Source organism: Dictyobacter sp. Z7_2 (assembly GCF_057551105.1).
The window spans coordinates 1,325,227-1,440,569 of record NZ_BAAJPE010000001.1 but is presented as its reverse complement, the minus strand read 5'-3'; the positions used below and the strand labels follow the sequence as shown (position 1 = coordinate 1,440,569).

At 51.4% G+C, this 115,343-nt stretch carries 91 protein-coding genes and 1 riboswitch (1 of these 92 running past the window's edge); of the genes, 40 read left to right on the top strand and 51 right to left on the bottom strand.

Features of this window, described 5'->3' with window-relative positions; all coding sequences use genetic code 11:
- Together AC27N8_RS05535 and AC27N8_RS05530 are read right to left on the bottom strand one after the other, a co-directional pair.
- Positions 1 to 988: the 5' portion of a phosphoketolase family protein gene (locus AC27N8_RS05535; protein WP_487064777.1), read on the bottom strand. Its footprint begins 1,394 nt before the window's first position; only the first 988 of its 2,382 coding nucleotides appear in the window; the start codon lies at positions 986 to 988; its stop codon lies beyond the left edge, outside the window.
- A 230-nt stretch (positions 989 to 1,218) separates the two neighbouring features.
- Positions 1,219 to 2,202 (bottom strand): universal stress protein, encoded by a 984-nt coding sequence (locus AC27N8_RS05530; RefSeq protein ID WP_487064775.1) that lies wholly within the window; start codon positions 2,200 to 2,202, stop codon positions 1,219 to 1,221.
- Positions 2,203 to 2,500: 298 nt separating this feature from the next.
- On the opposite strand from AC27N8_RS05530, the gene AC27N8_RS05525 reads away from it, so the two are divergent.
- Together AC27N8_RS05525 and AC27N8_RS05520 are read left to right on the top strand one after the other, a co-directional pair.
- Positions 2,501 to 3,157, top strand: coding sequence for a TetR/AcrR family transcriptional regulator (locus AC27N8_RS05525; protein WP_487064773.1), 657 nt, complete (start codon positions 2,501 to 2,503; stop codon positions 3,155 to 3,157).
- Between the two features lie 57 nt (positions 3,158 to 3,214).
- Positions 3,215 to 4,894, top strand: a complete 1,680-nt coding sequence (locus AC27N8_RS05520) for an MDR family MFS transporter (RefSeq protein ID WP_487064771.1) — start codon at positions 3,215 to 3,217, stop codon at positions 4,892 to 4,894.
- A gap of 124 nt (positions 4,895 to 5,018) precedes the next feature.
- Here the strand turns inward: AC27N8_RS05520 and AC27N8_RS05515 are convergent, their stop codons facing one another.
- Positions 5,019 to 5,387 (bottom strand): thioredoxin family protein, encoded by a 369-nt coding sequence (locus AC27N8_RS05515; RefSeq protein WP_487064769.1) that lies wholly within the window; start codon positions 5,385 to 5,387, stop codon positions 5,019 to 5,021.
- Positions 5,388 to 5,505: 118 nt separating this feature from the next.
- Here AC27N8_RS05515 and AC27N8_RS05510 point away from each other — a divergent pair, with 118 nt between their 5' ends.
- Complete coding sequence (locus tag AC27N8_RS05510) at positions 5,506 to 5,901, top strand: MerR family transcriptional regulator (RefSeq protein WP_487064767.1); 396 nt, start codon at positions 5,506 to 5,508, stop codon at positions 5,899 to 5,901.
- 136 nt (positions 5,902 to 6,037) lie between these two features.
- On the opposite strand, the gene AC27N8_RS05505 is transcribed toward AC27N8_RS05510, so the two are convergent.
- The 3 genes from AC27N8_RS05505 to AC27N8_RS05495 all read right to left on the bottom strand — a co-directional run bounded on the left by AC27N8_RS05505 (position 6,038) and on the right by AC27N8_RS05495 (position 9,691).
- Complete coding sequence (locus AC27N8_RS05505) at positions 6,038 to 6,508, bottom strand: RHS repeat domain-containing protein (protein ID WP_487067906.1); 471 nt, start codon at positions 6,506 to 6,508, stop codon at positions 6,038 to 6,040.
- A gap of 807 nt (positions 6,509 to 7,315) precedes the next feature.
- The gene (locus tag AC27N8_RS05500) at positions 7,316 to 8,932 is read right to left on the bottom strand and encodes an FAD-dependent monooxygenase (protein ID WP_487064765.1); all 1,617 of its coding nucleotides are present in this window, start codon (positions 8,930 to 8,932) and stop codon (positions 7,316 to 7,318) included.
- Positions 8,933 to 9,007: 75 nt separating this feature from the next.
- Entirely contained in the window at positions 9,008 to 9,691 is a 684-nt protein-coding gene (locus AC27N8_RS05495; protein ID WP_487064763.1) for a TetR/AcrR family transcriptional regulator, read from the bottom strand.
- A gap of 164 nt (positions 9,692 to 9,855) precedes the next feature.
- Between AC27N8_RS05495 and AC27N8_RS05490 the strand changes: the two genes are divergently transcribed.
- Both AC27N8_RS05490 and AC27N8_RS05485 read left to right on the top strand, forming a co-directional pair.
- On the top strand, positions 9,856 to 11,850 hold the full coding sequence (locus AC27N8_RS05490) for a hydantoinase/oxoprolinase family protein (protein WP_487064761.1): 1,995 nt from the start codon (positions 9,856 to 9,858) through the stop codon (positions 11,848 to 11,850).
- 17 nt (positions 11,851 to 11,867) lie between these two features.
- The gene (locus AC27N8_RS05485; RefSeq protein ID WP_487064759.1) at positions 11,868 to 13,448 is read left to right on the top strand and encodes a hydantoinase B/oxoprolinase family protein; all 1,581 of its coding nucleotides are present in this window, start codon (positions 11,868 to 11,870) and stop codon (positions 13,446 to 13,448) included.
- A 46-nt stretch (positions 13,449 to 13,494) separates the two neighbouring features.
- Here AC27N8_RS05485 and AC27N8_RS05480 read toward each other — a convergent pair whose 3' ends face one another.
- The 9 genes from AC27N8_RS05480 to AC27N8_RS05440 form a co-directional block, all read right to left on the bottom strand.
- Complete coding sequence (locus tag AC27N8_RS05480; protein ID WP_487064757.1) at positions 13,495 to 13,947, bottom strand: nitroreductase family deazaflavin-dependent oxidoreductase; 453 nt, start codon at positions 13,945 to 13,947, stop codon at positions 13,495 to 13,497.
- Positions 13,948 to 14,066: 119 nt separating this feature from the next.
- On the bottom strand, positions 14,067 to 14,672 hold the full coding sequence (locus tag AC27N8_RS05475; RefSeq protein ID WP_487064755.1) for a P-loop NTPase family protein: 606 nt from the start codon (positions 14,670 to 14,672) through the stop codon (positions 14,067 to 14,069).
- Positions 14,673 to 15,055: 383 nt separating this feature from the next.
- Entirely contained in the window at positions 15,056 to 15,556 is a 501-nt protein-coding gene (locus tag AC27N8_RS05470) for a hypothetical protein (RefSeq protein WP_487064753.1), read from the bottom strand.
- 188 nt (positions 15,557 to 15,744) lie between these two features.
- Entirely contained in the window at positions 15,745 to 16,635 is an 891-nt protein-coding gene (locus AC27N8_RS05465; protein WP_487064751.1) for a helix-turn-helix domain-containing protein, read from the bottom strand.
- A gap of 113 nt (positions 16,636 to 16,748) precedes the next feature.
- Complete coding sequence (locus tag AC27N8_RS05460) at positions 16,749 to 17,990, bottom strand: MFS transporter (RefSeq protein ID WP_487064749.1); 1,242 nt, start codon at positions 17,988 to 17,990, stop codon at positions 16,749 to 16,751.
- A gap of 94 nt (positions 17,991 to 18,084) precedes the next feature.
- Positions 18,085 to 18,231, bottom strand: a complete 147-nt coding sequence (locus tag AC27N8_RS05455) for a hypothetical protein (RefSeq protein WP_487064747.1) — start codon at positions 18,229 to 18,231, stop codon at positions 18,085 to 18,087.
- Between the two features lie 84 nt (positions 18,232 to 18,315).
- Positions 18,316 to 19,170 carry an oxygen-dependent tRNA uridine(34) hydroxylase TrhO gene (trhO, locus tag AC27N8_RS05450; protein ID WP_487064745.1) on the bottom strand — a complete coding sequence of 285 codons (855 nt, stop codon included), beginning with the start codon at positions 19,168 to 19,170 and terminating at the stop codon, positions 18,316 to 18,318.
- Between the two features lie 61 nt (positions 19,171 to 19,231).
- On the bottom strand, positions 19,232 to 20,695 hold the full coding sequence (locus AC27N8_RS05445; protein ID WP_487064743.1) for a carboxylesterase/lipase family protein: 1,464 nt from the start codon (positions 20,693 to 20,695) through the stop codon (positions 19,232 to 19,234).
- A gap of 29 nt (positions 20,696 to 20,724) precedes the next feature.
- Positions 20,725 to 20,991 carry a hypothetical protein gene (locus tag AC27N8_RS05440; RefSeq protein WP_487064741.1) on the bottom strand — a complete coding sequence of 89 codons (267 nt, stop codon included), beginning with the start codon at positions 20,989 to 20,991 and terminating at the stop codon, positions 20,725 to 20,727.
- A 39-nt stretch (positions 20,992 to 21,030) separates the two neighbouring features.
- Between AC27N8_RS05440 and AC27N8_RS05435 the strand changes: the two genes are divergently transcribed.
- A complete protein-coding gene (locus AC27N8_RS05435) occupies positions 21,031 to 21,432 on the top strand; it encodes a cupin domain-containing protein (RefSeq protein ID WP_487064739.1) in 402 nt (133 codons plus the stop codon).
- A 72-nt stretch (positions 21,433 to 21,504) separates the two neighbouring features.
- A complete protein-coding gene (locus AC27N8_RS05430; protein ID WP_487064737.1) occupies positions 21,505 to 23,259 on the top strand; it encodes an alkaline phosphatase D family protein in 1,755 nt (584 codons plus the stop codon).
- 127 nt (positions 23,260 to 23,386) lie between these two features.
- Here the strand turns inward: AC27N8_RS05430 and AC27N8_RS05425 are convergent, their stop codons facing one another.
- A complete protein-coding gene (locus AC27N8_RS05425; protein ID WP_487064735.1) occupies positions 23,387 to 24,136 on the bottom strand; it encodes a hypothetical protein in 750 nt (249 codons plus the stop codon).
- A gap of 225 nt (positions 24,137 to 24,361) precedes the next feature.
- Between AC27N8_RS05425 and AC27N8_RS05420 the strand changes: the two genes are divergently transcribed.
- A complete protein-coding gene (locus AC27N8_RS05420) occupies positions 24,362 to 24,916 on the top strand; it encodes an RNA polymerase sigma factor (protein ID WP_487064733.1) in 555 nt (184 codons plus the stop codon).
- Complete coding sequence (locus AC27N8_RS05415) at positions 24,910 to 26,463, top strand: WD40/YVTN/BNR-like repeat-containing protein (protein ID WP_487064731.1); 1,554 nt, start codon at positions 24,910 to 24,912, stop codon at positions 26,461 to 26,463. Before AC27N8_RS05420 ends, AC27N8_RS05415 begins: the two co-directional genes overlap by 7 nt.
- Positions 26,464 to 26,575: 112 nt before the next feature.
- Here the strand turns inward: AC27N8_RS05415 and AC27N8_RS05410 are convergent, their stop codons facing one another.
- On the bottom strand, positions 26,576 to 27,043 hold the full coding sequence (locus AC27N8_RS05410; protein WP_487064729.1) for a MerR family transcriptional regulator: 468 nt from the start codon (positions 27,041 to 27,043) through the stop codon (positions 26,576 to 26,578).
- Between the two features lie 219 nt (positions 27,044 to 27,262).
- On the opposite strand from AC27N8_RS05410, the gene AC27N8_RS05405 reads away from it, so the two are divergent.
- The 3 genes from AC27N8_RS05405 to AC27N8_RS05395 all read left to right on the top strand — a co-directional run bounded on the left by AC27N8_RS05405 (position 27,263) and on the right by AC27N8_RS05395 (position 29,370).
- Positions 27,263 to 27,706 carry a hypothetical protein gene (locus tag AC27N8_RS05405; RefSeq protein WP_487064727.1) on the top strand — a complete coding sequence of 148 codons (444 nt, stop codon included), beginning with the start codon at positions 27,263 to 27,265 and terminating at the stop codon, positions 27,704 to 27,706.
- 166 nt (positions 27,707 to 27,872) lie between these two features.
- Entirely contained in the window at positions 27,873 to 28,751 is an 879-nt protein-coding gene (locus tag AC27N8_RS05400; protein WP_487064725.1) for an SPFH domain-containing protein, read from the top strand.
- Between the two features lie 70 nt (positions 28,752 to 28,821).
- The gene (locus AC27N8_RS05395; RefSeq protein WP_487064723.1) at positions 28,822 to 29,370 is read left to right on the top strand and encodes a hypothetical protein; all 549 of its coding nucleotides are present in this window, start codon (positions 28,822 to 28,824) and stop codon (positions 29,368 to 29,370) included.
- Between the two features lie 14 nt (positions 29,371 to 29,384).
- Here AC27N8_RS05395 and AC27N8_RS05390 read toward each other — a convergent pair whose 3' ends face one another.
- Together AC27N8_RS05390 and AC27N8_RS05385 are read right to left on the bottom strand one after the other, a co-directional pair.
- On the bottom strand, positions 29,385 to 30,011 hold the full coding sequence (locus AC27N8_RS05390; protein WP_487064721.1) for a class F sortase: 627 nt from the start codon (positions 30,009 to 30,011) through the stop codon (positions 29,385 to 29,387).
- A gap of 83 nt (positions 30,012 to 30,094) precedes the next feature.
- Positions 30,095 to 30,940, bottom strand: coding sequence for a DUF4397 domain-containing protein (locus AC27N8_RS05385; protein ID WP_487064719.1), 846 nt, complete (start codon positions 30,938 to 30,940; stop codon positions 30,095 to 30,097).
- Positions 30,941 to 31,390: 450 nt separating this feature from the next.
- Between AC27N8_RS05385 and AC27N8_RS05380 the strand changes: the two genes are divergently transcribed.
- The 3 genes from AC27N8_RS05380 to AC27N8_RS05370 all read left to right on the top strand — a co-directional run bounded on the left by AC27N8_RS05380 (position 31,391) and on the right by AC27N8_RS05370 (position 35,509).
- Positions 31,391 to 32,164 (top strand): RNA polymerase sigma factor, encoded by a 774-nt coding sequence (locus AC27N8_RS05380; RefSeq protein WP_487064717.1) that lies wholly within the window; start codon positions 31,391 to 31,393, stop codon positions 32,162 to 32,164.
- Positions 32,161 to 33,426, top strand: coding sequence for a hypothetical protein (locus AC27N8_RS05375; protein ID WP_487064715.1), 1,266 nt, complete (start codon positions 32,161 to 32,163; stop codon positions 33,424 to 33,426). The genes AC27N8_RS05380 and AC27N8_RS05375 overlap by 4 nt, the downstream gene beginning before the upstream one ends.
- A gap of 370 nt (positions 33,427 to 33,796) precedes the next feature.
- On the top strand, positions 33,797 to 35,509 hold the full coding sequence (locus AC27N8_RS05370; RefSeq protein WP_487064713.1) for a peptide ABC transporter substrate-binding protein: 1,713 nt from the start codon (positions 33,797 to 33,799) through the stop codon (positions 35,507 to 35,509).
- Positions 35,510 to 35,538: 29 nt separating this feature from the next.
- Here the strand turns inward: AC27N8_RS05370 and AC27N8_RS05365 are convergent, their stop codons facing one another.
- Positions 35,539 to 36,741 (bottom strand): macrolide family glycosyltransferase, encoded by a 1,203-nt coding sequence (locus AC27N8_RS05365; RefSeq protein ID WP_487064711.1) that lies wholly within the window; start codon positions 36,739 to 36,741, stop codon positions 35,539 to 35,541.
- 424 nt (positions 36,742 to 37,165) lie between these two features.
- Between AC27N8_RS05365 and AC27N8_RS05360 the strand changes: the two genes are divergently transcribed.
- Complete coding sequence (locus tag AC27N8_RS05360; protein WP_487064709.1) at positions 37,166 to 37,570, top strand: PPOX class F420-dependent oxidoreductase; 405 nt, start codon at positions 37,166 to 37,168, stop codon at positions 37,568 to 37,570.
- A 251-nt stretch (positions 37,571 to 37,821) separates the two neighbouring features.
- Here AC27N8_RS05360 and AC27N8_RS05355 read toward each other — a convergent pair whose 3' ends face one another.
- Entirely contained in the window at positions 37,822 to 39,066 is a 1,245-nt protein-coding gene (locus AC27N8_RS05355; RefSeq protein WP_487064707.1) for a glycoside hydrolase family 3 protein, read from the bottom strand.
- Between the two features lie 437 nt (positions 39,067 to 39,503).
- Between AC27N8_RS05355 and AC27N8_RS05350 the strand changes: the two genes are divergently transcribed.
- Complete coding sequence (locus tag AC27N8_RS05350; RefSeq protein WP_487064705.1) at positions 39,504 to 40,328, top strand: alpha/beta fold hydrolase; 825 nt, start codon at positions 39,504 to 39,506, stop codon at positions 40,326 to 40,328.
- Between the two features lie 49 nt (positions 40,329 to 40,377).
- Positions 40,378 to 40,998: a P-loop nucleotide/nucleoside kinase family protein gene (locus tag AC27N8_RS05345; RefSeq protein WP_487064703.1), complete on the top strand. Its 621-nt coding sequence runs from the start codon at positions 40,378 to 40,380 to the stop codon at positions 40,996 to 40,998.
- Positions 40,999 to 41,020: 22 nt separating this feature from the next.
- Here the strand turns inward: AC27N8_RS05345 and AC27N8_RS05340 are convergent, their stop codons facing one another.
- The gene (locus tag AC27N8_RS05340) at positions 41,021 to 42,280 is read right to left on the bottom strand and encodes an aminotransferase class V-fold PLP-dependent enzyme (protein ID WP_487064701.1); all 1,260 of its coding nucleotides are present in this window, start codon (positions 42,278 to 42,280) and stop codon (positions 41,021 to 41,023) included.
- A gap of 290 nt (positions 42,281 to 42,570) precedes the next feature.
- The gene (locus tag AC27N8_RS05335; RefSeq protein ID WP_487064699.1) at positions 42,571 to 43,128 is read right to left on the bottom strand and encodes a hypothetical protein; all 558 of its coding nucleotides are present in this window, start codon (positions 43,126 to 43,128) and stop codon (positions 42,571 to 42,573) included.
- A gap of 743 nt (positions 43,129 to 43,871) precedes the next feature.
- On the opposite strand from AC27N8_RS05335, the gene AC27N8_RS05330 reads away from it, so the two are divergent.
- A complete protein-coding gene (locus tag AC27N8_RS05330) occupies positions 43,872 to 45,407 on the top strand; it encodes a carbohydrate binding domain-containing protein (protein WP_487064697.1) in 1,536 nt (511 codons plus the stop codon).
- A gap of 79 nt (positions 45,408 to 45,486) precedes the next feature.
- On the opposite strand, the gene AC27N8_RS05325 is transcribed toward AC27N8_RS05330, so the two are convergent.
- The 3 genes from AC27N8_RS05325 to AC27N8_RS05315 all read right to left on the bottom strand — a co-directional run bounded on the left by AC27N8_RS05325 (position 45,487) and on the right by AC27N8_RS05315 (position 48,507).
- The gene (locus AC27N8_RS05325) at positions 45,487 to 46,878 is read right to left on the bottom strand and encodes a cellulose binding domain-containing protein (protein ID WP_487064695.1); all 1,392 of its coding nucleotides are present in this window, start codon (positions 46,876 to 46,878) and stop codon (positions 45,487 to 45,489) included.
- Positions 46,879 to 47,119: 241 nt separating this feature from the next.
- Positions 47,120 to 47,953: a class I SAM-dependent methyltransferase gene (locus AC27N8_RS05320; protein ID WP_487064693.1), complete on the bottom strand. Its 834-nt coding sequence runs from the start codon at positions 47,951 to 47,953 to the stop codon at positions 47,120 to 47,122.
- A 134-nt stretch (positions 47,954 to 48,087) separates the two neighbouring features.
- Positions 48,088 to 48,507 (bottom strand): TIGR03618 family F420-dependent PPOX class oxidoreductase, encoded by a 420-nt coding sequence (locus AC27N8_RS05315; protein WP_487064691.1) that lies wholly within the window; start codon positions 48,505 to 48,507, stop codon positions 48,088 to 48,090.
- Between the two features lie 108 nt (positions 48,508 to 48,615).
- Between AC27N8_RS05315 and AC27N8_RS05310 the strand changes: the two genes are divergently transcribed.
- Entirely contained in the window at positions 48,616 to 49,521 is a 906-nt protein-coding gene (locus AC27N8_RS05310; protein WP_487064689.1) for a LysR family transcriptional regulator, read from the top strand.
- Positions 49,522 to 49,554: 33 nt separating this feature from the next.
- On the opposite strand, the gene AC27N8_RS05305 is transcribed toward AC27N8_RS05310, so the two are convergent.
- Positions 49,555 to 50,844, bottom strand: coding sequence for an MFS transporter (locus tag AC27N8_RS05305; RefSeq protein ID WP_487064687.1), 1,290 nt, complete (start codon positions 50,842 to 50,844; stop codon positions 49,555 to 49,557).
- Between the two features lie 126 nt (positions 50,845 to 50,970).
- Positions 50,971 to 52,140 carry an ArsR/SmtB family transcription factor gene (locus AC27N8_RS05300; protein ID WP_487064685.1) on the bottom strand — a complete coding sequence of 390 codons (1,170 nt, stop codon included), beginning with the start codon at positions 52,138 to 52,140 and terminating at the stop codon, positions 50,971 to 50,973.
- Positions 52,141 to 52,394: 254 nt separating this feature from the next.
- Here AC27N8_RS05300 and AC27N8_RS05295 point away from each other — a divergent pair, with 254 nt between their 5' ends.
- Genes AC27N8_RS05295 through AC27N8_RS05285 form a run of 3 tightly spaced genes read left to right on the top strand, consistent with a single transcriptional unit; the run spans position 52,395 to position 55,641 of the window.
- Complete coding sequence (locus tag AC27N8_RS05295) at positions 52,395 to 54,008, top strand: N-acyl-D-amino-acid deacylase family protein (protein WP_487064683.1); 1,614 nt, start codon at positions 52,395 to 52,397, stop codon at positions 54,006 to 54,008.
- A 37-nt stretch (positions 54,009 to 54,045) separates the two neighbouring features.
- On the top strand, positions 54,046 to 55,158 hold the full coding sequence (locus tag AC27N8_RS05290; protein ID WP_487064681.1) for an alanine racemase: 1,113 nt from the start codon (positions 54,046 to 54,048) through the stop codon (positions 55,156 to 55,158).
- 24 nt (positions 55,159 to 55,182) lie between these two features.
- Positions 55,183 to 55,641, top strand: a complete 459-nt coding sequence (locus AC27N8_RS05285) for a RidA family protein (protein WP_487064679.1) — start codon at positions 55,183 to 55,185, stop codon at positions 55,639 to 55,641.
- Positions 55,642 to 55,661: 20 nt separating this feature from the next.
- Here AC27N8_RS05285 and AC27N8_RS05280 read toward each other — a convergent pair whose 3' ends face one another.
- The 5 genes from AC27N8_RS05280 to AC27N8_RS05260 all read right to left on the bottom strand — a co-directional run bounded on the left by AC27N8_RS05280 (position 55,662) and on the right by AC27N8_RS05260 (position 58,630).
- Positions 55,662 to 55,796: a hypothetical protein gene (locus tag AC27N8_RS05280; RefSeq protein WP_487064677.1), complete on the bottom strand. Its 135-nt coding sequence runs from the start codon at positions 55,794 to 55,796 to the stop codon at positions 55,662 to 55,664.
- A gap of 49 nt (positions 55,797 to 55,845) precedes the next feature.
- Positions 55,846 to 56,511: an RNA polymerase sigma factor SigZ gene (sigZ, locus tag AC27N8_RS05275; protein ID WP_487064675.1), complete on the bottom strand. Its 666-nt coding sequence runs from the start codon at positions 56,509 to 56,511 to the stop codon at positions 55,846 to 55,848.
- A 69-nt stretch (positions 56,512 to 56,580) separates the two neighbouring features.
- The gene (locus tag AC27N8_RS05270; protein WP_487064673.1) at positions 56,581 to 57,072 is read right to left on the bottom strand and encodes an arsenate reductase ArsC; all 492 of its coding nucleotides are present in this window, start codon (positions 57,070 to 57,072) and stop codon (positions 56,581 to 56,583) included.
- Positions 57,069 to 57,824: an MIP/aquaporin family protein gene (locus AC27N8_RS05265; protein ID WP_487064671.1), complete on the bottom strand. Its 756-nt coding sequence runs from the start codon at positions 57,822 to 57,824 to the stop codon at positions 57,069 to 57,071. Before AC27N8_RS05265 ends, AC27N8_RS05270 begins: the two co-directional genes overlap by 4 nt.
- Before the next feature lie 20 nt (positions 57,825 to 57,844).
- Positions 57,845 to 58,630 (bottom strand): arsenate reductase/protein-tyrosine-phosphatase family protein, encoded by a 786-nt coding sequence (locus AC27N8_RS05260; RefSeq protein ID WP_487064669.1) that lies wholly within the window; start codon positions 58,628 to 58,630, stop codon positions 57,845 to 57,847.
- Between the two features lie 281 nt (positions 58,631 to 58,911).
- Here AC27N8_RS05260 and AC27N8_RS05255 point away from each other — a divergent pair, with 281 nt between their 5' ends.
- Positions 58,912 to 59,088, top strand: coding sequence for a hypothetical protein (locus tag AC27N8_RS05255; RefSeq protein WP_487064667.1), 177 nt, complete (start codon positions 58,912 to 58,914; stop codon positions 59,086 to 59,088).
- 22 nt (positions 59,089 to 59,110) lie between these two features.
- On the opposite strand, the gene AC27N8_RS05250 is transcribed toward AC27N8_RS05255, so the two are convergent.
- From AC27N8_RS05250 to AC27N8_RS05235, 4 genes are all read right to left on the bottom strand, one after another.
- Positions 59,111 to 59,722 carry a hypothetical protein gene (locus tag AC27N8_RS05250; RefSeq protein ID WP_487064665.1) on the bottom strand — a complete coding sequence of 204 codons (612 nt, stop codon included), beginning with the start codon at positions 59,720 to 59,722 and terminating at the stop codon, positions 59,111 to 59,113.
- A 319-nt stretch (positions 59,723 to 60,041) separates the two neighbouring features.
- Positions 60,042 to 61,691 carry a glycosyl hydrolase gene (locus AC27N8_RS05245; RefSeq protein ID WP_487064663.1) on the bottom strand — a complete coding sequence of 550 codons (1,650 nt, stop codon included), beginning with the start codon at positions 61,689 to 61,691 and terminating at the stop codon, positions 60,042 to 60,044.
- Positions 61,692 to 62,007: 316 nt separating this feature from the next.
- Positions 62,008 to 63,543 carry a glycosyltransferase family 39 protein gene (locus AC27N8_RS05240; RefSeq protein WP_487064661.1) on the bottom strand — a complete coding sequence of 512 codons (1,536 nt, stop codon included), beginning with the start codon at positions 63,541 to 63,543 and terminating at the stop codon, positions 62,008 to 62,010.
- An 11-nt stretch (positions 63,544 to 63,554) separates the two neighbouring features.
- Positions 63,555 to 67,673: a glycosyltransferase gene (locus AC27N8_RS05235; RefSeq protein ID WP_487064659.1), complete on the bottom strand. Its 4,119-nt coding sequence runs from the start codon at positions 67,671 to 67,673 to the stop codon at positions 63,555 to 63,557.
- 875 nt (positions 67,674 to 68,548) lie between these two features.
- Between AC27N8_RS05235 and AC27N8_RS05230 the strand changes: the two genes are divergently transcribed.
- Positions 68,549 to 69,142, top strand: a complete 594-nt coding sequence (locus tag AC27N8_RS05230; protein ID WP_487064657.1) for an HdeD family acid-resistance protein — start codon at positions 68,549 to 68,551, stop codon at positions 69,140 to 69,142.
- 78 nt (positions 69,143 to 69,220) lie between these two features.
- On the opposite strand, the gene AC27N8_RS05225 is transcribed toward AC27N8_RS05230, so the two are convergent.
- Positions 69,221 to 70,237 carry an NADPH:quinone oxidoreductase family protein gene (locus AC27N8_RS05225; RefSeq protein WP_487064655.1) on the bottom strand — a complete coding sequence of 339 codons (1,017 nt, stop codon included), beginning with the start codon at positions 70,235 to 70,237 and terminating at the stop codon, positions 69,221 to 69,223.
- 84 nt (positions 70,238 to 70,321) lie between these two features.
- On the bottom strand, positions 70,322 to 70,948 hold the full coding sequence (locus AC27N8_RS05220; RefSeq protein ID WP_487064653.1) for an HD domain-containing protein: 627 nt from the start codon (positions 70,946 to 70,948) through the stop codon (positions 70,322 to 70,324).
- A 447-nt stretch (positions 70,949 to 71,395) separates the two neighbouring features.
- Here AC27N8_RS05220 and AC27N8_RS05215 point away from each other — a divergent pair, with 447 nt between their 5' ends.
- Positions 71,396 to 74,050: an alpha-L-rhamnosidase-related protein gene (locus AC27N8_RS05215; RefSeq protein ID WP_487064651.1), complete on the top strand. Its 2,655-nt coding sequence runs from the start codon at positions 71,396 to 71,398 to the stop codon at positions 74,048 to 74,050.
- A 390-nt stretch (positions 74,051 to 74,440) separates the two neighbouring features.
- On the top strand, positions 74,441 to 75,463 hold the full coding sequence (locus AC27N8_RS05210; RefSeq protein ID WP_487064649.1) for a hypothetical protein: 1,023 nt from the start codon (positions 74,441 to 74,443) through the stop codon (positions 75,461 to 75,463).
- A 107-nt stretch (positions 75,464 to 75,570) separates the two neighbouring features.
- Here AC27N8_RS05210 and AC27N8_RS05205 read toward each other — a convergent pair whose 3' ends face one another.
- Complete coding sequence (locus AC27N8_RS05205; RefSeq protein ID WP_487067905.1) at positions 75,571 to 76,401, bottom strand: helix-turn-helix transcriptional regulator; 831 nt, start codon at positions 76,399 to 76,401, stop codon at positions 75,571 to 75,573.
- A 351-nt stretch (positions 76,402 to 76,752) separates the two neighbouring features.
- Here AC27N8_RS05205 and AC27N8_RS05200 point away from each other — a divergent pair, with 351 nt between their 5' ends.
- The gene (locus AC27N8_RS05200; protein WP_487064647.1) at positions 76,753 to 77,487 is read left to right on the top strand and encodes an SDR family oxidoreductase; all 735 of its coding nucleotides are present in this window, start codon (positions 76,753 to 76,755) and stop codon (positions 77,485 to 77,487) included.
- 270 nt (positions 77,488 to 77,757) lie between these two features.
- Here AC27N8_RS05200 and AC27N8_RS05195 read toward each other — a convergent pair whose 3' ends face one another.
- The 3 genes from AC27N8_RS05195 to AC27N8_RS05185 form a co-directional block, all read right to left on the bottom strand.
- Positions 77,758 to 78,708: an SDR family NAD(P)-dependent oxidoreductase gene (locus AC27N8_RS05195; RefSeq protein ID WP_487064645.1), complete on the bottom strand. Its 951-nt coding sequence runs from the start codon at positions 78,706 to 78,708 to the stop codon at positions 77,758 to 77,760.
- Positions 78,709 to 78,929: 221 nt separating this feature from the next.
- Positions 78,930 to 79,436, bottom strand: a complete 507-nt coding sequence (locus tag AC27N8_RS05190) for a hypothetical protein (RefSeq protein ID WP_487064643.1) — start codon at positions 79,434 to 79,436, stop codon at positions 78,930 to 78,932.
- Between the two features lie 38 nt (positions 79,437 to 79,474).
- Positions 79,475 to 80,698: a CHAP domain-containing protein gene (locus AC27N8_RS05185; protein WP_487064641.1), complete on the bottom strand. Its 1,224-nt coding sequence runs from the start codon at positions 80,696 to 80,698 to the stop codon at positions 79,475 to 79,477.
- Positions 80,699 to 81,092: 394 nt separating this feature from the next.
- Between AC27N8_RS05185 and AC27N8_RS05180 the strand changes: the two genes are divergently transcribed.
- Both AC27N8_RS05180 and AC27N8_RS05175 read left to right on the top strand, forming a co-directional pair.
- On the top strand, positions 81,093 to 81,494 hold the full coding sequence (locus tag AC27N8_RS05180) for a group III truncated hemoglobin (RefSeq protein WP_487064639.1): 402 nt from the start codon (positions 81,093 to 81,095) through the stop codon (positions 81,492 to 81,494).
- Between the two features lie 100 nt (positions 81,495 to 81,594).
- Positions 81,595 to 82,425: an SDR family NAD(P)-dependent oxidoreductase gene (locus AC27N8_RS05175; protein WP_487064637.1), complete on the top strand. Its 831-nt coding sequence runs from the start codon at positions 81,595 to 81,597 to the stop codon at positions 82,423 to 82,425.
- A 419-nt stretch (positions 82,426 to 82,844) separates the two neighbouring features.
- Here AC27N8_RS05175 and AC27N8_RS05170 read toward each other — a convergent pair whose 3' ends face one another.
- Positions 82,845 to 85,706: an RICIN domain-containing protein gene (locus tag AC27N8_RS05170; protein ID WP_487064635.1), complete on the bottom strand. Its 2,862-nt coding sequence runs from the start codon at positions 85,704 to 85,706 to the stop codon at positions 82,845 to 82,847.
- Positions 85,707 to 86,350: 644 nt separating this feature from the next.
- On the opposite strand from AC27N8_RS05170, the gene AC27N8_RS05165 reads away from it, so the two are divergent.
- A complete protein-coding gene (locus AC27N8_RS05165) occupies positions 86,351 to 89,209 on the top strand; it encodes a glutaminase domain-containing protein (protein ID WP_487064633.1) in 2,859 nt (952 codons plus the stop codon).
- A gap of 119 nt (positions 89,210 to 89,328) precedes the next feature.
- Here AC27N8_RS05165 and AC27N8_RS05160 read toward each other — a convergent pair whose 3' ends face one another.
- Positions 89,329 to 90,273, bottom strand: a complete 945-nt coding sequence (locus AC27N8_RS05160; RefSeq protein ID WP_487067904.1) for an ArsR/SmtB family transcription factor — start codon at positions 90,271 to 90,273, stop codon at positions 89,329 to 89,331.
- A gap of 603 nt (positions 90,274 to 90,876) precedes the next feature.
- Here AC27N8_RS05160 and AC27N8_RS05155 point away from each other — a divergent pair.
- The 6 genes from AC27N8_RS05155 (at position 90,877) to AC27N8_RS05130 (ending at position 97,269) form a co-directional block, all read left to right on the top strand.
- Positions 90,877 to 91,914, top strand: a complete 1,038-nt coding sequence (locus AC27N8_RS05155; protein WP_487064631.1) for an ABC transporter substrate-binding protein — start codon at positions 90,877 to 90,879, stop codon at positions 91,912 to 91,914.
- Positions 91,915 to 92,007: 93 nt separating this feature from the next.
- A complete protein-coding gene (locus AC27N8_RS05150) occupies positions 92,008 to 93,663 on the top strand; it encodes a sugar ABC transporter ATP-binding protein (RefSeq protein ID WP_487064629.1) in 1,656 nt (551 codons plus the stop codon).
- Positions 93,660 to 94,694, top strand: coding sequence for an ABC transporter permease (locus AC27N8_RS05145; protein WP_487064627.1), 1,035 nt, complete (start codon positions 93,660 to 93,662; stop codon positions 94,692 to 94,694). Before AC27N8_RS05150 ends, AC27N8_RS05145 begins: the two co-directional genes overlap by 4 nt.
- Before the next feature lie 28 nt (positions 94,695 to 94,722).
- The gene (locus AC27N8_RS05140) at positions 94,723 to 95,733 is read left to right on the top strand and encodes an ABC transporter permease (protein WP_487064626.1); all 1,011 of its coding nucleotides are present in this window, start codon (positions 94,723 to 94,725) and stop codon (positions 95,731 to 95,733) included.
- Positions 95,734 to 96,146: 413 nt separating this feature from the next.
- Positions 96,147 to 96,821, top strand: coding sequence for a RibD family protein (locus tag AC27N8_RS05135; protein ID WP_487064624.1), 675 nt, complete (start codon positions 96,147 to 96,149; stop codon positions 96,819 to 96,821).
- On the top strand, positions 96,802 to 97,269 hold the full coding sequence (locus AC27N8_RS05130; RefSeq protein WP_487064622.1) for a deaminase: 468 nt from the start codon (positions 96,802 to 96,804) through the stop codon (positions 97,267 to 97,269). The genes AC27N8_RS05135 and AC27N8_RS05130 overlap by 20 nt, the downstream gene beginning before the upstream one ends.
- On the opposite strand, the gene AC27N8_RS05125 is transcribed toward AC27N8_RS05130, so the two are convergent.
- On the bottom strand, positions 97,244 to 99,922 hold the full coding sequence (locus AC27N8_RS05125; RefSeq protein WP_487064620.1) for a tetratricopeptide repeat protein: 2,679 nt from the start codon (positions 99,920 to 99,922) through the stop codon (positions 97,244 to 97,246). The genes AC27N8_RS05130 and AC27N8_RS05125 overlap by 26 nt on opposite strands.
- Positions 99,923 to 100,218: 296 nt before the next feature.
- Here AC27N8_RS05125 and AC27N8_RS05120 point away from each other — a divergent pair, with 296 nt between their 5' ends.
- From AC27N8_RS05120 to AC27N8_RS05110, 3 genes are read left to right on the top strand one after another with little or no spacing between them, the layout of a single operon-like run.
- A complete protein-coding gene (locus tag AC27N8_RS05120; protein ID WP_487064618.1) occupies positions 100,219 to 100,800 on the top strand; it encodes a hypothetical protein in 582 nt (193 codons plus the stop codon).
- Positions 100,797 to 103,682: a DUF642 domain-containing protein gene (locus AC27N8_RS05115; RefSeq protein WP_487064616.1), complete on the top strand. Its 2,886-nt coding sequence runs from the start codon at positions 100,797 to 100,799 to the stop codon at positions 103,680 to 103,682. Before AC27N8_RS05120 ends, AC27N8_RS05115 begins: the two co-directional genes overlap by 4 nt.
- A gap of 39 nt (positions 103,683 to 103,721) precedes the next feature.
- Positions 103,722 to 104,432 carry a hypothetical protein gene (locus AC27N8_RS05110; RefSeq protein ID WP_487064614.1) on the top strand — a complete coding sequence of 237 codons (711 nt, stop codon included), beginning with the start codon at positions 103,722 to 103,724 and terminating at the stop codon, positions 104,430 to 104,432.
- 11 nt (positions 104,433 to 104,443) lie between these two features.
- Here AC27N8_RS05110 and cobN read toward each other — a convergent pair whose 3' ends face one another.
- The 5 genes from cobN to AC27N8_RS05085 form a co-directional block, all read right to left on the bottom strand.
- Positions 104,444 to 108,835: a cobaltochelatase subunit CobN gene (gene cobN / locus AC27N8_RS05105; protein WP_487064613.1), complete on the bottom strand. Its 4,392-nt coding sequence runs from the start codon at positions 108,833 to 108,835 to the stop codon at positions 104,444 to 104,446.
- Positions 108,836 to 108,920: 85 nt separating this feature from the next.
- A riboswitch (adenosylcobalamin (AdoCbl) riboswitch) is annotated at positions 108,921 to 109,069 on the bottom strand.
- Between the two features lie 111 nt (positions 109,070 to 109,180).
- Positions 109,181 to 109,654, bottom strand: a complete 474-nt coding sequence (locus AC27N8_RS05100) for an SRPBCC family protein (protein WP_487064611.1) — start codon at positions 109,652 to 109,654, stop codon at positions 109,181 to 109,183.
- Positions 109,655 to 109,940: 286 nt separating this feature from the next.
- Positions 109,941 to 112,421, bottom strand: a complete 2,481-nt coding sequence (locus tag AC27N8_RS05095) for a tetratricopeptide repeat protein (protein WP_487064609.1) — start codon at positions 112,419 to 112,421, stop codon at positions 109,941 to 109,943.
- A 141-nt stretch (positions 112,422 to 112,562) separates the two neighbouring features.
- Entirely contained in the window at positions 112,563 to 113,444 is an 882-nt protein-coding gene (locus AC27N8_RS05090; protein ID WP_487064607.1) for a pentapeptide repeat-containing protein, read from the bottom strand.
- A gap of 174 nt (positions 113,445 to 113,618) precedes the next feature.
- Entirely contained in the window at positions 113,619 to 114,332 is a 714-nt protein-coding gene (locus AC27N8_RS05085; protein WP_487064605.1) for a hypothetical protein, read from the bottom strand.
- Between the last annotated feature and the right edge of the window lie 1,011 nt (positions 114,333 to 115,343).

The following is a 115,343-nucleotide window of genomic DNA, read 5'->3' as shown; positions in this document are numbered from 1 at the left end:
CAAGAATGTTCAGATGCTCCACATTATTTTTGACATCTGCCACTGGCACCTGATGTGATCGGAACGTGCCTTCAACGACGAGCCCATCGACTTCTTTGGGTCCTGTCCAGCCTTTGGGCGTGCGCAGCACAATCACTGGCCAGTGTGGAGTCTCGCTGAATCCATTGCTCCGCGCATCTTCCTGCACCTCATGGATCTGTGTATAGCACGTCTCCAGCGTCTCGGCGAAGGCTTTATGCATCGTCATGGGATCATCGCCCTCGACAAAATGTACGTCGTAGCCATACCCTTCAAGATGCTTGCGAATATCCTCATCGTTCTCGCGTCCCAGCACCGTGGGTCCGGCTATCTTATAGCCATTCAGGTGCAGGATCGGCAGGACTGCCCCATCGCGTGCCGGATTCAAAAATTTGATACTCTTCCAGGCTCCTTCGAGTGGAGCTGTCTCAGCCTCGCCGTCTCCGACGACCGCGATGGCGATCAGGTCTGGATTATCAAAGACTGCTCCAAAGGCGTGCGAGAGGACATAGCCAAGTTCGCCACCTTCGTGGATAGATCCTGGTGTTGGAACGCTGACGTGGCTTGGGACGCCACCGGGGGTCGAGAATTGGCGGAAGAGGCGGCGCATGCCGGCGGTATCCTGTGTGATCTGTGGATAGATCTCCGTGTACGTTCCTTCCAGATAAACGTTGGCGAGCAATGCCGGGCCACCATGTCCAGGCCCAGCCAGATAGATGGCGTTGACATCATGATCCTTGATCAGTCGATTGACATGCACATAGATGAAGCTCAGCCCCGGGGAGGTGCCCCAGTGTCCGAGCAAACGCGGCTTGATATGTTTGGCTTGCAGAGGCTCTCTCAGCAAGGGATTTTCCTGCAAATAGATCTGTCCGATCGTTAAATAGTTGGCAGCATTCCAATAGCGATGCATAAGATCAAGACGGGCTTGATCGACAGTAGGTACTTTGGTCTGGTCGACAATTGACATCTTATCCTCCTCAGGAAGAACACGGTGAATGGCGAAGTGTCAGGTAGAATATCAGCAACACATTTGCATGGACCATGTTTGCTTCATGTCTATAGTATGATGGAGGTGCGTCATAATCTCGTCACAGTGGGTGGGAGGTGCATCACATTCATATCACAGACCGTGCCACACCGCACTGTAACTGCATCCATGCAGTATGCCATCTTCCAGGAGGAGATACCTTTCGCTCATTATGCATCTTTGGATGGCCGCACAATCAACATTGGCAGCTTTGTCGTACTGAGCAGTCGCTCGGTGACACTCCCCATCACCCAGCGCTCCAATCCTGCCCGTCCGTGGGTGGAGATAGCAATCAGATCGTAGGGCTTGCTCTCCTGCGTCTCATCCGCTCTGTTTGTGGCACTTCCATGTTCTGCAAGATCGAGCAAAGCGCTGGCAACATCGGGTGCTGACTCAACCGAGTGGTTGAGTGAAAGTCGCAGGTCTTTGCCTGTAGAGGACGAAAAATGCTCCTCCGTCTGGCTCAGATAGCTTATGGCACGTTGAGAAGCCTCTGTATTCAGTTCGTTGACAAATCCCTCATCCGCCCTGGTTGGCATCGTATACTGCTTGACAATCTGGCTCAGGTGGAGTGTTCCCTGTCCGGTCGCTGCCAGGGCGGAGGTTATCTGTGCTGCTGGTAAAAGTGCGGCCTCAGCCAATTGTGAGCCATCCAGGGGGATGAGGGTACGGAACGAGCCGCTTGCATCCATTGGCGTGAGAGAGACAGGCGTGTCGTGATGGCGGAGCACGAGGATTGGGCGTGTGCATTGATGCACGAGTGCACGTGCGACACTTCCCAGCACCCAGCGTGTCAGACCCGTTCTCCCATGGCTACAGAGCACGACAAGATCGACTCCAGGCGTTTCCGTAAATGTCAGCAGATGTTGAACTGGCTGACCAAACAATATTTCTGTGCGGATTGTGAGTCCCGCCAGTTCCGGGGATATGGCTAACGCTTGCAGATACATGGTCGCACTTTTTATCTCTTCATCGACCAGCTGCTGGCTCACGACAGGAGCCGTAGCCCATCCTCCATTATAGTCAAGAGGAGAACTGACTACCCGTATTAGGAGCAGGGAACCTCCTGTGGAACGTGCGATCCGCGCCGCTACAGGCAGCGCCTCCTCTGCACGACAAGATCCGTCTAAAGGAACGAGAATATGCTGAAACATATACAACCTCTTTACTCTTATAATGCTCCACGATTAGCCGCGTTGAGCCAATAATGTCCTGACTTTTATCAGTATAACAAGCAGATATCACGAGACATTCTTATGCCAGAGGAATGTCGTCACGAACTCATCACAATAGACCTTGACATCGCAAAGACCTTGTAGTAATATTATGACCAGACAGTCAATGAATTACTTGGATGTCAGCAATAGTACTTAGAAGTCAAGATATAGAGAGCTAGTCGAGACTCTTCAATGAACATTATCACTCAAAAGCTGTGAGCAAAGAGGCTTAACAATGCAAACAAAGCATATCTCAACGATATCATTAAAGGAGAAGCAACGCCAGGAGCGTGTAGAGCTTATTATTCAGGCCGCAGAAGATGTCCTGCTCGAAAAGGGATATTATGATGCATCGATGGATGAGATCGCCAATCGAGTAGGGATTGCTAAGGCTACGATCTACACACATTTTCCAGGGAAGGAAGAGCTGGTGCTGGCCATTTTCACACGCGATATGCAGAAAGATCTTCGTCAAATTGAAGCCTTCGACGGTCCGACAGCCCGAGCGGCGCTTGAATCTATTATGGAATATATCTACACAGGCATTTTTAGCAAGCGTGCGCACTTGATGACATCTATGTACAACGGCATTGATCTCAAGCGCCTCCTGATGAAGCAGGGGGGCTGTATTCATGAGATGTGGAGCCGCATGGTAGTCCGCGTCACAGAATTACTGGAGGCAGGAAAGCAAGCGGGGGAATTTAATCCGAACATCCCAACGAGCGCGATGGTCTATTCATTTCTTTGTAACATTTCGCCCCAGGCGTACGAGCACTACTTCTTGGATAGTGATCTCACGCACGCGGAACTGGTGACATATCTCCAGCAGATTTACTTTAACGGCATTATAAATGGAACTTCAATTGAAAACACACCAATCACAACTGGTTAAAGCCCACATTATGGACCAGGCAAACATAGTTCAGGTAGGCAGGAAGGTATTGTAGTCATGGCAACCACACACAGTGAATCGATGACGGGCGATCTCGCTTTGCGTAACGATTCAATCAACGCTCAACCTGTTGAGACGTTTGAGAGGCCGCGCTACTCCAAGCGCGAAATTTATTCAACGATGGCCGGAGTCCTGCTGGTCATGTTGCTTGCCTCACTTGACCAGACCATCGTTGACACAGCGATGCCTCATATTATTACAGATCTGCATGGATTTGATCTCTATACATGGGTCACCACCGCGTATCTACTCTCATCGACCGTGATGGTCCCGATCTACGGGAAGCTCTCCGACATCTTCGGACGTAAGCCAATCTTCTTGATTGGCGTTGTACTCTTCCTGACAGGATCAGCCCTCTCGGGTGCCTCTCAGACAATGGTACAGCTTGTGGCCTTCCGTGCCTTCCAGGGCCTGGGAGCTGCTGCTCTGATGCCAATCGCCATCGCCGTGGTTGGAGATCTCTTCACCGCTCGCGAGCGCGGCAAATGGCAAGGTGTCACAGGTAGCGTCTTCGGCCTCTCAGCCGTTGTTGGTCCGACCCTGGGTGGTTGGATCACAGACCATGCCTCATGGCGCTGGGTCTTCTACGTCAACCTGCCTGTCGGCATTATCGCGCTGCTCGTGCTGATCTTCTTGATGCCAACGCTCAGAAGCAAACGTGTTGGAAAAGCCATCATCGACTATCCAGGAGCGATCCTGCTGGCGGCTGGTACTGTCCCGCTGCTGCTCGGCTTCACCTGGGCTGGTTCGAAGTATCCCTGGCTCTCCGCTCAGACGCTGGGCATCTTTGGCGGATCACTCGTTATCATTGCCATCTTCATCGTCTACGAAGCGTGGCGCGAGAGACATGATCGGCAGCCGATTATCGATCCGAGTATGTTTAAAAATCGTATCTTCAGCGTCTCAGTGTTGATCACCATGATCACCAGCATGGGCATGTTCGGAAGTGCCATCTTCCTGCCTCTGTTCGCACAGGGAGTCCTTGGCTTCTCCGCCACAGAGAGCGGTCTGCGCCTTGTTCCTCTGATGGGAGGCTTGATCTTCAGTAGCATTATCGCTGGCCTGCTGGTCTCGCGCTTCGGTAAATACAAATGGATCGCTTTCACCGGCATGGCCATCACGATCGCTGGATCGTTCTTGCTCGTGCAGTTGAACATCAACTCGACGAACCTGGAGTTGATCCGCGACATGATCGTGCTGGGAGCTGGACTCGGCTTCAGTATGTCCCTGTATACCCTGATTGTGCAGAACGCTTTGCCCAACAAGCTTGGACAGGCGACATCGGGTCTGACTTTCTTCCGCTCGATTGGTGGTACGATTGCTGTCGCGGCGATGGGATCGGTTTTGAACTCAAGCTACATTCCAGCTTTTCACAACGCACTGCCAGCATCGCTGAAAGCGGTCCTGCCAGCCAGCGCCATCAGCACATTCGATGATCCAAATGTACTGCTCGCACCTGGCATCCAGGAGCAATTCCAGGCCAAGCTAGCGGCCTACGGTCCAGCCGGACACACCCTCTATACGCAGTTGATGCAGGCCGTCAAAGTTGGCTTGACTGAAGGTGTGCATAACGTCTTCGTCTTCAGCATGATCATCATGATCATCGGCTTCTTTGCCATCTTCTTCTTGAAGGAGATCCCACTGCTTGGTAGCAAAGCGAAAGAGGCAGCCGTCTAGGCTCCTGAGGATGCCGCTGAGGCTACCGCCGCCGTCGTTATCGACTAGCCAGGGCAGCACGCCACACAATCAAAGAGGTTACCACCAAAATGGTAACCTCTTCTTTATGGGATGATTGAGCGGATTACTTGCTTGCCGCGCCGATAGTTATCTCCGCCAGTAGACGCTCGATGCTTTGCTGCAAGCGTCCAGGATGCGGTCCGACCAGACTTCCAATCGGCTTCCCGCCCGCAAATAGGATAAGCGTCGGAAAGCCCTGAACGCCAAAACGGGTCGCGGCCTGTGCATTTTCATCGACATCTATCTTGGTAAAGATCAACTTGCCCTGATAGCTATCGCTCAGACGCGCATAGACCGGAGCCAGGGCGCGGCACGGCGGACACCAATCCGCTGTAAAATCGACGATCACCGGGAGCGTAGCATTAAGCACACGCTCATCAAAGTCCTGATCTGTTATCATGAACAGGTTGGGATGATTTTCTGTCAAAGTCATTTTTTCTTTCCTCTCGACATATCTGCTAAAAAACTGTAGTCGATAACGTTTTTATCGGCTACAATGAGTATAAAAGTTAAAGTGCACTTGAAGTCAAGCATAAAAAGGTCAAATATTTATGACAGAACTCACTATCAGCGAAGTTGCTCGGCAAGCGGGTATCCGCGCCTCGGCCATTCGTTACTATGAGAGCGTGGGACTCCTGCCGCAGCCAGTGCGTGTTAGTGGTCAGAGACGCTATCAGGCTAGCATACTGCGTCGATTAGCATTCATTCAATCCGCTCAATCTGTCGGCTTCAGCGTTGCTGATATGAAGACACTCTTCCAGGAACTGGATGGCGCAGCTCCACTCTCCACGCGCTGGCAGAACCTCGCACAGCAGAAGCTGGTCGAAGTTGATACGCTCATGTTGCGTGCACGCAGCATGCGTCGTATGTTACAGCAAGGTCTGCATTGTAACTGCTCCGATCTCGACGAATGTATCGATTGCGTCCTCCAGATCCATTGCAAGTAGCAGCGTCATTACAACCAACTCGTTCGGAGGACGTTTCAAATGGAGGTGAAGCGCTCTTCCGCATTGCCTGTATTGCTCGTGGCAGGTAGCAGATCCGGTATCAACAAGTCCTGACACTCTATGAACAAGGTCTCCATCAAGCTCTGTTTTTATTTTTTACATAAAAAATGAGCACAAGTATAACTACAGTACCTATGAAAATAAGAAGAACTAAATATGGGAGGGCCTTTATTGAAAAGAGGATTAAACAACTAATAAAAAGCAAGAAGCCATCTAAAGTATAAAGGAAGATAAGAAATGCTAATTTTGCAGATGAGGGCCTGCGTTTTGTCAGAACTCCAAATAAAATACTAGCAAGTATCATAAATACTAGTAAAAATAGCATAAATACTTTTTGATATCCCAAAAAATCAATCACTCTTTTGTCCTTCCAGACTTTGTTTACAATAACGTATCGACAGGCACAGCCCGCACCACTTGTATCTGTCTCATTGATGGGATTATTATCAGCGTAGATATACGGATTCGCCTTGGTGGCCTCCTGCAAACTGCCCCCAATCGGCGTCGCCTGCGTCCAGCGTCCAATGGTCGCATCATAGTAGCGTATCCCGAACTTGATGAGTCCCGTGGTCTTGTCGATATAGCCACTGGCATAGCAGTTGAAACTGGCTATACTCCTTTTGATTTTGTCTTGTCACTTGATGATCACACTGATGGCTTTCAAGCTCAGTTAAGATACAATACTGATCTATAGAGCCTCAAGACGATGCAACGCATGGTTGATCACTGGCGTGTCCTTTTGGAGTCTGTCGTGGCAGATCCTAACCAGCATATTGCGAATCTCCCTTTGCTGACTGGTCGTCCTGCGATAAGCTTGACGTGTGCATAAATAGAGGTCCGTTCATATGAGCATAGATGAAAACAGTAGAAAAGAGGTGAAAATGGATGAATAGTGTTCGTGATGAACATCGATCTAGATAATATATAGAATTGTTGACCGAGCGGCATTTTCTACTTTAGTTTAGAAAGTATATACAAGAGAAATCAAGAATGTCAATGCATGAAACAGAATTTACAAAATTCTAATATTGTTATGCCAAAAGAAACATAATGAATACATTTGATACATTATGGAAAAGATATTGGAAAGTAGCTGTATCGCGGAAGGCTCGGGAATGGATGAGTTTTTTTCCTATGAGCTACTTTAACGGCAGAGCTTATGAAGATTTGGTTTACATTTCATTGCCAGAGAGGTAGGATAGCGACAAATTGTGAGTTTTTATATCCTGCCATGCATTGAATCCAACCCATGTGAAACTTCTTCCACATGGGTTGGATTCAATGCATGGCAGGATACAAACGTCTCATGCTACTTTTGGTCACAGTGCAGTCCAACCAGCAAGTTTTTCCTGGTTTAGACAGGTATTTTTGCCGACTGGATATGATAATGTTGGGTGAGATAATCCTCAAGAGCGTTGGGCGTGAGTGATGCCGTACGCAAGGCGAGATAGCCGTCGGGTCGGATAAGGATCAATTCTGGGCCATTAATGCCATAGCGTTGGCGCAGTGCTGCGTTGGGATCGTTATTGTCGATGCCGTGATCGATCTGGTAGGCGCTGATGATCTGCGGATAATCAGAGGCGATCCGGTCCTTCAATGTCTTGATGTTCGAGACGCTGGCTGCCTGTCCGTCCGAGAAGATGAGCAGGACGTGTCTGGTATCGTGCAGAAGCTCGAAAAGTTGCCGGGTCGAGGTGTCCTCTGTGGCCTGGATGGGAGCGTCGAGGGCGCGATCGCCAGCACGGAGGTGGCTATGATCTCCATTTTGTCCGGCGATGAGGGGGCTGTGGCGATAGTTTATGTCGGTCTCCGAGATGGCGTTCATGATGCGTCGTTGGATTGGTCTGATGGGGGCGGCGATTGGCATGATGTGATCCCTTAAGGTAGTGACGAGTGCATTGTGCGACCAGATGAGGCGTGAGAGTTGCTTGGTGGAGCGTAAGAGTGCGGCACCAACCGGCTCCCGCTCGGCATTATAGCTATCGAGCAGAGATGCTGGAGCTTGTTCCGAGACGACCATAGCTAACTTCCAGGCGAGATTAAAAGCATCCTGTATACCAGTATTCATTCCTTGCGCGCCAACAGGTGAATGGATATGGGCGGCATCACCGAGCAGAAAGATGCGATCCTTCCTATAGTTTTTGATTTTGCGCTGGTTAATGTGGAAGCGCGACGACCACGTTGGATTGTATACGCGCACGTCTGGTGGACCAAAGGTGTCGATGGCCTGCTGTATCTCGGCGAGCGTGATATCTCCTTTTGGATCTGTGGGTGGCTTGTAGGCGATAAAGATGCGATATTGCTGATTGAGCATCGGGAAAAAGGCCAGCGCATCGCCGTCGTGGAGATAGACCAGACCTCCATCAGTGGGAAGTTTGCCCTCCACGGAGAGATCGGCCAGGACAAAGCTTTCTTCGAAGGCTGTGCCCTCGAATTTTATGTCCAGTAGATGGCGGACTGTGCTATGAGCTCCATCGCAGGCGAGCAGCCAGCGTGTTGAGACCTGTTCCTCGGTGCCATCGAGGTTGCGGAGCGTTACCTGTACCTGATCGTCTGTCTGTGTCAGGTTGAGCAACTCTATCCCGCGCTCGATCGTGACCCCTTGCTCCAGTAGATGTTCGTTCAAGACTGCTTCCGTCTTGTTCTGAGGGATCATCAGGATGTAGGGATAGGGGCTGTCAACGACTGAGAAGTGGATCTGCGCGAGCCGCTGCCTGTTGCTGTGGAGCGTGAAGTTCGTGACCGGCCTGCCCTGGGCCTGGATCTGTGCCGCAATGCCCATTTTTTCTAGCAGTTCGAGGGTGCGTGCCTGGATACCTAATGCTTTGGTTGTCTGTGCGATCTGTAGCGATTTGTCGATGATGCGGAAGCGGATACCTCGTCGTTGCAGCTCACTTGCCAGAGCCATACCGACTGGACCAGCTCCTGTAATCAGAACATCGTATAGAGGTGTTTGAGATGATGTGTTCATGCCATTCTCCTGTCTGTGGGTTGGCCAGATCGGCGTGTTTGCTCGATCTGCTAAAATTCCATCGTTTCTGTGTGCTCATTCGCTGGCTTTCATGATGATAGCTACAATCGCTTCAAGTCGCTCAGGAGGAGGTAAAGATGCCTCTTTATCAGGCTGTAACAGGCCGTCGAGGAGCGCGTATGTGAGCAGTGAACCGATAAACATCCGCACCATGGCCTCCGTATCGGGGATGTCGACCAGTCCTGCCTGCTGAGCCCGCTCAAGGATGGTTGTCAGAAACTGTATTCCTCGTTGCGGGACCGTTGAGCGAAAAATTGCTCCCAACGATGCCTCGCCGGCTTCTGCTCCTGACATAGATGTCTCAGTCGTCTGGAAAAGATGAGAGAAGCGTGGCATCTCGGTCAGCAACATGCGTAAAAATGCTATATACTCTGGCTGCATCATGATTGTGAGCAGCGTATGCGCAGACGTCATCAGGATGGCATGGAGCTCCTCACGGCTCTTCGCCTCCGGCAGCGTTTGCAATACTCGCGCATGCTGAGGATGCTCCAGCGTCAGATGCCGTAGCACCGCCACAAACAGCTCTTCCTTGCTGGCATAATAGCGATAGAGTGTCTCCTTGGAGGCGATGCCGGCGCTTTTCATGATCGCGTCCGTGCTTGTGGCAGCGAAGCCATACTGCGTAAAGAGCTGCTGCGCCGAGGCAAGGATGCGCTCACGTGTTTTTTCTGTGCGTGTCTTTGCTTGTATCTCTGTCATTGTTCACCTTTATCGTATCGTACTGTACGGTACGATTATAGCATATGCATTGAAAGAATGCAAGCAGAAATCTGTCAAGCGCGGCGAAGACACATTGTCGCTGGCGATGTTGATTGCTTATAATGATAGTAGAGATGGAATATCTAGGTATGAAGGGATAAGATATGACCACGGTGCTGGTTGGTGTCGATACTGGAGGCACATTTACGGATCTGGTGCTGGTGCAGGATGGTGCTCTACGTGTGCACAAAGTGCTCTCGACGCCCGATGATCCCTCGCGTGCGATCCTGGTTGGTCTGAGGCATCTGGATGTGTTGGACAATCTCGATGTGCTGGTACACGGCTCGACGGTGGCGACGAATGCGGTGCTTGAGCGTAAGGGTGTGGTGACTGGCTTGATTACGACGGCTGGCTTCCGCGATGTTCTGGAGATTGGACGTCAAACGCGACCGAGTCTTTACAATCTGCGGGTGGAGGCTGTCCCGCCGCTGGTGCCGCGTCAGTTGCGCGTGGAGGTGCTTGAGCGACTCGATGAGCGTGGCAATGTCCTGACCTCGCTGGATGAGACTTCCGTGCATGACGCTCTGGAGCTGTTGAGGGTGTCGGGCGTAGAAGCCATCGCCATCTCATTGCTGTTCAGCTTTACCAATCCCGAACATGAGCGGCGGGTAGCCGAGGCGGCGCGAGCTTTAGGGGTCTATGTCTCGGCGTCCTGCGATATCGTGCCGGAGTTTCGCGAATATGAGCGTACCAGTACCGTGGTCCTGAATGCCTACGTGGGTCCGCTGATCGATCGCTATCTGGAGCGGCTTGAGGTGGCGCTGCCTGAGAGATCGCTCCTACGCATTATGCAGTCCAATGGAGGATCTATCTCAAGCGCCATGGCCCGACGTGAGGCGGCTCGCACGTTGCTATCTGGACCGGCCGCGGGCGTGGTTGGAGCCGCATTTGTGGCGCGCACATCTGGTATTGAACGCATCATCACGCTGGATATCGGAGGGACGTCGACCGACGTGGCTGTTGTCGATGGCGCTGCGGTCGAGACGACGAGTGGCAAGATTGGTGGCTATCCGATCAAGCTGCCGCTGCTCGACATCCACACGATCGGTTCCGGAGGAGGAAGTATCGCCTGGTTTGATGTCGGGGGAGCGTTACGCGTGGGACCAGCCTCCGTGGGAGCTGATCCAGGCCCGGCGGCCTACGATCGCGGAGGCTTGGAGGCGACTCTGACCGATGCGCATGTGCTGCTTGGACGCCTGATCCCGGATGCTTTCCTGGGAGGCTCTATGCAACTCAGCCCTGAACGTGCCGCTGAAGCCATCTCGACCATCGCCCGGCAGATGGATTTTTCATTGGAAGAGGCCGCATTGGGTATCATCCGTATCGCCAACGCCAACATGGAAGCCGCTATTCGCCTCATCTCAGTCGAACGGGGAGGAGATCCGCGTCAATACACGCTGGTCGCCTTTGGCGGAGCCGGACCTCTGCATGCCTGTGATCTTGCCACCGCCTTGCGCATCCCACGTGTCCTGGTGCCCGCCACGCCTGGAGTGCTCTCAGCGCTCGGCATGCTGATCGCCGACACGCTCAAAGACTATGTGCGGACTATCATGCTCCCGATCGAGGATTCCCTGGATACGATCACCTCCACGTTATCCGCGTTAGTCGAGCAGGGAAGCCGCGACCTGCTCGCCGAAGGCATCCCGGCAGACAGCATCGCCCTCGAACGCTCGCTGGATCTGCGCTACGTTGGACAATCCTACGAGCTAACGATCCCTTTTGAGAACGATCTTGGACGTTCCATCCATGATTTCCATGCCGAACATGAGCGACGCTTTGGCTATGCTGATCCCGGTGAGCACATCCAGGTCGTCAACGTCCGACTCAAGGCGCGGGGAGTCACGACCGCTCCCGCGCTTGAGCAGCAGGCAGCAGAGCCGGACAACGTCGTTGAGCCGCTCATGACGCGTCCAGTCGTCTTTGCAGGCGCGCAAGGTCCCGTGAAACATGACACACCAGTCTTTGAGCGTTCTCATCTCAAGCCCGGCTGTAAGCTGCTGGGACCAGCAATCATCACGCAGTACGACACCACTACCGTGGTGCCTCCTGGATGGCGCGTCCAGGTCGATGCACCTGGAAACCTCATCATCGAAATGTAGCGTTTTGAATAAAGGAAATGCCTGTGGTCAATCCCGTTGATTTAGAGATCTTTCGCAGTACGCTAACCGCCATCGCCGAAGAGATGGGTGCCGTGCTGACCTATAGTAGCTACTCCCCTAACATCAAGGAGCGGCGGGATTTCTCCTGTGCTCTCTTCGACAAAAATGGTCGCTTGATCGCTCAAGCTGCGCATATTCCTGTACATCTAGGCTCGATGCCGGACTCCGTCAAGGCCGCTCTGGATTCCTTTGAGCATTTTGCTCCCGGTGATAGTATCGCCTTAAACGATCCTTTTTTCGGAGGCTCACACCTGCCTGACATCACCATCATCACGCCGATCTTTGTGCAGAGCGAAGGTAGCTCACAACTGCTCGGCTTTGCCGCTAATCGGGCGCATCACTCCGACATTGGGGGCATGTCCCCCGGATCGATGCCGCTGGCCACCGAGATCTATCAGGAAGGATTGATTATCCCGCCGATCAAGCTGTGGGAGAACCATCAGCCGAACCAGGCGCTGCTCGCGCTTGTGCTGCGCAACGTCCGCACGCCACACGAGCGTCGGGGAGATCTCTCCGCACAGATGGCCGCAAATCGCACGGCAGCGCGGCGCATGCAGGAGGTCGTGGATCGCTGGGGCTTCGCTTCTCTGGAGGAGCATTTCCAGGCTCTGATCGACTATGCTCAACGGATCACGCAGGCTACCATTACCGCCATCCCAGATGGTCGCTACGAATTCGGTGACGCTCTGGATGACGATGGCATCACCGCTGAGCATGTGGCGATCCGTGTAGCAGTCACCGTGCAGGGAGATCAGGTCAGTATGGACTTTACAGGCAGCAGCGAGCAGGTGAGAGGGAACATCAACACCGTTGCCTCCGTGGCCAGATCGGCCTCCTACTACGCTATCCGCTGCCTGATGCCCGACGACGCTCCCATGAATCACGGCACGTTTGCTCCCGTGACCGTGATCGCTCCCGTAGGAACAGTCGTCAATGCGCGACCGCCTGCCGGAGTTGCGCAAGGGAACGTTGAGACATCGCAGCGTATCACCGATGTCATCTTTGGAGCGCTCGCGCAGGCTCTGCCGGAGCGCATCCCGGCGGCCAGTCAGGGCACCATGAACAACATAACGGCGGGAGGCATCGATCCGCGCACGCAGCAGCCGTTTGCCTATTATGAGACCATGGGCGGTGGGATGGGAGCTCGTCCCGGTCTTGATGGTCTCTCGGGCGTACACACGCATATGAGCAATACGCTCAATACACCCATTGAGGCCCTTGAATACGCTTATCCGCTGCGTATCACCCGTTATCAGTTGCGCGATGACTCGGGTGGGAGCGGCGCAAATCGTGGCGGGGATGGCCTTTTGCGCGAGATCACTTTCGAGGTTCCGACCGATGTTACTTTGCTGACCGAGCGACGCCGTCTGGCCCCCTATGGCTTATCAGGAGGCGAGGATGGCCTGCGAGGAGAAAATCATCTGTATCACGATGGGCAGGAAAGCGCCTTGCCGGGGAAAGTTCGCTTTCGAGCTGCACCAGGCGATCGCTTAACGATAGCCTCTCCCGGTGGTGGTGGCTGGGGAGCGAAGCGCTAACCTGGCGTTAGTGCTTTCGCTGCCCGGAAGATAGTTATCTCATTGGTTATTTTTTCACCAGCTCGACAACCGGGATCTTGCGTGTCGTAGTCTTCTCGTACTCGGCAAAGCGTGCGGAGGATGCCGCCTGCTTGGTGTATATCTGTGCGCGCTCCTCTTCTCCTAGCACGACGCCTGTAGCAGAAAACTTCTCATTGCCAATCTCGAAGGTGACATCAGGATGCGCAACAATGTTATGATACCAGTCTGGATTTGTGGGGGCGCCCGCCTTGGTTGCGAAGATAAATGTGCGTCCATTCTCGCTATAATACACTAATGGATGCGTACGCGGCTGCCCACTTTTGGCTCCGGTCGTATTGAGCAGAAGCAGAGATGCACCTGCGAATGGTCCACTGACTTTTCCACCGTTGGCACGGAATTCCTCCACAATTTGACGATTCCAATCCATCTGCCCCTGCCAATCGATCTTGCCATAGCCATTATTAACGTTCTGTGTCATTATTTTTCCTTCTTATCCACAGTCAGCCTGCTAGCCGACGTGAACACTCAATTGTGAATAGATTTGTTCCATAAATTATTCTTATCCTTATTAAGGATAGCACATCAGCCAAACCACAGTCACAATTGAGCGAGGAATGTAAATAAGCGTTCTCGATCAACTCTGGTTTTGACAAGCACCAATTTTTCCTGATATTGCTCAAGATACATGCGGACCACCTTATCTGTAGGCGGTATTGAAAACTCCTGATACGTCTCGATATATGTCCTCCAGAAATCTGCGGTTGGCGGTGTGGACAGGTCTCGCTGCGCTGCCAGACAGGCCTGGAGAACTTCTCCTGATGATTTATGATCAGGATCTTGATTGAGAATATAACGATGGGTATCTTTAACAAGCTTGATAAGCGCTTTGACACCATTTATTCCAGGATACAAATTAGTGCCCCGCAGGCTGTTCAGGACGTGACGACGAATCATCCGCCACGCAGCCAGCGGCCAGGAGACCTCAAGCAGTACGATGTAGTCGGCGTGATACAAGAGCGGCTCCGTCCAGACAAGATAGATCCCTTCGGCGACCCATGATGGCTGTTCTGCGTTGGCAATGATCTCTTCGGGCTCCCAATTTACCCGATCAAGCTCATAGTGAGGAATGTGCAAGCGCGAAGATATTTCCTGTGCTAACGTCGACTTGCCGCTACCTGCAGCTCCCAGAATATGTATTCTCATGCTAGTTGTCTCTTTCTCTTCAGATTTTTAATATGTACCATTTATAGAAGAATTACATGAGTCTGAAAGAGGACATGAGAGGTGAGGAGACTATCTGCATGATGATAGCTTGATTTAATGTAATGTAGGATAAATTACTTACCAGAGATCCATGCCAATACCTGCATAGTGCCCGCTACTCCATACCTCTAAAGATCATGAAATGCCCGTGCTGCTATGTACCATCACTTTTGTTATGAGACGGATTACATAGTGAGCAAGAAGAGGGTATCTTTTGTTTTTTACTTCATGAAACTGGATGGAGTTAGCGGTTAGCTGGCATAGATGTGAGAACCTCCAGGAAAATAATTGAATACATGTATATTCTAACAAACGCGAGGAAATTAATCAATTGGAATTGGCTGACGCCCGCAAGGCTTTTTGCTGATATCTGCTGCAAATCCTTCCGTCTCTGCCAGGACATGCCTTTTGAGAAAGTAGCCAAGAGCCGTGGTCATAGAGAGAAGGTGGAGCAAGGGGTGTAGTGCCACCTCAACGGTACAGGAGAAGTTCGCCGATTGAGCCGTTTGGGCTGTCACCTGCATCGTCCAGCGAACTGGAACGGTGATCGGCACCAGGTGGAGGAAATAGGCTCGGCTTCGGTGAGAATACAGTTCCACATATGCGGCTTCTGCTTGGACCTCGCGATAATGCTGGATGAGCAGGGCTGCACCCACCGACTCTACGTTGATCATTCCCCGCCCTTTTTCGTCGAAGAACGTGCCAGCGGCGCGGTGGCCTTGTTCAGAGGCCTGGTACTCAGCATCAGACAATGTGAAAAGCCATTTCGCAAGGTGTATACCCTCGATGGGAATATTGAGTATGGTTGTTCCGGTATATTTCATAATATTTTCCTTTTCTTAGCATCGCGCTACTTGCGTGCTGACTGCCTCTGTTCTTAAAAATATGCTGCTGCCGTTTGTTTCCTGCGTTAGTATATGCGCTTGAGAATGTCTGTGAAGCTGATCAACCAGGCGGCTCGTGCGTAGTATAGGTTATCTGTCTCTTCTCAGTCTTGAATATTTCTCTGGAATCATAGAACGTTTCTACGCTCTTTTCGTAAGACGCCAGGCGTTACTCCCAGCAGTCGGCGAAAGTGGCGTGTCAAATGGCTTTGATCAGCAAAGCCACACTGTGACGCGATCTCATGAATGGAGAGATCTTTGGTTGTAAGGAGTCGCTTGGCATGTTCGAGACGACAGGTAATGAGGTATTCATGTGGAGCCTGCCCCATGGTGCGTTTGAAGAGTTGCGCAAAGTGTGAGGGACTCACATTGGCAATCCGTGCCAGTTCTACGACTGAAATGTCTTGCATGTGGAAGTCATGGATGTAGTCAAGTACCTGACGAAGTCGTATTCCACTGAGATCGTCGGGCGCTTCCAGTTTCTGCGCATTGATCGTACTATAGTGCCGTAATACATGGATCGCGAGGGAGGTCCCAAGCGATTCTGAATAGAGCCTTGTATGGAAGTCTGCTGATTGGAGTTCACCCAGGAGCGTCAAGCCAAAAAGCTCAACGGTTGTGTCGGCAGAGAAGGAGTGTGATATGAATTGAATACGACTCCCATCAATGTCGCTGGCGTCAAGAATACTACGCATAAATGCCGGGTCGAACCTCAGGAATAGCACATCTACATCCATGGGCCAACAGCCACTGGGTGAGCTCTCGGCAGTGATGAGGGCGTGGTCGCCTTTATTGATCAGCCGATTCGTTGTGATGGGTCGAGCGCCGGTCTGAACAAGCAATCGTGGTTGTCCCAGATAAAGAAGAAGGAGATGAGCGTCAAGTCCTTTTTGACCCTCTACTTGACCGGGAGGAACGATAAATTGTTCGACTTCAATGCCTCGCCACGCCAGCGACTTGCTTGAACTAATGGGAGCAAATTTTTGAGAAAAAGGACGTGTATCAAGCTCTTTATTCATAAGGTTTATGCCCTCGTTAACGCAGTATGTACGTTTGCTTACATGATATTGACCGACTATTCTAAGCTTAACTTTGTATCATGTTGGGGAATGAATCAGGCGATGAAGCACCATTAGCGCGCCATCGATGCCTGCCGGACGCGCTTGTTCAGCGTGGTGATGATTGCCAGCATCAATAACCAGATCGCCAGGACAAGAGCGCTCTTTTTTGCGCCGACATATTGAATCAAGATCCCTCCCGCGATTGCTCCGAGCGACTGCGCACCCTGCACGATCATCTGGACGGTGCTGCTCATGCGTCCACGCATAGAGTCGGGAGTTGCCATCAGTCGATAGGTGTCGAGCGAGATATTATAGATCGGACTTACCAGCTCTTCTCCGGCGGCGATGAAGCACATAATGAGGGCATTGGGCGCGATGGCGTAGAGAGGAAACATCAGTGCTTCGAGCCAGAGCATGCTGATGGCGATGGTGCCAAAGCGGAAGCGCTGACGTGTCCATTTGCTGGCGATGTTACCGATGATCGATCCGATGGCGGCGGCTGTAAAGATAGCTCCGATGCCGCTCGCAGACGTATGCAGCTCTTGTGCGATGATCAGGATCACGAGATAGCCAGCTCCATAGCGCAAGCTATCGGCCCCATTCACGAGCGTCAAAAATCTGAGCAGCGGCTGCCTCCAGAGCCAGACGAAGCCAGCGGTGATTGTCTTATGCAGCGGAGCGTGCGGACCATCCTGAGCGGCCTGAAACTTTCCGCGCATGAAGCCCAGCGAGAGCACCGATACTCCAAAAGAGATGGCGTTGACGAGAAATGGAAAGACAAAATTAATGCTATAGAGTGCGCCTCCGATGAGCGATCCAATCGTGCGCACGCTGGTGTTGGCTGTTTGCGTTTGGGCCAGAGCATCGGGTAGCTGTTCATTCGTCACCACATTGGGCAGCGCGGACGTATTTGCCACACTGAAGAGTGTACTCAATATACCGGTAGCCGTTACGACAATATAGATGAGTAACATGCTCAGGACATGGAACCAGAAGGCCAGAGGGATCGTCAAGGTCAGCAGCATCCGTCCGGCATCGCAGAGCAACATCGTCCGCTTGCGATCCCAGCGATCCGACAGAGCGCCGGCCAGCGGACTGATCACCAGTACGGCGATCGTATTCAAGCTCACGGCGATTCCCGCCTGGATAGCCGATCCAGTAACCGCCAGCACGAGCAGTGGCAGCGCAATGAACTGCTGCTGATTTCCTAGCAAGGAGACTATCTGTCCTCCCTGCAAGAGCAGGTAGTTATGATTACGCCAGAGAGGCGGTGATTTCGTGTCAATATCATTATTTTTAAGATTATCGGACATTATAGAAAAGACTCCATTCTTTTGCGGACAACAAAAAGCCGTGGGCGAGATCGTTGATGATCACCCACGGCTTATCGAAACTGGCGTTATGCTATCATATGGCTAGCTTTGCGCCATCATCTGCTCCAAAAAAGGACACAGTACGACCCTGGGCGACGGGAAACGCCTCGATACGTACACCCAGTAGCCCACGAACACGTATGGATCGTGCTTCAATGAGCTTAATTGTCAGTACAGTCATACCAAAATCCTCTTTTAATCTTTTAAATTAAGATAGCACACATGTCAATCGCGAAGCTACCGCAGAGAGCGAGCAAGCAGAACTTTATGCGCGACATCCCTGAGGGCAGGTGAAGGTCTCGACGCTGGCGAGGCAGTCTTCGCAGCAGATGAGATGTCGATGGCATTCGTCGTTGGTGCAGTTGACGTAGTGCTCGGATGGCTGATGGCACATCACGCATTCGCCAACGATCACATGTTCTCCCAGGACGCTATTGTTCTCCATCAGGATGCGGTTGTCGAAGACGTAGACCTGCCCCTTGAAGTGCTGGTTGGGATATTTCTCGACGTAGGAGACAATCCCATCCTGCAATTGATAGACATTTTGCACGCCATTTTGCATCAAGAAGCCAGTAGCCTTCTCGCAGCGCACGCCTCCGGTGCAGACGGTGACGATTGGGGCATCATTGAGTTGCTGTAAGACGGGCAGGACGTTGGGGAGCTCGCGAAAATTATCCATGGGAGGTAAGATTGCTTGCTCGAAGTGCCCACCGGCATGCTCGTAGGTATTGCGCAGGTCGACAAGATGAAATTTTTTGCCGCTTTCGTACCACTGATGCAACTCGTCGGCTGTCAGGTAAGCGCCGGTCGTTTCTGTGGGCTTGATGTTCCAGTGGGCCACGCTGTCGCTGATGATATCCTTGCGCACCTTGACCGATAGACCTGGGAAGGCATCTCCTGTGCCCTCGCTTCTCTTATAGGTGATGTCTGTGAAGGCTGGATAATCGTTCATGGCACGCGTGTATTGCTTGATGGCTTGCGTCGTCCCCTCAACGGTGCCATTGATCCCCTCGGCGGCCACGATAATGCGGCCCTTCAGTGAGAGCAGTTGGCAGAGAGCTTTCTGCCAGAGCTTGACCGCCTGGGGATCAGCAATCTCGATATATTTGTAGTACAACAAAATCTGATAATCCATAGCCCTAGTATATCAAAAATCGAGTCAGGAACATAGTATGCAGTCGCTACTTTTTCGCACGAATGCGATATACCTGTTGGATCGGGAAGCCTTCGATGATAGGTTTCGGTGCGACCCCTTCAACATGGGAGTCGGTATTGAAGAGCATTGTTGCGTGCTTCTCTCTGTCGTAGGGCGGCCAGACAGGAATCCCGACGCCGTTTGGATCGCCGCTACGGATGAAGTTGAGAAAGCTGGTTTGCAGCACTTTTCCAATGGCGATCGTTTCCGCATTCTTGGGAGGCGCAAATGCTGCGAACACGGCAGGGAGTGTCTGCCAGAAGAAAGAGCCATCCACACCATGACCGGCTCCTAACATACCCTTGTCCCAATCGAAGCGATACATCCAGAGCGGAGCACTGTGCGTCGCTTGCTGTTCGGCATGATACGTTGCGGCTAACCCATAGATATAGTCTGTGAGCACACCTCGCCATGCATCCTTTGGCGCCAGGGACGCAAGCGCCTGCGTGTAAGCGTCATAGACCGCAGCGCTATTATCTTCGAAGAAAGTGATAAGTCCTTCCCGGTTGGGATTCCTGATCTGAGGATCGCTTGCGACATAGGTTTGGGCCTCAGCTAGCGTCGTGCCGATCAACGTCGGGACCTGGGCGCTCGTCCCCTGACGGATGGCTTCCAGCGGACGCTGAGGGAGCACGATGCCGTCGATGACCGGACCAAAGCAGTGGATATTTGTGAGGCGTTTTATCTGCGCCTCCATGATCTGTTCCGCCGGCAGGTCGAGGAGCTTATGTGCCTCATCATCGTGTAATCCCAGATCAGCAAGCAAGCGCTGCGTAATCATCGTCGCCGTCGTTTGATCGCGGGCGGATTGTCCTGTACCGCTCTGAAGCACAGCGCGGTGGAATAGTCCCTGAGCGTCCGGCATTGCCAGGAGTGTGGCGACACACTTCGCGCCCGCCGACTGTCCCATGATCGTGACCTGCTCGGGATCGCCACCGAACGCCGCAATATTGTCGCGCACCCAGCGCAGAGCCATCAAGCAGTCCAGCAGACCGTGATTGCCGGATGTTGCATATTCCTCGCCGAGTAGCTCACCCAGATATAAGAACCCCAGAGCTCCAACGCGATAATTGAAGGTCACCACAACGATATCGCCATTGTGTATCAGATCGTTGGGCAGATAGGTCTCGGCGCTGCCCATTATGAAGCCACCGCCATAGATATAGAAGAGAACCGGGCGTTTTCTCTCATCAGCCTGAGGAGTCCAGACGTTCAGATAGAGACAATCCTCGGCCAGAGCTGCCAGATAGGGAGCCGGTGGTTGTATGGGACTGGCACTAAATGCTGTTGCGTCGCGAATGCCATCCCACGCAGTCGACGGCACTGGAGCGTGAAAGCGTAGCGGTCCCACCGGAGGCTGCGCAAAGGGGATGCCTTGAAAAATCTGCATCTGATCCTCTTGCCTGCCGCGCACCTTACCCGAACGTGTCTCAACCACAGAAATATCCATAAAAGCGAAATCCTCTCCAACTCTATTTGTTACGATCTCTCCAGGATTATTGAGCCACAAAACGTGCATATATTGCCACCTGCACCCTGCCTGGAGGCTGTCAAGCGCAGCGAAGACGTAGCGTCGCACGCTCGCGTGCGATGTCCCACTCGACGTACGAGATTGCTGGCTCTCGGTGCACCACGCTGGCGTACCTGATCATACGAGCCACTGGGACATCGCACGCGAGCGTGCGACGCTACGGGGGCCGGTTGGCTTGGAAATAGCACAGGGATATGATATATTCTGTTCAGCATCGATGGCATGCTGCTTTGTCGAAAGGATATGATTGAACGATGGCATCTCCTCACTATCGCTATGGCGGGACCGTACGGGTTCCTGAAGATACAGATATCCTGGCACCCGATAACTCGGAGATCAGGCTCCTCCTCAACGTAACGGGCGGCGGCATGGTCCACTGCACACTTCAGCCGCATCAAGTATCGCTGGCCGGCATCCATCAGACGGTCGAAGAGATCTGGTACTGCCTGGAAGGCCAGGGGCAGATCTGGCGGCAGAACGATGAGCAGGCGGGCGAGGTAGAGCTCTCTGCTGGCGTGTGCGTCACTATTCCGCGCCAGACCCGTTTTCAGTTTCGTAATACTGGTGCTGAGCCGCTCCGCATTATCATCGTGACCATGCCACCCTGGCCTGGCGAGCAAGAATGGAGTCAGGTCGAAGCTCACTGGGATGTCTGATGTTTGAAAATCTGCGCGCTATCCCCATCGCATACAGCGATGATCAAGCCGCTAAAGGATTAGAAATTATTTATGCAGCAAATTTGTGTTGGTCCACTTGTGCGAGCGATCTCCGCACAGAGCGTAGTGATCTGGGCCGAATGCGCCAGCGCCTCGACGGTCGTCATCAGCGCCACAGCGGAAAGCTCTCCTGAGCAGGAAACCTTGCGTGTCGAGGCGCGAACGATCCTGATTGCAGGCCATCATTATGTGGCGTCGCAGTTGCGTGGATTGCGTCCCGCGAGTTGGTATCGCTATCAGCTTGAGATCACTCCGTTGACCGCATCAGATGTAGATCAGGATCAACTTCCTGCGGCGCTTGCTGAGACGACACCAGCGCTGCAATGCTTTCGCACACTGGAAGAGTCGGAGAACATCACAGAGCAGCCGTTGCGCGTCTTCTATGGATCATGTCGTCAATCCAAGCAGCCGGCGCAGGATGCTCTTGAGGCTCTGGGACCATGGCTCCTGGAGCACAACGAGCAGCGTGAGCAGAGCTGGCCGCACATCTTGCTGCTGATAGGTGATCAGATCTATGCGGATACTCCTCCCGAGCGCCTGATCGAGGAGCGTCCAGCCATGCAAGCAGGAGCTGTCACGCTTGAAGATTTCATGCATCAATACAGCTATGCCTGGACCAATACCGCTCAGGTGAGGCAAGTCTTAGCCTGTCTGCCAACCTATATGATCTTTGACGACCATGAAATCACCAACGGCTGGAACAGCACTCCCACCTGGCGTAAGCGCATGCTCCAGAGTGGACAGGAGCAGATGCTCCTCGATGGCATGGTCGCTTACTGGATCTATCAGGGATGGGGAAATCTCGACCCGAGCGAGAGTAGCGATCATCCCTTGCTGGCGATCATGCAGGAGGGCGAACGCACTGGTGAGGATGTTCTAGAGGCATTACGATCCTGTATCAAGCAGGCTGTCTATGCGGACAGCGATCTGCACTGGCATTACACGATCCCCACCACGCCGCCTATCTTTGTCACCGACACGCGCACCAATCGCTCAAGTACCTTTTCGCGTGCCGCCGAGGAGCATAGTGATCCCAAACACATCATCGGCGTCCAGCAGACAGGCGAGCTGCATAACTGGTTGCTGGCGCAGCGCACAGGGATTTCATTGATCGTATCCTCTGTACCCGTACTGCTGCCACCCGTTATTGGACGCGCCGAATATCTCGCCGGAGCCAGACTCTGGGCCGAAGCTATCCCGCCCTTGCGCTGGCTGGGACAACAACTCGCACGCTTTCAACGCATCGTTGCCGATCGTGCGGGCTTTGAGCACTGGCCTATCTACAACACCAGCTGGCATGATCTGATCAAGGATGTAACGCAGCAGACGGGCGATGTCGTCGTGCTGGCCGGCGACGTCCATTTCTCCTATGCTATCGAAGGGGAGCCAGCATCAGAGCCGCGCGAGCAAGGACAAACATCCAGACTCTATCAATTCGTCTCGACGCCCATCCAGAACTTCCTCAAACCCAACGAGAGACGCATGATCCAGGGACAATCATTCATCCAGAAGGGCAGCTATGGAGGCATCGCCACCAGTGTACTCCCGCTTCAGGTGCAGAATGCTCAAGTAGATACGCGGCATAATTTACTCTTTGAGAACACACTGGCCAGCCTCACCATCACATTGCACGCCCTGCCAGAACAAAAATATGATCTTCAGCACGTATACCTTGGCGTTATCGGCGGACATTTGCAGCCCATCGGACAGACAATCATGCCATGGGAGACCAGCAGAAAGCTGTCAAGCGAAGCGAAGACACCGTAGCATCGCACGCTTGCGTGCGATGTCCCAGGAACTCGTACGATCAGGCCCGCCAGCAGGAGCCAGCTCTCTCGTACGTCGAGTGGGACATCGGACGCAAGCGTGCGACGCTACTTGACACTTTTGATAATTACATCGACGCTATCCCGAATTCTTGCAGGATTGGTTTGAGCCGTGTGCAAAGTTCGAGATCCCATCGTTCCAGTTCTGTGAGGAAGCACAGAGTCATTGCCGAAAGAGCTCGACGAAGCTCCGCGTCATCGAGCGAGCGCACAAGTGTCTCTGCGAGCGGAGCGGTCACCGCCGTGGGCAGACGATCGATGCCGCATGCGTGGACAGGACTCTCTCCCAGACGCATACACGCAATCGCCAGCGTATGATTGCGGATCTCACTGATCCAGTACTCGGCCTGCCAGGGCTTGTGGCGCTCGATGCATGAGCGGGCGTGCAAGATATGATGCCAGCTCCAGCCAATCAAATATCTGGCGTCCGGAGGCGGTGGAGTCTCCACTTGCTGATAGGTGCCAAAGAGTGGATGGAAGTTCGGACCACGTGCGCCGAACTCCTTTTCTGGTGACACCGCTATATCGATCTCCAGACCATCGGGCAGGAGCAGCACGCGATAAATGCTTGCTCCGGAAGGGAGATCAAAATGATCCAGCACGCCGAACTCCCGATCGATCAGCGCCATCCACTCATCGAGGACCTCTGCGAGCGCATGACCATCCGCAATCCCGAAAGCCACATCGATATCGGACCAGTGATCCCCGCCGCCAAGCGCCATCGAGCCGGTGAGCGCACCTCCCGTAACTCGTGGATCGCTTCTCGCTATCTCTAGAACGCGAGTACGTACCTGTTCGCGCTGCTCTATCGTAAACATATGCCTCTCTCCATGATCAAAATGAAAGATACATCAACTCTGGCATTATATCTCTCACGCCGAAGAGGTGTGAAACTCGGCGAGCTTGGGGGCTGGAGCGAAGGATATCGCATATGTATGTGTGAAAGGTCCTATGGACCATCGGGATAGATTGAAGCGCATGTCATATTTTGGCTCTGGTAGCGATATTGAGGGTGATGCTAAAAATTCTATGAAAGGACAGCTATGCAACAATCACAACCGCCTCAATTTGCGCAGAATGCTCCTGCTGATATCCCGCTTTTTGAGCGCTACGGCCATATTATCTTTATTTATATACGTAAATATGCGCGCACACGTGAGGACGCAGAGGATATCACATCGGAGGTCTTTACTGCCGCGCTGATGCAAAATGATCTGAACTATTTGGGACCTGACGAGCAACTTGCCTGGCTAAAAAAAGTTACGCGTAATAAGCTTATTGATAATTATCGCAGATTGAATCGCCATATCACGGTCAACATTGATCTCTTTGCTGAAATTTTGTATGACAATGCTGAGCCAGAGCATATTCTGGTTCAGAACGAGACGCATAATCAACTTCGCTCCTATATCCAGCAACTTCCATCGCTCCAGCAGCAGCTCCTCTACTTACGCTACGTGCATAATCTCAGATGTTCCGAGATTGGCGTGCTCATGAATAAGAGCGAGGCAGCGATCTGTCAGATGCTGACGCGGACCCGGACGATGCTGCGGACTGCCTATCGCAATCAGGATACAAAGGAGGCTAGAGAATGCTAGAGCATAACGATCTGACGCAAGATGAACAGATGTATCCCGATCTCACAAAGCAACTACAAGATAACTACCCAATCGATCAAGCTGACCAACAATCTTTGCAACGCATTCGGATACGTATCCAACAGGCTCGTATGAGTAACCAACTGGATGAGGAGCAGAAGAACCTTCATGCCGGACAATTTGTCCAGCCACCGCGCCCACGTCGCCGTACCAGAGTATATTGGCGCCTGGGATTATTGGTTGCACTGATTCTGATTCTGCTCTCAGCGGGCACGCTGATTTCTCTTCAGCCTGATAGGTTTCCCCTTGTCGGACAGGTTTTGCCGTTTCGGGTTAAGACACCTACTGCACAACCCCAAAAAACGCCCGTTACACCATTGAAGAAACAGCCAGATCTTACACGATTTACAATGGAAAGTGCCACAGCGGGTTGGGGGGAAGGAATATTTGTTGATGGCAGTGTCCTGCCAAATAGGATTGTGCGCACCACTGATGGTGGTAAAACCTGGAGCGAAGTCCCCCTACCTGGGACATATACAACGTTCATCCGGTCTTTCTTCCTGGATGAAAATACGGCCTGGGTTATTCCTGGATCGAGTCTCTCTACGGCAGGAACACCACTGCTACGTACGGTGGACGGTGGCAAATCCTGGGAACAATTTACAATACCTGGTGAGACTACTGAACTTTCCTTTGTGGATAAGCAACATGGTTGGGCTATGGACGTGGTGCAACCAGGACCTGATGCTGCTATGAATCAGGAGCTAAGCGTTTTTCATACATCCGATGGTGGCAAGACCTGGGAACAAATAAGTGTAGCACAGGCTGGCAATACTGATACACTACCTGGACCATTTCCTAGTGGACAGGTTGGACAAGGAACATTTCTTAATCAGCAGACTGGCTGGTTTGTGCGTGGCAGCGTAATCGTTGCAAATCAGGGGTCCGTATACAAAGCGCTCTACATTACGCAGGATGGTGGCCAAAGTTGGCAATTACAGTCATTGCCACAATCAGGTGAGATCATGCCTGCTCCAGATAGTAATAGCGCCAACATCGTCGCGACTATCTCCCAACCCAGATTCTTTGACACCGAACACGGAAACCTTTATGTCTATGTTAAAGATCAGGGTCCACTGCACCTCTACATGTATAGTACCAGTGATGGTGGACAAACCTGGCAATTACTCGGGAACAAAATGACGATTACTGTGCCTGCTATTACAGAAACTCCGGTTATGGTTACGATCATTGATGCTACCCATTTTCTCCTTGCCGAAAAAGGAGATGTGATTACGTATGCGCTTGTGGCTGGGCAATGGCAACCACAGCACAAGACGCTGATTCAAGGCAACAATAGTTTCAATGTTGATTTTATTAACGGGAAAATTGGCTGGATTTTAAGTGTCCAGGATGCCCTGGTTGATCATAAAACAGGTGATAAGAAGTATACATCAATACTTTATAAAACGATTGATGGTGGAAAATCATGGCAGGAGGTGCAGCGTGGTAGCTATGTAACATCCCCGAGTTCTTTCGGAGGTTAAGGGTTCTATTGATCGACGGAAGGTCATCATCCGACCCCTTCCGGAACACATGTTTGCGAAGCTCGCGCCCATCTTTCTGTGCGTATCACAGGAGATGGGCGTGTCGTTCATTTTACTTACGTAGATAATCCTCACCGCATTCCAGTGCCTGATTTTTTGCAAACTGTTGTTCGTAATGTGCAATTTTTTTTGTGATGGCCGAGAGATGCTGCTCAACTTCTCTGAGATGTTCCTCAACATGGTGCTGATGATCTTGCAACAATTGCATACGCTCGGGAATTGTCTGATCGCCCTGGCGCAGAAGTTCGGTGTAGCGCTGGATATCGCGAATCGGCATCCCGGTGGAGCGCAGGCGCTTGATGAATTCAATCCAGGAGACATGTTGCTGTGTGTAAGATCGATAGCCGCTGGTATCATTGCGGTCAACATGCTGCTGCATCAAGCCGGCCCGCTCATAGTAACGTAATGTATGAGCACTCAATCCCGTCGTCTCCGCCACCTGCTGGATCGTCAGTACTGGTTCCATCACCGGTACTTTTTCCATGACCTTTTCCATCATTGAGCCTTTCTTGCCAACCATCCTGGCACCTTCCGATAAATTATCTCATGCAATATCTCATACATAAATCATACACCTTAGAGCGCACTCGAAGTCAAGTGCAGCATTGCGATCAGGAGCTTTTGCCATTTTGTTCTGCACCTAGTGAAATAAGCTCATGTTTATGGTATAGATATTGCATGATGTGTTATCCTTGTAGAGGATAGATAAGGTTCTTTATTGATGAAAGAGGGAAATTGTATGACATTTTTGATCTATATTGGCCTGGCCGCACAGAATGCACCGGATATTGAGAGCTTTCTTGAGCAACAGTGTGGACTGTATGGAGATGGTTTGCTTGGCAAGCGAACCTATGAAACGACCGAGGAAGTTCTTTATGTGGTACAACTTGCTGATGAGCAGCACATCGATCATCATTTACCCATTTTGACACAGGCTTTAAGAAGCCATACCATCCGCTCATTCGAAGTAGAGGAGACGCGTCTTCTGCAAGTGAGTAGCATCGGAAAGCCGCCTCCCGAAAAGATACTGACAGGATTTCCGCTCCTGGAAGGAGAATCCTGGTTTCCGGCCCGCAAAGAGAAAAATTATAGCTACTTGAGTGTACATGAGGCAGGCTTAAACGACGTGCAAGCTCACTGGTTGCAAGATCATCAGCTGGCCTGGCGCGATTTTTCTGCTTGATTATCTCCCTTCATACTCTTCTGATCCATCTGACGTTACGCTTTTCATGGTATACCTGCCAGCGAGAAAGGGAGCAGTAGACAAATTCCATCGATGAATTCTGGCTGCTTCAAGCGTTCAATTGCTAGATGAATTTTTAAATGTATTGATACGGGAGTTTTTTACTATGCCTGGAATACGTAATGTTATCTCGACCCTGGCGGACAATGGTGAAGAGGTGATGGGACCAGAGATTATGCTCTGGCACTATCCACATAATGATATCCTCAACGGCTCACTGCTCACGGTTGAAAGCAATCATTTTTGTGTTCTCAAATCGCGAGGAGCTATCCTGAACGTCTACGAAACGGGCCAATACGCGGTACAGACGCCTGATCGTCCACTTTTTGGCTCAATCCAGCAGGCCTTCTATGGTGGACAGAGCCCATGGCAATATGAAGCACTCTACATCAATCGTGCCAAGCTGCTGCTCAAGACAGGTGGCCTGGCGCTCTCGCGTGAAATGGCCGAGATGGCATACAGCGTCGACTACTACGTGCATGTCGAGACGCGTGAGGCGGCGGTACAACTCGTACAACACATGCCCTATCGCGGTCATGCGTTAACGACAACTGATATTAATAGCTATGCAGGACCCGTGATTGAGCAGGCGGTCAACCAGCTTGTGCAGATAACCCCGCTAGAGGTTGTGAACGAAAAAATCCATGATCTTTCACAGATTGTCTTCCAACACCTGCAACAATTCCTGGCTATTTATGGTATCGCCCTCGACACCGTCAAAGTGCTGGTCTTCCCACGCGATGAGCGTATGAAGCAGCTGATCTCGCTGAAAGCCTTTGGCCTGAGCGAGCTCGACGCCGTGCGTTACTATACAGCCATTGTGCTGGCAGAACATGGAGTCGTATCGGCTCCCAATATGGCGCTGGGAGTGCCCTTCACGATCAATGGAGTACAGCCCACCACCAACGCTGATGTCTACACCCAGAGGCCAACGCGCCCAGGAAATACACCTCCGCCTCCGCCTCCGCCGCCACATCTGCGCTAACATGACATACGGAGATACGGACACGGATCGCTATCCTTGCCCGTATCCTGGACAGAGGGGAAGCAAGCACATGACATCCGGACCCACCGATGATATACTCATCCAGCAGCTACAGCTCATGCTGACAGGCTATGGCTACAACTTTTACAACCAGACAAATCAGGCCCGCGCTGACGATCTGCTCGTCCGCGAACGCGCCTCATATTTTCTCGCGCACGCGGCTGAACAGTTGGCCCGGCTGCGCAGCGAATACTTCACGCGCTTTATTCCGACGCCGACCCGTGATAATCCCTATCCGCCGGCCGAAGCGATGACCCAGATGCGTGAAATCGAATCCGTCCAACAAGCCATCTCCAGCCTGGAGTCGCATATCCGTGGCATGTCGGTGCCCACGCAGGATCGTATCTGGTGGCGCTTTCGACAAGAGCAGGCACTCTTAACTCAGCTCCTCGCCTTCGATCTGACCTTAATTCGCAGCAGCGAGACCATCTATCAATTTGTGGAGCAGCTGACCCCCGACGCCTGGAATATGCATGGAAGTGGTTGGTTGCGTCAAACGATTCAACAGCTTACCCGCTCAGCTCAGGAGCGAGGACGCTTCCTGCTTCTCCAGACCTGATGGAGCGTGCGGCTCTATATGAGTTGCGTGAAGACAATGGTACGCAGGGAGGTCTGATTTTCGCTTGGAATCCAATCGCCAGCACACGTGATCAAGTTGAGATAGGTCCCACTACTGTCACCAAAGATCCCCTGGAGCGGTGCCTGGCTGGGCGGATAGTTCTGGCGTTTGGTGGTGCGGAAGTGATATTGAGCTCCCGAGCTGGTGGTGATCGTGACGATATCGCCCGGCTTCATGCGTTGGAGATTCCAAAAAACGGCTGGACCGCCTCCAGGTCTATCGACATGCCCATCGATCACCGAGCTACCGCGAGCTCCGGGGCGTGTACCACTCTCATACCATCCTGTGGCATCCCAGGGATTCACCTGTGGTGTATCTAGATTGCCGCTGGCGAGTACACCTACGGGTTCAATCTCTGCATTAACGCCAATTGCTGGAATACTGATATGGATGGGGGGATCGACATGGGGCACAGGTGTCGGAGTCGGCACGGGCGTCGCAGTTGCTGACGGCGTTGGGATGATGGTTGCTAGAGGAGTTGGCTGGCTCCGTTGTGTCTGGTCGGCTGAGCCGCAGCCGCTCAAGAGGAAGAGGCACAGGCACAGGCCTGGTATGCTGATCCACGTATAAACAGTTCGCACGATCTATCAACTCCTGCAAATGGGAGATGTCCATCAACGCGGGAGCCTTGATGGACATTCTCTGCTAGCATGTCAATGAGAGCCTATTTTTGTGCACGTGTGCGTGCAAAGCGGACGGCATAGCCCGCTGATCCTGCCACGATCAACGCGCATGCGCCGATCAGCCAGATGAGTGCGGGATTACTGCTGCTGCTCTGTGTGACATTGGGATTACTTCCGGTCTGAGGCATTCCGGGGACTCCTGTAACTGTGCCTAGCACAAACTTCAGTGCTGGATCTCCCTGATAGAGTCCTACTGCGAAGACGCTATTGACCGTGTTGGCCTGCACATCTGCGTTCACTGGTACTGTGGCATTTGCCTGTGTGGCTGTGACGTTGAATGTGTAGGAGGCCGGTGGCACCGAGAGATAATCGCTGGCACTTTTATATGTCAGACCTGTGATGACTGTCTTGCCTCCAGCCGCGACGTCGACCGGGCCAGCATTGGGGGAGAGGTGATAGACACGCACTTTCGCCATTCCGCCTGAGAGCAGATTATCATCTGCGAAAGCCTGGAGACCAAAGCCCGAGTCTTTTGTCCCGATAGCTGCTACTGTGTACGGTACACCCGCTTCGACCGAGACCGTCTGATTGATCACTGCTGCATCAATCCCCTTGCCTGCGGGAGCCACCTTGATGGTGTGAGATCCTGCTGGAACTGAGACATACCCTGTCACGCTTCCAAAGGTGAAATCAGACAATAGCTTTGACCCATCCACGAAGACATCCACCGTACCCGCAGCAGGAGATGCGTGCACGACCCGCACATAAGCGCTATCAGCAGGGGCGGCCAGAGCTCCCGAGGCTGAGAGCAACATTGCCAGACAGAGACCAAGCAGCATAGCTCCTCGACTCGCCAATACGTACCAGGCTCGTTCTCGTTTCATCATAATTTTTCTCGCTTCCGTTTTGGAAAAGCTATCTTCTTCTGCTTTCACCTGTTCTTGTATCCAGATAGCTACAGACTTAAGAACAACATGACGTCGGAACAATAGAACGTCAGTTAATTGATCTTCTACTGTATCGAGCCGAGAAAGCTTGAAGAAGGGTAACAATACTATCCACACTTTTGTCGTAACATAATAAAGATGTTTCTTTTTGCAGAAATGGGACATTTATGTAACCCTGGTCAAATATTTCTTGCATCTCCGCTATCTGTCCGCAATCAATAAAATGATTGGATGGGCAACGCAAATTATCCTATATTCTGAGAATGGACTGACCTATTTGGAAGTTGTCTATCGTCTGAACATAAGGTGTGTATTCTCGCTTGAGAAACTAAGTTTCCTCCTGGATAGGATTTCCGCATTGTAGCAGGAAAGAAGAGATGACCGATTGTTATGAAATATATCAGCCTGGGAAGACATACCCATTTCGCGACCGGCCTCGTTTTTGTGAGGCCACCGATGTCCTGGATCGGGCGAGCACTGCAACGATATTTTGAGTCTATAGAGGCCCGTGAGGACGGTGATCTTCCTCTTGATGATGGACGTTGGCAGGCGGCGTTGGTGCAACAGATGCTGAACGGGGATGAGCATGCTTTTGCTCAGATTGTTGAGCGCTACGGCAATCTGCTGCTGCGCACTGCCTACTTGATTGTGAATGATGAGGAGACCGCTAAAGATGTCGTGCAGGATACATTTATCCTGGCCTGGAAAAAGTTGTCTACGCTTCGCGAACCGGCTTTTCTGCGTGCCTGGCTCTTGAAGATTGTGGTGAACGAAGCCATGAGCTTTAAGCGACAGGTTGTGCGACGTACAAAAGCCATCCGAGAGATAGTGACGCAATCGTGGATCAATACCTCAATTACGCTCTCGGACTTTCAGCGTGGACAGGTTGAGGAGACACTGGATATGGCCATGGCGATCGAGCTTTTGCCGACCAACCAGCGTGTCCTGATTGTCCTGGTCTATTATCATCGTATGAGCATGGCTGAGGTCTCACAGAGCCTGGGTGTAGCCGAGAACACGCTACGGAAGCGCTTGCAATCGGCTCTCGGAAAATTGAATCGTGTTCTCTCGGTCCAGGCTGAAGATGGGCAAACAGCTGATGCTGATGTAACCACAAGTTATTTTCGTTCACAACTCGATGTGAATAAAGGGGATGTCTCATGAACGGACCTTTTGAGGATGAGCAGGAACAAGCGCGTCGTTCACTGAGCACAGACCACCATCTCAATCAATTGATCACCAGTGCCCTTCAAGTCAAAGCGAATCAGGTCCGCTTGACGCCGGAGTTACGGCAACAGATTATTCAGCGCACGCAGGGGCGCGAAAAACATAGCAAGCAGCAACGCTTGATCATACCCACACTGGCAGTCATCGCCGTGGTGCTCTTTGCATCCATTGCCATATATGCCTCTATCCAGGTTGGCCAGCAACCGAGCATTACCACGCTCAATTATCGGATCAGCCAGAGCAGTAGCGTCGCTCCAGCACTGGCCAAGGGTGGAAGTCTATTATCTGTTGATCCTACCGATCAACTCATTATCTATCAGCCAGCCAATCAGGCGGGTGTACTTTATACCGCCACTATCGCAGATCCTGCGCACACGAGTATCCATGTTATGGATCATGCACAAGATATGGCCTGGTCAAAAGATGGTACGGCCCTGGTCGCCACGGTAACCGTCAAAGGATCGGATGTGACCGCGCTGGCACTTGTGCCGGTTGGACACTATATGCACCTGCTCGGAGAGGATGCGCTGGCTGCCAGTTGGTCACCCAGCGCACCACATGAGATTATCTATGCCACGCAGAGCTTTGGGCATATCCAATTGTGGCAGACTGATATCACTGGAAAGACTCCACAGCTTCGGACCACGTTAGTCAATTCACTTCCAATCCGACACATGTACTGGTCGCCCGATGGACACTATCTGGCTTTCGTCACCGGGTCGGCAACCCTCAGTGGGACAGGCACCAATATTGCTCAACCGGCCGAGGAGCAAAAAGGTCGTGCTGTCTATGTGATGGATGCTCGCAGTGGAACTGTCAAACAGATAGTTGATCCTCGTGCTTTTAATATTGGAAGCGTTGCCTGGTCCCCTGATAGTGAGTATCTCAGTTACGAACTGGTCCAGAGTGATCAACGTGTGCAATTAGAGAGTGTCAATATCCGGCAACCAGACCAGCACTTTACTATCCTGCCGCAGCACAAATTGCAGGGATGGAGCTGGGCTCCAGATAGCCACGCCATTGTTTATAGCGATGCTGGAATCCTCTCTATTCGCACCGTTGCAGGTCAGACGGCATCTATTGCCAGCACGAGCACCGACCTTATCTCTCCTTTCTGGTTGAAAAATGGACGCATCCTCTGCATGCAGATTCAGCAAGACCAGGGAAAGCTTGCTATCCTGATGCGCCAAACATCGTAGTCGCCCAATCATCTCACTTAAAACGTCTAAAAAGCTGGCTGCTCTTGTCGAGAGCAGCTAGCTTTGCGTCTCTTTTTTGCGATCAAGCAAGCGGTAAAAGATGTGTAAATATAAATAAAAGAAATGGATGTGCGTGAGTTTTATCAGCTTGGCGGCGTATTTTTAAATATAAGCGCCGATTCGCCTGTATCTATCGATTGATGCAGAGGAAAATTGCTTCGGAACGAGCGGATTTTCTCTGCATCAATCGAGGGAAGTCATTTTGTACGAGATTGCTGGCGCTTTAAGTTACGAGGAGGTCTATTAAAAGGAATAAAAGTTCTCGTCATCAATTATTTTCAGATTTGAGCAGAACAAGGAGACATTTTTTATGCGAGTGACAAATAAGTTAAATGTAAGGATGATGATCACTCTACTGGTCTTGCTGACAATCGTACTGAGTGCCTGTGGAGGTACTGCGCCGCCCACGACAGGGAAAGCTCCTGCGGATAAGCAGATTCTCAACCAGACGTTCCCGGGTGGTGGTATTGCGGATATTAAGACCTTTGATCCAGCTATGGCGGCCACGACCACATCGGCAGCACCGATAAGTATGGTGTTTACCGGGCTGGTATCGCTGGATAACAGTCAAAAAGTTGTGCCAGAATTGGCAGACTCGTGGACGATCTCAAGTGATGGTCTGACCTATACCTTTAAGCTGAAACCCGATTTAAAATTTAGCGATGGAACCCCTCTGACATCGCAGGATGTTGTGTATAGTATTGATCGCGCTCTGGATCCTGCTCTTGGTTCGCCTGTTGCCCCCAGCTATTTAAATCTGATTAAAGATTCGGACAAGCGTCTGGCCGGCAAGATTAGCACTATCATTGGAGATAGTTTGATCGCTCCCGATCCAAATACCGTTGTGATCAAGATCATCAAACCGGTCTCTTATTTTGTGGCCACTTTGACGTATCCAACCGCTTTTGTGGTCGAGAAAAGTTTGATCACGAAATATGGCAACACCAAGTTCACTGACCATTTGAATGAAGGTGGTGGTTCTGGCCCCTTTAAGGTGAAAACATATACGCATGGAAAAATTATCACCCTCGTTCCCAATCCCAACTATGTTAAAGCGAAACCAATTGTGACGGTCAATTGGATCTTCTATAAGGATACCAATACCGCCTTTCAAGCGTATCGTAATGGTCAGCTTGACCGTGCCGATGTCCCGACCGCCAACCTGAAGCAGGTCCAGGGGACCAGTGAATATCATTCGAATCCAACATTGGCGATCTTCTATTATGCCTTGAACTTCTTATCCAAGCCATTTGACAACATAAAAATTCGTCAGGCCTTCGCACTGGCTATCAACAAGACCCAGATTGCCAATGTGGTCTACAAAAATTCCGTCGTTGCCACCAACCATATCATCCCTGATGGGATGCCGGGCTATAATCCCAATCTCAAGGGGCCAGACGGTACCAACAACACCAGTGGCAATCCCACGCTGGCGAAGACATTGTTTGCTGAGGGATTGCAGGAAGATGGCTATGCGAGTGTCTCCGCTTTGCCAAAGTTGCAGTTCCCTTATGATAGTGGAAATGCAGACTTTGCGAAAGAGATTTCGATTGTCGTCCAGGAATGGAATGATGTTTTAGGCGTAAAAGTCCAGGCGAATCCAACCGACTTTGAGACTCTGACGGCCGAAGAGCCAAAAACTGTTGGTAACGGCAACCTGCCAATGTTTCAGACCGGCTGGATCGATGATTATCCTGATCCGCAGGACTTCACAACCCTTCAATTCTCCAAGGGCTCACCGAACAATTCCACCAACTATGGTCAGAATCACGCGGCTGATGCGGCCGATCAGGTGAAGGTGCAGGATGAATTGACTGCCGCCGATACCGAGAAGGACCCCACGAAGCGTCTGGCTATGTATGACGATGCTGAACAGAAGCTCATCACTGATGTGGCCTGGCTTCCGACCTATCAGCAATTGACCTCCCGCGTTTTGAAGCCATACGTACAGGGGTATTCGTACAACGCAGGAGATCTCATCCCACCCTTTGCCTGGGCCAACATCTACATCAACAATCATTGATGTAAACAGGAACTTGTAAGATTTTGATACTACTGGACGAGGGCTATCAGGGCGTCAGCGGCGCGTTGATAGCCTCCGGAGAGGCGTAGCGATGGTTGTAAATCTCGCGCTCGTTTTTGATAGGCATCATCGTGAGAGACACGTTCAACTGTCTCGCGCAGCGTATTGGCGTTTACCTGATCCTTGTCCAGCACGATACCCAATCCCAGGTCGGCGACGCGTTGCGCGTGCAACTGTTGCTCTGGTTGCTGGGGAATCAGAACCATCGGCACACCAAAGTACATACTCTCCATGACGCTATTTGTGCCTGCGTGTGTGATGAAGAGGCGCGTGTGTGGGAGGATATCAAGTTGAGGCACGTAGGGCGCAAGTATGAAGTTGTCAGGGACTGGACCAAAGCTGCTCGGATCACTTTTCTTTCCGATGGACATGACGACCTGCCAGGGCTGTTCCCCAAAGGCTTCAAAACACTGCTTGTAAAATTCAGGCTGGTTATTAAAGATACTTCCCAGAGAGATGTACAGGAGTGGTAAGTCACTGTTAAGTTGGTCAAAGGGAAAATCAGACGCCTCCTGACGCGGCGAAATAGATGGGCCGACGAAGAGATAGCGCTCATCAAAGCTTTCACCCTCCGGCTGAAATTCTTTGGTGATGAAGATAATGTTGAGTTGTTCCTCATAGGAAAAAGAGCTGAAAAGCTCTTTTAAAGGATGTTCAGCCGATGTCCCTCGGGCGGCCATCATTTCTTTAATTCTCTGCTGCATCGCGTTTTCTGAGGACATCTTTTGCATCCCACTTCTCATCTGCTCCACCAGATTGAAGTGCTCGTTGGAGGCGTAGGTCGGTTTCGTGATCACACCGGGTACGTGAAGCTCATTAATGATGGATCGAGCCCAGAGGCACATAAAATCATAGATGATCACGTCGGGTTGTTCTGCACGCACACTATCTATAATCTGAGGTGGAATAGCCTCTTTATCATCAAGGAGAAAGAGCAGATTCATGCGCGGAGCATCTTTTGTCTCATCCAAAGGGGGAAGAGCCGTTGTGTCAGGCTTGCGCCTCGATTCGTAGGGATGAAAGGTTGCTCCGGTCGTTTCCACTTCTCCACGGAATTCTTCAGTCAGATAGTAGCTTACTTTGTGTCCTCGCCGTACCAGCTCTTGAGCTACTGGTAGTGTCGGATTTATATGTCCGTAGGCAGGGATGTTGAAAAAGACATATGTTGCCATCGTATTTGTTTTCCTTCTTAACCATAATTCCCACTTGTCCTCATTGATCTGATCTGTGGAAGTAGCGATATGTATCAATGTGATGACACCATTGTCCTCTTTGGATATTATATCAGATGGAAAAGATGCAAATTGTATGTACCTGGTATCAGCATGCTTTCTCTGTTTCTTCCCGTATTTTTGTTCTGGGGAGGAGCGACGTATGATTGTCGAGACATGAGGAATTGTGTATTCCTCGTGGCGGGATTGCAATTCTTTCACTAATTGAAAAAAGATGGATAAAAAAAGGTAGCTGAGCTGCGTGGGGATCGTCGATCTTCGTAATGGTAGAGTCCAGGCATTGTGTTGTACAATAGTCATCACGGAATCAACGTATCATTATTGTGGTAATCGAGAGACCATTCTTTTCCGAAAGAGAGGCCAGATGAGCACTCAGACATCTCCATTTGCTCCACTATTTACTGAAAACTATGTCAGCTTAACGACCTTCCGCAAGAGCGGGGTCGCCGTCGCGACGGCGATGTGGTTTGCTGGAGAAGAGAACAAAATCTATATCAATACAGGATCTACTTCTGGAAAAGTCAAACGTATTCGTCATAGCAGCCATGTCACGCTGGCCCCATGTAGCGGCAGCGGGAAAGTGACTGGCGATACAATTGAGGCTACAGCACGCATCCTCAGTGACCCTCAGGAAATCGCGCAAGCTGAAGCCTCTCTCGCCAAAAAATATGGTATACAGCGACGGGTACTCTATCTGGTTCGCGACATCGCCAGCTCATTGCGACGACGAACAGAGTCAAGGGCCTATCTTCTCATCGAACCCCAGTAGCGGCGCGGCTCCGCCGTGCTGTCTGTGGCTCGTCTGATTCGGCCTGGGAGCGTCTCTCAATGGAACGCCATAGGCAACGTTGCCGTACGAGTCACAGACAGCACGGCGGAGCCGCGCCGCTACGTCTGCTTGCTTGATCTCTTTGGGGGAGATGATTCCTTCACTTTACCGTATTGTACGCTTGCGTACGATGTTCCACTCGACGTACGAAACGTTCGCGCTCGCACGCAGGGAAACTGTTTCACAAGACGCTACTTGATGATTTTGTTTTCTACTTTCATGAGGAGGACGCGCTCAACTGATTGGTCAATGCGTTTTTGTGTCAGTTGACCGTCCTCGAGGGCTGCTGTGAGCCCGGTCACGACGGCGGCTACGTCTGCGACGGAACCGGGACCTTCGACCAGGTCGTTGCCCGCAATGATCGATAATGTGGCGGCCTGACTGAGCGTCCAGTTGGCGCTGATACCTCCCATGTAGAGTCCATCGGTGATGACGACGCCGTTATATCCCATTTGCTTGCGCAGCAGGTCGTTGACAGCTTTGGGAGAGAGTTCCGCTGGCAGGTCAGGATCGATAGCTGGCATGATAACATCAGTTGCCATGATCATCGCTGGATTGTTCTTACTGATCATCGTTTTATACGGCGCGAGATCTATCTGTTCCAGATCGCTCAGGCTGCGATCGATGGTGGGCAGGCCCGCATGAGGATCTGATGTGACTGCTCCTAAGCCCGGAAAATGCTTCAGGCAGCCAGCGACGCCGTTCTGTTGTAATCCATTCAGATAGGCTCCCGCATACTTGACGACATCCTCGGGGGTGCTGCCAAACATTCTGTCCTCCAGGATGGGCGGATCGACGGTATGGACATCTACGACCGGAGCCAGATCAACATTCATGCCTAACTGGAGCATCCATTGTGCGGCCTGCTTGCCCTGGTTGTAGACAGAGGTTGGATCTCCGGTGGCGGCCATGTCGGCTGCTGAAGGAAGCTGCCCGTGGAAATCGTAGAGACGATTGACCTGTCCTCCCTCCTGATCGGTGCCCAGGAGGAGCGGGATCTTGGCATCCTGTTGCGCCTGTTGGGAGAAGGCGCTCATCGCATCAATGGTATTATCTGGGGCATCGAAATTTCCATTGCTCTCCTGATAAAGCACTCCACCGACATATTGCTGCGCTATCATATTCTGTAGGCCGCTCTCCTGATAACTGTTTCCCGTGTATTCCACGATGATCAGTTGTCCGAGCTTCTCGTCCAATGACATGCCAGCCATGATTTTGGCCACTTTCGTCTTCGCTGCCAGCAGAGGATCGGGTGCTCCCGCTTCGCTCGATACGATTTGGATGGGGCTGCTGCTTCCGAATATACCGGAACAGGATGAGCATATGACTAAAAGAAAGCTGAGTGTAAAAATGAATCCGGTCCACCAGGTTGTCGCGTTCCTATGCTGGCTGGCGGGTATACGTGTGTATGGCCGGATCTTCTGTATCATGTTCATGTAGTGATCGCCTCTTAATAGAGTACGTTAAATAATTCCAAGAGATACAAGTCTCAAGGCAGCCTCAGATGGGATTGTAAAGTGGCGCGAAAAATATTCGTCCTTGAAATATTTATCGATATCGATTTATGTTTATTATAGCGTTAGTCTGTGAAGAACGCGCTGATCGAGCTGTATTCTGGTACTCTTTCTCTATCTAAGCCGATCAAATCAGGTTAGCTTAGAAAATCTGCTCTAAAGCGTAGCTATCTCAATTCGTGTTGCTTAATGTCGATGCAAAGCATGAATATCGGCATATTTGGCTTGAGGTGCAATGAGCATTGACTGTGTGATACTATGATCAGTATATTGATGACTAATATGTATATTGCACCTTATGGCGTGCCGTTGCGTACATCGCAGTAGTGATCAACTAGCTAAAGTGGAGGCACCATCCATTGACTGATCTTCAACGGGAAACTGGTCAGCCAGATAACTTGGGACGTGTATCCCAGGGGCAGGAAGACGCTGTACAGCGGGCACTGCAACAATTTTTCACTCCCCATGCGTATGAGCGTAACGCACGCGAACAAGAGAGTCTGCGCAAAGGATCACCACTCAAGCTGCGCTCTCATCTGGCGGCAACTGTATGGGGTCATGGACCGCTGGTGCTTCTCTTCCATGGTTGGGAGGGACGCGGCACGCAACTGCGCTCATTTGTTGATCCACTGGTAGAGGCAGGGCGACGTGTAGTAGCTCTGGACGGCCCGGCTCATGGAGACTCTCCTGGGACGGAGGCCAATCCCTGGAGCTTCGCGCAGGCCCTGCTGGCTGCGCAAGATGAATTGGGACCTTTCGATGCTGTGATTGCTCATTCTATGGGAGCCGCCTCTGCTGTGATTGCTTTGAAGCATGGATTGTCTGTGCGCCGTCTGGTATTGATTGCTGGCCCCTCCTCATTAGAAAGCGTCCTCAGGCGTTTCGCTCATGCCACGGGGCTTGATCCACAGTTGCTGCCGGCCTTTCTGGCCGCAGTGGAAGAGCGTACAGGCGTCCCACTGAAAGACCTTGATCTGCTCTCCTCGAAGCTGCCAGAACGTCCTCCCGTACTTATTTTCCATGATATCGACGATCGCGAAATTCCATTCTCCAATGGGCAGGCTATTGCAGCTTCCTGGCCTGGAGCACAACTACGCAGCGTTTCAGGTCCAGGGCATCGACGTATCCTGCATGAGCCATCTGTGGTTGCTGAAGCCGTAAGCTTCATCACCGAGGAAAGCTAAAAGCGGAGCGTCAAAAGTGCTCGCTTCGTGTGCACAAAGGAGACTTTTTGTGTTTAACGTCTGTCCCGCCTGTGGTCAATATGCGGTTGAGAAAACAATTGATCCCTCTGGCCCGTATGCCATCTGCCCATTTTGTCAACATGCCCATCCATTTTTGCAGCAGCCTCTCTTCATCATCACAGGTCCGAGCGGTGCTGGGAAAACGACCATCTGCCTCGAATTAATCCCGCGCATGCATGAGTGCGTGGTCATGGAAGCAGATATTCTTTGGGGCTTAGCAGCATCTACCCCGGAGCATGGTTATCAGGATTATCATAATCTGTGGCTGCGGGTCGCGAAGAACATTGGTCAGGCTGGTCGTCCCGTAGTCCTCTGCGGAACATCCCTGCCTTCCCAACTCGAAATATGTCCTGAACGCCGCTACTTTGCAACGATCTACTATCTTGCCATTGTTTGCGATGATGACCTGCTACGGGCACGCCTGGAACAGCGTCCGCAATGGCGTGGATCGGGTTCGGATGACGTCGTTACACGCATGATCCAATTTAATCGTTGGCTCAAAGAGCACGCTGATACAACCGATCCTCCCATCACGCTCTACGATAGTAGTCGCTCCTCCATTCAAGAGACCAGTCACGCTATCGCCCGCTGGATACGGGAACGCCTTTGATTTTGTTGGCAGATGGCCACTATTATTTTGTACCGAGTAGATTGCGCAGCACGTCGATCAAGCGATCGACCTCGTTCCTGGTATTATAGATCTGCAAGCTTACGCGCAAGGAAGAGTCGCTGGGTCCAATGCTCGACATACAATGATCGCCTGTGCGTACGAAGATGTTGGATTGTTCCAGGATGCTTCCCACTTCGCTTGAAGAGAATCCGCGAAAACGCATAGAGACAATCCCGTAGGCCTCGTCCGGATGCTGGAAGCGCGTGCCCGGGACAAACTCGATATGCTTGATCGTCTGAAGCTGCTCGACAAGGTAGATGGTTAAGTTGGCAAGATAGGTGTGAATTGCTTCGACATCTATCGATTGAACAAATGCTGTGGCAGCTCCCAGCGACAGAATCCCGGCGATATTCTGTGTGCCAGCCTCAAGCAGATCGGGCATCTCCACCGAATTAAGTTCAGCGCTTGTCTGTTGAAGGGAACCCGAGCCATTTCCTCCACCCACAGCCGACGGGCGGAGCTGGCCGTGCAATTTCTGATTGATCCAGAGCACGCCGACACCGGTTGAAGCAAACATTTTATGGCCGGAATAGGCAAGAAAATCCACCCCGAGCTTTTGCACATCGACATCGACATGGCCGATGCTCTGTGAAGCATCCAGAGCAAGCAGCACCGAGCTCGGCACCTGTGCCCTGATCGCAGCAATATCGTTCAGGTTACCATAGACATTATTAATGTGAGTCAGTCCTATCAGGCGGGTTCGCGGTGTGATGTTAGAGAGTAATTCGTACATATCGATTTTACCGGTCTCATCGACGCCATAAAAAAGGATCTTGATTGAGATCCCGAATTGCTGAAGCAGATGTTTTAAGCTCACCCAGGGGAGCGTGGATGATTTATGATCGACTCCACAGACGAGAATCTCATCCCCTGACTGCAGGTTTGCCAGCCCCCATGAGGAGCAGATGATGTTAAAGCCCGCCGTTGCGCCTGTTGTAAAGACCACTTCGGCCGGGGAATTGGCATTGATAAAGCGCCCGATATTCTGACGTATATTCTGTACTTGCTCATAGGCATCGGCCGACCAGCTATAATTGCCTCGACCAATGTTGACTGATTTTCTGTGATAGTCGTTTACGGCTTGTAGGACGACCGTGGGCTTTTGCGTTGTGGCGCCAGAATCGAAGTAGATAATGTTGGGATAATCTTGAAATACGGGGAACGCTTCTCTGGCTAAGCCGTCCAGAGCCTGATCTGAGAATGTGCGCGTTGCTTGAGACATGACAAAATCCTTCGTGAGATGATCTTCTTTAATGGGAAGATCATCTGTGAGACCATGTTCGTTGTGGGAACATCATCGTAATATGGTCGGTATTTTTTTAATGATATAATGTCTCCTTTTAATTTGTCAATGGCTTTTACGCATCTTGTAGTATTTGTAAGGAAAAATTTACATCTATCATAGAAATCTTACATATTATAAATCGGTTTATTGCAAGCGAAACACTGGCACAGTGTTGACCAATTTATAGCTGGTAAGTACTGTTTGGCAACATCTCGCCTTTGGATCGCTCAAGCACTGACCATTGCCTCGATGCTGTCTGATCCAGAAAGTCTTCTCAAGAGGTGTATTGTCGGCTTATAGGCAACCGCGAGAGCAAGTGAGAGGGCCATAATAACAAGCCCAAAGGGGACAAAGTTTGTAGGATCATTATTTGCGATGTGAAAGAGGAAAGAGAATGGGAACCAGAGAGATAAGCTGATTAACCAGAGTGCGATCTGTAAACAGGCATAGGATACATTTGCATGTCTGGAGGTCATTGCCAGGCAGACAATTCCCAGGCTTACCCACAAGCAAGGACCTGGCATCAGGAAAAGCGGCAACCGGATCAGGCCTCCAAAGAGAAGTGGTAAAGGTAAAAGAGTATTTCCCATCAAAAAGCCACCACAGAAGATGTAGCCTATGACGCTATCGGGATTCCAAACAATCAATGGGCCATCATAAGTGATGCTTCCGCTGACAGTGATTTGAGCGGTGAGAGCTAGCACGATAATGTATAGTCCGTACAGCAGGAGGTATCCTCCAATCAAGCGCAGAAAGGTTTTGTAAGACATAGTTTTATTCAACATGAATAGCACTCCTTGCTCATCAATAAAAACAACAAATATGTCTTAATATATGGTAACGCATTGAGACAAGCTAAATCAAATTATAAAGCAAAATTCATTGATATTTCAATTGGCAACGAAACATGCTTCTTTCGCGACTGACTATGTAGAGAAAATCTTTTTTCTTGAGGTAGACAAGAGAGGAGGCAAGCAGAGATGTTAGCAAAGAAAAAAATCGCCATTTCGTCACTCTTTTTGATGATTTTACTGTTACTGTGTAGCGGATGCGGCTTGGATGCAGCAACCCCACCACCCTCTGGTGCGAAACCAGATAGCTTGCGGATTGAGACATTCTCCTATTTGTCGACAAGTCCTGAGTTCAACGGTTTGGTTGTGGAGGTGTGTCTATTCAAGGAGTGCCACAAGTAAAGGTTGATACTGCGGAATTTTGTTCACCGTACGGCTAAGTAGCAATAAGCACTCTTGACCAGATCGGAAAAACTTTGGCTGCGAGCGCGACGGTGTCACTCACAATGATGAGTTGGTTGAAATTCGCCTGCCGCTCGCTCGCAGTGCCTCATTGTTTCTGACACTTTTGTAGTACTTTGTATCAAAAGATTGCAATGCATGTGAGGTTATTTTATACTTATTTATAAGATGAGGATATAGTGATTTGTTTGGGTTTTTACTTGTGGCGCTATAATTTCGCTATTTTTAATTGAGTAGTGTAGCCGACCTATATTTTTCCGGAGGGCGGTTTTTGTATGGATATAAAATTTTTGGAGCACAAGCGACGTGGGGGAATCAGGGTCATTGCGGGTATTTGTGTTGTCCTGCTCGTGGTATTTGGCTTGTGTGCAGTATTGGTTAATCGTATACAATCTTCTTATGCGTCTACCGTGGCGACAAGCTGGATGGAAAATTTTGACGGCACCAGCCTCAATCAAAATTTCTGGTCTGTCTCCAATTATGCCTATACCCAGGGTTCCATTGTTGATCAACATCAGGGATATTTTCAGTCCGATCGCGTGAGTGTCGGCGGTGGGTATCTGACCGAGAAGTTGACCCAGGAAAAAGGGAAGGTTGGCACGAATGCCAACGGGGTTATCTCCAGAGGTGCTGAGATCGCCACGAAAAGTGCCTATAGCTACGGCACTTATGAGTGGAGAATGAGGACAAGCTCAACGGCGTCATCTCCAACCGATGGCACAGGAAAAGTTGTCAGTGGCCAGATCTCGTCGGGTTTTACTTATACCAATAACTCTCAGACAGAATTAGATTTTGAGATTGAGGGACAGTATCCCAATCTGGCAGAAATGACTACCTGGCAAAACACTCATCCCGCCACCGATCCTGCCCGGGGCGATCAGATCGCGAGTGTGGCCACGATACCGAACATGGCGAACAGCTTTCACACCTATAAACTGATCTGGACCTCTACTGAGGTGAGCTATTATGTGGATGAAGTTATGGTTGCGGACCATCACACCCACGTCCCCTCCATTTCGGCTCCGGTTGAGATTAATCAATGGGGCACAGATAGTAGTGAGTTTGGCGGCCTGGCGACAGTTGGAACTACCAGATATCTGCTGGTTGATTGGGTGCGTTTTACTCCTCCGGGAGTCGCGTCGGTAGCATTCCCAACCACAACACCATCTCATCCCTCACCAACTGCGCAAGCAACGCCGACTCCCAAGGCAACCGCTACCCCAACGCCGAAACCAACTGCGACGCCGACGCCGAAACCAACTGCAACGCCGACGCCGACGCCGACCCCTACACCCACGCCCACACCTATCCCCCCGACTCCAACCAGCGCAGCCACGGCTCCGCCTGTTACTGCCACCAACCTCATTCAGAACCCCTCTTTCGAAGGTAGTACAGCCGATCCCTGGTATTTCTACCTCACGGATAGTGCGCAAGGGACCGAACATATAGATACCTCTACTGCAGCGGATGGGAGTGCATCGGCTCGCATCGATATAACTTCGGGTGGTACCTCCAGCGAAGATGCCTGGTTCGTGCAGTTGGGACAGAGTAATCTCAAGCTGGTGCAAGGGCACCAGTACACGATCACATTCTCCGCGAAAGCCTCCAAGGCGACTACTGGACAAATTTGCGTCCAGGTCAGCTCGCCGCCGTGGACTGAGTATCTATCGAAGGATTTTGCCATGACGACGGCCTGGAAGCAATATACCTACACCTTTACGCTCGACACAGGTATTCCTGATGCTGAGTTTGATTTCAACATGGGTCAAGGTACCGGCTCCGTCTGGGTTGATAATATCTCTATCAAGTAGATTTATCTACGAGAGCAAGCGTGAGAGCATGTGCATCAGGGCATCAGCCGCCCCGATGTACATGCTCTTTTTTTCGCCGCTACTGATTTGTGGTGTAGGGAATTGACAGGTAGGGATTGGGACATGATGTGCCGCAGCTACTCGGATAGGAGAAGCTATAGACGCGTCCGTTATTGATGAGCTGGTCGGAGGCATCATAGGCGCGTATCTGATAACTACTGCCGCCGGCCACTGTCGGCAGGATCACATAATCATCTCCCATATCGCTATCCATCGTCGCCTTGATCCAGGCACCGTTCTGATAGTACTCGACTCCATGCAGACCGTTGGCCAGATGTGTCAGGGAGATCGCTGACCAATAGGGATTTGCTCCCTGCAAAAAGCCAATCTGGATATCGCCGCTATAGCCAGGTGCTGCGATAAACTTCCAATTGATCTGCCGATTATTCCAGGAATTGGGGTCCATATCGCCGACTGGTTGTCCATTGAGCATAAATAGATTCAGCGAGCTATGCGAGAGGTCGAGATGATAAGGATCGTCACGACACCAGGCATTGCCATCCTGACAGCTATCGGCCACAATCATATTGAGGGTCGCGCCATTATACTTATCGGTGACCCAGCTCCCATTGCGACAGAAGGGCTGATTCTGCGCGCCATCATTGATGCCGGTACAATAATTGCTGATCGTCACCTGCACCCAGCGTCCACAATTGAGACCATTGTTAAACATGCCAATCTTACTGGCATATTGTGCCGCGATGGGACGCGAGAGAAATGTGCTGTAATCGCCGGGCGTATTCTGGACGTTGAGGGCGACAAAGTTCTGCGAGTCCAGATAAGCCTGCGGCACGCCGCAACCGCCGTAGGAGCTCCCGCCGATGCCGGAAAACCATGTTGCGTTGCCTGTATGCGTATCACCGGTTGGCGTTGGCGTTGGTGTCGGAGTGGTTCCAGAGGTGGGTGTCGATGTTGGCGTTACGCCAGATGTGGGTGTCGGTGTGATGCCCGGCGTTGGAGTAGCACCGCTTGATCCATTACACGCGTTCCCATTAACAGTAAAACTGGTTGGTATGGGATTGCTGCCTGTCCAGGCACCATTGAAGCCGGGAACAATAGATCCATTCGCGGCCACGCTCCCGTTGTAACTGAGATTTTTCACACTCACATTTTGACTACTCTGCGTGAAGGTGCCGTTCCATCCCTGTGTGACCGTCTGACCGCTGGCGGGAAAAGAGAAGGCCAGACTCCAACTCGACCACGCCGTCGTGCCGGTGTTCTGGATCGTGATATTGGCACCGAAGCCGCCCGTCCACTGATTGGTTATCGCGTACGTCACCTGGCAGTATGAGGCTGCATGGGTGACCTGCGTACTTATGAAAAAGCTACTGCCGATCAGGACTACGGCGCTTGCCAGTAGGATCAGACTTCGCAGTCTCTGTCCTGTCATACGACGAAGAGTATCGCGCATTCCATCCCCCCTTTGGGTGTACTGAAGGAAAATGACATACTTGCTAGAGAAGGCCATTTTGGCTATCTCTAGCAAGTATAAAAGGCAAAACAGAGAGAAACAAGAATGCATTTCGTCACTTACTCGTCACTTATTTGGCATGGGAGAGCTTCTCTCATAGCTTTCCTGGTTGAGAAAGCTTCAGTATGTGGAGGATTTCTTACAAGTAGCTTGAGAGATATCCGCTGGCTGAAAAGTATCCTTAACGAGTTCCGACTCCCAGCAGCAATTCTGACGGAAAGACCAGACCCTCTGGCCTTTCGAACTGGCTCACTGCTTGCTTGATTTCTTCATGTGCGCGTTGTTGTTCCGACTGGCTGAGTTGGTTCAACTCCCCTATCGTCGGATTATGAACAACTTGTTGCCAATAATCTTCTATCGAGGGAAAAGTGAACTGAAGTGGGATCGTCTGAACGTCAATTGCACGAAAATTTGCATCCTTAAATGCTTGCTCAAACACGCCTGGCCCACCAAGAATAAAAGGGTTAAGCTTGAGAGTTGGATCTGAGACATACTTCGCCACAATCTTCTGTGGTATCGAGAAAAGTGGATGGCTCTCAGACGTGGACCAGACCAAAGCCGCCAGTTTTCGTCCAGGTTTGAGTACCCTCCAGATACCCTGGAACGCTTTTTGCGGATGAACAAGGGCCATCAGGCCAAGACGAGAGATAACTGCATCGAATGACTGTTCAGCCAGATCCAGCTGTTCAGCGTTCATGACCCGTGTCGTTATCGTCGTTAATCCCTCGCGTTCAGCGATGCGTGCTGCCTCTTTAAGCATCTCCGCAGAAATATCGGTTGCGAGCACCGTCCCTGTCGGCCCGACTTTTCGTGCTGCCAACAGACTTTGCTCGCCCGTTCCAGCAGCAACGTCAAGCACATGGTCTCCTGAACTCAATCCCGCGGCCTCCAGCATCAGCTGAGTTGCTGCACTAAAAATGCCATGACGCGCCTGAGCCTGTTGAGACCAACGTGCTGCCACTTGTTTGTCCTCCCAGAAGCGCTGTTCTGGTGGGGCTTGTTCTTCATTTGACATAGCTCTTTTTTCTCCTTTTTATGGGATATACAATTCTTTGTTCATCGGATACAGCGTACCCATGACCAGTGTCGAGCGAAGCGAGGACACCGTAGCGTCGCACGCTTGCGTGCGATGTCCCACTCGACGTACGATCAGGCTATAATGCGTGTAGGGGTAATGAGAATGGCCTGGCGCGCTTGTATTAGTTGTTCACTGGTATTGTCGGTTCCTTCGAGTCTATAGGTGTATTTCTCAACGAAGGCAGGTAAGATTGTGTTTAGCTCGTCAATAGATGGAAGGGTTGCTGTCCCTTCAATCGTAATCTGATCATCACCATTGTCGTTAGTGTTCAGTGCGAGTACTACATGAGGGCTGTGACGTAGATTACGTACCTTTTGTGTCGTGGGTAGGGTGAGAATCAGGACAGCGTCACCATTCCATACAAAACCGACGGTAGCCGCATGAGGACGACCATCGGGTCGAACCGTGATGAGCCAGATGACCTGGTCATTGAGTAAGCGCTGCTCGATGTGTGCATCTCGCTCTTTCGTAGTATCCAGTAACGATGACATATTTTTCTCCTTTTTAAGGAAGTAATTCTTCTGTTTTTTCACCTCTTGACTATAGCAATATACTGTTGATATGTCCAATATATATTCGATATGCAGGTCAGATGTTTTATGTATGACCAGAGAATAGAGTTGCGCCACTTGCGCTATTTTGTCGTAGTCGCCCAGGAGCTTCATTTTAGTCGTGCCGCCAGGAAACTGCATATCGCTCAACCACCTTTAAGCCAACAAATCCGTCAATTAGAGCAGATAGTTGGTGCCCCTCTCTTCGAGCGCAATCATCATACGGTGACATTGACGAATGCCGGACAAGTATTTCTACAAGAAGTTCTCCCCATCCTGGAGCAGGTAGATTACGCCCTCATCAGCGCGCAAAGAGCACAGCAAGGATTGGTTGGGAAGCTTTCTATTGGCTATATTCGTCATGCTCCTGGTGCCGATACATTTCTGCCTGATGTGATTGCCCTCTACCGTCAGCGCTATCCTGGCGTCAACGTCAGTCTGAGAGAGATACAGCTACACGAACAAAATACACTACTGCATAAGCAACAGATCCAGCTAGGATTTACGATCAATATGAAGAGCCAGCGCGTTCCAGAGGATTTTGCATCAGAAGTTGTGCAGCGGCTCCCGATTGTCACGATATGTGCACCACAACATCGCTTCGCGTCGCAGTCATCCGTCACACTCCAGGAGCTAGCCAACGAACCATTCGTCTGTTGCTCACGCGAAGTAACAGGTGCCTTCCATGATCACATCATTCAGCTATGTGGCTTTATTCCTCATATTGCCCAGGAAGTTGCTGATGTCTCTATGGTGCTTGGACTCGTAGCGGCCAATTTCGGCATCGCCCTCTTTCCCACTTCAACCATGCTCTTGCAGCACCCGGGAATAGTCATCTGCCCATTTGATCACGCTAATGCCGATATGGCCTTTGAGACATCTCTGATATGGAGAAAGCACGAAACATCTTCCCCTGTCCAAGCCTTCTTGACCACCGCACGCGAACTACTGTAGTGCTCTAACCCACTTCATTACGTTCATCGCACGCTACTCAATCTCTCGCACGCTCCGCACACAGAGACCAAGCAGGCACAGGAGTATGTTGAGGATGCCACCAACAAGGAAGATTCTGGCAGGGCCAAAGGCGTCTGTCGAGATGCCAAGTAGTGCATAGCCAATGGGCAGGAGTCCGAAGGAACCGAGTGCATCGATGCTGAAGACACGTCCCTGTTTCTCCAGCGGCACCATTTCTTGGAGCACGGTGACCCAGATCACATCGAAGACGCTCAATCCTGCGCCAAAGAGTACTCCTCCACCGATCACCATCCATAGTTCGCTGCCCTGTGGCAATGGTAAGCCTATGAGAACGATGCCAATGCTCCCAACCATCAGGCCCAGGTAGCCTATCAGGCCACGACGGCGCAGACGAGCAAGCGTACCGACGAGGAGTGTTCCAAGAAGAGAGCCACCAGCTGCCGCCACCCCAAGCACTCCTAGCAGCCAGACACCGGCATGATAGACCTCCTTAATCAGAAGTGGGAAGGCGACCTGGATAGTGCCTCCGAGGACAACGTTACCCAGTGAGGCAATCAGGATCGTCACCCAGAGCCACGGTGAACGCACAACGTAGCCTAGTCCTTCGCGCATATCGAACAGTGCTTTTTGAAGTCCACGTTGTGGTGCAGCCTCAGGCTGATCAGTTTTTTTCAGAGAGGCTGAAAACATGCGCAAGCGTGAGCCCATCAACAAGAGACAAAGGGCGGAGATCATGAAGGTGATGCCATCGAAAGCGAACGCGAATGTAGGACCGGAGCTCGCGATAAAGACTGCGCCAAGCAAGGGGCCAAACAGGGTGCCCAATTGCCGACTCAGGCCAGTGAGGGCATTGGCTGAGGAGAGATCTTTGGTCTCTACCAGTTGTGGAGGAAGAGCTTGGTAGGCAGGGAAGAAAAATCCCTGAGCGATGCCGAAGATAAGTGCCAGGACCATGAGATGCCAGAACTGGAGTAGGTGCAACCAGCTCAACAGAGCGATACTCAACACTGCGATGGCACGCCCGGTATCTGAGCAGAGTAACACGAGCAGCTTTGGGAGGCGATCAGCAACCACGCCCCCAATCAGCAGAAAGAGGAGTTGGGGAACACTGGATGCGATGAGCACAAGGCCCATCGCCGTACCCGAATGCGTGAGGAGCAGGACCTGCCAGGCAAGCGCTGTCGTGAAGGCAAAGTCGCCCAGGCGTGAGACGGTCTGTCCGATCCAGAGCAAGGTAAACGAGCGCGATTGGAAGGCGCGTGCAAAGCGGAAAGAGGTGGTGATCAGAACTTTCATCGTCATTGTGATTTGCCATCAATCTTGACTAATTGGACACGATATGGTTCAAATGGACGCTGGACATTTTATGATTCAAAGACCTCAAGAGCTCAACTAGAACAGAAGAAAAATTATGTTATTGAATCGAAGCTAAAATGCTGTCTTGGACGGTGGGAGCAGAAAGTGCTGACTCGCTTGCAGTTGCCTCGACAATTCCTCCCGTTGGAGTATGAGATGGGTCCGATGGGCTTGGCGCTCCATACGGATGAGCCCCGCGTGGAGGAGCGGAGCCAGATGATGCGAGACGGTGGCTCCGCTGAGATTCAGCGCCGCGGCCAGTTCTTGCTGGTAGTAGGGGCGCTCAGCCAGCAGGTGGAGCAGACGCAAACGGGAAGGATCGGCGAGCAGAGAGAAGAGCGTGGCCCACTGTTCGGGGGTTCCGCTCCCGGTCCCGAGTGTGGTGAGGTCACGTCCGGGCTTGCGCTGTGGGGTAAGTACACGCTGAGAGCCAATGAGCAGAATGCATGGTTCATAAGTGCTGTTGCCAAGCAACGGGCGAGTGATTTCATGGACGTATGAGGTGACGGTGCGCTCCAGGAAAACCGATGGAGCAATGATGATCGGAGTGAAATCACTCAGGTTGAATCTCCCGATGATTTTTGCACGTAGTGGCGACTCTGTGCTGAGTTCTGCTTGCAGGCGGCGCACAGCCTGTTCTCGCTCTTCTTGAATCTGTCCTTCGAGGGGGGCATAGACCTGTTCGTAGTAGCGACGTAGCATACTCAGCAGCTTGGAACGTGTGCTTTCAGTATCCTGTAAGGCTTGAAGCAGGAGCATACGTTGTCTGCCGGTAAAGCGTAGGTAGCGATCTGCAAAAGTACGTGCCAACACTGGGTTTTGCTGGAGAGCAAGCAATGTCGCAGCGTCGAGAGGAGTCTCGGGATCAGTGGGTCCGTTAACGATGGCGAGACGCAGGAAGTCGAGAATGGGAAGGTGTGCCAGCACTGTCAGAAACGCTTCAGCGCTGTTCATCTGCTGGAGCAGCGGGATGAGTGCCATACTCGCCATGCCAAGCGAGAAGGGATCGGCAAACCAGCGGCGTATCTCCGGGAGCAGATCCGGTTGCTTGCTCTGAAGCCAGGCGATCGTTTCTCCTCTCCATTCGTGCCAGCGCCCCTTCTGAGAAGGCCTTGCTAGAACACGCAAACTTTCAAGCAGATCATAGAGAGGCGAGGAATCGAGGGACAGTGGGACCTCGCCCTCAAGTTCGATCACTGGCATGGGGCGCAAGGAATAAGCATCATGACTGAACTGTGACATAGCGGACCTCCCGTAGTAACTTTAGATATATATCTAAAGTTACTACAGAAAAGTAGGTATGTCAAGAGGGCCGTATTTTGTCTCGTGCAAGTGTGTTTGTCCTCGTTGCCGCTTTGGTTCGCTTGACCTAAGTACGCTAATTGGATGTTGCCCCGCTGGATCTGGCAAAATGTGAAATAGCGTTGTCTGATGACCGGTAGCGAATAAGTAGTATACTAATGGCAGAGAAATCCTGTGAAAGGAGCGTGCTTGTCATGTATGATCTGCTGATTCGTGCCGCTCGTATCGTGGACGGCAGTGGAAAAGCCGCCTTTGTGGGTGATGTTGGCGTGGTTGGTGAGCGTATTGTGGCGGTAGGAGCCTCTCTAGAGGGAGAGGCGCAGCGTATCCTTGTGGTGGATAATCAAGTTGTGTCGCCTGGATTTGTTGATGCTCATACGCATGATGATCGAGTAGTGATGAGGGAGCATATCGCGCTGCCGAAGGTTCATCAGGGGATTACTACGCTGGTGATCGGCAACTGCGGCTTCAGTATGGCACCGACCGTCCCGCGACACATGCAAGCAATGCAACTCTACGCCTCGGCTGTGCTTGGTACCGATGATCAGCCCTGGGACTGGCCGACGATGGGGGCATTCATGCAGGCATTAGATGCTCAACCGCTGGGCCAGCATGTGCGTGTGTTGCTTGGACATACAGCTGTGCGCGTGGCTGTGATGGGTTTTGATGCACGTGCGGCGAGCGAGCAGGAGATGCTGGCTCAGGAGGCGCTGGTCGCCGAAGCGATGCAAGCGGGAGCGGCGGGACTCTCGCTGGGATTGATGTATGTGCCTGGTATGTATGCTCCCAGGACCGAACTGCTGCGTCTCGCTCGGATTGTGAGTCGTTATGGAGGAGTGATCACCTCGCATATGCGTGGCGAGGGAGATCAGATGCTCTCCTCCTTAGAGGAAATGATTGCTCTGGCGGAACAGGCCAACGTTGCAATTCATATCAGTCACCTGAAGATCATTGGACGTCGCAACTGGGGAAGCATCAGTCGGGCTCTAGACCGTATTGCGGAGGCGAGAGCACGCGGGATTTCTATCACCGTTGACATGTATCCCTACACCGCTGGCTCAACGACGATCACGCAGATCCTGCCTCCCTGGCTGCTGGAGGGTGGTCTGGAGCAGACGCTGCGCAGTTTGCAGGACCCTGCCGTGCGCCGTCGTGTCTGTCAGGATTTTGTACATGGCCTGCCCGGCTGGGAGAATCAAGTGGAGATGCTGGGATGGGAGCGTATCGTGCTGGCGAGTATGCAGCACGAGGCTAATCGCGCTCTGGAGGGATTAACTATCGCCGAGGCCGCCACGCAACTTGGCCTTACGCCCGAAGAGGCGCTTTTTCGTCTCCTGTTAGAGGAGGAGGGGCGGATTACGATCGTTGTTTTCTCCATGCATGAGCACGATGTGGATCAGGTGATCCAATCATCTTTTGCCATGATCGGCTCTGATGGTCTGCCATTACGCTCGGGACGTCCACATCCGCGTCTCTACGGTACCTTTCCGCGCTACCTGCGGCGTTATGTGCGCGAGCTCAAAAGTCTGACATTAGCAGAAGCTATCCATAAAATCACCGCCTTCCCGGCTGAGCGTTTTGGCATGGCCGATCATGGCCTGATCCAGGAGGGCAAGCTTGCTGATCTGGTGATCTTTGATCCAGAGACTATTGGTGATCGTGCCACCTACAGCGAGCCGCAGAGCTATCCAGAAGGTATCTCCGCCGTGATCGTGGCGGGCAGAGCGGTTGTACTTACCAATCAGCTTCAGGCAGAGTATCCTGGCCATCTGCTTGCGACCGGTCGTCGGGATGTGGCACAGGATTGATTATCATGCAGATATGTTTGTGTGTAAGGAGTAAGAAATGTCCTTGATTAATAGCCGTGTGGAGGAGATCGATACACCGGCTCTGTTGGTAGATTTTGCTCGCCTGGATGCCAATATTGCACGCTTTGCTACTATCGCCAAGAACGCGGGCGTGAAGCTACGTCCACACATCAAGACGCACAAAACGCGTGAGATTGCTCGCATGCAGCTTGAGGGCGGTGCGGTTGGTCTGACATGTGCTAAATTGAGCGAAGCTGATATCTATGTAGAAAATGGTGTGAGAGACATCTTTGTTGCCTATCCTGTGATCGGACGTGAGAAGGCTCGCCATGCGGCCCAACTGGCCAGTCGTTGTCGCTTAATCGTTGGAGTTGAAAGTGCCATCGGCATCCAACACTTGTCGGAGGCTGCCAGCGCGGCCGGTGTCACATTAGATGTGCGTCTTGAGCTCGACTCGGGACTCAAGCGTACTGGCGTGTTGCCCGAGGCTGCCGAAGCGTTATGTCGTCAAGTGCTGGCTGCGCCGGGCTTGCGCCTGGATGGTATCTTTACTTTCCGTGGCACCTCTTTTCCGGGTGCTCCGTCCAAAGATGCCAACGAATTAGGTCTCATGGAGGGGATGTGGATGGTTGAGCAGGCCGAGCATCTGCGTGCGGCTGGCATTCCCATTGAAGCTATCAGTGTTGGTTCGACTCCTACATCGACCGCAGCGGCCCACGTCCCCGGCGTGACCGAAGTGCGGCCCGGAACATACGTTTTTTTCGATCGCATGACCACGCGTGCCGGTATCAGTACGCCGGTTGAGATAGCTTTGTCGGTGCTGGCGACCGTCGTAAGTCGTCCCTCAGAGGATAGCGCCGTCATTGATGCGGGCTCAAAAACCTTCTGTGGCGACATCATTCCCGCGAACGCTGGCCTGGACGGCTATGGAGTGACCGTCGATGGGCGACGTGGTATCGTCGAACGCATGAGCGAGGAGCATGGCATTGTACGTCTGGCCCCAGGCTTTTCACCCGCCATTGGCGATAAACTGCTCTTTTTTCCCAATCACGTCTGTACCTCGGTCAACCTTTCCGACGAACTGATAGTTGTGCAGGGTGGTATGGTAAAAGAGGTATGGCCTGTCGCGGCACGTGGCCGACGACAGTAGCAGCAACGAAAGGATCAATCGAACATGTCTTTTGAAGGACGTATCCAGGAATTAGGCTTAACAATTCCCCCCACCCCGAAACCGGCCGCCAACTACGTGCCAGCCGTCAAGAGCGGCAAACTGATCTTTGCATCCGGACAGACACCCATCGTCGACGGCAAACTCACGATCCAGGGGAAACTCGGTCGTGACGTCACTATCGAAGAGGGACAACAGGCTTCACGTATCGCCTTACTCAATTGCTTATCTGCGATCCGCAGCGTGGCCGGCAGCCTTGACGAAATCACGCGTATCGTCAAATTGAACGGCTCAGTCGCCTCAGCCGAAGGCTTCGGTGGACAGCCACAGGTCATCAATGGAGCCTCCCTGCTCCTGGAAGAGATATTTGGCGAGGCCGGCAAGCACGCACGAGCAGCTCTTGGCCTCGCCGAATTGCCTGGCGGTGCACCAGTAGAGATCGAACTTATCGTAGAAGTGCGGTAGCAAGGCGTCATCCTGGCGGGTTAGATCACTACGTCAACGGGCTGGGTCTCCCGGGGAGTACAGCAGATTGGACCACAACAATCTGGACCACAGCAGTCTGGCTCACAACAAGGTACCTCTTGCGGCTGCTCATCGGTTTGAGGAACTATATTCATGACATCTTTCCTTTCCAGAAATACGCGGAGGAGAGCACTCTGCTACCTCTCAAATTTCTGTACTTGGAGAGACGTATCTGCTTCCAAAAGGATGCATGTCTGTAGCTGCTGCTAAAGGCTCTTGTCGTCTGGTACACGCGTTTTGTTCGGGATGACAGGTCGCTTCCGCGCAGCATTGGCAGCGCGGCTGATAGTTCAGGATATGACCTCGGCGATCCAGCTCAAAGTGGCAGCAATCGAGGAGTTGCTGTTTCAGCTTTTCGCGTGCCCTTTGTACTCTTGATTTTGCACCTGAAAAGGAAAGTCCCAGGCGCTCGCCCAGCTCTTTCTGGGTGAGTCCCTGATATTCTGTCAGCACGAGTGCTTGACGATCTTGCTCCGGAAGATTTTTTACCATTGCGCGTACGCAAGGCAACAACTCGGTGACCACATCATCATCCGGGAGCTCATCGGCGAGATCGAGCGCGTGTGCGGCATCAAGCGTCAGCTCTGGCCTGGTGCCGCGATAGTAGTCGATGATCGTGTTCCGCGTGATCTGATAGATCCAGCTTTCCAGCCGCTTGACATCTTGTAGCGCCTCGATGCGCTGATGAATCTTGAGAAAGACGTCCTGGAGGAGATCCTCCGCGGTGACCTCGTCGGCAATGCGTCGACGAATGAATCGATATAAAGGCTGGTGGAAGTCTTTCCATACTTGTTCAGTTGTCGTTATCATCTTTTCTCCTCGTACCGCATCATGTTTCTCTCTGGAAAGACGGACGCATCACCAAAAGGACGCACGAGATTATTCCTGAGCTTTGGCTGCGGCATACAACTGGTCCAGTAATGTGATCGGCTGGAGCTTTAAGAATTGATGGATACGAGCATCAATCAGATCACGTGCCCGTCGAAACGCCGCGAGACGTTCAGTTTTACTGCCCTCGACGCGACTTGGATCGCTGAAGCCCCAATGTACTTGTCGCCGAGCGTTGGGAAAAAATGGACAGGCTTCAGCTGCTTCGTCACACACCGTCACCACCAGATCCATAGGAGGCTGTGCGCGAAACTCGTCCATGCCTTTGGAGCGGTGTCCACTGATATCAATCCCGACCTCCTCCATAACCTCGATGGCAAGTGGATGGACGATCCCGGGCTCCGTGCCCGCGCTAAAAACAGTGTAAGTAGCGCCTCCGCGTGCTCGTAGTAATCCTTCGGCCATCTGAGAACGAGAAGAATTGTGCGTGCATAAAAATAAGATACGCCAGGGGCTTTGTGGGATTTTTGGTATCTCGGTCATGATATTTGCTCCTCTGCATGTGTGATAACGATCTCCTGCTTTGCCTCACGTAGCCAGCGGTATACAAGTGCTCCAGCGATTGCTCCCAGGAATGGGGCGCTGAGATAGATCCATTGTGCATCCCAGGTGCCACTGATCAGTGCGGGACCAAGGGAGCGAGCTGGATTCATTGAGGCTCCAGAGATTGGTCCCGCAAAGAGGGCTTCAAGTGCGACTGTGGCTCCAATTGCCAGGGCCGCAGATTGTCCGACCGCACGTGTATCGGTTGCCATCGCCATGATCACTACCATTAAAAAGAAAGTAAGCACAGTTTCGAAGAAGAATGCTTGCCACTCTCTGCCACCTCCGGTGGGGAGTGTCGTGCCAAGATGGTTGCTCTCACCCAGGAGGAGGCGCAAGCAAAGAGCTGCCAACGAGGCGCCTACCAATTGTGCACCCCAGTAGATCCAGAGGCGTCGCATCGAGAAGTGACGCGCCAGCACAAATGCGAGCGTGACCGCTGGATTGAAATGGGCTCCACTGATATGGCCGAAGGTGTAGATCATGACAGTGATGATCAGGCCAAAGACAAGACTAATCCCTACATGCGTGATCTGTCCGTGGCTTTGCGTATCAATCATGATGGCTCCGCAGCCCGCAAAGACCAGACCAAAGGTGCCAATCCCCTCAGCCAGTGCACAGGACCAGAGTGGGATTGGCTCGGTGTGCTCAACACGTTCTGTAGGATGATCCGTTATAAGTGAATAGCTCATTGGATGTATTGGCCTCTCTTTTAGAGTGGGTGATTGTGTTCGCGCTCTAAGAGTGTCAGCAAGACGCGAATGCGCGTTGCAAGTTGAAGAGCTGTTTGTTCAAAGGAATGGTAGCGTACATCCTCAGATCCTTCGATTAGAGCGGGATCGGAGAAGCTCCAGTGAATCCGTTCAGGGTCGTCGGGGAAGGCCGGACAGACCTCGCGTACACGATCACAGACTGTAATGATGGCATCGAAATGTTGTCCCAGGAATGCATCAAAATGCTTTGGCCGTGCCTGACTCATCTCGATCCCTACCTGCTCCATGGCACGCCGCGCCAGCGGATGGACCTTTGCTGCTGGATGACTTCCAGCACTCCATGTTTCAACCTTCCCATGACCAATCGAGCGCAGGAGCGCCTCCGCCATTTGCGAGCGAGCGCTATTCTCGGTACAGAGAAATAGTACGCGGAGCCGTGCTTGCGATGGACTATCTAATGGGTCCCTGTCGTCTCGATTGGCCCACCTGGGGGAGAGCGTGGGATGAAGTTGCTCTCCTGCTTGCAGATAAAGTGAGCGAAACTGTTCCAGATCCAGACTGTAGTAGATTGAGCGTTCATCGGCATTACTCTTGCGCTCGGTTACCAGATTTCCTCCTCGGAGCTGTCGCAGATGGTACGAGACAAGATTTTGGGGTAGGTTGAGATAGGCGACCAGTTCCTGGACACGATAGTCTGAGCGAGCCAGACGTGTCAGGAGGTTCCAGCGTACGGAATGTCCTACGAGTTTGAGTATCTCAGGCGGCGTTGCCAGTACATGTTCCATCTCTCTATCCTCCAATCTGGTTTGCATCAATTTGCTTTGATGTAAATCAGTGTAGCAAAAGATCTCCGGAAAAGCAAGGAGAGAGGTTTTTTGAGCTCAATGTTTTGAGCGAAAAGAAGATCGGTGCCATTTTTTCTGGATTGACTGATAGTTTGTTCATATAGATTGGTAAGGCTATGTTAATAGATTTTAGCCGATATAGATGCCAATTAATTAGATAGAGAGTACTTCTGATACGTCTATTATATAGGAGTCATGATATGTGTTGAAGGAGGATTGCGATGATCGATTATGTTATTGTAACGACAACCGGAACACTTTTGCTTATCCTCTGGGTAATCCGGCGTATTACCACCCCATTCCGCTGTAATTGTGGCTATCAGACGATTTTTTCGCGCTCGTTTAAGCGACACTTGATGACAGGCCACAAGTGGATCGATAACCATCAACTCAAATGATGTTATGATGGATATCCATCAACTATGCCTGCTTCGGGCCTGCTTGATGGATATCTATGGCTGGGGATCTGCTTTGTTCGTTGTCTGATGCCGCTACGACCACTACTTCTATCTCCAGCAGGCATTTGTTGATGCGCTTCTCTTTCCGCGTGGAGGATGCATCGAAGAGAAAAAAGTCGATCGGACGCCACAGGATGACCCAGAAGGCGAGCGTAAATCCCTCGCTGAACAGCGCGCTGAAAAATGTAGGGAGCGCCAGTGCTTTCTCAATCGAGGTGGGGAGGAAGAGTCCGCCGGAAAGAAATAGGATGCCTACCAGTAATGCCTGAAATGCTTCGCGGTGGAGTTGCATGCTGGCACGGCGATCTTGTTCCGCTTTAAAAAGAGTATAGCGCCGTATTGCCTCTTTGATGCGTGTTGCCACAGTGGGCTCAATCTGGTCGCCGGGCAAGAAAATCGTGACCCTGGTCTTGCTGGCACGATGAAGGATGCTTGGCCTGAGCGCTGTTTGGATGGATAGAATGCCCGGCACAAAGCGCACGCGTGGCGAAAATGGATCAGGTGTGGGGATGGTAAATAGCTCAGAGATAGTCTCAAGATGGATGCTAATCTCCTGGTACGGTTTTTGTTGCATCGCATAGCCCTCCCCTCACCAGTATACGAGAGCCTCCAAACCAAAAGCCGTGTCGGACGCTTGTGCCCAATACTGTTACGTGAAGGAATCATCACCCCCAAAGAGATTAAGCCAGCCGACGTAGCGGCGCGGCTCCGCCGTGCTGTCTGTAACACGTACGATAATGTTGCCCATGGGGTTCCATTGAGAGACGCCCCCAGGCCGAATCATACGATTCACAGACAGCACGGCGGAGCCGCGCCGCTACGTTGATGAGCGTTTGCGCCGTAGGTGAAGAGGGATTTCTCCCCCTCTTCACCTATGGCGCAAACGCTCGATGTTATTTCCAGACGATATTGTCGATGTAGATGGTGCCAGAGTAGTTCTGACCGCCTGTATTGACAAACTGGATGCCCATATGGAAGGTTGGAGTAGGCACGTTAGCTGGAACGACATACGTCAATTTGGTCCATTTGCCTGCAGCAAGGGCGACCATGGAGTCCGCATGCCATTCGTGATATGTGTCCTCGATATAGATGTGCGCCGATACTGCTGCCGAGTTGGCGGGCACATACACATACGCTGTTAAGGTCTGACCTGGTAGCGGACTGGGCTTACCCTGCGTTCCTCCGGCGATATCGGTCTGATGGTAGCCGGCCTTTGTGAGGTTGTGATAAGAGACCTGTAGCGCATGCTTACCAACATAAGCAAACTTCGTACTATTCATCAAGCTCACGCTTGTATCGTAGCCGCCCCAATCATCGAGTGTACCATCCTCAAAGGAAGCGGAATAGGCTCCCTTGATTGGAGTGGAGACTGTGCCCGGTTTCCCTGTAGTCAGTGTTGGGGTTGGAGTGACCGTCGGATGTGCCGTTGGCGTGCTGGTCGTGGTGGAGGTTGGTTTCGGGGTGGTTGAGACTCCACCGGTGGTCGGTGTTGCCGTAGGAGCCAGGGTGGGAGCTACGGTAGGTGTGCTTGTGTTTGCTGTTCCTGTCAACGTGGTTGGATCAACGAGAGCTCCTTTATAATTTGATGAGGCGACGACCTGACGATAGGCTTGCAGTGAGGCGGAAGAGGAATCGACACGCCAGTCGGTCTCTTTGTTGAAATCGAACCAGACGATGAGCTTGAGCTGCGAGTAGTGATCAGGGATCTCTTGAAAGAAAGCTTGCTGAATCCAATCGGCCTTATTGCCGCCTTGCTCGGTCGAGCCAGTCTCAGCGACCATCACCGGCTTGCCGGAGGCCAGCGCAACCAGCTTGTCATAGGAATCCTTGAAGGTTGTATCGAAGGAGTCCCAGCGCGAGTACGAGTGGACGGTGCCCCAGTTATAGCCATCCAGGCCGACCCAATCGACATAGTTGTTGCCGGGATACATTGGCGTAAAATCTCGACAGGCGCCGGCGCAGATCGTATTGGGCGAAAAGACGAACCAGCCATTCTTCATGCCATCCTGCCGCATCAGCGTGACAACGTGCCGCCACATCGCGATAAAGGACTCGTTCGTATTGCCATTTTGGCCGGGACCAAAGCCCATCCAGTCGCCATTCATCTCCCAATCCATGCGATAGAAGAACGGTTTCCCCCAGGCTGCGGCGGCGCGGGCGAATGCATGTAGCGAGGGATCAATTGCGCCATTGGCGATCTGAGCGTCGGTATACTGCGATGGGTTACCCGATGAGATCAAGGGGACGACACCACGACTACTGAAGGCATTCATCTGTTGTGTATTGAAGGGGTCCGTCATCGAAACATACCATTCAGCGGCTGCAGGAGTTCCTCCCACCTGTTTCGAGTAGGCGTCGAGCAGAGCTGGAGCCTGTCCCGGGAAGCCATCGACAGCGACTCCCAGCGAGCGTGGTGGCTGAGGATTTAAGATCTCGGCCAATGTGGTATGTAGAGGGGTAACTAATAAAATACTGGTAGAAATAATCAGCACCAGTATTACAGCGACAAAGCCTAAAAAACGCGGCTGACGGAATATCTTCATGCACTATTGCCTCACTTCACAAACAAAGAAATCACCGTACAAAAAAAATAATGGTGATTTCTTTGTAAAAATATCTACGAATCTATCTCATCACTACACTTCAATTAACAATAGCGTATAATGGCAAAGGAGAAATCCACTACTTTGAACGCATTCGTACTATAAAAATACCCTGATAGTACTAGAGAAGCGACTATTTGAAAACAGAGCTCCTTAGCAATCAGGTGCTGCACATGCTTTTCTGTGCTGATTGGTGCACGGCAGCAAAATGCCTGACAGGATGTGCCTGCCAGGTATTTTGCTGCTCAATGGACATTTATGAGGATATATGTTTACGCCATATCCAGATATAGCCAGTGCCGTAAGCATCCTTATAGGGAACCTTTGCCACCAGATCGTAATTATGATCTGTGGCTATCTCGGAACGAATATACTGAGCGAGCGCCGCGTTGTAGCCAAAGCTCAGTTCGACAACGTTAAAGTAGCCATCTTTGAGTGCTGCGCTATAGGCGGGCCTGCCGCTCAGCTGTTGATGAGACTTATCCGTATAGGCGAAATAGTCCAGGCTATTCCATTGCCATGAAGAAGTGATCTGCTGCTGATAATAGCGATCGACATCATAGTCTTCCGCCAGATAATGACCGCTACCGGGACGTATCTGTGTTTCCAGCATATAGTTCATGTTTGAACTGGTGATCCACACGCTATAGAGATACTCGGATTGCTGGATACCTAACGAGAAAATGATCAGGAAGATAGCCACGCCCGACATCCAGTAATAGCTGGAGAAGATCCGCTTCTGATAGCGAGCAATAGAGGCAACCGCGTAGCCCATCAGAGGTGCGACAAACACCATGCCAAAGGCCAGATGCTTATCGAGCGAGACCAGCTCCCCTTTATAAAGATGATACGCTGGTGCCAGTAGTGCAGAGCCAAACAAGAGAAGTGGGATCAGTTTATGCTTCCACCCGAGGAGTATCAGGCCGAAGAGGCCCAGCAGCAATGCGATGCCGCTAAACTCCACGATGTGCGTGAGCAGAATCGAGGGCGGATTAGCGATGGCGGCCACACGATTGGTTGTGGTGCTGGTGATACCTGTCAGCACGTCTTTGCTCAGCGAAAAGAGCGCCGCACCACCAACCAGCAGAAACGTCAGCAAAGCCAGTCCCACACGTATAAACATCGCTCGCCAGCCTAGTTTCTCCAACGTAAACAGCGCGAGCAGGGCGAAGACCGATGGCACGAAAAGGAGACCGGCATATTTCGCGACCACGGCCAGAAACAATAATGGTCCAATTGCCAATGCCCACCACGGCGAGCGTGCCGAGCCTACCCGCATCGAGAGAGCCATCGCGGTGGTCAGGCAGAGCAAGCAGAGAGCATCGTACGTTGCCAGTCGTCCCAGGAAGAGGACGGGAGCCTGAAAGGCCAGGAGAATGGCCGCCCAGATCGCGTAATCGCGTCCCAGGAGCTTCCGGGTGATGTAGTAGGCGCAGACGGTAATCATCAGCATGCAAAGCAGACTGAAAGCGCGTGCCGCCTCCAGGCCACCGAGGATATCCAGTGCGCCCCCGATCACCGGATAAAAGTTCGGGTAGCCAGAAAAGTATTGCGCGTAGGGATCAAGCACGGGCGGACCGCCCAGCCAATGATGAACAATTTGTGAGCCTGCATACAGGTAGAGAGCTTCATCTTGAAAGGCGGTATTGCGTAACGTGCATAACGATATCAATGCTTGCAGACACAAAATGGCTGGAAGCGACCATTTAGATTCGGCTATTTGTGAGTAGAGATGCCGTTTCGTGATCTTTTTGGGAACAATCTTATCCGCCACCGGGAGAGTTTCTATCACAGTATCATCCTTTAATTTCCGCTACTCTGTTTTGTGGTCGAAGCATGTGACGTGTATTGTGCGTGCGTCAGGTCTGCAATGACATTTTCTAATGCATGCTTCGATGGTTGGTCGGATAACATTGACCACTGTCTATTTTCGGCGACCGTGGGATTGATATCGGGCGCTCCTTCATGGTAGATCAGAGCGTAGATATGCTGTACGTGATTGATCGCGCTGCCGACTCTGGTCAGCCAGGCGGCTTTTTGTGTGCTGCTGCCCGCGGCACTGATCTCGACAAACACTGGCTTGTCAGGATAACGGGTCGTGACGGCTTGCAGGGCTGTGGCTGGATCAACCCATTTTGTATGTGGATAACTGATCATGCTCAGCAGCACGGCGTTGATGGTGTTGGCTGGTGGCGCGTATGCCTGATCATGAGCTGGATCGGCTGGTGCCCAGACCCAGGCAACATTGTCTGCTCCGGCAGCCTTAAAGACAGCCTGTATATGCTTCCAGGCTCTGGGTGCGTCCTGGGGGATGCCTCCGTTGGCAACTGCCGATGAGATGGCCCAGTTGCGGTCGACGTGTAAGAGTACGGTCAGATAGACTGGCTTCTCATAGTTGCGGAAGCTTGTGGCCCAGCGTGTCAGCTCGGCATCGTGCAAGCCATTGGCGATCGCTGTCAGGCTGGCATTTGCAGGAGGAGCTCCACTGGCCGTTGGCGTGCCGAATTCTAATGTGATCCAGGGACGTGCATGCTGGCTTGCCAGCTGATCGGCCCATTGAACCTGAAATTGATCTCCAATATCCTGTGTCCGACCCACGATGGCAAAATGTGTATCAAGCGTTTGCTCCAGCTCGGCTGGCTTGTTCTGCAACAATTGCACTGGTAGCGATACGCCCAGCAATGGCTGCGCTGTGGCGGAAGGCGTGATGGTAAAAGGAGCGGCCTGTGAATTGTCGAGATGAAAATTGGCACTCGCGAAGATGACACAGGCGAGCAAGGCTGCCAGCGCCAGGTTCCAGAGTGGGCGTAAACTGGTCTCTCTTTCGCTCAGGCGAGCGGGATACGTCTGCTGTGTAGCCACCGCCACGCCCTGAGATTTTTTCTGGAAGCGGATATCCTGTATTCCCAGCCAGAGCACACTGGCAAGCATACAGAGCGAATAGATTACCCACATCTCACTGATAAAGCCAGAAGCTTGTTCGCGTCCATGTGAGAGCAAAGCCAGAGCAATACAGAACAGTCCAGCCAGCATAAAGAAGACGTAGACAAACAGATGGTTGTACGACTGCTGACTGCTTTTCTGCTTGGAGGTGACGCTGAAGCCGACTTTACGCTGGAGGATCACCGAGAGCAGGCTTTCGATCAGGACAGGGAAGCTTCCGAAGCCGATGATAATTCCGCGCAGTCCTGTGAGTCCGCGTCCAGTGTACCAGAGTGCGGCGATACTGACCAGCCAGTAGGGCAGGAAATGCCAGAGGAAAGCGTCCAGGGTGGAACCGTGTACCGCTGGCACTGCGGTGATGATAAAGAGCATCGGACTGATCAGGTAGATCAGGTCGCGTAAGCCACTGATATAGTGTGTACACGCCAGGAAATACTGGATACGCTGTGGCAGACTTAATCCATGCTTTTGCGGCAAAAAGATCTGACGCCAGTGCGTGCGCAGGACTCCCAGGGTCCCAATGGCCCAGCGGCGCTGTTGCTTGAGATACGAAGGCAGATCCAGTGGTCCCATGCCAGTGGCGAGGATATCGGTCAAAAAGACGCTACGCCAGAAGGAATGCAGCTCGATCGAGGCTGAGAAGTCCTCGGTCACCGAATCCTGAGGAAGCCCGCCGATCTGATCCAGGGCCTTGGCGCGGATGACTACGTTGGTGCCGCAGATGAAGGCGGAATTGAGTGCCGCTTTTCCAGGGCAGAGCAGATTATAAAACATCGATTGCTGATCGTCGGCCCAGCGTGCGACTGGATTGTCCAGATTGCTGTAATATTGACCCGTCTGGACCCATCCAACGGTGGGATCACCAAACGCTCGTGTCGTCTTCAATAAGAATTCAGGCTTGGCAATCTGATCTGCATCGAAGATGACCAATAAAGCATCGTCGGTGGCCTTCAGTTGCTGACGAGCGTGCTCGATATTGCCCGCCTTGGCACCGCCTCCAACTTTACGCGTGATGCAGGTCACGCCGAGACGTTGTGCCAGATCTTCCATCTCCTGCCAGTCTGGATTATTGGCGACATAGCCATCGTTACAAATCACGATGGTCACCTGTGCGTGTGGATAGTTTTCCAGATAGCGCTCACGTGCCTGCTGAGCTCCTCGGACACTCGGTTCGACGATGGCTGAGCCTTCGTTGACGGTGGGGATAAAAATGTAGATGGGATACTGTGAATGATCTTCCGTCAGGCGTAAGAAAGGACGCTTCCACGGCCACAAGGTATATTGGAAGCCGAGCGTGTGGATCGCTCCTAACGTCTCTGCTAGCAGGAGCGGGATCGCAATCCACCAGCCACCCCAGTTCGTCACCACGAAGCGCCAGCTGAGATAATCGATGCTGGCAATGCCTACCAGCATGCCCAGCAGCATCGACATCATACGCTGATCCGCCACATTTTTGTAGGTCAGGATGCTAAAGCCAACAAACAGAGCGCCGATCACTATCCAGGCACCCGGAAGTGTAAAGCTGATCCAGCCGATGGCGAAAATGATGACCACAATTGAGAGCGTCGTGAGTACACGGCTTTTTAGCGACTTATCTTTGACTGATCCTACTGTGGAAGGAGCCTCGACCAGCTCGGTAAACGCATCTTGCACGGGCGATGCCTGGATACGTTCAGCTACAGGGGCTGGCGGAAAGATGAAGCGGCTGACCAACAGATAGTCGAGTGCGGCTAGCAGCGCAAATACTACCACGTTAAACGATTGCCAGATACTCGGAAATGCGTTAGCAAAAAAAATCAGCAGAGCGGCACAGAGGATATTCAGCACAGCCAGCGCGCCAAACTTCCAGATCCGTCCAGCGGCAGGGACCTCGCGGAACAATCTGCCCATATGCTGGAGCGCCATCAGCCCTTGCTGCATATTGGCCTTACTCTGGCCATGTTCTCGCTGCTGAAAATGATAGGGGACTTCAACCAGATCCTCCCAGGGACAGCGGATTAAGATCTCCAGGAGAATCTTATAGCCAATCGGACGGAGCGTGACGTTGTTCAGGATTGAGCGCCTGAAGAGGAAAAAGCCGCCGAGTGGATCGGAGACACGTCCTAATTGGGTTGGGAACAAGATTTTTGCTGTCCACTTGAGTCCCACTGAGAACATTAGACGACTGACACCATCCAGGCCACCGTAGCTACCGCCCTTGATATAACGGCTCGCCAGGACAAGATCGACATCCTGCTTAATCGCCTCATCGTAGAAGACGCGTAGCTGCTCCGGCGGATGTTGCAGATCGGCGTCAATCACGGCGACATATTCTGCTTGTGCAACATGTAAACCAAGATCGACCGCCGTAGCCAATCCACCGGCCCGCTCGGGACCTTTGGGACGGTGTTCTAAGCGAATCGAGAAGAATGACGACTCAAGATGCTCGGCCGCCGTGGTAATGATCTCCGGCGTATCATCATCGCTATCATCGACAAAAATCACCTCGACCTTGACACCACTCAGCGCTTGCTTGAGTATCTTCAGGAGAGGGAGGACGTTATCGCGCTCGTTACGGGTAGGCGTGACGACGGTCAGGTCATAGAGATCTGACGTGGAGTATCTCAGACTGCCTGTGATGGGATCAGGTAAGACGGCTGTGATGCGTGGCTTGCTACCATCGCTGGCTAGCGGTGTACTCTTGTCGGAGCCGGGTTTTGGGAAGCGCAGCGTTGTTTCTAACGTATCTGATGTAGGGATGTCTCCATGCGCTTGCTTGTTCTTTTTGGATGTAGCGGGTAAGGCTGAACTTTTGACAACCTCGCGCTTTTGGGTGAGTTCGGTATCGTTATCGCTCTCGTGCGTGGTTGGATGCGCGGAAGCCGCCGCATCATGGGTGGAGGAAGCGTGGTCGTGATGCTCTTTGATATGCATGCGTGCGTAACTCGTATCAACACCCTTGATAGAATGGGATGGTGCTGATGTGGGTTTATTCATCATCTATAAGGCCCTTTGTATACAATATGAAAGAACACATGAGATATGAATATTTTCCAGGTATTAGCACAGAGCTCTATCATCATTGGCTGGCAGAAAATATTCACATGCAAATTGTTCTAAAAACGGCAACAGTTTTTTAGGTAATTAAGTTAATACATCATAGGTGCATCTCAGGATAAGATGGCAACAATGCCAGAAGGAGCCTGATCAAAGTGTGCTGGGATTGCGAAATCCAGTGGCGTCGATGCCTGAGGAGGAAAAAACAGATATATTTGGCACTGCCCGCAGGGTATGGCTGCTATGCCAGGTGAATATCAAACAAGGACCTATAATTTATCATAGTTGATTAAGTGGAGTACGATCGATGTAACACTCCATTGAAAATTATTTCTTAAGCCTTATAAACATGTTTACCATACATATTTATATATGTCAATATGTATAAGCTATTTTCCCACATTTTCCCATCGGTGTTGTTATTCTATCGCTGATTTTCAGACGAGCTTTTTATTTGAAATGCCAAAGTCATATGCTCTTACCTATCTTCTAAAAATGTGATGTGTCGCATCATTTATCGCTATGGAAGTTGCCGGTAGAATCATAACAGTGCTTATGTATCGTACAAATAATGTGCAGCAGCGCATAAATAATAGACAATATCTATAAATGATAGATGAGATAATATAAATACTTGACAAGCCATATTTGCCAACGTATACTTTTATGTATTGGTAGGCTAGCGAGATTTGGTGCTGGTTGCATCAATAGCGAGCCAGAGATGCGGTTGTTTCAACTTTTTGTGAGGCTAAAGTCGTTCTGTACATCTTTCTATGAATGCTGGTAAGAATAGCTATGCTGGAAGCAGGAGAAACATCATGCAGTTTACTATGAATCCAAACAGGCAGGTCTCGCGTCACTATTGGTGGAGTATCTTAATACGTGGAATTTTAGCTGTACTTTTTGGCTTTGCGACATTCCTCTGGCCGGGATTAACACTCTTCATATTAATCTTTTTCTTTGGGACGTACGCTCTGGTGGATGGCGTGGTGGCGGTACTTGTTTCGCTCCAGGAGCGTAAAAGTGCGCCTCAGTGGTGGATACTTCTCATCGAAGGTATCCTGGGTATTGCTTTCGGCCTGTTGACTTTCGCGTGGCCGGCGATCACCGCTCTGATCTTACTCTATCTTGTGGCCCTGTGGGCGATCTCAACTGGACTTTTCGAGATTGCTGCCGCCTTCTCACTGAGGCAATCGCATGGAGCCCTCGAATGGACTCTTGCTATTGCCGGGATTATCTCGGTCGTGTTTGGGGTGCTGTTGGTTATTCGGCCCGGGACTGGGCTCTTAAGTTTGATCTGGCTACTTGCTGTATATGCCTTTGTGTTTGGCATACTGCTAATTATTCGCGCCTTCCAATTCAGATCCTTTTCGCGAGAATATGAAGCGCATGAGCCGATTTCAGCTCGTTGACATGTCCTGGGTTAAACTGAACTCACAGGAGATTGTAGCCATATCATCTCCTGTGAGGCTAGTTGTTTGATTACTGCTCTAAGCTGTTGGGAAGGAATCCTGTCCCGATGGTTTGATATCTGTCGGCAGCAATACTACCTTGCCAGTGGCGCGACGTTCCATGATGTCATTGAGTGCCTGCGCAACCTCTTTGAGGGGATAGGTTTTGGAGATGTGTGGCTTGATCTTGCCTGAGACGAACCAGGCCAACAGTTCCTGTAGATTCTGCTGATTGCGCTGGCTTTCATACATGGCGAAGTTGCCCCAAAAGACGCCGACAATCGAGCAGCCTTTGAGCAAAGGGAGATTGAGGGGGATGCGAGGGATGTCGCCAGCGGCGAAGCCGATCACGAGATAGCGTCCGTTCCAGGCCATACTGCGCAGGGCCGGCTCGGTATAGGGACCGCCGACTGGATCGTAGACCACATCGACGCCCTTGCCGCCAGTCAGAGTCTTAAGACGTGTCCTGAGATCCTCTGTGCTGTAATTGATACACTCATCTGCACCATGCTCCTTGCAGACTGCTAGTTTCTCATCGCTCGATGCAGCCGCGATGACACGAGCTCCCATGATCTTCGCCAACTCGATGGCGGCCAATCCGACGCCACCAGCGGCGCCCAATACCAGTAGCGTCTCTCCCGCCCTGATCTGGGCACGATCCTTGAGCGCATGATATGAGGTACCGTAGGGCATGACTAATCCTGCGGCGGCGGCAAAGTCGACGCCCTCCGGGAGAGGAATCAGCATGTGGCTATCGACTGCAACCTCTTCAGCGAAGCCGCCGATATTGGTCGTGCCGATCACGCTGCTGCCTATCTGAACATGCTTGATGTTCTCGCCTACTGCCGTGACAATCCCGGCCACATCGCTGCCCGGAATGAATGGCAATGGAGGCTTGAATTGATATTTTCCCTGAATGATCAACGTATCAGGGAAATTGATACCGCTCGCTTTCACACGCACAATTACTTGATCTTTGCCCGGCATCGGAGCGTCCAGCTCCGCCAGCTCAAGCCCTTCTGGCGGACCATACGCTGTACATAAGACTGCTTTCATAGCAAATCATCTCCTTCTCAATCATTGAGGAACGGTTGTGGGATTCTATCTAGTGTACCATCCCCAGAGGATGTAGATAGAATTCTACAATAACGTCATCTCGCGGTAGATATTCTCTCTGGCCTGCACTTCCAGGATTGTATAGAGGGGCTCTGTTCTATAAATTCGTGGACGTTGCAGGAAGCTTTGTAGAACCTGTGCTCTGCCGGTCCGATAGGATGCCTCTGGCACCCAGCTATACTCCTGCCGGATCGCTTGAGCGTAGGCGTCGTAGCGCGAGGCCGGAGTGCCGAGGATTGTCAGATCAGTGTCCAGGAGGATCTGGCAATCTGGCATGTTGGCTATGGCTTGATGGGTTTTAGTGCTCAGAATCATCTGCGCGACGGCTTGAATTGTTTCAGAGGGGACTGTCAGGTCAGTTAGCATGTTTTGTGCATAGATAGCGCTCTGCTCTTCGTTATCGTTGGCGCGGGGATCGTAGACACTATCATGAAACCAGACTGCCAGCTGAATCGTTGGCAGATTGAGGATCTGGCTACGCAGCTTTTCGATCCATTGCAGCATCGCCTCAATATGCTCAAGCGTGTGATAGACCCGTTCTGGACCGCTGTAGGCTTCAACGAGTGCCATAAATGTGCCTTGAACACGCTCCTGATCATATGTAAATTGCTGGAGCAACTGTTCCCATGCATGCTGAAGTTGAGCTATCATCTTCGACTCTTCTCTCAATTGTTGGGGCTTCGCTCGGCACGGATGCCGGGAACCTTGTATCTCGAAGCGTTCTGATGGCAAAAAATGAATCACACCCAATCTGAAATGTGCAGTTGACAAATAAAAAAACGTTGAGTATCATTGCTTTTATGGATATGAAACGTTTCAATTCTGCATATGCGTTATTTTGTAGAAGATGTATCCCTCACGTATCCATTTCTGCTCGCATGATGTGAGCCATATCACCGGCAAATTTCTTATCAAGGAAGAAGGAGGTTTGTTTCTATGCACATCGGTGTTCTTGCCACCAGCATGGCGCTTCGTATCAGCAACAAATCCGTAGGTCCAGACAAGAACACATGCTGATATTTGCCTCAGCTCTCACCTCATAAAACGTTATTATCAAGCGTGTCCTTTTGCACAAAGCCGAGCAAGGAGTCGCAATCAATGAAACGTCTGTTTTTCATCGCAGTGATTTTGAATCTCTGCCTATATGGCGGAGTACTACTTACTGCTGGTGCAGTCCCTGTTGCGCATGCAGCGCCCACCGTTGCATCTGCCTCCACGCCAGGAGATGCCTATAATTATTCGCCCACTACACGAACGATTGCGCCTGGTGCCATCTATATCACCTCCGGCACCGTCAGCAATCCAACCAATCTGCTCTCTGGACAGGCTACGCGCCTGACCGGCAATGGTTCCTATGTTACGGTTGATTTCGGTAAAGAGGTCGGCGGTATCGTGACGCTCACGTTTGCAGGCTCAAGCGATGCCAGCCAGAGTGTCGGATTAGCCTTTACCGAATCGCCGCTCTACGTTGGTACCAGCAGTGATGCTTCTACCAATGATGGTAATGATGGAGCTATCTACGCTGCCGTTTCAGGTGCTGGTACGTATACGATGCCTGCCGATAAGCTACGCGGCGGCTTCCGCTACCTGACGCTTTTTCTGCACTCCTCGGGATGGGTCGATATCAGTGGAGTCTCACTCAACTTCACGGCTGAGCCAGCCATGAGTAATCCAGCGGCCTACCCCAACTATTTCTACTCGAACGACACCCTGCTCAATCAGATCTGGTATGCGGGAGCGTACACGGTCCAGCTGTCCACGATCGGCTCGACGCAGGGGCGTGTCTGGCCTGATCCGTCGGGAGGTGGTTGGGAGAACAATGCGACCGTCGGCGTGGGTACCGAGGTGCTCTCCGATGGAGCCAAGCGCGATCGTACTGTCTGGCCGGGCGACATGGGGATCTCATCGGCGACCGAGTATGTCAGTACCGATGACATGCTTGCCACGAAGAACTCATTGGCGACGCTCTATCAGGCTCAGAACACCACGACTGGCGAACTGCCCTATTCTGGACCGCAGTACAGCTTCCCCGATTCCGATACCTATCATATGTGGACACTGATTGGTACCTATAACTACTATCTCTATACGGCCGATAAAAGCTGGCTGGATGGTATCTGGGCGCAATATCAGCATGGTGTCAGTTACAGTACGGGCAAAATTGATAGCAATGGTCTACTCAATGTCACGAACACCAGTGACTGGGCACGTGGTAGCCAGGGGGGAGAGAATATTGAAGCCAACTCCATGCTCTATGAAGTGCTGACCACAGGATCTACACTGGCAAAGGCTGAAGGGAACACCTCACTGGCAAACACCTATAGCACACAGGCTGCCAACCTGAAAACGCAGATCAATGCACGTTTATGGGATGCAGCAAAGGGAGCCTACAAAGATAATCCCAGCAGCACGTTGTATCCGCAGGATGGTAATTCGCTGGCGGTCTGGTACAACGTCGTTTCTACATCGGCGCAAGCCACAAGTATCGTCAACGTCTTACACGGCAACTGGAACACTATCGGCTCGCAGTCGCCGGAGTGGAGCAACAATATCTCGCCGTTTGCCAGCTCGATGGAGTTATATGCGCGCTTCGCCGCCAGTAATGATGCCGATGCGCTCAACTTGATGAAGCGCGAGTGGGGCTATATGCTCAGCTCGAACGCAGGCACGCACAGCACTTTCTGGGAGGGTATGACCTCCACCGGAGGCTTTGCCAATGGTGGTTCGTTCTCCAGTCTATCTCATGGATGGTCTACTGGACCCACGGGCGCTTTAACACAGTATGTGCTTGGAGTTTCACCCACCAGTGCAGCCGGTGTGACCTATCAAGTTATCCCGCATGCAGCCAACTTAACGCATGTTGAGGGAACGCTCACCGTCGCCTCTGCAAAAAAGCTGCATGTGAGCTATGATCATAGTTTAAATGGAAGCTTTAACATGACGGTTGATGCTTCTACTAATAGTGGCTCAACGGGTGTTATCGCCGTCCCCACCTTCGGACAGAGTCGTGTCGTGACCATCAACGGTGCCAGTGCCTGGAACGGCACATCCTTTACGGGAGCCAGTGGTATTGCCAGTGCCGACTCTGACTCCAGCTATATCTACTTTAGAGGAGTACAGGCTGGTTCTTATACCTTCAGTTATCCGTCGACGAACACTACCGTCTCGCAACTACCGGGCATGTGGACGCAGTGTGCCGTTGAGAATGCTACCTGCTCTTTTAATGGCACGATGACGGTGGCCTATGGTGCCAATGGCAAGTTCAAGTATGCGACTGCTAGTTCCAGCATCGCCTGCACGAGCACCGCGTTTGGAGGTGATCCGATTGCCAACACTGCCAAAACTTGCTATACCGAGCCAGCCCCGCCGGCCACATCTGTCTGGTCGCAGTGTGCCGTCGAGAACGCGACCTGCTCTCTGGAAGGAACGATGACGGTGGCCTATGGTGCCAATGGCAAGTTCAATTATGCAACCTTGAGCGATAGCACGATTTGCAGCAATGCCGCCTTTGGCAACGATCCGCTTCCCAACACGGTCAAAGCCTGTTACGTGATCGCACCGCCATCGACAACGGCAACATGGGGAGTTTGTGCCGCTGAAAATGGCACCTGCACCTTCTCGGGCACCCGCGAAGTCGCCTACGGGGCTAATGGAAACTACTCCTATGGTACCTTTACCAATCAAACTCCTTGTACGAACACCGTCTTCGGCGATCCAGCCCAGAACACGGTGAAGACCTGTTATTATCAGTAGCGATACCGAGCAGTACGAGTGATCAGTCAAAGGTCATCGCGACCAAACGCTACGTCGGGGAGCGATGACCTTTGCATTTCATGCCGCTCTATGTGCTCAAGGATATAAAAATCAACAAGTTCTAAAGTACTAACGCTTTATATAGAGTAATGTATAGCTGTGCTAAAATACAGTACACAATGAAGCTATGAGCAGCTCTTTCACTATACAGGTATCACAAAAAAAATCTTCGCGCATAGACATGAAACGATCTTTGTTTTAATTTCTGAGTTATGCAATAAGAAGCCATCGGCGTGGATCCTTTTACTACAACATCGCGATGGCTGTGCTCTATATGTATGAGATCATAGCGTTTATATACATATAAATGAGTATTGAGGAGATAATCACATGAATCAGGATCCCAGATGGCAACCTATTCGGGATATTCCACATACATCTAATACAGACCAAACGCATCATACAAACCAAACGTATCATACGGGGCAAGCGTACGACCCCTCTTTTTTTGATGGACAAACACAGATGCATTGGCAAAATAATTCACCTTATGATCCGCCAATCCCATCCAACCCATATGAGTCACCCAGTCCGCTTCCCGCGCCTGTCGAGAAGGCCGCAGTAGCGCGGAAGCGCAGTCGTGGTATCCCCATTATTCTTATGCTATCGCTAGCGCTTATGCTCATCATCGTTGGCGGCGTTGCCTACATCTACGTCCGAACAGGGCAGCCTGTATCGCATGCTTCCACTAATTCGGCGCAAAGCAGCAATCAGGTAACCAGCAATCCGACGAAAAGCAGCAATCAGGTAACCAACGAATCTTTCCCATCGCTGCCGGGCATGTGGACGCTGTGCGCCGCAGAAAACACGACCTGCACTTTTAGCGGCACAATGACGGTGGCCTTTGGTGCCAATGGTCACTTCAGGTATCTGACTGCAGATACAAGTATTGATTGCAACGTCGACTCCTTCGGGGACGATCCGATCGAGGAAACGCCTAAAGTTTGCTATATCGAGCCCGTTCCATTAGCGACCCATGTCTGGTCTCAATGCGCGGCCGAGAACGCGACCTGCTCGCTTGAGGGGACGATGACGGTGGCTTTCGGAGTGGATGGTAAGTTCAACTATACGACCCTGAGTAATAGTGCTGTCTGTGGCACCTCTGTCTTTGGTGGTGATCCGGTCCCCGATACCGTCAAAGCTTGTTACGTGATTGCTCCACCCTCCACGACGGTTACCTGGAAAATCTGTGCCGCCGAGAATGGTATCTGTACCTTCTCTGGCACCCATGAAGTCGCCTACGGGACTAACGGACAATACTTTTACAGCACCTTTACCAATCAGACATCCTGCAATGACAACGCTTTTGGTGCTGCGACATCTGGCCCTGGCCAAAACTGCTATTATCAGTAGCAGGACCGATCATGCATATTATCCAGTCAAAATGTGCTTAAGAGGCCATTGGGTGCCGTAGCGGTGTTGGCCTGGTCATGGGCCTTTGAGACGGTATGCCTCCTTTCCTACTCAAAGGCCAGAAGCCGCGCGATTTTGTCGGCAGTCCCAGAGTTGGGACGCGGAGTGTGAATCAGAAGCCGAAGATGCTCCGAATCAGCTGTCTGGAACAAAAGAAACTCAAAAGCCAAATCTCCTACGAGCGGATGATGCATCGATTTTCGTCCTTCTGGAACGTTGAGCATCTCGTGACGTGCCCATAATTCCCGAAACTTCGAGCTGAAACGGGAGAGTTCTGCGATCTGTTGTGCCCACCAGGGATCTTCGATGAAATGATCGTATCCAGCACGAAATTGCGCTAGATACACTCGCGCATGCTCCTCCCACTCTTCGTTGGAAGAAGGTGACATGAATAATTTCCAGATCAAGTTTCGCTCTCGCTCGGACTTCGTTTCACAGTTGCCAAAAACAGCACAAAAAGTTTTATTCCACGCAACGGCATTTAAACGAACATCAACGACGCACGCGGGGATTGTCCCAAGCTGATCGAGAAACCGTTGAAAGGCCGGGCTGATTGTCGTTTGTGAAGCTGTCTCGATTGGAGGAGGTTGTCTGAGTGCCAGCAAAAATAAATGGGTGCGTTCGTTGGCGTCCAGTTGCAGAGCTCGCACGAGACTTTCCAAAACTTGTACCGAGACGTTGATATCCCGTCCCTGCTCAAGCCAGGTATACCACTCCAGGCTTACTCCGGCAAGCAGGGCAACTTCTCCACGTCGTAAGCCTGGGGTATGCCTTCGGGTCCCTCTGGGTAATCCCACTTGTTCTGGCGATAAGCGAGCACGGCGGCTCCGTAAGAATTCAGCTAATTCGTGACGACGATCCATCTTCAATTGGTTTATAGGCACGCAACATTCTCCGCTCAATAGTGGATATGGTTGCTAAATTCAAAAAGTGGGGAAAGGTGCAGCCCAAATAGTATATTTTACCTTCTCAATGGGGAATTCCGACTATCCTTTGTGCTGAGAAAAAGTAAAACATCCCTACGAAAATTGAACTTAGCAACAGTATCAATCGTGTGACAGAAAACTAGGAGTGCTAGTTCTAGAATAAACACCTATCTCGTTAAAACATGCCCCTCATTATACACTACAGATAGGTGAGGTGAGTGGTCCATCGAAGGGATATGTGACCAGAGAAAGGGGCACCTTCGGTGATACAAAAGAATTAACAAGAGAAACAGGAGGTAGGATATGTCAAACATTGCAGGAAAAGTTGTTGGTATTACGGGTGCAAGCAGCGGAATTGGCGAGGCGACTGCGCTTCTGCTCGCTGAGCACGGCGTGAAAGTCGTCCTTGGGGCGCGCCGATCAGATCGCCTTGAGGCTCTGGCAACCCGCATCACGGATGCTGGTGGTGAAGCTGCCTATGCACGCACTGATGTGAGACGGCGCGACAATCTCTCCAATCTCGTCCGATTGGCATGCGAGCGGTACGGCAAGCTTGATGTTCTCGTCAACAATGCCGGCGTTGGACCGATTTCCCCCCTTGACGAACTGCGTGTCGATGATTGGGATGAGATGATCGATGTTAACCTCAAAGGCGTTCTGTATGGCATCGCGGCAGCGTTGCCGGTTTTCCGTCAGCAGGGTTTCGGGCATTTCGTCAATATCGCTTCTACATCAGGACATAAGACGGTATCAAACCAGTCGGTCTATTCCGGCACAAAGTTCGCCGTGCGCGCCATCTCCGAGGGGTTGCGTCAGGAAGCTGGCGCTAAGTTGCGCGTCACCATCGTTTCTCCAGGTGCCACAGAGTCGAACTTCGCAGATACCGTGCAAAGTGCGGTGGTCAGAGCTCAAATCGCTACCTACGCTGCGTTCGCAATGCCGCCAGATGCGATTGCCCGCGCTATTGTGTTTGCAATTGAGCAGCCAGCCGATATTGATGTGAACGAGATTGTTATCCGCCCCACTGCGCAGGGGTAACTAGCTCCTCGCAACGGGCGTGTGATGACTGCGCTGGTGGGTGTTCACGCTGCCGCCCAGGCGGCAGTGATCTCATCAGTGGATCGTCAGTGTGCGATCCTCGTTATCAACCGGACCAGGGCACGGGGGCCAAGGGTGTCTCCAATCGGACAAGCGGGCTTCTCCGATTGGAGAGCGTACACCTCTTTTCCTGGAGGTTCCCCAATGCTTTCTCTCTTCTGCCTGTTTTGCTCTCCATCTTGCTGTCCAACAAGTAGTCTTTGGTGATCTTTATAGCTCGACGAGCTGCTCGGCGATGGTCCAGAGCTGTTCGGCATGATCGGCGTCCAGAACGTAAGGCAGATAGCCAGCGAGGGCTGAAATCTCGGGATTATATGGAGCCGCTTGCTGGCAGCCTTCCAGATAGAGGCCACCGATCCCTTGCAGCTCTGGTGCGATGCTGGCCCAGACGCTCGTAGCCGCTCCTTGATCGGGTGTGCCGAAGTTTGGATTGAGATTCCCTTCCGCGTCATAGTATCCACGTGCGCGCATATCCTCATAGGATAAATGTTGCTGGAGGTCGGTACGTACCCCGCCGGGATTGACCGCATTGGCCGTGATGCCTTGCTCGCTCATATGCCGGGTCAGAGCGACCGCCAGCAGAGCGTCGGCTGTCTTAGATTGGCCGTAGGCTTCCCATTTATCGTACGGACGGTGTCGATACTGAATATCGTCGAAGTGGACATCTGACATGCGGTGGGCGCTCGATGTCAGTGAGACAATCCTGGCGGGCGCGGCTTTGGATAAGGCTGGCTGTAGCAGCCGGGCCAGAAGAAAATGTCCCAGAAAGTTGGTTGCAAACTGCTGCTCAAACCCATCTACCGTATAGCCCTGAGGCGTTGCCATGATACCAGCGTTGTTAATAAGTACATCCAGCTTATCCCAACGATCAGAGAAGAGAGCGGCTGCCTGGCGCACGGAGGCCAGCGAGCCAAGATCAAGTGGGAGAAAATGAACGCGGCTGTCAGGATATGTTTCCTGGAGCGTCTCTACTGCCTGTGCTCCTTTCATCTGGTCACGAGCCGCAACAATCACATCGGCATGGGCTGAAAGCAAAGCCTGAGCGGTCGCGTATCCGATGCCCGCGCTTGCTCCGGTAATCAAGATCGTTTTCCCGCTCAAATCATGACCGGCGACGACTTCACTGGCGGTAGAGCGAGCTCCAAATGCTGATTGAGGCACAAAATGATCCTTTCATTGCTATGAGAGAAGATACGTAGGTTTCTCTTACGAGCAGTGTATACCTTTGAGTGCGCTCTCAGTCAAGGGGATTGCGGTATTGTACTTTTAATCTTCTTTTAGCTGGCTGAAGAAGCCAGGAGATAACCAAACAAAGATGGCAGGCTGATTCTCTTATCTTTGGAGCGAAGATGAGGAAATGGCGTACTTCTTGCAAGAAAAGCTCATTGGTGATCTCTAGTTATAATGTTAAGAGTACCGTATTTTTGTGTATACCACTCTCTTATGCCATCTGCATATAATGCTTCTTGCTCTTCAAACTTTTCAAAGGACAGAGGCGGAAAACGATCGTTTGTCAAAATAGAGAGAGTTTCTACTGCATAGAAAAAAGGATGCCAGGGAGAAAAAAATGTGGCTTTTTCTGTAGGAGGGGCGGCAAGATTATACAGAAGGTAAGAGACGAGTTCGGGAATGATCGCAGTACTTTGGAAGATACGAAAAAGAATAAAATAAATCAGACGAGTCTCTCCAGTCATTATTTCTTTTGTTTCAAAATAACGAGCGAATAGTAGTGGTGTGCTCGTGCTTTGATACTTGGAAAGATTTTGAACGGGTGCTGCATCTAAAATAATTGTAGCAACCAGAAAATGATCACTTGCAATATACGTTGGTTGGATAAAATCTGGGTCTTCAAGAGCGTTTATCAGTTTTGTGAGATCAGCTGGCTGCATATTCATCTCCGTGTTTTTAACTGTTGCTTGGAATGAACCTAGTCAATTCGTTGAATAAGTCGACCCTTTTCTCGGTTTGTACGATAGATTGTCCATTCTTTTCCATAACCATCTGGTACAGCGGAAACTAGATGCTCCCATCTTCCGAGTTGCCCCCATTTACTTTCAATATATATCTCTCTTCCTTCTACACGACGAACAACACCCGTATGCGTTATATGTTCATGACTCATTGAAGATTGTGTTTTATAGACAATGACATCTCCAGCAGCGGGTTTTTTTGCCCAATGATAAGCTGATGCGATTGGCCTAAAATCGTGGTCTTTTAGGATAGTCTGGACATCCTGAGAAGTTAGCCATCCTCCTTTTCCATTTGTAAATGTATAGCTATGGCAATTATAATCTGGATGAGGATCGGATTTTTCCGTTATTTTATCTTTAAAAATATCCTTCCATCTCTTCTTTTCTTTTACAGGATCTGCATATCTATCCCCTTTATTGCCCGCATCTCTCTGTTCTTTAGTTAGCCATGTCACATCCCAGGTTCTTCCTAGAATAAGTGTCCCTTTATCCGTGCGATGCACATAAGGTAGAAACTGTATTGGCTCTGTCTGTGCTTGTTTGGTCTCATGGCTTTCTTTGCTCTCATCTGATTGCTTTCTTCTGCTCTCCAAAAGTTGTCTTAGTGAGCGAGAACGTGTATCCTGTCTGTCTACAGAGCGAGAACGTGTATCCTGTCTGTCTACAGAGCGAGAACGCGTATCCTGTCTGTCTACAGAGCGAGAACGCGTATCCTGTCTGTCAGCCGCAGTAGGAAGAGCGTCGATAAATTGATCGGGGCTAGGGTAACTCTGGGCAGGAGCGGCACCGGGGGGCAATCCCTCAGAACTTCGAGTTAATCTTTCTTCAGGCAGTCTAAGATTCTCCAGGAGAGGCTTTTGAGGTCCAGAACTCCTACCACGGCTGTCACCTAAGCTGAAACTAGTATCTGGTTCCTCCGTCGTAAGGTATTTGAGAAAATGATCATGGATGGTAGGACGAGCGGCACCAGGTGGCAATCCTTCAGAAGTAAGAGTGAACTCTTTCTTGGGCATTTTATACTCTACTACATTCGCAGTAGCTTCTCTTTGCTCTTTTTCTGATTGCATTCGTAGCGCGTCAAAGCTCTTGAGTGGCAAATTTTTAGTTATCGGCCTTTTTCTTATATCATTTATGTTTTTCCGATAGCCATCATTACCAGCGTTATTATTTTTAATAGCCATAGATCTGTCCCCTTCCTGACGTTCAGTTGGGATTTTGCATCAGGAAAACAATCTTTATAATCTGATAATCAGTTAAGAAAAGTGATGTTTGGTGCTCTGATCTTTTCATTTTTGTTGTTCTTGATGAAATAAGAATACAATAACTTTAACTTAAAATACAAGTATTAAAATGCGAATTTGTGACTTCTAGTATGAATCTTTAGTTGAACTCTTCCTCTTCAATTTAATATGCTATATTTCCTTTTATTTTAGTTGCATACTATGTGTCTGGAGGTATGTTGAGCAGCATTTTTCTGACAAATAGGCACAAAATATCATAGAATGTTTGAGTATATATGTTCTTGGTATCCTGGGGATGCCATTATGTGCGCTGGTGATAAGAAGGATATTCTCGATGCAGACAAAGACAGATATTAGAGATCGTGACGATATAGCCTTTTTGATTCGCTCATTCTACACGCACGCGATGCAGGATGAGTTAATTGGACCCTTTTTTACGCAGGTGGCGGAACTCAATCTTGAGGAGCACCTGCCGATCATGGAGGATTTCTGGGAAAACCTTTTATTTCATACAGGAGCCTATCATGGTGGTATGATGTATAAGCATATTCAACTCAATAACAAGAAGAATATCGAAGAGGAGCATTTTGGACGCTGGCTGGCTCTCTTTGCGGCCGAAGTGGATAAGCATTTTGAGGGTCCTGTGGCGGAAGAGGCCAAGCAGCGGGCGCGAGCTATTGCTCCCACCATGAACATGAGGTTCAATCATACGCTGCTGCCGATGACGTGGCTCTAGGGCGAGTCGATAAGCACAGCGAGGCGGCATTGTCGCGAATTTTTTCTTGAGCATATCAGAGGTTACTTGTACAGAGTTGTCCAAATGAAAGGATATACCAATGAAAGATTTCCAGAAGAAGGTTGCGGTTGTTACGGGAGGTGCCAGCGGCATCGGACGCGCTCTGGCTGAGAAGTGTGTGCAGGAGGGGATGATTGTTGTGCTGGCTGATGTGGAAGAGCAAGCGTTACGTCAGGCGGCTGACGATCTGCGTGAGCTGGGTGGTGAGATACGTCCAGTGCAGACCGATGTCTCCAGCGCGTCATCGGTCGAGGCGTTGGCTCAAGATGTATTTGAGAAGTACGGAGCTGTCCATCTGCTCTTCAACAATGCGGGCGTGGGGGCCGGATCGACGGTCTGGGAGAGTAGCCTGGAAGATTGGCAATGGGTCTTAGGTGTGAACTTGTGGGGAGTTATTCACGGTGTCCATTATTTTGTCCCCCGCATGCTGGCGCAAAATGAGCCCTGTCACATCGTCAACACCGCCTCGTCAGCCGGACTGGTTGCTAGCACGGGCCTTGGGGTCTATAAAGTTAGCAAGCATGGTGTGGTGACACTTTCTGAGACGCTGGCACTGGAGTTGGCGGAGCGCACTGCCGATATCAAAGTATCGGTGCTCTGTCCCGAATGGGTCGACACGCGCATCGCGGAGGCGGAGCGCAACCGCCCGGCTTCCTTGCAGAATGACTCATCCACGGGTCCTGGCTTGCAAGCTCTGGCACAAGTCTTAAAAGCTGGCCTGAAGCCAGCTCAGGTGGCCGAGGCCGTCTTTGAAGCGATCCGTAATGAGAAGTTTTACATTATCACGCATCCGACAACCCGCGTGGCCGTCCAAATGCGCATGGAGGATATCATCAACGATCGCTCCCCAAGAGACATCTTACGCAGATAAGTACACTTATGTGTAAAATACCGCAAATGTAGCACAGGGGTTTTACGCCCCTGTGAGGACCCATAGCGTCAAAGATCACCCATGGATCATATTGCCAGGGAGGTGCTGGGAGCCGAAAATGTTGCATGAGTGGCATGGGCAGCTCGGTTTTACGCCCCTGTGAGGACCCATAGCGTCAAAGATCACCCATGGATCATATTGCCAGGGAGGCGCTGGGAGCCAAAAATGTTGCATGAGTGGCATGGGCAGCTCGGTTTTACGCCCCTGTGAGGATCCATAGCGTCAAAGATCACCCATGGATCATATTGCCAGGGAGGCGCTGGGAGCCGAAAATGTTGCATGAGTGGCATGGGCAGCTCACAGGGGCGTAAAACCCCTGTGCTACATTTGTAATTATAAGCAGCAAAAATTATATATATCTACATGAAGCACCACAGGTGATCGGAGGTGCCATTGTCTGCAAATTGAGTGGCCAGGGCGCTATCGGCGGTGGACGCGTTGCTGACGGCCAGCACCTTGCCACTGTTCAGATTCTGGATGCGGAAGTAGTTGCCACTGTCATAGCGCAGGCGCCAGAGATGATCACTGGTGCCGTTGTCGGAGAACTGGACGATTTGAGCGCTGTCGGCGGTCGACATATTGGAGACGCCAAGCACTTTGCCGCTATTCTGATTCTGAATCCGGAAGTACCCATTGGCATCGGCGACGAACTCCCAGAGATGGTCGGCGGTGCCGTTATCGGAGAATTGGACGACTTGAGCGCTATCGGCGGTCGACATGTTGGAGACACCAAGTACCTTGCCACTATTCTTGTTCTGGATGCGCACATATCCATTTGGGAAGAAGCGCCAGAGATGATCGCTGGTGCCGTTGTCGGAGAACTGGACGACTTGAGCGCTATCGGCGGTCGACATGTTAGAGACACCAAGCATCTTGCCACTATTCAGGTTCTGAATGCGTACATATCCGTCGCCGTTATCGATTAATCTCCAGAGATGGTCGCTGGTGCCGTTATCGGAGAACTGGACGACTTGAGCGCTGTCGGCGGTCGACATGCCGTCGACGCCAAGGACTTTGCCGCTGTTCGCGTTCTGAATCCGGAAGTAACCGTTTCCATTATCGATCAGGCTCCAGAGATGGTCGGCGGTACCGTTGTCGGAGAACTGGACCACGTGGGCGCTATCGGCGAGCGACATGCCGTCTACTCCGAGGACTTTTCCGCTATTCTGATTCTGGATACGGAAGGATGTTCCTATTTTAATCCATGCATGCGCTCCTGCTCCGGTGCCGATGGTGGGAATGGAGGTGATACGTAGCCGTGCCGCTCCCATTGGGATCAGCGTTACCGTCTGCGCGGACGCACTGGAGAGCGTTGGACTGTCTTGCAAGGGCGTGATGACGTTTTGATTGTCCGCCTGCCAGTTCGTAATCTGCTGAGCCTGTACCTGCATCGTGATAGGTACCGTCTGCTGCGTAAACGGATTTGCGGCCAGCGCGGCTGCGCTTTTGGTGACGGTAAACGATTGTGCTGGATTGCTGGCGTTGAGGACAAGTCCATAGTTCCAGGGCGTGGTGGGATAGACTTGATACTCGGGCCACTGATCCGTACTGTTATTGAAGCGACTGAAGTTCTCGCCAATTTGTAGCGAGAAGGTTAGCGGACCATAGTTGACCGAGACCGCATTGTGATTATTAGTCCAGGTCTGCACGGTCGTCTGCATCGGCAATTGGAGCGTGACCGTATCGCCGTTGGCCCACGTACGATTGATCGTGACATATGTCGGACCTGCTTTGGCGGCGATGCTTTGTCCATTGACTTTCAAGATCGGACTTGAGCACCAGCCGGGGATGCGCAGATAGAGTGGGAAGGTCTGTGCGGTCGGCGTGCTGAGCTTCAGATTGATCGTGTCGGAGAAGGGATAGTCTGTTGTCTCGACAAATGTCACGCTGGCGCCAGTGCCGACTTTGGCCGTCACAGTGCTGGCCGCATAGAGCGAAGCGCAGAGACCATTATCGGGCGTTGCCAGCCAGAGTTCCTCTGTAAAGAAGGGCCATCCCTGTCCATAGTTATGCGGGCAGCAGCGATACTGATCGATGCCGAGCATATAAGCTTGCATCGCAAAGGGATTATCGAACTGCGCTGCACTTTTGGGCACGTTATCCAACTGGATGCTGTTGGCGCTGGTGATATAGTGGGTGGCTTTCTGCTGAGGATCAAGTGCTGCTGGCAGTGAGTTAAAGGCCAGATTTTCAGTGCGGTCGGCCCAGACTGGATCTCCCGTGATACGTGTGAGCATCTCATGGCTCTGCATGAACTCGACAATCCCGCAGGTCTCAAATCCCTGGCGTGGATCGCTGAAGCCTGGTCGAGCATTCTCATCGCCAGCGAAGCCGCCGCCAGGAAATTGTCCGTACGTGTTCATGATTGTCGTATAGTCACTGTACGTTGCCGACGTATACTGAGAACCGCCAGCCAGCATCCCATACTCGGCGGGCTCGCGGAATCCCTGAGCCAGATTGACATTGTGTAGCGTGGGCAGGTTATTCATATAGTTGGATGAGTATTGATGGATTTTCCTGACCAGATCAAGGAGCCATGAAGCTCCTGTGCGGTTGTAGAGCCAGTAGATGCTATCGATATTGTCGGCCCAACGATATTCACCCCAGCCCTGTGAAAATACTGAGGTTGCCTGCGCATTCTGAAATTGGAAGTAGCTGGTCAGGAAGGGGACGATGCGTGCATCATTGGTGTATTCCTGAAACGAGCGCAGCGCCTGGAGGATCGGCATATGAGGCCAGAAATCTGGACCTCCATTGAGAGATGTGCGCAGCGAGCTTGGACCGAAAAAGCCATCCGCCTGTTGCGTTGCCAGGATACCATTGATCCATTGTTTGGTGGTGGCGAGCGCAGTTGCATCGCCAGTCACGTAGGCCAGGTCGCCATAGCCGCGCAGCCAGTAAGGCACCTCTTCCCAGCCAGTAAGGCTGGGCGTGATCCAGCCGGTATTATTATATTGCAGGAAGTGAGACACCTGTGTCATCTGTCCGTTGAGGCCATTGAGTTGAAGTTGGAGTTGATTGGCCAGCCAGCCTTGCGCCTTGACGCTTCCCGGGGGCAAGCGATAAAAGGAGGCAGGCTGTAAGGGCGCTAGGTTGGGACTATAGAAGCCTCCAGAGGCTGCATGGACAACACGGCTAAACGTGATTTCGTGACCAATCAAGGCTAATCCTCCGGCGGTGAGGAGGCTTCTCTTGAGAAACTCGCGGCGTTCCATCGGCATAATCTTTTTCCTCCATGATCAATCCTGGTACTGACATGGAGAGAGCGTCCACAGGTCGGGTATAGAGAAGTATACTCGCATCGTTAAGAACCTCCATGTCCTCTACGCAATGCCCCTCATGGACACTGCTTTCACGACTCTCTATGGCTACTATTTTCTTGTGACGACCCGGTTTGCTTTTTAAAAGCACAAATTAAATAAGGTAAAGACGAATAGAACGGCTGTAATAGCGCTAAAAGAAGATCGGTAGCAGAAATCTGACTACTTTTAATCGTACTATTGCTAATCAATTAATACTAGCATATGCTAAGCGGATAGTATTGTCAATAGATGGAGGTAAGTTAATAGGTCGATGCTTTTTTTACAAAAAATACTTGACTTTTTTCTTCAGTCTCATTTATACTACTCTTAATTGATTAGGGATTATGTAATTCAAAACCAATGTAAGCTCTCTTCAATGCTTCTTCTATCGCTCCCTGGTGTTTAAATCCTGTTACCTGGCATGATGCCAGCGACAGAAGGTCAAAAGTACCGGTTTAATTCGTGAAAAAACGAATCAAATTGTAGTTTTTACTATTTATGGGGGGCAGGCCATTTGCTCTCTATAAGCGTGCGTATGCAATGATGCAAAGGAGTTTCTTGTCATGGATGAGCAGAAAAGCTTAGCGAACTTTCCAATGATGGGGAGTGTGAGTCGCCGTAACTTTCTGAAGATGGGAGCCGCCCTTGGTCTCTCAGCGGCCGCCTTAGATAGTATGTTCTTCTCCCCGCAAGCCGTCCATGCGGCGACCCCTGGTCTTGCGGGTTATTGGCCCCTGGATAATGGGAGCGGCACGAGCGCGACGGATACCTCCGGTGGAAATCATAATGGAGTGTTAAACGGCGGCCCTGCCTGGACAACCGGCAAGAGCGGCACTGCACTCAGTTTCAATGGAAGCAGTACCACCGTTGACATCAACTACAGTGTCGTCAACACGAGTAACAGCTTCTCGGTTGCCGCCTGGGTTCAATTAGCCTCTTTAAGTAACTGGGCTACGATCGTGAGTCAGGATGGCTCCAATGTGAGTGGCTTCTATCTGCAATACACCAGCCCATCGGCTGGTACCGATGCCAGTAAGTTTGCTTTTAGCCTGATCAACGCGGATGCGACGACAGGTACGACCGTGCGGGCCACCTCAACATTTACGCCGCTCGCCAACACCTGGTATCATGTTGTTGGCGTATATGATGCCGCAAATCATCAGAGCCATCTGTACGTCAATGGAGCATTGCAGAGCACTCAGACGGTCGCTTCGAACTGGAATGCGACTGGCGAGACGGTGATTGGGCGTGCCAAATTTGGTGGCAATGTGGACTACTGGCCGGGCTTAATCGACGATGTGCAGGTCTCCAATCAGGCACTTGCCGCCTCAGACGTTCTGACGCTGTATAAGACCGCACCAGCTCTATCTCCTGTGCGACCGCCATCGATCCCTTTGATTGTCCGCAACCCGTATGTCAGCACCTGGCACAATTCAAGCACCGCCCCCGGGACCTGGTCGAGCTTCTGGAACGGAAATGTGAAGGCGATAACCGGCATCGTACGCGTGGATGGCACCTCGTATGTTTTCTTTGGTGCGCCCGGCGGTATTGGGACAGTTCAGAATGCGACGCAGATCCAACTGGAAGTCACGGCGACGCAATCGCGCTTCGTCTTTCAAGCGGGAGCCGTGAATCTCTACGTCAACTTTGTCTCACCGATTGAAGCCACCAATCTCCAACTCTTATCGGTCCCCTTTGGCTATATCTACGTCCAGGCGCATAGCACCGACGGCGCCGCGCATACCGTCAGTGTCTATATGGATATCTCGGGTGAATGGGCGCATGGAACCAACACGACGCCTATCAACTGGGCTTATCAGACCATCAACACGGGCACACAAAACGTCAACGCCTTCTCTGTGACGCCCAACGCGCCCACCGTCCTGGCGGAGACCAATGATTATCCATCCTGGGGTTCAGCCATCTGGGCGACGAACGGTCCCGGCTTTACCTATCAGAGTGGTGCAGATACGGTGGTACGCTCGCAGGCGGTCTCGTCGGGAAGCCTCAGCAACACCATGGATACCAACATGCCACGAGCCATCAATAACTCCTGGCCCGTCTTTGGTTTCAACTTTAACCTGGGCTCCCTGGGTGGCACGCCGAACGCGCCACTAGTATTTGTGCTTGGACATGTGCGTCAACCAGCCGTCAGTTATCAGGGAGGTCAGATCGCGCCACTGTGGCAATCCTACTGGTCCAGCTGGTCGGCGATGCTTGGAGCGGCCTATAACGATGCGACTGCTCTGACGCTTCTCAGTCGGGCGAACACGCTCGATGCCTCGATTGCTCAGGCCGCTGTCTCTGCAGGCGGTGCTCATTATGCTGCTCTCTGTGCGCTGGCGGCTCGCCAAGCCTTTGGAGGCGTCGAGCTCGTCAACACCTCGAGTGCCCCCTGGCTCTTCCTCAAAGAGATCAGTAGTGACGGCAACATCTCAACGGTCGACGTGATTTATCCGATGTTCCCCATCCTCTACTACCTGAATCCGAATCTGCTGAACCTGATTATGGCACCCATTCTCCACTACGTCGAAAGTGGACTCTGGCCTCAGAAATACTGTGTCCATGATATTGGTTCATCATATCCGAACGCCAACGGACATAACGATGGCGGTGGCGAAAACATGCAGGTTGAGGAGACAGCTAACATGTTAGTCATCGCCGCAGCGTACATCACGCAGTTGAGCGCCGGTGATGCCTCCACGTATAGCAACGCCCACTACACTATTTTCAAGCAATGGGCCGACTATCTGAACGCTCCCAACGGAGGGAATCCCAGCCGAGCCAACGCGCTTGATCCGCTGTTACAGAACCAGACCGACGATTTTACTGGCCTGATTGCTCACAGTACTAATCTGGCCCTCAAAGGCATTTTGGGAATTGGAGCCATGGGTTTGATCGCCAAAGCTGCCGGGAAGACATCGGATCAGACCTTCTACGCTGGTGTTGCGTCAAATCTGATCACCCAATGGGCCTCGCTTGGTCAGGACGCCTCGCAGGCGCATCTCGACATCGCCTATACGGAATCGGATACGGACTCTGGCACGGGAGCCGGTACCTATAGCCTCAAGTATAACGCCTTCCCCGATCGTACTCTGGGACTCAATCTGGTGCCTGCCTCTGTCTTGCAGGAGGAGGCAGCCTGGTATCTCCAGAAGAAGAACACCTATGGCGTGCCGCTTGACACGCGTCATACGTATACCAAGGCCGACTGGGAGATCTGGACGGCTGCCTCGACCGACAACGCGCAGCTGCGTCAGTTCTTTATCGACGCTGTCTACACCTTTGCCAATACATCGGCGCAGCGTATACCTTTCACCGATTGGTATGACACCATTTCCGATGCACAGAGTGGCTTTCAGGCTCGCCCGGTAATCGGTGGCCTCTTCGCCATCCTGGCGCGTATCAAGAGCGGCCACTAGTAGCGTCGCACGCTCGCGTGCGATGTCCCACTCGACGTACGAGACGGCAAGATCTCGGCGAGCCACGCTGGGGTGCCTGATCGTACGTCAAGTGGGACATCGTGCCCGAGGGCACGACGCTACTTTGTGTTGCCGTTTGCTTTTGGCTGGACATAATTGACGTTGAGCACAATTGGCTGTGGATAATTGCCAAATTGCTCGCCGAAGATGTTGAGCCCTCCCACATTTAAGGCATCGGGTTTAATGCCCAGGCGTACATCAATAAAAGGCTTCTTGCTAATGTGCAGGTCGTCGATACTCACGGAGCTGATCAGTTTGCCATCGATATAGCTGCTATCCTCGGTGACCGACCAGATCTTGAGCATCCCATACTGGCTATCTTTCGAGCCCCACCATTGTGGAGTAAGCAGACCGCGCTTCCCTCCGAAGTCGGCTGGACTGGTCCAGCTGCCGATCTCCACATCGTTGATCCACAGCGTGATATCGGAGGGCCAGTTCAGATGATGGAGCGGGGCTTCCGAGCAGATCTCGGCGCTGAGATCGAGTTGCAGGGCGTTGGCGCCGATGGGGAGATGATTGGGAAAGCGATAGGTAACGTATCCTCTGCCAAACCAGAGCAACTGGGCGTGGACGTGATCTGGCTCATAGAAGCTGGCGGGATGATCTAACAATCCAATCAAGCTGGTTGAACTGGCCAGCCCGCAGGTTGGATAGACCTCGAAGTCATAAAATTGTCCGACGGGCATCGTGATACTGAAGGAATCGCTGGTATTCTTTTCAGTGTGTTCTATGCGAATATGTATATCATCGTAAGTACGAGCACAGAGCTTCTGCAAGCCATGCGTGGCTGGTATGACCTTGGTGCGTATCAGATCGGCTTTTTCGAGGATCTGGATATGGGTCGTCGCGGAAGAGGGGGCGATCTGCAATGCTTCCGCAATCTCATTGACATTGATTGTGCGATCGCCTAAATAAGCCAGGATTGCCAGTCGGGTATCAGAGCCAAGCGCTTTTAATAATCTGAGCGATGTCGTATTATCATTTGTAAGATCTAAAAACAACACTTTTCCTTGCATCATAGCACCGCTCTGTATTCAATGAGAGATTCCATCAATATACATACCATCTTCTATTCCATCTCCCTTTAATTCGCTATATGGCTAATTGTTACGGATTAGTATAAAGTATAGTCATTGTGATGTCAATGGCTGAGATCTGCTCTCGCTGGTTGCAAACATCACTTCCTTAATTATATACGTTAAAGCGTATCTTCGTGATCAAAATAGAGAGCTTTTAGACGACTTTATGCTTGTAAAACGCATTTACCAGAGAAACTTGTTACTTTCAGGCTAAAGGTACTTATGAATTCTTCTGGAATTGGCATCAAACCGGACCGGTACAGGTAATTAATTTAGATATGTACCGGTCTTGACAATCAAGTTTTTTGAGTTTACACTGTACTTATTCAATTAGGATAAAATCGAACTGAACTTGATTTATACGATGTATTGACTTATTGCTGGACTCTTTTGTTTATTCATCCGAATCAAGTTCCTAGGAGCGTTTTGCCATTTTTGCTGGAGTAGTAAAAGCGCTGCATTGTCGCAGCGTTTGGCCGTATCTACGCGTATATTTTCCGTACTGTGTCTGAAGGAGGACATTCTGCTATGAGGCGTAATAAATCTCTCTATTTTAGCTTTACATTCATGCTTGGCGTTTTGCTGGGTGGTGTTTTTCTGGCTGGCTGCGGTGGAAGTTCTAGCACAACGGGAGGCGGCGGTTCCACGAGTGTGACGAGCTGTGGCAATCCTCCCACGCTGACGAAAAGCACTGGACTCAAAATCGGCTTCTCACAAAATATCAGCAACAGCCCCTGGCGTCTGGCTGAAAACAAGAGTATGAGTGATGGAGCAAAGGCCGCTGGCGATACCTATGTGACGACCGATGCTGGTGGTCAGGATGCTAAACAAGTCTCTGATATTCAATCCCTCATCTCCCAGAAAGTGAATGTCCTTATCATAGCTCCTCTCACCGAATCGGGTGAAGTCTCTGCCATCATGGCGGCGAAAAAAGCCTGTATCCCCGTCTTCCTGGTTGACCGCGATGCCGATCATACGCTGGCCAAGCCTGGTCAGGATTATGTGACCTTTGTTGGTTCTGATTTTGTCAAACAGGCGCAGCTTGTGGCTGATGCCATGATCAAAGCGACCAACGGTAAAGCCAAGATCATCGAGCTGGAAGGTACCTCGGGTGCTACTCCTGCCATCCTGCGCAAACAGGGCTTCGACAACGAAATCAAGAGCCATCCTGGTATGCAGATTGTTGCCTCTCAGGATGCCAACTTCGATCGTGATACTGCTCGTCAGAAGATGCAGACGCTGCTTCAGGCCCATCCAGATGTCACCGCTGTCTACTGTGCCAACGACGAAGAGGCTCAGGGTGCGATTGCTGCCGTGAAGGCGGCCGGTAAGGTTCCCGGTAAAGACGTGCTTGTCGGCTCCATTGATGGTGAGACCGCTGGACTTCAGTCGATCATCGCCGGACAGCAACTGGTCTCGGTCACATCTAATCCCCGCCTTGGAGCACTCACCTATCAAGCGATTAAAGACTACGCTAGCGGCAAGAAAGTGGCTGGCTGGGTCGTGATGCAGGATCAGGTGTATACGAAGGATAATGCGCAGGCAAACCTGGTGAATGGTTTCTAAAAGACGCCCTTCGCGCTGCGAAGCCTGGTCTACAGTGATCAGAAGTGCTGAAAAGTGCTTCTGATCGCTTAGTTATGTAGAAAGGGGTTCTGGATGTCTCAAAAATCTCCCTTGCTCCAGATCGAGCATGTACAAAAAAGCTTTCCCGGCGTCCAGGCGCTGATCGACGCGAATCTCACCATTCAGTCGGACGAGGTTCATGCCCTGGTCGGACAAAATGGAGCGGGCAAATCCACGCTGATCAAGATTCTCACCGGTGCCTATCATCGTGATAGCGGAAATATTCTCTTTGCGGGCAACTCAATCGACTTTAAATCTCCACAGCAGGCGCAGCGGAACGGCATCAGCACGATCTATCAGGAAATCAATCTGATCCCATTTCGCTCGGTGGCCGAAAATATCTTCCTGGCGCGTGAGCCGCGCCGCTTTGGCTTTATCGACTGGCCCAGGATGCACGCTGAGAGTAGTAAGCTGCTTGAACGTATCTCCATCTCCATCGATGTGCGCAAGCCCTTGATGACGTATAATATCGCTATTCAGCAGATGGTGGCGATCGCTCGGGCCATCTCCTTCGAGAGTAAGCTGGTCGTGATGGATGAGCCTACCTCATCGCTGAATGAGCAAGAGGTTCAGGTACTCTTCTCAATTATTCGCCAGTTGAAAACCGATGGGGTCTCGGTCATGTTCGTCGGACATCGCCTCGACGAGCTGTTTGAGATCTGCGATCGCGTGACGATTATGCGCGATGGCCGCACGGTTGGCGAGAATGCGATGGATAAAATCACACGTGTGGAACTGGTGGCGACGATGCTTGGTAAGGAGCTGGGTGAAGTGCAGCGTGGTGGCGAGACGAACTTCGATGCAAGCAAGCATAGCACGGAGGAGAAAACGTTAGTTGAGGCGCACGATCTGCGTTATGGCCACAAGCTGCGCGGCGCCAGCCTGACATTACAGGCTGGCGAGATCGTTGGTCTGGCGGGCCTGCTTGGATCTGGCCGCAGCGAGCTGGCTCGCGCACTCTTTGGCGCTGAGAAGCTGGAAGGTGGTACGGTGGCCGTGGCCGATAAACCGACGCATTTTAGCTCGCCACGCGACGCCATCCGTGCGCAGATCGGTTTCTGCTCAGAAGATCGCAAGGCGGAAGGCATCATCCCCTATCTCTCCGTACGCGATAATCTCACGCTGGCGGCGCTTCCACTCTTCTCGCGCTACGGTGTTGTTTCGCATAAGAAACAGCGTCAGATCGTCGATCAATTTATCCGCCGGCTGGGCATCAAGACATCGGGACCGGAGCAGAAAATCCGCGAGCTCTCGGGTGGGAATCAGCAGAAAGTGCTGCTGGCGCGCTGGCTCTGCCTGAATCCCCAGGTCTTGATCCTGGACGAGCCTACGCGCGGCATCGATGTAGGCGCACGTGCTGAAATCCAGGTCATCATTGATGAACTCGCAGAAAATGGCGTTGGCGTCCTGATGATTTCGTCCGATCTGGAGGAATTGACCGAGGGAAGCGATCGTATCGTGGTGCTGCGCGATGGCATGACGGTCTCTGAATTGACGCACGAGCAGATCAGTCAGGACGCGATCATGGTGGCTATGGCTCAAGGCACTGATGATGAAGTGGCATCTCACATACTGGTCGCCGAGGAACCATCTCAAGGTGCTGACGAGGAGCCCCAGATTGATGCGCAAAAGAATGAAGACGTAGCACCATCTATCCAGGTAGATAGCTCTGACGAGGTGTCCAAATGAAAAAGCTGAACGATACTGTGGTAACTCCACCTCCTACGACCTCGATCCCCGCAGTGATCCGGCGCGATGTCTTTTCGCTGAAGCGCTTGCGCGAGTATGGGCAGACGTATGGAACCTTTGGAGCTTTAATCCTGCTCATCATCTTTAACATGCTGGTGACCCCGCATTTTCTCTCGACTCAGACGCTCAGCACAAACCTGTATCAGGTCGCCGAGACGGTGATTCTGGCGATGGGAATGACGCTGGTGATCGCCACCGGTGGCATTGATCTCTCGATTGGCTCCGTGATGTCGATTGCGGGCTCGATTACCGCACTGATCTTTGTCGGTCGCATCTTCTCCCTGAGTGGTCCCATCTCCTATGTGATTGCCATTGCAGTTGCTCTGCTGATCGCGGCATTTTGTGGTCTCTTCAATGGCATCCTGATCACCATCTTTCGCATCCAGCCCATTGTCGCTACCCTGATTTTATATATCGCCGGACGCGGTATCGCGGAAGTGCTCGTGAATGGCGTCGTTGACTTCTCAAATCCCACCTTTCAGTTCATCGGTGGCGGATCGGTGCTGGGTATCCCATTCCAGGTTCTGGTGATGTTGATTGTGGCGCTCTTTTTCGTCTGGTTGGTGCGTGGGACCATTTTTGGCCGTCAGGTAGTGGCGACGGGTGGCAATGAATCTGCCGCACGCCTAGCTGGCATCCCGGTGGCGCGGGTCAAGCTGGCTGTTTACATCATCATGGGTATCTTAGCGGGCATCGCGGGAGTATTCTACATCTCGAATAACTCATCGGCTGATCCTGGCGGCATCGGCCTCGGCATGGAGTTGAATGCTATCGCAGCGGTGGCGGTGGGAGGCTCATCGCTGTTGGGTGGACAGGCCAATATCATCGGAACATTTGTGGGAGCGGTCTTTATCCAGTTGCTCACTTTTTCTCTGACGGCGAACAACGTATCTGCTGACATCTCCAAGGTCGTAGAAGCGCTGCTTATCATCGTCGCCGTCTACTTGCAGACGCAACGCAAAGCCGCATAATTTTAGTCTCCTCTGAGAGGATTTACAGATGACACAAATTGCTACACCCAGGAATCGGTCAGCGTTGTCAACGAACAGAAGTTGGACGACAGCGATCACGCTGCTCCGGCGGCAAGGTGCGTTAATTGCGTTGATTCTAGTCGTCGTGATCAGCTCGATCAGCTTCGACGGCTTCCTGACGTCATATAATGTTCTGGATAATGTTCTGGTTGCGAATGTCCCTATCGGACTTATAGCGCTGGGCATGACGTTTGTGATTATTACAGGCGGCATCGATCTGTCTGTTGGCTCTACCATTGCGCTCTCATCGGTCGTTGTTGCCTTGAGCAGCTCACACGGTATGTGGTTTGCGCTCGGCGCAGCCATCCTGACCGGCCTGGCGGTTGGACTCTTTAATGGCATCGTGATTACACAGATGCACGTCCCACCCTTTGTGGCGACCCTTGCTACGCTGCTCGGCGTGCGAGGCCTGGCGCTCTATTTCTCAAACGAACATAACGTCACCGTTACCAGTAGTGATCTACTGAACTTTGGGAACGGAGATATCTTTGGCATTCCCAATCCTGTGATTGTATTGATCATCGCCTTCATCATAGGCATCCTGGTACTCAACTACTCGCGCTTTGCGCGTCATCTGCTGGCCATTGGAGGGAATGAGGAGGCCGCTCGTCTGCTGGGTATCCGCGTCAATGCCACGCTGCTCGGAGCGTATATGCTGAGCGGTGGGCTGGCCGGGCTGGCCGGCGTCTTTATCGCCATCCAGACGTATACCGGCTCGGGCAATCTGGCGAACGGCTATGAACTATCGGCCATCGCCGCCGTCGTTGTAGGTGGGACGCTTATCTCCGGTGGTGAAGGATCAGTTTTTGGCACCCTGGTAGGAGTCTTACTCCTTGGCTTTATCCTCAACGTCCTCAACTTCCTGAGCGGCGCGGGCGTCACGCTCAATCCCTTCTGGCAGGACGTGGTGCGTGGGGCCTTTCTGCTGATAGTTATCCTCCTGCAAAGCCTGGCGAACAAGAAACTGGAAAAAGCCTGAGACTTTTTTACCTGTAAGTATGCAAATGTAGCACAGGGGTTTTACGCCCCTGTGAGGTACTATTGCGCTCAAGTCCAATTATGAGCGTTTACATGATAAATGCCCTCAGAGCCAATAGTACCTCACAGGGGCGTAAAACCCCTGTGCTACATTTGCGTTAATTTTACATAAAAAATGTAAAAGGATTTGCTCCATGACTTGCATTTCTGTTCAGCTGCCCTGGAAAGGCGTAGGTAAGAGATAGTAAAAATCCCGGCTATTTTTGTGCTATGAGCATCAAATACTATGATAAAATAAAAACATATCTAGCATGCGCGAAGGATCTATCTACCTTTTTTATTGATTATTCGTATAGTCTTGGATACTATTAACAAAGATAGGGGCTAGCAAAATATGCTTATAAGGTACATGCTATGGATTTGATACAGGTATCTGTTGCGGTATCACTGGATGGATGCATTGATGACAGAACTTCTGAGAGGCTGATCTTGTCTGGCCCCGAAGACTTTGAAGATATGTATGCATTGAGAGCCACGTGTGATGCGATTTTAATTGGTGCCAGTACGGTGCGTAAAGACAATCCGTCCTTACTCTTAAAACGTCAAGATCTGATTGCGCAGAGGATGAGCCGTGGGTTATCACCAGAGCTGATCAAGGTGACGCTTACGAATACTGGCAATCTCGATCCAACGCTCAGATTTTTTACGTTGGGAGATACAAAAAAGATAGTTTTATGTCCCACCCCCATAGAGGAGGCGGTTCGTGAGCGTCTCGGACATGTGGCAGAAATTATCGCTGTTCAGAGCGTTACACCTGCTGCTATAATAGCAGCACTGCAAAGCCAGGGCATTCGAAAGATATTTATTGAAGGCGGCACGTCGGTCCTCACGGCATTTATCAGTACGGGGACTTTTCATCGTTTAAGGGTAGCCGTGGCCCCTTTCTTTGTGGGGGATGCGCAGGCTCCTCGTTTTGTGGGGGATGCCGCTTTCAGTCATGATAAGGATCATCGTTTGCAGTTAGTACAGTGTCGGCGTTTAGGCGACATGACAGTGATGGATTTTATAAATGAACCAGAACAATTTTGATGCGACAGATGTCGCGTATCTGAAGCAATCTGTAGAAATTTCACGCTCGGCTCCCCTGGTGATGACGGCCTTCTCGGTAGGTTGTGTGATTGTCGATCGTGATCGTTCTCTTGTGTCTACCGGCTATAGTCGTGAACTGGGTAATGACTGGCACGCGGAAGCCGTGGCCATCGAGAAAGCCCAACGTAAAGGCAGCGATCTGGCAGAATGCACATTATACTCATCGCTTGAGCCGTGTAGTATCCGTAAATCTGGCAAGCAACCCTGCTGCGCCCTGATTGTAGCGCACGGCATCAAGCGCATCGTATTTGGCATGCGCGAGCCAGTCCTATTTGTCGATGGGCAAGGGATTGAGACCCTTTCAGCGACCGGAGAGATAGAGGTTGTCGAGCTTGATCTGCTGAATGCCGACGTCATGGAAATCAACTCTCATCTGTTTCACGAGTAATGATCTCTAAGTTGGTCTGGCTTTCTAACGTGTCCGGGTGATCGTGCCCGAGGACTTTCTCTCTGATTGCCAGCGCCCGCTTGATTAATTCTCTTGCTTCTCTGTATCGGCCTTGCTGGTAGTAGGAGACTCCCAGATTATTCAGGCTTATGGCCGTATCTGGATGGCCCGTTCCGAGCATTTGCTCACGGATAGTTAATGCTCGGATATATAGTGCTTCCGCTTCAGGATCTTTCTTGCGTTTGTTGTAGAGATTGGCGAGATTGTTCAGGTTTGCGGCTGTAATTGGATGCTCTGGACCGAGGACCTGCTCGCAGATTGCCAGTGAGCGTATATAAAGTGTTTCTGCGGCTTCATATTGCTCCTGTTCTTCGTAGAGGCTCGCCAGATTATTTAATACTTTGGCCGTATCAGGATGCTCAGATCCGAGCTCTCGCTTCCGAATAGCCAGTGATCGCTGATAGAGCTCTTCCGCTTCCATATATTGCTTCTGATCGCTATACAGCGTCGCCAGATCATTTAATGTGTGGGCGAGTGCCAGATGTTCCTCTCCTATATGTTCAAAGATTGTTAGCGCCTGCTTATAGAAGATCTCAGCTTGCTTGTAGAGAGCAAAATGATGATAGTAACGGGCTAAATTATTCAATGAGATGGCGACTTGAGTGTCTTCAAGACCTAATCGCCGTTTTCGAATCGCTAACGCTCGTTCATAGAATCCCTTGGAGCGTTGATAATGACCCTGCAAGCGAGCAAGCTCTCCTAACGTATTGAGTGTCGATGCGACGTCGAGTGTGTTTTCTCCCTGAAGATGTTCCTGAAGTTTGAGCAACTGTTGCTGAAGTAGTTCAGCATCTTGATACGCTCCAGCCATCTGGAGATAGTGTCCCGCTGTACTGAGTAATTGTAGAGCTTCTGGTAGATCCATCTTCCATTGCTCAATCAAGGCAGCACCAACTTTTATCTGCGTGACATAGAGTTGATAACGCTGCGTTGTTGTGTTAGTTACTCTGCGTAATGCTCTGCAAATCGCCCGTACCGTACGCTCTGCCCATCGCCTTTGTGTTATCTCATCCATACTATCCTTCAGCACATCTTGCACCAGACGATGAATGCTAAGCGTAAGCTCTTGCCCGCTAATGGAACGACGGATCAGAGAATATTTAAAAAGCTCCACAATTGCATCATCCAGCAGAAAGATATCATCTTTTATGGCTGGTAGCAGGTCTCCCATGTCAGGAGCGCCATCCCGGAGCAATGTTTCGGGGATCTCATCGGGATAAAGAAAAGCACAGAAGCGTAGTAGGTCTGCTGCGAGTGGATTGGCGGCCTCGACCTTTTCAAATGAGAGAGACCAGGTGGTTGCTACTGGCTCAGGATGATCGGGTCCTAATCCTCCTGAAGCTTGCAGCAAAAGCATACGGCGTTGCTGATAGCGTTTGAGATAACCTCCCAGACCACAGCGTGTCTTTTCAATGTATGAAACAGCCTGTGCAAGCGCCAGGGGAAGATATCCCAGCAGTTCTGACAGATCAGCAGCCCTTTGTCGCTCAATCTCATGGATAGCAGAGATATTTTGTTCCGCATTAAGAACTCTTGCTCGTCGCAGCAGAAAATATACGCAATCAGCTGGCCCCAAACCCGTGAGCTCGTGCTCCAAAATAGATGTACCGGAAACAGGTGTACGCGTGGTGATCAGGATATGACCAGATAAGTCTGCCGGGAGGAAGCGCATGACGCTCTCAATATCTTCAACATTATCCAGGATTAAGAGCCAGCGCTCATGTCTCTGAAGCCATTGCCTGACCAGTGAGGTCGCAAGTTTCTGGTTGTTGTGCTCCTGATTGGCGGGCAAGCAATGGAGGAGATGAGCCAGGTTAGCAATATCAGACAGCAATAGATCCTGCTTCTCTGCCCTGATCCAGAAGACGAAGCGATAATCCTCACGAAAACGATAGGCATATTCTAGCGCAATCTGTGTTTTTCCCATGCCGCCCAGACCACGCAGAGCCTGTGGGTGGTGTGATTTTTGTGTCGCAGAAAAATTGTCGTGTAGTATGCTCAGCATTTTCTCGCGACCCGTAAAATAAGGATTCGCAGGAAATGGTAGCGAGAATACGGCCTCTGGCTCTGCTGATGCTGCGGATGATTGCAAAGATGTGAGCGTGTCTGCATGAGTAAAACTGGAATCTCTGCTTTTCTCAAACTCGGTGATAGCTCGCTTGATGCCCTTGACAACGTCATCCAGTGCACTATCCATCGACCTCCACAGCTTCACGGCTTTCCCGTTAGTTGGAAGAGGTGCAAGTCTGGCAAATGGAGCATCTTCATAATCTATGGGACGTACCAGCAGTGGGATGACGCAAGCTTGCCGGGCTTCATGCTTCGCTACTGCTTGCTTCATCTCGATACTGTAGCATAAAGGCGAGGCCATAAAATCAGCGCTGATGAGCAGAAGAATAATCTGTGCTGTATTGAGACGTTCAAGCCGCTCATTATTGGCATTCGCTCCTGGTGCGAGCTCGGCTGAAGACCAGCGGTGAATGCGTTTCTGCTGCTTGAGATTACTTAAATGCTTATCAAGCCTGCGATAAGTGGATATATCTTCGTGAGCAAACGAAATAAAGACCTCAAGCACCGGAAATGCCTCCTGCATGAATGGACATACGTTCTCTTTATCGCTTAGCACAGAGTTACGTGAAGAGTATACATTGAATGAGACCTTATTGTCATTGATATTTGGTTCTATATCTCTTGCATTCTGCAATTTTGTGAGTATCTTCGTCTCTTCTATAGATAATAGTTTAGATCTGCGTGTTTCTATATATTTATGGTAGTATATTTACGCATTCAGACTATCGTTAAAAGATCATTGCATCATCATACTATCATATCATCTCAGATTTTCATGATTATATGACTAGGCGTATATAATTAGGCGGATAGAGAAAAATGGCAAGAGAAAAGCGACATACAAAAGATACAGGATTTGATACTGCTTCTACCTCATCCGGACAAGGGAGCTCTTTCCGTCGAGCGGGCGATACTGAAAGCACACAAGAGTTCGAGTCGGTGGAGAGTCTTGCGCGTAAGATCGCGACAGAAGTAGTCCCAAAGGAACGTTTCCAATTTGGCAATTTCGAGGAAGAGTACAAGGAAAACCCTAAGAGTGTGCATCAGATGCGGACCGGCAATAGCAGATTGATGGGCCTTGGACCGAAAAAAGAGCCTGAACTGCTGACCCCGATTATCTTTCTGATCGCAGAAAAAGCGCAAAGGCAACTGGCTATTGATGCCCGTGAGCGGAATTCAAACTCGCTCTGGCACCGCTTGAAAAGGAGTATACGCGGACAAGTTCCTGTATCTGACACCGATGTGTCACCATCCAGGTTGTCAAAAATACATCAGGACGCCTATACAACTGCCAGAGCTCATCTGGTCAATGATGAAAAGGCGCATCAGATCGCTGATGTACTTGAAAAAATATTGGGCACTGGCAAAACGGAAGAGACGGAAGAGGAACAAGAGCTATGAATCTACCATCAGAGCTGTTAACACCTTCTCCTCGACCCAAACTAAGGGCATTTACAACGGATGTTGATCATCGTTTTACCTTGCTTATCTTTGCGATCAGCGGTTCTAGCCTGTACATTTTTCGTGCCATCATTGTCAGTTGGCCTTTTAATGCTGGCTATTTAAATTGTGTGAATAGTTTCATCTCAGGTTTTACGGCAAACATCAATGACACGCAGAAACTGGCAGCTCAATGCAGCGCACCATATCTTCAGATGTTCCAAATCCTACTGCTTGGAGAAATAGTGCTGTTTGGAGTGACCTTTCTCATCTACTGGTTTTGGCCCTGGTGGAGATGCCGTAGTGAACACCTCAAGCCCTTACCAGACGACACAGATCCCGAAATCATTAGTATATTAGCCGACCTGCGTAGACAGCTTTTGCCCGGTTTACCTGAGAGCCACTTGCTCTATGTCTGGAATGTCATGATACAGGACAACCCGTTCATCTTTGGTCGGTTGAGAAGATACTCCCTTTTTATCCCTGAAAAGTATGTGCACATGCTTCAATATAACGCCACCGATACGCCTCTGATAAAAGAGAGGAGGCTAAAAAAATTTCGAGTTGCCATACGACATGAATTGTCGCATCTCTATAACAGAGATATCAATAAAACCTACTTTACTCGCTTCGTATGGTATGTTTTCTGCTGTGTTGCTCTGCTTCCCTATGTCTTTTTCTTGATCATTATCTGCTGGCAGTCACCTGGGGGAGGCTCCGATTTTGCTGTGAACGGTATCTGGCGCGTTGCCGTCATGGCACTACTGGTTTATCTCATTCGCGCCTCGGTGTTGCGTTCGCGTGAATTATCGGCCGATGCTCAGGCGGCAGAATGGGGAGAGGCGCCTGAAGGAGAAGACGCTGAACTCCTACAGGAGCTGATAGCTGAGACCGGGCCACGGAAAGGCATCCTTGCTAGCTATCCTACCCATGAAGAAAGAAGGCTCAATGTTGAAGACCCGGGGCAGATCTTCGCGCTGAAATGGTGGGATGCATTTGCCATAGGTATTGTCTTTGGGATCGCCTTTCCTATTATTTACGATATATTTGCCAGGATTAATGAGCTGCTTTCAAGCTGGCGGATCGATGCCGTTGATCAGGCTACATATCCCGATCCTGGCACTATCATTGTTTGTGTCCTTCTTGCGTTCCTGGTTGGGCAGATGCTCTGGAGAGCTGTCCTCATCGCGGGTATACGCCATCAGAAAGAACCTGCGGCGGGCAGATTTGGTCTCTTCCTGGCGACAGGCATCATCGTAGGATTTGTTATTTCGCTCTACTTTACGCCTGTGGCCGCATCGTTTCTTATCAGCGATTGGCGTCTGATCGTTTTTTATTTTGCGCCCTGTGCGCTGCTTTTGCTTATCGGTTTATGCTATTTTTGTAAATGGCTGGCTCTATCTGCCGCTCTATGGTTTGAAGTCGTCAATGAAAAGTGGGTAAAATGCGTTATGACGTTGTATCTGGTCGGGGCTGGCCTGTTCCTGGCTGTTTGTCTCACGCTTTTCTCGCAGATACTGCTCCAGACGGAAGGGTTTCTGCAATTGTATGGGTTTACCCTGGCTGATCTATCGAATCCCGTGCTCCAGGCTCCTACTGCGACTAGCTTTTATTGGTTCTGGCGTCAAACCATTCAAAATTTTGCCATTCTCTATCTACAGAGGTATTACATTTTCCTCGCCTTTGCCAGCCTGTGGACCTTACCTCTCCTCTCCTGCTTCTGGTATAAAAAAGGCTTGAAGAAAAGAAGATTTCAATGGGCAAGCTTTGATCACGTGGATGAAACAGAGATATCTCGTCCATTCCATCTACGCTTTGCGGCGCTGATTGCGCTTATTGGGAGCGTGCTCTTTTGTGGATTCTTGCTCCTCATCCATCTGAGACCCTTTGAAGCGTCGACCGCTGTTGGTGAAGGTGGTGATGCCATCCTGGTTGGTCCATTACTGTTCACCGTCGGAACCAATCCATTTCTGCTCGCGGCACTGGTACAAGTTGTGATTGCCACCATTATCATCCTGCCCCCGCGCCCGGCAAGAATGGTGGATGGACTCTTTGGGGCGTTTATCGCAGGATGCGTAATGATCGTCGGTAGCATGGTGATCAGTGATTATAAGTTCAGGACCGCGCTCGTATTTGACATGAATTGGGGGATCGTCTGCATATTAGCTGTGGCCTTTTTGATAGAACTGGTGCGTGCCCTCTTCCAGATCAAAACTTCATCCTGGCAGATATTCAGGCTCACCGTTCCGCTTCAATGGACTCGCCGTCTCCTGATCACAGCCTTATGTGTGCTTCTCGTCGGGATACTTATCCTGCTGCCGACGCTCACGCAGTTGGTCGTAGGCGATCGCAGCCAGAGTGCCACAAATCTTGTCGATGATGGTGATTTTGAGACGCCTGTGATCGTGCTGGATGCGATTGATCAATTCAATAGTGGGCGATCCATCGGCAATTGGACCGTGGCTACGGGCAGCGTTTCTCTGGTTGGAACCTTCTGGGTGCCTGCCCACGATGCTCAATCGCTGCTCCTCAGCGGTCCTGATCCAGGAGCGATTGATCAGAGCCTATCCACCCGGGCCGGAATTGACTATACACTTTCCTTTGCCATCTCGGGCAACCCATTCTGCCAGCCGGCCGTGGTTACAAAGATGCAGGTATGGTGGAATGCAAATCCAATTGCCAGCCTATCATTTGATACTGCCGGTCATGATATGTACTCCATGGCCTGGCAATATCATAGTTATCGCGTTCGCGCCACAGGCACGACTACCCATTTAAGTTTTCTGAGCCTGACATCATCCACCTGCGGCCCCGCGCTGGATGATGTTTCGGTTGTGAAGTAGTCCATAAGATCAGGCAGTGCGAGAAAGTGAGAAAAAAACATGCGTCTTACCGGCAATCAAGGCAACACTTTTCTTATGCTTATGGCTGTCATTCTCTTGTGCATCCTTAGTGGATGTGAAAGTGTTTCATCATCTACAGGAAGTTCTACCAGTACCAATTCTGTGATGGTCACAGCTGCCGCCGTATCAAATCCTTATCCGCCGTATCTGGGAACAACGCTATTAAATGATCCCCTGAAGGACAATAGTAAAGGGGCGCAGTGGGACGTCACGACCTTAAGTACCGGGAGTTGTGGCTTCGCGGCAGGAGCTTACGATGTCAAGGCGACAGCTACAGGAGGTATTATCTGCAATCCTGAGGCAAAGAATCTCTTCCTCAGCGACTTTACCTATTCCATCAGTGTGAAAAATGTCCAGGGGAGCATAGAAGGAATTGCGTTCAGATTTAATCAAACGAATGCAGCAGGCTATACATTCTTTATCGATACGCAGAAGTCTGCATATGTCTTTAACACGATACAAGGCAATAATGCCTCACAAATACTGGGTGGATCGAGTACTGCCATCAAGACTGGTCTCAATCAAACGAACATCATTGCGGTGACAGCCAAAGGCAGTACAATCAATCTCTACATCAATCATAAGCCGGTGGCAGCCACAAATAATAGCGCCTATAGTCAGGGACAGCTTGGCATCTTCGTGGCCGCTACTGAGGTCGAAGCCAGTAATGCTATGGTCTGGAAACTCTAGCCAATCAGACCTCACTCGTTGCGCTGCTCGATATCGGCTTCGGCCTGCAGGAGTACATCGCGCAGGGCTGCGAGGGTATTGGCATCAGCTTCTTTCCAGAGGCCGCGTTGATTAGCTTCAAAGAGGCGCGTCGTAATATCGCGTAAGGCCCAGGGATTGCTGGCGCGTAAAAAATCCTGCGTTTCTGACTCCAGGACATACGTCTGCGCGACCCGTTCGTACATCCAATCGGTGACGATATCGGATGTGGCGTCGTAGCCAAAGAGATAATCCATCGTCGCGGACAACTCCAGGCCACCTTTATAGCCATGTTCGCGCATCGAGGCCAGCCATTTGGGATTGACGACGCGTGAGCGGAAGGCGCGCAAGGCTTCTTCCTGGAGGTCGCGGACACGGATATGCTGTGGATCAGCCGTATCCCCGATGTAGCGCGTCGGATGCTTGCCTGTCAGTGCCTGGATCGTCGCAATCATGCCGCCATGAAATTGCAGATAGTCATCCGAGTCAAAGATGTCGTGCTCGCGATTATCCTGATTTTTAGTCGCCACGGTGACACGTGCCAGCGTGGTGCGGAATGCCGGACGAGCATCCTGACCAAAGGACTGACGCGTATATGCATAGCCGCCCCAATTGACATAGGCCTCGGCAAAATCGGTGGCATCGTGCCAGTTGCGCTCGTCGATCAGAGGTAAGATCCCGGCTCCATAGGCGCCGGGTTTGGAGCCGAAGATGCGATAGTGAGCCGTTTCCTGACTGAGCTGTTCATCATGACCGGCGGCGCGGGAGTGCTCGATGTCGGCCTGAATATGCTGCTTAACATAATTTTGCTCCAGAGGCTCATCCAGGTCGGCGACGAGATGGACGGCTTCATCGAGCAGATTGATGATGTGTGGGAAGGCATCGCGAAAGAAGCCGGAGATGCGTGAGACGACGTCGATGCGTGGTCGACCCAACTCGTGCAGTGGGATCACTTCGATGCCGGCGATGCGTCGATTTTCGGCGTGCCACAGTGGACGTACTCCCATCAGAGCGAATATCTGTGCGATATCATCGCCCTGAGTGCGTAGCGCGCTGGTGCCCCAGACGCTGATCCCGACGCTGGCTGGATAGTGTCCTGTCTCTTTAAGCTGACGAGCGATTAACGCGTCGGCCAGCTGGACACCCACCTCCCAGGCGGCCTGACTGGGAATGGCGCGTGGATCTAAGCCATAAAAATTGCGTCCTGTGGGCAGGATATGGACCATGCCTCGCGTTGGCGAGCCGCTGGGACCGGCCGGGATATATTCACCTCTGAGGGCTTTGAGTATGTGCGTGATCTCGTGATCGACTTGCTGTAAGCGTGGAATGACTTGCTCGCAGATAAAAGAGAGTACCTGCGCGATGGCGGCGGTATCGCCGGGACAGTTCAGGGTGGTGATGCATGCTGCCACGCATTGCTGTTCGTATTGCTGTGCCTGGATCTCGGATAATAGATGGCGGCAGCAGTTTTCCAGCGCGGCCAGCGCGTCTGCGGCGCTGATAAACGTCCCGCCGAAGTTCTCCTTCTGATCGTGGAAAGGGAGCAGCCAGGATAAAAGTGTCTGCTCGCCCTGAGTCAGATGTCGTCCAGGAGTGTCCAGCAGGCTTGAGAGACGTATCCCGCTGGCTTGCGCCAGAGCGTCGCGGATGCCTGGTATCTCGATATTGGGCAGGCGGCAGAGGCTGAATAGCAGATCTGTAAGTTTCTCGTCGTTCGGCAGGTTGCCCAGGATATGCAAGCCATTGCGAATCTGAGCGCCAGTCAATTCGCAGAGGTAGCCATCGATATCTTCCAGTAGATGCGCGAAATCTTTGCCGCGCATCTCGCTCAGGGTTGCCGGAGTGCCATCCTCGTTGACCTGCTCATCCCATTCGTGGATATGGTCGCCATGATCTATCTGCATCATCGTCTTCAGATCCTCATCCAGATGAGCCGAAAGAATCTTCTCCCATATCTGCCGTTGGAGCGCAGGCAGCTTGCTGGGATCAAGTCCCTCAAGCTGATAATATTCATCGACCATCATTGCCAGCTCCGCCAGTGCGCCGTAGGCGCCGGCGCTGGTCATCGGCGGGATCAGATGATCAATAATCACGGCGTGTGCGCGACGTTTGGCCTGTGCTCCTTCTCCTGGATTGTTGATGATGAAGGGATAGATTACCGGGATGTTGTCGAGGAGCAGATCTGGATAGCAGCTCTGGGAGAGTCCAACGCTTTTGCCGGGAAGCCACTCGATTGTGCCATGCTTGCCCAGATGTACGATCGCATCGGTATGCCATCCACTCTCGGCGCGTAGCCAGTGATAGAAGGCGTAGTAATGATGCGTTGGCGGGAGATCTGGAGTGTGATAGATGGCATTCGGGTCCATGCCATAGCCACGCGGCGGCTGGAGCGCGACGAAGACGTTGCCGAAGGTCAGGCCAGCGAAGGCGATCGCATCGTTGTGGACATACGCCTCGCCGGGTGCCTTCCCCCAACGCTCCTGGATCTCAGCTTGATCTTTCTGTGGAATCGACCCGAAAGCTTGTCCGTAAGCCTCAGCCGAGATGCTCCCCTCCGCCTGCGCCAATTGTTCTTCTGTCAGGAGCTCAGTATCGTAGGAGCAGCGATCAATCAGGGCGTGGATCAGGTCATCGCCGTGCTCTGGAATATCCTCAACCAAGTAACCATCCAGGCGGAGCGCGTGCAGCAGGTGGATCAGGGAGGCGGGTGCGTCCAGGCCGACCGCGTTCCCAATGCGGGCCGCTTTGGCTGGTGAGTTGGTGAGGACGATGGCGATCCGTTTCTCCGCATTGGATTTTCGGCGCAGATTTGCCAGGCGCAGAGCCTGTCCGATCACGCGCTGGACGCGTTCGGTATCGGCGCGATAGCGCGTCACCCGTGATAGAGGGAGTGCCGCTTTTTGTCCACGCTGTTTGGCGATAGGAAGCTCCTCTTCAATGGCCTCTTTAAAGGAGACCGGAACCGTTATAATGCGACCATCAAATTCGGGCAAGGCCACATTCATCGCGGTATCCAGAGGAGTCATGCCACGCGACGAGATCTCCCACTGTCCACGGCTATTGCTGGCGGCGATGGCCTGGAGCACTGGCACGTTGAGCGTGGAGAAGCTTGATGCGTCCCAATTGGTATGATCGTCTCCGGTGGTCTGCCCCAGAGAGAAACTCATCGTCGTGATAACGGCATCTACCTGCGTTGTATGATCCTGATCGACAAAATAGGTCAGGGCCAGCGGAAATGACGTATCGGCATGAGCCGTCTCTTTGAGCGAGTTGGTAAAGACCGGGAGGGCATTCGCGCCAGCGGCCTCGATCTCCTGGACCATCGTGTCGACGAACTCGGTGTTGCCAGAGAGATAGTGCGCCCGATAAAAGAGGATACCAATCGTGGGACGTTGTGGCTGACGCCTGGCGTGGAGCTTCTCCGGCGTCACATCCTGCCAGCCCGGATAATAGACGCCATGGCCGGGCTGCGGCAACGGTGGGTGAAAGCCAAAGCCGGTAGTGAGTAGATGGTCGCAGAGAAAGTTCAGGCAGTTCTCATAGTTGACGGCTCCGCCAGATTGGAGATAGGCCAGCACTTCGTGAGCGACAGGTACGCCAACCGTCGAAGTCGCCATCAGCTCGGGATCAAGTGTCTCGGTGCCAGGCAGGCAGACAAGCCATTTCTCCTCTTTTTGCGCCCAATCCATCAAGCGCTCCATGCCATAGGCGAAGCTGGAGCGACCTCCCAGCAGGCGCACGATCACGATCTCCACCTGTGGCAGCATAAAATGCAGGAAGGTATCAACGTCCTCCTGCGTTTGTAGCGCTGCCGGATTGGCGATCCGTATCTCTGGATACTCCTCGGGGAGTTGAGCTGTGACTGTGCGCAGGGTGAGCAGATCAGTATCGGCGTGCGAGAGAAAGAGGATCGCTGGTCGAGCGTCCTGTGTGGATGCGGTAGCTGCGGTTGGTAGGCGCTGCTGTGTCTGTTCCGAGCTTTGTTGATGACCATCCCAGGTAAAGGCCGTGAATGTGTAGGCGACCAGCTCTGGTGGAGGGGGGAGATATGAATTGAGTTCCAGCATCTGGTCGATATAATCGTAGATTGCTACTACTTGCGCCTCGCTATTGATCGAGTGAAACCAGATGTGATGTGCGTCGAAGATCAACAGTGCGACGTTAGCGAGCGGACAGGGACCGAGGCAGCCGCTATTGGTCATGTGGACTTTGTTACGAAGCTTGCGCCTCTCCCACTCGTTATGATAGAGATCCCGGGGCACCGGAGCGTATTTCCGACTGGTATCTCCGCAGCAGCAGCCGGTGACGCAGACGAAGAGATGACCCTGCTTACGTACAACGTTAACAAGTTTGCCATCGGGGCGATGCACAATATTGCGCGGCAAGACGTACCTCCTGAGATAAAGAAAGATCGACAAGTCTTCAATCCGCGTTTATACCAGGTGTACGATCTGTATCGATGGGTGTAGGCTGGTCTGGTATCCTTTTACGCGAAGGTTCCTGGCCCAACAAGGATCATGAGCGACCTGACTTTACACTCTCTGGAGCATATTTACAGTTGCGCGACAGTGCCGGATTTCCACCGGGCTTCCCTCATGTATCCCTGACAGTATATATTATGTTTAATCCTATGGAATTACGCGCAAAAAGTCAAGTCCGGTTTTGCCTTGATAATGTATCCTTGTGGCAAAGTCGGATGGTTTTGTACGAACGTATCAAAAAGTGACCTACTATTGTCTGCTGGCTCTCTGCCGCGCAACAGCTTCCAGGAGCTTGAGTTCCTTGCGCAGCACACCTGGCATGCCCATTGGAACGAGAATACGTTCGACAAAGCCTTTGAGGCCGGGGCTGGCATCCATCATCACAGCAATCTCGACGCGCGACTTCTGTCCATCTTCCAGAGGAGTCACAGTAAAAAGATTGCTCTCTTTCTGCGCGGCGTCAATCTCATCTTCCCGCAACACCCTGCCTGGCTCTGGCTCACTTACGAGATGATGAAAGGATTGTTCTACGCCAAAAAGGCGCGATTTGAAACGGATAATCGTCCCCGCACCATAACCGCCCTGCTCAACCTGCAAATCATAGATATTTCCTGGCGGGATAATGTTGGGATGTCCTTGATGATAGTCCGCGATCGTCGCGTAAACATCTTCTGGTTGTGCGTGAAGTACTGCTTCCGTTTTAACTGTGATCTGTCCCATCATTTTTCCTCTTTGCTCTGCCTCGCGAAAAAGGTTCTCACTACATCCGAGGAGAAGTGTTCTCATATTATATAACTTCAAGTCATATATCTATTAAGAGTATAGCACCGAAAAATCTTTATGACAAGAGAACGCAGGTCTTCTTCGCATATAATAGTGGAAAAAATGGCCTTAAGAGGTCGAGCGAAGCAAAGACCTCGTAGCGTCGGACGCTTGCGTACGATGTCCCACTCCACGTATGATCAGGCAGGCCAGCGTGGTGCGCCGAGATCCTGCTGGCTCGTACGAGTTACGAAAACGAGTCGATTCTTGTGGTCGTTTGGGATTCGGGAAATGTTCGTGCGAACCAGTCGGTGACATTCTGATGTTCGACATTGTCGAGACGCAAAAAAAGCATGTGGCTCTCGTTGGCTATCTCTCTGGCGTCGTCCCAATTGTTTTGCCTGGCAGCTACCTGTGCCAGACCAAAGAGTGCATGTGCTATCAGCTCGGGGGCTTTTAACTGCCTTGCGCCTGCAAGCATGAGCTCAAATTGTTTTTTTGCCTCTTCAATCCGTGTTTGTGATAGAAAAAAGCGGCCATACTCACCTTGTCCTTCGGTGATGAGCCAGGTATTTTGTATCTCATGAGCCAGGCTCAGGCTTTTGTCCAGGTAGGCTTGTGCTTGTTGTGGTTGCTCAAGTAAGCGATAGATGATGCCTAGATTTTGGGTGACGGAGCAGATGCGCGCGCGGTCGTGTATACGCTGAGCAATAGCGAGACTTTCCAATGATAATGTCAGGGCCTGCTCATATTGATGTTGATGGATGGCGAGCATGCCGATATTCATGAGGAGAGCACTTTGACGAAACTGTTGCTGGCTTTGTTTGGCGTATGCCAGACCCTGTTGATAATATGAGTCTGCTTGCTCATAATAACCACGACGTAGCATCTGTAGCCCTAAATCCTGTAAAAAAGCGCTTGCCATACCCCAATCCTGGGTGCGTTGTGTGATCGCAACGCCCTCCTTATAAAAGTTTTCTGCCTGTTGATAGTGACCAAGGTCATCGTGAATCTGACCTTGATGCAGCAGGGCAATACTCAGGATGTTTTCGTTGTGTGAATGTCTGGCGATGGTTGTTCCTTGTTCCAGATAAGCCAGTCCCTGTACATTATCGTTGAGATCGCTCACGACATGCCCCAGGCGCACCAGGAAAGAAGCTTCGAGCGGATGCTGTGCACGCGAAGCCATTGCAAGTCCCTGTTCAAAGGCGTGTCTGGCTTCAGGAAATTGATTGTATTGCTCGGCCTGGACTCCAAGGTAGTGCCAGATGGGTATGAGAGGAGCCTGCTCCTCCAGCGTCCTGGGCGGCTGATCGACGTAGAGTATCGCATGCGCGTGCGGCAGGTATCGATCATCGATATCGATCCTGAAGGTATATTGCAACGCAGAGACGCTAGCAGCCACCGCCCAGGCTGCTCGTGCGGCCCAGAGCGCTCGCGTGGGCTCGTCCATTGTGGCTTTGAGGATTACCTGGACAAGGCGATGGATTGAGAGGGTCGCTTGTTGTGGTTGTCGATGTAGCAGGGACGACTGTAAGGCTTCGCCAAGCGCTCGATTGAAGCGATAGATATCGGTGGTAGTTTTTTCGAGGACGGAGCCCAGAAAGGAGGCTCCATGGGTAAAGAGATCCTCTGGAATCGCCTCGGAAGCCAGAAAAGCGCAGATGCGCAGGATATCCGCAGCCTCTGGATTGGCCTCCATTAATTTCTGGAATGAGAACAGGATCGTGGTGGCGACCGAGTGTGGATGATTCATCATTTCCGAGCGATCATTGAGCAGTTGTAACTGGTGGTTCTGGTACATCGAAATATAATCGGAGATGCGGCAGCGTGTGATCTCGATATAGGCTCCAGCTTGATCGAGTGCCAGTGGTAATCCTCCCATCATCGTAACCAGCGTCCCCGCCAGGACCTGGAGTTCAGGAGCGAGGATGTCTCCCTGAGCGGTGGTATCCCATAGTTTGGCCCGGTGGAGCAGAAAAAGGATACCTTCTTCGTGGGTGAGCGGCGGTAGCTGAAGCGTATGTGCGACGTTGTTGACGGCATGTAGGCGTGTAGTCATCAAGATAGCGCCGTGCCGCGCATGCGTCAGGAGCGATTGGATCAGAAAAAGATCTTCTACGTTGTCACAGATGAGCAACCAATCTCCATAGGTGGTCAGCCAGCGCAGGACCGCCTGGATCAATTTTTGACGATCATGTTCTTCTCGTTCGGGGAGATGCAATTGTTCCGCGATATTTGTAATGCTCCCATCAATGGTCTCAGCGGTCTCGGCCGCAATCCAAAAGATGGCGCGATATTTGAGCTCATAGCGATAAGCATATTCCAGTGCCAATTGCGTTTTGCCCACACCGCCCAGGCCACTGATGACATACGATTGACATCCTGCCACTGCGCTGGTGTGATGAAGATGATAGTAGACGTTCTCGAGTTCTTCGACGCGTCCTGTAAAAAAGGGATTGCGCGGATAGGGAACATACCAATAGGGAGCCAATCCTGTCGAACTCGTTTCGATAAGCAGACGCGTATCATAGCTATCCAGGCGCAGGTGCTGTGCCAGAGCCAGCACAACCTCCTTCGTATCTGGAAGGCGGTCGCCACGTTCCCAGGCTCTGATCGTCGTACTCTGCATACTGAGCTTATCCGCCAGTAGCTGTTGGCTCATCTTCTGATGTTTGCGAAATGTCTGGAGTAGTGCACCAAAAGAGGTAGGGAAATCACTGCTCATAGGATTTTCTCCAGGCACGAGATCAATCATAAAAGTTGAAATCAAACGTGCCTATCCTATTATATACTCTTAAAGTAGATACTGCCAGAGATGTATATGCTGCGAGTGTGTTTCGTTTTTTGCCATCTGCCGCGTCGGACCCTACGCGGTGATGACGGCCTGGGAGGTTTTGACGCTGGCAAGTTGAGCTGAAGATACGATGGCTCTTCTCAGGTCGGTTCCAAGCAGGATAGCTCCTTGCAGATCGGCGACACTGAGATCGGCTCCCTGGAGGTCGGCAGCGCTGAGGTCGGCTCCCTTCAGGATGGTCCCGTGCAGGTTTGCATCCTGCAGATTTACTTTGCTGAGGATAGCTCCTCGCATGTCAGATCCAGGCAGGATAGCCTGGCGTAGGTTGGCATCACGCAGGTTGGCTTGATGCAGATCTGCATCGCGTAAGTCGATCTGGGATAAATCGGCTCCGCTTAAACGAATAACTGGTTGTGCCCCTTCTATCAGACCCGATTCGTGCAAAAAGCGTAGGACGCTACCTTTACGTGTACCATTCAGGCGTGTGAGGATCATCAAGGTGCGCACGCGTGCGATTTTACGCACCTCTTCCTCTGGCCGTGAGATACGCAAATTTTCGTCCAGCAGCAGGTCGGACATTTTATCGATGTAGGTTTGTAACAACGCCTCTTGCTGATTATCCTCCGCCAGTTCGTGTTCGAGCTCCGCCTGGAGCTGAGCTTTGCGCTGCTCTCTGTTCTTTTGAATTTGATTGAACCAGATGCCTCCGAGCGCAATCATAATCGGCACAATGAGTAGCTGGAGCCAATCCCATAGCGTTTTCCCAGGTTGCAGGTTGGCTTGATCCGGTGGCGGAGTATAGGCCCCGAAACCCGTCCAGGTCCAGTCGAACCAGTAACCTAAGATAATTACCACAATCAGTGCAATGCCGAACACGCTGATGAGTGCAATCCCTACGCTCAGAATGGGATGGTGTTGTATTTTTCCCTTCCAGGAATACAACGCTGCTTTCATTCATGCCTCTTTTTCGTAAGAAAATTTATCTAAGCTGACTTGAGCCCTGGCCTCAGACCTCTTACAGGTGAAAGGTGGTCATAGATGCTACCTTAACCGCTATCGCTATGGTTGTCAACCTCCTGGCTGGGCTTATTGTCGGCTTGCATGGAATATAAATACCCTGAATTCCAGTTAAGAATAACTGGGTGGTTCATTGATACCCGCTGCGGCATCTATTGTGCTATTTGCCCTTGCTTGCCTCTTTACTAGTTCTGTATGAGCATCGTTGTGAGCGGTTTGTAAGTGTCGTAGTTCATTTTGTGTTGAAGACAAATTTACTCCGGCTATCCAGTCATCTATTCTGTCGCTATTTCCTATCACAGTTCTTGCTCTCTCCTCTGCTCCACTTAGTATCTCTAGATGGTTTCGACGACTTGAAGCATTAGGATTATTATCGTTATGCACGCTATCTTCCGCAAAAAATTCAGAAGTTATTATTCTATGGGCTGCTTGTGTTGTCGCCTCATTTATCTCATTTCCATTTCTTTGGACCACTTCATCTACTCTGCGATTTGCTTTGGTGGCTCTACTTTCGGAAACAAGTGTGTTGAGTGGGATATATTTCTCTATCTGGACATTTATTTGTCGTTGTGCGCCAGCTACTATATCATCATTTTTTCTTTTAGCGTCAAGAACAAACGCACTTTGTTCTTGTGCGGTATGTTCTTTAAAATCCTCTGGGATTGTAAATCTTCTCGCATCATTTCTCGTTTCGGTAAGAGCTCCAAAGGCTTGTCGTTGAGCCGCAACCTCCTCGTCCGAAAGGCCTAACTGCTTTGCTAATTGTGTGAGTTCCTCTGTTGTGCCAGATTGTCTACTTCTTTGATAAGAGTCAAAGGCCCGCATTTGAGCGTTGACTTCCTCTTTCGAAAGATTAAGTCGTTCTGCTAAGGTGTTGCGTCTTTCTAATCGTTCGGAATGAGATAATCTTGCTCCTGCTGTTGTACTATCTCCAGATACCTTTAACGGTGCGATTCCGCCACGTCGATGCTGCCGAGCCTGATCTCCCCGCTTGATGATCTGATCAGGAATAGTGTTTGAGGAGAGTTGGTCTAAGAATTTACTCAGTGAAGCCCGTTCAGTCTCACCCCGTGGTGGGCTTCCTTGTTCTGGTGGGAGCGGGAGACGGCGTGTCTGCTCTCTGTTTTTGTGTGGAGAGACCACTGGGTGAACCGGAAGTTCTGGTGGGAGTATTTGAGATGGCTCTGTTGTGTGGGGAATACGTGATTCGGGTGGGGAAAGACTTGCCTTCCCGTCCACTATTGGTGGTCTTGGAAGACGACGCAATGGTTGTCGCCCATCGGCGTTTGTACGTGGAACAGGTTGCGTGGAAGCAGAGAGGTCGGTGAGATCCCTGGGTATTTCTGGATTTGGTGTCGTGTTGGCTCGTCTGGGTAAGGAATCGATCAGAGGGGGAGAAGGAGAATAGGGGTTATCGATAGCTGGAATTGGGAGGCGGTGAGAATGTGTCTCAGTGGTGTTTGCACGTTGTGGGTGAACAGAGGTATCAGTGTTTTGCGAATGTGTTCTAGGTAGATCCGGGAGACGCCGTGAAGGTCGTGTGGTTTCGCTTGAAGTAATTTGTGTTGGGACATGGGGTGCTGTATGCTCCACGTGTGTTGCAGCATTGGGGAATGTTTGGGATTGCTCTGTTGTGTGATTGGCAGATGGCAACGCCGTAGCATCTTCTCTAGAGGCAGTTGTTCTTTGTGACATCTCCAACTGATCGAGTCTTTCTTGCAACGCATCATACATGTAACGTTGAGGACGTTCACGAGAAGATTCTCTTGCTGTTATATCTGTTGAGTTTCCATTATTTGGGTCAGCGCGGCCTTTGCCTTTGTCGACGGGAGGAAT

Coding starts and splice junctions, on each gene's coding strand:
- AC27N8_RS05530 (WP_487064775.1), bottom strand. CDS start 2,202: ATGTTTCAGCATATTCTCGTTCCTTTAGACGGATCTTGTCGTGCAGAG.
- AC27N8_RS05525 (WP_487064773.1), top strand. CDS start 2,501: ATGCAAACAAAGCATATCTCAACGATATCATTAAAGGAGAAGCAACGC.
- AC27N8_RS05520 (WP_487064771.1), top strand. CDS start 3,215: ATGGCAACCACACACAGTGAATCGATGACGGGCGATCTCGCTTTGCGT.
- AC27N8_RS05515 (WP_487064769.1), bottom strand. CDS start 5,387: ATGACTTTGACAGAAAATCATCCCAACCTGTTCATGATAACAGATCAG.
- AC27N8_RS05510 (WP_487064767.1), top strand. CDS start 5,506: ATGACAGAACTCACTATCAGCGAAGTTGCTCGGCAAGCGGGTATCCGC.
- AC27N8_RS05500 (WP_487064765.1), bottom strand. CDS start 8,932: ATGAACACATCATCTCAAACACCTCTATACGATGTTCTGATTACAGGA.
- AC27N8_RS05495 (WP_487064763.1), bottom strand. CDS start 9,691: ATGACAGAGATACAAGCAAAGACACGCACAGAAAAAACACGTGAGCGC.
- AC27N8_RS05490 (WP_487064761.1), top strand. CDS start 9,856: ATGACCACGGTGCTGGTTGGTGTCGATACTGGAGGCACATTTACGGAT.
- AC27N8_RS05485 (WP_487064759.1), top strand. CDS start 11,868: ATGCCTGTGGTCAATCCCGTTGATTTAGAGATCTTTCGCAGTACGCTA.
- AC27N8_RS05480 (WP_487064757.1), bottom strand. CDS start 13,947: ATGACACAGAACGTTAATAATGGCTATGGCAAGATCGATTGGCAGGGG.
- AC27N8_RS05475 (WP_487064755.1), bottom strand. CDS start 14,672: ATGAGAATACATATTCTGGGAGCTGCAGGTAGCGGCAAGTCGACGTTA.
- AC27N8_RS05470 (WP_487064753.1), bottom strand. CDS start 15,556: ATGAAATATACCGGAACAACCATACTCAATATTCCCATCGAGGGTATA.
- AC27N8_RS05465 (WP_487064751.1), bottom strand. CDS start 16,635: ATGAATAAAGAGCTTGATACACGTCCTTTTTCTCAAAAATTTGCTCCC.
- AC27N8_RS05460 (WP_487064749.1), bottom strand. CDS start 17,990: ATGTCCGATAATCTTAAAAATAATGATATTGACACGAAATCACCGCCT.
- AC27N8_RS05455 (WP_487064747.1), bottom strand. CDS start 18,231: ATGACTGTACTGACAATTAAGCTCATTGAAGCACGATCCATACGTGTT.
- AC27N8_RS05445 (WP_487064743.1), bottom strand. CDS start 20,695: ATGGATATTTCTGTGGTTGAGACACGTTCGGGTAAGGTGCGCGGCAGG.
- AC27N8_RS05440 (WP_487064741.1), bottom strand. CDS start 20,991: ATGCTGAACAGAATATATCATATCCCTGTGCTATTTCCAAGCCAACCG.
- AC27N8_RS05435 (WP_487064739.1), top strand. CDS start 21,031: ATGGCATCTCCTCACTATCGCTATGGCGGGACCGTACGGGTTCCTGAA.
- AC27N8_RS05430 (WP_487064737.1), top strand. CDS start 21,505: ATGCAGCAAATTTGTGTTGGTCCACTTGTGCGAGCGATCTCCGCACAG.
- AC27N8_RS05425 (WP_487064735.1), bottom strand. CDS start 24,136: ATGTTTACGATAGAGCAGCGCGAACAGGTACGTACTCGCGTTCTAGAG.
- AC27N8_RS05420 (WP_487064733.1), top strand. CDS start 24,362: ATGCAACAATCACAACCGCCTCAATTTGCGCAGAATGCTCCTGCTGAT.
- AC27N8_RS05415 (WP_487064731.1), top strand. CDS start 24,910: ATGCTAGAGCATAACGATCTGACGCAAGATGAACAGATGTATCCCGAT.
- AC27N8_RS05410 (WP_487064729.1), bottom strand. CDS start 27,043: ATGGTTGGCAAGAAAGGCTCAATGATGGAAAAGGTCATGGAAAAAGTA.
- AC27N8_RS05405 (WP_487064727.1), top strand. CDS start 27,263: ATGACATTTTTGATCTATATTGGCCTGGCCGCACAGAATGCACCGGAT.
- AC27N8_RS05400 (WP_487064725.1), top strand. CDS start 27,873: ATGCCTGGAATACGTAATGTTATCTCGACCCTGGCGGACAATGGTGAA.
- AC27N8_RS05395 (WP_487064723.1), top strand. CDS start 28,822: ATGACATCCGGACCCACCGATGATATACTCATCCAGCAGCTACAGCTC.
- AC27N8_RS05385 (WP_487064719.1), bottom strand. CDS start 30,940: ATGATGAAACGAGAACGAGCCTGGTACGTATTGGCGAGTCGAGGAGCT.
- AC27N8_RS05380 (WP_487064717.1), top strand. CDS start 31,391: ATGAAATATATCAGCCTGGGAAGACATACCCATTTCGCGACCGGCCTC.
- AC27N8_RS05375 (WP_487064715.1), top strand. CDS start 32,161: ATGAACGGACCTTTTGAGGATGAGCAGGAACAAGCGCGTCGTTCACTG.
- AC27N8_RS05370 (WP_487064713.1), top strand. CDS start 33,797: ATGCGAGTGACAAATAAGTTAAATGTAAGGATGATGATCACTCTACTG.
- AC27N8_RS05365 (WP_487064711.1), bottom strand. CDS start 36,741: ATGGCAACATATGTCTTTTTCAACATCCCTGCCTACGGACATATAAAT.
- AC27N8_RS05360 (WP_487064709.1), top strand. CDS start 37,166: ATGAGCACTCAGACATCTCCATTTGCTCCACTATTTACTGAAAACTAT.
- AC27N8_RS05355 (WP_487064707.1), bottom strand. CDS start 39,066: ATGAACATGATACAGAAGATCCGGCCATACACACGTATACCCGCCAGC.
- AC27N8_RS05340 (WP_487064701.1), bottom strand. CDS start 42,280: ATGTCTCAAGCAACGCGCACATTCTCAGATCAGGCTCTGGACGGCTTA.
- AC27N8_RS05335 (WP_487064699.1), bottom strand. CDS start 43,128: ATGTTGAATAAAACTATGTCTTACAAAACCTTTCTGCGCTTGATTGGA.
- AC27N8_RS05330 (WP_487064697.1), top strand. CDS start 43,872: ATGGATATAAAATTTTTGGAGCACAAGCGACGTGGGGGAATCAGGGTC.
- AC27N8_RS05325 (WP_487064695.1), bottom strand. CDS start 46,878: ATGCGCGATACTCTTCGTCGTATGACAGGACAGAGACTGCGAAGTCTG.
- AC27N8_RS05320 (WP_487064693.1), bottom strand. CDS start 47,953: ATGTCAAATGAAGAACAAGCCCCACCAGAACAGCGCTTCTGGGAGGAC.
- AC27N8_RS05315 (WP_487064691.1), bottom strand. CDS start 48,507: ATGTCATCGTTACTGGATACTACGAAAGAGCGAGATGCACACATCGAG.
- AC27N8_RS05310 (WP_487064689.1), top strand. CDS start 48,616: ATGTATGACCAGAGAATAGAGTTGCGCCACTTGCGCTATTTTGTCGTA.
- AC27N8_RS05305 (WP_487064687.1), bottom strand. CDS start 50,844: ATGACGATGAAAGTTCTGATCACCACCTCTTTCCGCTTTGCACGCGCC.
- AC27N8_RS05300 (WP_487064685.1), bottom strand. CDS start 52,140: ATGTCACAGTTCAGTCATGATGCTTATTCCTTGCGCCCCATGCCAGTG.
- AC27N8_RS05295 (WP_487064683.1), top strand. CDS start 52,395: ATGTATGATCTGCTGATTCGTGCCGCTCGTATCGTGGACGGCAGTGGA.
- AC27N8_RS05290 (WP_487064681.1), top strand. CDS start 54,046: ATGTCCTTGATTAATAGCCGTGTGGAGGAGATCGATACACCGGCTCTG.
- AC27N8_RS05285 (WP_487064679.1), top strand. CDS start 55,183: ATGTCTTTTGAAGGACGTATCCAGGAATTAGGCTTAACAATTCCCCCC.
- AC27N8_RS05280 (WP_487064677.1), bottom strand. CDS start 55,796: ATGAATATAGTTCCTCAAACCGATGAGCAGCCGCAAGAGGTACCTTGT.
- sigZ (WP_487064675.1), bottom strand. CDS start 56,511: ATGATAACGACAACTGAACAAGTATGGAAAGACTTCCACCAGCCTTTA.
- AC27N8_RS05270 (WP_487064673.1), bottom strand. CDS start 57,072: ATGACCGAGATACCAAAAATCCCACAAAGCCCCTGGCGTATCTTATTT.
- AC27N8_RS05265 (WP_487064671.1), bottom strand. CDS start 57,824: ATGAGCTATTCACTTATAACGGATCATCCTACAGAACGTGTTGAGCAC.
- AC27N8_RS05260 (WP_487064669.1), bottom strand. CDS start 58,630: ATGGAACATGTACTGGCAACGCCGCCTGAGATACTCAAACTCGTAGGA.
- AC27N8_RS05255 (WP_487064667.1), top strand. CDS start 58,912: ATGATCGATTATGTTATTGTAACGACAACCGGAACACTTTTGCTTATC.
- AC27N8_RS05250 (WP_487064665.1), bottom strand. CDS start 59,722: ATGCAACAAAAACCGTACCAGGAGATTAGCATCCATCTTGAGACTATC.
- AC27N8_RS05245 (WP_487064663.1), bottom strand. CDS start 61,691: ATGAAGATATTCCGTCAGCCGCGTTTTTTAGGCTTTGTCGCTGTAATA.
- AC27N8_RS05235 (WP_487064659.1), bottom strand. CDS start 67,673: ATGATGAATAAACCCACATCAGCACCATCCCATTCTATCAAGGGTGTT.
- AC27N8_RS05230 (WP_487064657.1), top strand. CDS start 68,549: ATGCAGTTTACTATGAATCCAAACAGGCAGGTCTCGCGTCACTATTGG.
- AC27N8_RS05225 (WP_487064655.1), bottom strand. CDS start 70,237: ATGAAAGCAGTCTTATGTACAGCGTATGGTCCGCCAGAAGGGCTTGAG.
- AC27N8_RS05220 (WP_487064653.1), bottom strand. CDS start 70,948: ATGATAGCTCAACTTCAGCATGCATGGGAACAGTTGCTCCAGCAATTT.
- AC27N8_RS05215 (WP_487064651.1), top strand. CDS start 71,396: ATGAAACGTCTGTTTTTCATCGCAGTGATTTTGAATCTCTGCCTATAT.
- AC27N8_RS05210 (WP_487064649.1), top strand. CDS start 74,441: ATGAATCAGGATCCCAGATGGCAACCTATTCGGGATATTCCACATACA.
- AC27N8_RS05200 (WP_487064647.1), top strand. CDS start 76,753: ATGTCAAACATTGCAGGAAAAGTTGTTGGTATTACGGGTGCAAGCAGC.
- AC27N8_RS05190 (WP_487064643.1), bottom strand. CDS start 79,436: ATGCAGCCAGCTGATCTCACAAAACTGATAAACGCTCTTGAAGACCCA.
- AC27N8_RS05185 (WP_487064641.1), bottom strand. CDS start 80,698: ATGGCTATTAAAAATAATAACGCTGGTAATGATGGCTATCGGAAAAAC.
- AC27N8_RS05180 (WP_487064639.1), top strand. CDS start 81,093: ATGCAGACAAAGACAGATATTAGAGATCGTGACGATATAGCCTTTTTG.
- AC27N8_RS05175 (WP_487064637.1), top strand. CDS start 81,595: ATGAAAGATTTCCAGAAGAAGGTTGCGGTTGTTACGGGAGGTGCCAGC.
- AC27N8_RS05170 (WP_487064635.1), bottom strand. CDS start 85,706: ATGCCGATGGAACGCCGCGAGTTTCTCAAGAGAAGCCTCCTCACCGCC.
- AC27N8_RS05165 (WP_487064633.1), top strand. CDS start 86,351: ATGGATGAGCAGAAAAGCTTAGCGAACTTTCCAATGATGGGGAGTGTG.
- AC27N8_RS05155 (WP_487064631.1), top strand. CDS start 90,877: ATGAGGCGTAATAAATCTCTCTATTTTAGCTTTACATTCATGCTTGGC.
- AC27N8_RS05150 (WP_487064629.1), top strand. CDS start 92,008: ATGTCTCAAAAATCTCCCTTGCTCCAGATCGAGCATGTACAAAAAAGC.
- AC27N8_RS05145 (WP_487064627.1), top strand. CDS start 93,660: ATGAAAAAGCTGAACGATACTGTGGTAACTCCACCTCCTACGACCTCG.
- AC27N8_RS05140 (WP_487064626.1), top strand. CDS start 94,723: ATGACACAAATTGCTACACCCAGGAATCGGTCAGCGTTGTCAACGAAC.
- AC27N8_RS05135 (WP_487064624.1), top strand. CDS start 96,147: ATGGATTTGATACAGGTATCTGTTGCGGTATCACTGGATGGATGCATT.
- AC27N8_RS05130 (WP_487064622.1), top strand. CDS start 96,802: ATGAACCAGAACAATTTTGATGCGACAGATGTCGCGTATCTGAAGCAA.
- AC27N8_RS05125 (WP_487064620.1), bottom strand. CDS start 99,922: ATGCAGGAGGCATTTCCGGTGCTTGAGGTCTTTATTTCGTTTGCTCAC.
- AC27N8_RS05120 (WP_487064618.1), top strand. CDS start 100,219: ATGGCAAGAGAAAAGCGACATACAAAAGATACAGGATTTGATACTGCT.
- AC27N8_RS05115 (WP_487064616.1), top strand. CDS start 100,797: ATGAATCTACCATCAGAGCTGTTAACACCTTCTCCTCGACCCAAACTA.
- AC27N8_RS05110 (WP_487064614.1), top strand. CDS start 103,722: ATGCGTCTTACCGGCAATCAAGGCAACACTTTTCTTATGCTTATGGCT.
- AC27N8_RS05100 (WP_487064611.1), bottom strand. CDS start 109,654: ATGATGGGACAGATCACAGTTAAAACGGAAGCAGTACTTCACGCACAA.
- AC27N8_RS05095 (WP_487064609.1), bottom strand. CDS start 112,421: ATGAGCAGTGATTTCCCTACCTCTTTTGGTGCACTACTCCAGACATTT.
- AC27N8_RS05090 (WP_487064607.1), bottom strand. CDS start 113,444: ATGAAAGCAGCGTTGTATTCCTGGAAGGGAAAAATACAACACCATCCC.
- AC27N8_RS05085 (WP_487064605.1), bottom strand. CDS start 114,332: ATGCGGGCCTTTGACTCTTATCAAAGAAGTAGACAATCTGGCACAACA.